This is a genomic window from Hufsiella arboris (genome assembly GCF_009834875.1).
GTDB classification, from domain to species: domain Bacteria; phylum Bacteroidota; class Bacteroidia; order Sphingobacteriales; family Sphingobacteriaceae; genus Hufsiella_A; species Hufsiella_A arboris.
Genome location: NZ_WVHT01000004.1, coordinates 173,014 through 288,356, shown reverse-complemented (window position 1 = coordinate 288,356; position 115,343 = coordinate 173,014). Strand labels below are relative to the sequence as shown.

General features: G+C 42.0%; 102 protein-coding genes (1 of these 102 running past the window's edge). 57 read left to right on the top strand and 45 right to left on the bottom strand.

The window, feature by feature from the left end:
• From porG to GS399_RS10510, 15 genes are all read left to right on the top strand, one after another.
• A protein-coding gene (porG, locus tag GS399_RS10580; protein WP_160844587.1) for a type IX secretion system protein PorG crosses the window boundary here: on the top strand, positions 1–466 show its 3' portion. The gene continues 341 nt to the left of window position 1, outside the view; 466 of the gene's 807 nt are visible here — the last part of the coding sequence; its start codon lies off the left edge, out of view; its stop codon occupies positions 464–466.
• 18 nt (positions 467–484) lie between these two features.
• On the top strand, positions 485–1,225 hold the full coding sequence (uppS, locus tag GS399_RS10575; protein ID WP_160844586.1) for an undecaprenyl pyrophosphate synthase: 741 nt from the start codon (positions 485–487) through the stop codon (positions 1,223–1,225).
• A 66-nt stretch (positions 1,226–1,291) separates the two neighbouring features.
• Positions 1,292–3,856, top strand: coding sequence for an outer membrane protein assembly factor BamA (bamA, locus tag GS399_RS10570; RefSeq protein WP_160844585.1), 2,565 nt, complete (start codon positions 1,292–1,294; stop codon positions 3,854–3,856).
• A 10-nt stretch (positions 3,857–3,866) separates the two neighbouring features.
• Complete coding sequence (locus GS399_RS10565) at positions 3,867–4,397, top strand: OmpH/Skp family outer membrane protein (RefSeq protein WP_160844584.1); 531 nt, start codon at positions 3,867–3,869, stop codon at positions 4,395–4,397.
• A 35-nt stretch (positions 4,398–4,432) separates the two neighbouring features.
• Entirely contained in the window at positions 4,433–4,993 is a 561-nt protein-coding gene (locus tag GS399_RS10560; protein WP_160844583.1) for an OmpH/Skp family outer membrane protein, read from the top strand.
• A gap of 134 nt (positions 4,994–5,127) precedes the next feature.
• A complete protein-coding gene (locus GS399_RS10555) occupies positions 5,128–5,316 on the top strand; it encodes a hypothetical protein (RefSeq protein WP_160844582.1) in 189 nt (62 codons plus the stop codon).
• 396 nt (positions 5,317–5,712) lie between these two features.
• On the top strand, positions 5,713–6,249 hold the full coding sequence (locus GS399_RS10550) for a cysteine hydrolase family protein (protein WP_160844581.1): 537 nt from the start codon (positions 5,713–5,715) through the stop codon (positions 6,247–6,249).
• 185 nt (positions 6,250–6,434) lie between these two features.
• Positions 6,435–7,505, top strand: a complete 1,071-nt coding sequence (gene nuoH / locus GS399_RS10545; RefSeq protein ID WP_160844580.1) for an NADH-quinone oxidoreductase subunit NuoH — start codon at positions 6,435–6,437, stop codon at positions 7,503–7,505.
• A gap of 68 nt (positions 7,506–7,573) precedes the next feature.
• Positions 7,574–8,176 carry a 4Fe-4S binding protein gene (locus GS399_RS10540; RefSeq protein WP_202409427.1) on the top strand — a complete coding sequence of 201 codons (603 nt, stop codon included), beginning with the start codon at positions 7,574–7,576 and terminating at the stop codon, positions 8,174–8,176.
• Positions 8,173–8,709, top strand: a complete 537-nt coding sequence (locus tag GS399_RS10535) for an NADH-quinone oxidoreductase subunit J family protein (protein ID WP_160844579.1) — start codon at positions 8,173–8,175, stop codon at positions 8,707–8,709. Before GS399_RS10540 ends, GS399_RS10535 begins: the two co-directional genes overlap by 4 nt.
• On the top strand, positions 8,706–9,011 hold the full coding sequence (gene nuoK / locus GS399_RS10530; protein ID WP_160844578.1) for an NADH-quinone oxidoreductase subunit NuoK: 306 nt from the start codon (positions 8,706–8,708) through the stop codon (positions 9,009–9,011). Before GS399_RS10535 ends, nuoK begins: the two co-directional genes overlap by 4 nt.
• Positions 9,012–11,057 carry an NADH-quinone oxidoreductase subunit L gene (nuoL, locus tag GS399_RS10525; protein ID WP_255491636.1) on the top strand — a complete coding sequence of 682 codons (2,046 nt, stop codon included), beginning with the start codon at positions 9,012–9,014 and terminating at the stop codon, positions 11,055–11,057.
• Complete coding sequence (locus GS399_RS10520) at positions 11,054–12,652, top strand: complex I subunit 4 family protein (RefSeq protein WP_160844577.1); 1,599 nt, start codon at positions 11,054–11,056, stop codon at positions 12,650–12,652. The genes nuoL and GS399_RS10520 overlap by 4 nt, the downstream gene beginning before the upstream one ends.
• Positions 12,652–14,142: an NADH-quinone oxidoreductase subunit N gene (locus GS399_RS10515; RefSeq protein WP_160844576.1), complete on the top strand. Its 1,491-nt coding sequence runs from the start codon at positions 12,652–12,654 to the stop codon at positions 14,140–14,142. Before GS399_RS10520 ends, GS399_RS10515 begins: the two co-directional genes overlap by 1 nt.
• 174 nt (positions 14,143–14,316) lie before the next feature.
• Positions 14,317–16,221 (top strand): amidophosphoribosyltransferase, encoded by a 1,905-nt coding sequence (locus GS399_RS10510; RefSeq protein ID WP_160844575.1) that lies wholly within the window; start codon positions 14,317–14,319, stop codon positions 16,219–16,221.
• 323 nt (positions 16,222–16,544) lie between these two features.
• Here GS399_RS10510 and GS399_RS10505 read toward each other — a convergent pair whose 3' ends face one another.
• Positions 16,545–17,165: a LysE family translocator gene (locus tag GS399_RS10505; protein WP_160844574.1), complete on the bottom strand. Its 621-nt coding sequence runs from the start codon at positions 17,163–17,165 to the stop codon at positions 16,545–16,547.
• A 114-nt stretch (positions 17,166–17,279) separates the two neighbouring features.
• Here GS399_RS10505 and GS399_RS10500 point away from each other — a divergent pair, with 114 nt between their 5' ends.
• The 8 genes from GS399_RS10500 (at position 17,280) to GS399_RS10465 (ending at position 26,185) form a co-directional block, all read left to right on the top strand.
• Positions 17,280–18,755 (top strand): MFS transporter, encoded by a 1,476-nt coding sequence (locus GS399_RS10500; protein WP_160844573.1) that lies wholly within the window; start codon positions 17,280–17,282, stop codon positions 18,753–18,755.
• Positions 18,756–18,785: 30 nt separating this feature from the next.
• A complete protein-coding gene (locus tag GS399_RS10495) occupies positions 18,786–19,223 on the top strand; it encodes a deoxycytidylate deaminase (protein ID WP_202409426.1) in 438 nt (145 codons plus the stop codon).
• 115 nt (positions 19,224–19,338) lie between these two features.
• Positions 19,339–20,664 carry a Gfo/Idh/MocA family protein gene (locus tag GS399_RS10490; protein WP_160844571.1) on the top strand — a complete coding sequence of 442 codons (1,326 nt, stop codon included), beginning with the start codon at positions 19,339–19,341 and terminating at the stop codon, positions 20,662–20,664.
• Between the two features lie 58 nt (positions 20,665–20,722).
• Positions 20,723–21,781 carry a class I fructose-bisphosphate aldolase gene (locus GS399_RS10485; RefSeq protein ID WP_160844570.1) on the top strand — a complete coding sequence of 353 codons (1,059 nt, stop codon included), beginning with the start codon at positions 20,723–20,725 and terminating at the stop codon, positions 21,779–21,781.
• A gap of 50 nt (positions 21,782–21,831) precedes the next feature.
• Positions 21,832–23,667 carry a UbiD family decarboxylase gene (locus GS399_RS10480; protein ID WP_160844569.1) on the top strand — a complete coding sequence of 612 codons (1,836 nt, stop codon included), beginning with the start codon at positions 21,832–21,834 and terminating at the stop codon, positions 23,665–23,667.
• Positions 23,668–23,673: 6 nt separating this feature from the next.
• A complete protein-coding gene (locus GS399_RS10475) occupies positions 23,674–24,609 on the top strand; it encodes a 1-phosphofructokinase family hexose kinase (RefSeq protein ID WP_160844568.1) in 936 nt (311 codons plus the stop codon).
• Positions 24,610–24,655: 46 nt separating this feature from the next.
• Entirely contained in the window at positions 24,656–25,648 is a 993-nt protein-coding gene (mgrA, locus tag GS399_RS10470) for an L-glyceraldehyde 3-phosphate reductase (protein WP_160844567.1), read from the top strand.
• Between the two features lie 78 nt (positions 25,649–25,726).
• The gene (locus GS399_RS10465) at positions 25,727–26,185 is read left to right on the top strand and encodes a copper resistance protein NlpE (protein WP_160844566.1); all 459 of its coding nucleotides are present in this window, start codon (positions 25,727–25,729) and stop codon (positions 26,183–26,185) included.
• On the opposite strand, the gene GS399_RS10460 is transcribed toward GS399_RS10465, so the two are convergent.
• A complete protein-coding gene (locus GS399_RS10460; protein WP_160844565.1) occupies positions 26,186–26,716 on the bottom strand; it encodes a C40 family peptidase in 531 nt (176 codons plus the stop codon). It lies immediately after the preceding gene.
• A 198-nt stretch (positions 26,717–26,914) separates the two neighbouring features.
• Between GS399_RS10460 and GS399_RS10455 the strand changes: the two genes are divergently transcribed.
• Entirely contained in the window at positions 26,915–27,412 is a 498-nt protein-coding gene (locus tag GS399_RS10455) for a hypothetical protein (RefSeq protein WP_160844564.1), read from the top strand.
• Between the two features lie 216 nt (positions 27,413–27,628).
• Positions 27,629–29,101 carry an MFS transporter gene (locus GS399_RS10450; protein WP_160844563.1) on the top strand — a complete coding sequence of 491 codons (1,473 nt, stop codon included), beginning with the start codon at positions 27,629–27,631 and terminating at the stop codon, positions 29,099–29,101.
• 163 nt (positions 29,102–29,264) lie between these two features.
• On the opposite strand, the gene GS399_RS10445 is transcribed toward GS399_RS10450, so the two are convergent.
• Positions 29,265–29,711: a VOC family protein gene (locus GS399_RS10445; RefSeq protein ID WP_160844562.1), complete on the bottom strand. Its 447-nt coding sequence runs from the start codon at positions 29,709–29,711 to the stop codon at positions 29,265–29,267.
• A 328-nt stretch (positions 29,712–30,039) separates the two neighbouring features.
• Here GS399_RS10445 and GS399_RS10440 point away from each other — a divergent pair, with 328 nt between their 5' ends.
• Positions 30,040–30,921: a sugar phosphate isomerase/epimerase family protein gene (locus tag GS399_RS10440; RefSeq protein ID WP_160844561.1), complete on the top strand. Its 882-nt coding sequence runs from the start codon at positions 30,040–30,042 to the stop codon at positions 30,919–30,921.
• A 125-nt stretch (positions 30,922–31,046) separates the two neighbouring features.
• On the opposite strand, the gene GS399_RS10435 is transcribed toward GS399_RS10440, so the two are convergent.
• The gene (locus GS399_RS10435; protein ID WP_160844560.1) at positions 31,047–31,529 is read right to left on the bottom strand and encodes a hypothetical protein; all 483 of its coding nucleotides are present in this window, start codon (positions 31,527–31,529) and stop codon (positions 31,047–31,049) included.
• A 592-nt stretch (positions 31,530–32,121) separates the two neighbouring features.
• On the opposite strand from GS399_RS10435, the gene guaA reads away from it, so the two are divergent.
• Both guaA and GS399_RS10425 read left to right on the top strand, forming a co-directional pair.
• Positions 32,122–33,651, top strand: coding sequence for a glutamine-hydrolyzing GMP synthase (guaA, locus tag GS399_RS10430; RefSeq protein WP_160844559.1), 1,530 nt, complete (start codon positions 32,122–32,124; stop codon positions 33,649–33,651).
• A gap of 18 nt (positions 33,652–33,669) precedes the next feature.
• Entirely contained in the window at positions 33,670–34,839 is a 1,170-nt protein-coding gene (locus tag GS399_RS10425) for an RsmB/NOP family class I SAM-dependent RNA methyltransferase (RefSeq protein WP_369410119.1), read from the top strand.
• A 311-nt stretch (positions 34,840–35,150) separates the two neighbouring features.
• Here GS399_RS10425 and GS399_RS10420 read toward each other — a convergent pair whose 3' ends face one another.
• From GS399_RS10420 to GS399_RS10410, 3 genes are all read right to left on the bottom strand, one after another.
• Complete coding sequence (locus GS399_RS10420) at positions 35,151–35,726, bottom strand: MarC family protein (RefSeq protein WP_202409425.1); 576 nt, start codon at positions 35,724–35,726, stop codon at positions 35,151–35,153.
• 66 nt (positions 35,727–35,792) lie between these two features.
• A complete protein-coding gene (locus GS399_RS10415) occupies positions 35,793–37,325 on the bottom strand; it encodes an amino acid permease (protein WP_160844558.1) in 1,533 nt (510 codons plus the stop codon).
• Positions 37,326–37,440: 115 nt separating this feature from the next.
• Complete coding sequence (locus GS399_RS10410; protein WP_160844557.1) at positions 37,441–39,675, bottom strand: sodium-translocating pyrophosphatase; 2,235 nt, start codon at positions 39,673–39,675, stop codon at positions 37,441–37,443.
• 705 nt (positions 39,676–40,380) lie between these two features.
• Here GS399_RS10410 and GS399_RS10405 point away from each other — a divergent pair.
• The 7 genes from GS399_RS10405 (at position 40,381) to GS399_RS10375 (ending at position 48,106) form a co-directional block, all read left to right on the top strand.
• Positions 40,381–41,811: an APC family permease gene (locus GS399_RS10405; RefSeq protein ID WP_237487925.1), complete on the top strand. Its 1,431-nt coding sequence runs from the start codon at positions 40,381–40,383 to the stop codon at positions 41,809–41,811.
• A gap of 23 nt (positions 41,812–41,834) precedes the next feature.
• Complete coding sequence (locus GS399_RS10400) at positions 41,835–43,010, top strand: MFS transporter (protein WP_160844556.1); 1,176 nt, start codon at positions 41,835–41,837, stop codon at positions 43,008–43,010.
• A gap of 63 nt (positions 43,011–43,073) precedes the next feature.
• Positions 43,074–43,886 (top strand): serine O-acetyltransferase EpsC, encoded by an 813-nt coding sequence (gene epsC / locus GS399_RS10395; RefSeq protein WP_160844555.1) that lies wholly within the window; start codon positions 43,074–43,076, stop codon positions 43,884–43,886.
• Entirely contained in the window at positions 43,886–44,758 is an 873-nt protein-coding gene (gene cysM, locus GS399_RS10390) for a cysteine synthase CysM (RefSeq protein WP_160844554.1), read from the top strand. Before epsC ends, cysM begins: the two co-directional genes overlap by 1 nt.
• A 645-nt stretch (positions 44,759–45,403) precedes the next feature.
• Complete coding sequence (locus GS399_RS10385) at positions 45,404–45,814, top strand: hypothetical protein (protein WP_160844553.1); 411 nt, start codon at positions 45,404–45,406, stop codon at positions 45,812–45,814.
• Positions 45,815–46,594: 780 nt separating this feature from the next.
• A complete protein-coding gene (locus tag GS399_RS10380) occupies positions 46,595–47,278 on the top strand; it encodes a Type 1 glutamine amidotransferase-like domain-containing protein (protein WP_160844552.1) in 684 nt (227 codons plus the stop codon).
• Between the two features lie 429 nt (positions 47,279–47,707).
• Positions 47,708–48,106 carry a VOC family protein gene (locus GS399_RS10375; protein WP_160844551.1) on the top strand — a complete coding sequence of 133 codons (399 nt, stop codon included), beginning with the start codon at positions 47,708–47,710 and terminating at the stop codon, positions 48,104–48,106.
• Positions 48,107–48,237: 131 nt separating this feature from the next.
• Here the strand turns inward: GS399_RS10375 and GS399_RS10370 are convergent, their stop codons facing one another.
• From GS399_RS10370 to GS399_RS10360, 3 genes are all read right to left on the bottom strand, one after another.
• Positions 48,238–48,963 carry a methyltransferase family protein gene (locus GS399_RS10370; RefSeq protein ID WP_160844550.1) on the bottom strand — a complete coding sequence of 242 codons (726 nt, stop codon included), beginning with the start codon at positions 48,961–48,963 and terminating at the stop codon, positions 48,238–48,240.
• Position 48,964: 1 nt separating this feature from the next.
• On the bottom strand, positions 48,965–49,699 hold the full coding sequence (gene cmoA / locus GS399_RS10365; RefSeq protein WP_369410121.1) for a carboxy-S-adenosyl-L-methionine synthase CmoA: 735 nt from the start codon (positions 49,697–49,699) through the stop codon (positions 48,965–48,967).
• 84 nt (positions 49,700–49,783) lie between these two features.
• Positions 49,784–51,346, bottom strand: a complete 1,563-nt coding sequence (locus GS399_RS10360; protein WP_160844549.1) for an ArnT family glycosyltransferase — start codon at positions 51,344–51,346, stop codon at positions 49,784–49,786.
• 122 nt (positions 51,347–51,468) lie between these two features.
• Between GS399_RS10360 and GS399_RS10355 the strand changes: the two genes are divergently transcribed.
• The 3 genes from GS399_RS10355 to GS399_RS10345 all read left to right on the top strand — a co-directional run bounded on the left by GS399_RS10355 (position 51,469) and on the right by GS399_RS10345 (position 53,875).
• The gene (locus tag GS399_RS10355) at positions 51,469–52,341 is read left to right on the top strand and encodes a carbon-nitrogen hydrolase (RefSeq protein WP_160844548.1); all 873 of its coding nucleotides are present in this window, start codon (positions 51,469–51,471) and stop codon (positions 52,339–52,341) included.
• A 95-nt stretch (positions 52,342–52,436) separates the two neighbouring features.
• A complete protein-coding gene (locus GS399_RS10350) occupies positions 52,437–52,790 on the top strand; it encodes a four helix bundle protein (protein WP_160844547.1) in 354 nt (117 codons plus the stop codon).
• A 2-nt stretch (positions 52,791–52,792) separates the two neighbouring features.
• A complete protein-coding gene (locus GS399_RS10345; RefSeq protein ID WP_160844546.1) occupies positions 52,793–53,875 on the top strand; it encodes an agmatine deiminase family protein in 1,083 nt (360 codons plus the stop codon).
• 134 nt (positions 53,876–54,009) lie between these two features.
• Here the strand turns inward: GS399_RS10345 and GS399_RS10340 are convergent, their stop codons facing one another.
• The 10 genes from GS399_RS10340 to rpsA all read right to left on the bottom strand — a co-directional run bounded on the left by GS399_RS10340 (position 54,010) and on the right by rpsA (position 66,883).
• Entirely contained in the window at positions 54,010–55,293 is a 1,284-nt protein-coding gene (locus tag GS399_RS10340) for a bifunctional folylpolyglutamate synthase/dihydrofolate synthase (RefSeq protein WP_160844545.1), read from the bottom strand.
• 18 nt (positions 55,294–55,311) lie between these two features.
• Positions 55,312–56,145: an energy transducer TonB gene (locus GS399_RS10335; protein WP_369410118.1), complete on the bottom strand. Its 834-nt coding sequence runs from the start codon at positions 56,143–56,145 to the stop codon at positions 55,312–55,314.
• Positions 56,142–56,540 (bottom strand): ExbD/TolR family protein, encoded by a 399-nt coding sequence (locus tag GS399_RS10330; protein ID WP_160844544.1) that lies wholly within the window; start codon positions 56,538–56,540, stop codon positions 56,142–56,144. The genes GS399_RS10335 and GS399_RS10330 overlap by 4 nt, the downstream gene beginning before the upstream one ends.
• A complete protein-coding gene (locus GS399_RS10325; protein ID WP_160844543.1) occupies positions 56,537–57,238 on the bottom strand; it encodes a MotA/TolQ/ExbB proton channel family protein in 702 nt (233 codons plus the stop codon). The genes GS399_RS10330 and GS399_RS10325 overlap by 4 nt, the downstream gene beginning before the upstream one ends.
• Before the next feature lies 1 nt (position 57,239).
• Entirely contained in the window at positions 57,240–58,337 is a 1,098-nt protein-coding gene (locus GS399_RS10320; RefSeq protein WP_160844542.1) for an SPOR domain-containing protein, read from the bottom strand.
• Positions 58,338–58,380: 43 nt separating this feature from the next.
• Entirely contained in the window at positions 58,381–60,126 is a 1,746-nt protein-coding gene (locus GS399_RS10315; RefSeq protein ID WP_160844541.1) for a porin family protein, read from the bottom strand.
• 3 nt (positions 60,127–60,129) lie between these two features.
• Entirely contained in the window at positions 60,130–63,147 is a 3,018-nt protein-coding gene (locus GS399_RS10310) for a tetratricopeptide repeat protein (protein ID WP_160844540.1), read from the bottom strand.
• 129 nt (positions 63,148–63,276) lie between these two features.
• A complete protein-coding gene (locus GS399_RS10305; protein WP_160844539.1) occupies positions 63,277–64,215 on the bottom strand; it encodes an aspartate carbamoyltransferase catalytic subunit in 939 nt (312 codons plus the stop codon).
• Positions 64,216–64,236: 21 nt separating this feature from the next.
• Complete coding sequence (gene pyrR, locus GS399_RS10300) at positions 64,237–64,779, bottom strand: bifunctional pyr operon transcriptional regulator/uracil phosphoribosyltransferase PyrR (RefSeq protein ID WP_160844538.1); 543 nt, start codon at positions 64,777–64,779, stop codon at positions 64,237–64,239.
• A gap of 145 nt (positions 64,780–64,924) precedes the next feature.
• Positions 64,925–66,883: a 30S ribosomal protein S1 gene (gene rpsA, locus GS399_RS10295; protein WP_160844537.1), complete on the bottom strand. Its 1,959-nt coding sequence runs from the start codon at positions 66,881–66,883 to the stop codon at positions 64,925–64,927.
• A 516-nt stretch (positions 66,884–67,399) separates the two neighbouring features.
• Between rpsA and GS399_RS10290 the strand changes: the two genes are divergently transcribed.
• On the top strand, positions 67,400–67,630 hold the full coding sequence (locus tag GS399_RS10290; RefSeq protein ID WP_160844536.1) for a hypothetical protein: 231 nt from the start codon (positions 67,400–67,402) through the stop codon (positions 67,628–67,630).
• Here GS399_RS10290 and GS399_RS10285 read toward each other — a convergent pair.
• Positions 67,627–68,190, bottom strand: a complete 564-nt coding sequence (locus tag GS399_RS10285; RefSeq protein ID WP_160844535.1) for a hypothetical protein — start codon at positions 68,188–68,190, stop codon at positions 67,627–67,629. The two genes, GS399_RS10290 and GS399_RS10285, sit on opposite strands and share 4 nt — an antisense overlap.
• Before the next feature lie 3 nt (positions 68,191–68,193).
• Positions 68,194–68,868, bottom strand: coding sequence for a (d)CMP kinase (gene cmk, locus GS399_RS10280; protein WP_160844534.1), 675 nt, complete (start codon positions 68,866–68,868; stop codon positions 68,194–68,196).
• An 88-nt stretch (positions 68,869–68,956) separates the two neighbouring features.
• On the opposite strand from cmk, the gene arfB reads away from it, so the two are divergent.
• Complete coding sequence (arfB, locus tag GS399_RS10275) at positions 68,957–69,361, top strand: alternative ribosome rescue aminoacyl-tRNA hydrolase ArfB (protein WP_160844533.1); 405 nt, start codon at positions 68,957–68,959, stop codon at positions 69,359–69,361.
• Here arfB and GS399_RS10270 read toward each other — a convergent pair.
• Entirely contained in the window at positions 69,358–70,281 is a 924-nt protein-coding gene (locus GS399_RS10270; RefSeq protein ID WP_160844532.1) for a lipid A deacylase LpxR family protein, read from the bottom strand. The genes arfB and GS399_RS10270 overlap by 4 nt on opposite strands.
• A 100-nt stretch (positions 70,282–70,381) precedes the next feature.
• Positions 70,382–72,856, bottom strand: coding sequence for an endopeptidase La (lon, locus tag GS399_RS10265; protein WP_160844531.1), 2,475 nt, complete (start codon positions 72,854–72,856; stop codon positions 70,382–70,384).
• A 312-nt stretch (positions 72,857–73,168) separates the two neighbouring features.
• On the opposite strand from lon, the gene GS399_RS10260 reads away from it, so the two are divergent.
• A complete protein-coding gene (locus GS399_RS10260) occupies positions 73,169–73,810 on the top strand; it encodes a tetratricopeptide repeat protein (protein ID WP_160844530.1) in 642 nt (213 codons plus the stop codon).
• Positions 73,811–73,866: 56 nt separating this feature from the next.
• Here the strand turns inward: GS399_RS10260 and GS399_RS10255 are convergent, their stop codons facing one another.
• The 3 genes from GS399_RS10255 to gpmI are packed head-to-tail and all read right to left on the bottom strand — an operon-like array spanning position 73,867 to position 76,486.
• Positions 73,867–74,394, bottom strand: coding sequence for a CAP domain-containing protein (locus tag GS399_RS10255; protein ID WP_160844529.1), 528 nt, complete (start codon positions 74,392–74,394; stop codon positions 73,867–73,869).
• A gap of 40 nt (positions 74,395–74,434) precedes the next feature.
• Positions 74,435–74,965 carry a hypothetical protein gene (locus GS399_RS10250; protein WP_237487924.1) on the bottom strand — a complete coding sequence of 177 codons (531 nt, stop codon included), beginning with the start codon at positions 74,963–74,965 and terminating at the stop codon, positions 74,435–74,437.
• Complete coding sequence (gpmI, locus tag GS399_RS10245; RefSeq protein ID WP_369410117.1) at positions 74,966–76,486, bottom strand: 2,3-bisphosphoglycerate-independent phosphoglycerate mutase; 1,521 nt, start codon at positions 76,484–76,486, stop codon at positions 74,966–74,968.
• Positions 76,487–76,579: 93 nt separating this feature from the next.
• Here gpmI and GS399_RS10240 point away from each other — a divergent pair, with 93 nt between their 5' ends.
• The 5 genes from GS399_RS10240 (at position 76,580) to GS399_RS10220 (ending at position 80,431) form a co-directional block, all read left to right on the top strand.
• Positions 76,580–76,981 carry a DUF4783 domain-containing protein gene (locus GS399_RS10240; RefSeq protein WP_160844527.1) on the top strand — a complete coding sequence of 134 codons (402 nt, stop codon included), beginning with the start codon at positions 76,580–76,582 and terminating at the stop codon, positions 76,979–76,981.
• Between the two features lie 32 nt (positions 76,982–77,013).
• Positions 77,014–77,868: a carboxylating nicotinate-nucleotide diphosphorylase gene (nadC, locus tag GS399_RS10235; protein WP_160844526.1), complete on the top strand. Its 855-nt coding sequence runs from the start codon at positions 77,014–77,016 to the stop codon at positions 77,866–77,868.
• Positions 77,869–77,911: 43 nt separating this feature from the next.
• Positions 77,912–78,559: a glycerol-3-phosphate 1-O-acyltransferase PlsY gene (gene plsY / locus GS399_RS10230; RefSeq protein ID WP_160844525.1), complete on the top strand. Its 648-nt coding sequence runs from the start codon at positions 77,912–77,914 to the stop codon at positions 78,557–78,559.
• Between the two features lie 35 nt (positions 78,560–78,594).
• Positions 78,595–79,371, top strand: coding sequence for a M48 family metallopeptidase (locus GS399_RS10225; protein WP_160844524.1), 777 nt, complete (start codon positions 78,595–78,597; stop codon positions 79,369–79,371).
• A gap of 526 nt (positions 79,372–79,897) precedes the next feature.
• The gene (locus GS399_RS10220; RefSeq protein WP_160844523.1) at positions 79,898–80,431 is read left to right on the top strand and encodes a GNAT family N-acetyltransferase; all 534 of its coding nucleotides are present in this window, start codon (positions 79,898–79,900) and stop codon (positions 80,429–80,431) included.
• A 481-nt stretch (positions 80,432–80,912) separates the two neighbouring features.
• On the opposite strand, the gene pabB is transcribed toward GS399_RS10220, so the two are convergent.
• The 4 genes from pabB to GS399_RS10200 form a co-directional block, all read right to left on the bottom strand.
• Positions 80,913–82,181 carry an aminodeoxychorismate synthase component I gene (pabB, locus tag GS399_RS10215; protein WP_160844522.1) on the bottom strand — a complete coding sequence of 423 codons (1,269 nt, stop codon included), beginning with the start codon at positions 82,179–82,181 and terminating at the stop codon, positions 80,913–80,915.
• 21 nt (positions 82,182–82,202) lie between these two features.
• Complete coding sequence (locus tag GS399_RS10210) at positions 82,203–83,477, bottom strand: adenylosuccinate synthase (protein WP_160844521.1); 1,275 nt, start codon at positions 83,475–83,477, stop codon at positions 82,203–82,205.
• Positions 83,478–83,498: 21 nt separating this feature from the next.
• Positions 83,499–83,972: a Fur family transcriptional regulator gene (locus GS399_RS10205; protein ID WP_160844520.1), complete on the bottom strand. Its 474-nt coding sequence runs from the start codon at positions 83,970–83,972 to the stop codon at positions 83,499–83,501.
• A gap of 393 nt (positions 83,973–84,365) precedes the next feature.
• Complete coding sequence (locus GS399_RS10200) at positions 84,366–86,597, bottom strand: RelA/SpoT family protein (RefSeq protein ID WP_160844519.1); 2,232 nt, start codon at positions 86,595–86,597, stop codon at positions 84,366–84,368.
• Between the two features lie 116 nt (positions 86,598–86,713).
• Here GS399_RS10200 and GS399_RS10195 point away from each other — a divergent pair, with 116 nt between their 5' ends.
• Genes GS399_RS10195 through bshB1 form a run of 3 tightly spaced genes read left to right on the top strand, consistent with a single transcriptional unit; the run spans position 86,714 to position 88,605 of the window.
• Complete coding sequence (locus GS399_RS10195) at positions 86,714–87,331, top strand: DUF4294 domain-containing protein (RefSeq protein WP_160844518.1); 618 nt, start codon at positions 86,714–86,716, stop codon at positions 87,329–87,331.
• 3 nt (positions 87,332–87,334) lie between these two features.
• Entirely contained in the window at positions 87,335–87,844 is a 510-nt protein-coding gene (locus GS399_RS10190) for a glutathione peroxidase (RefSeq protein ID WP_160844517.1), read from the top strand.
• 38 nt (positions 87,845–87,882) lie between these two features.
• Positions 87,883–88,605 (top strand): bacillithiol biosynthesis deacetylase BshB1, encoded by a 723-nt coding sequence (gene bshB1 / locus GS399_RS10185; RefSeq protein ID WP_160844516.1) that lies wholly within the window; start codon positions 87,883–87,885, stop codon positions 88,603–88,605.
• A gap of 46 nt (positions 88,606–88,651) precedes the next feature.
• Here the strand turns inward: bshB1 and lat are convergent, their stop codons facing one another.
• The 3 genes from lat to GS399_RS10170 form a co-directional block, all read right to left on the bottom strand.
• Positions 88,652–89,983, bottom strand: a complete 1,332-nt coding sequence (gene lat, locus GS399_RS10180; protein ID WP_160844515.1) for an L-lysine 6-transaminase — start codon at positions 89,981–89,983, stop codon at positions 88,652–88,654.
• Positions 89,984–90,046: 63 nt separating this feature from the next.
• A complete protein-coding gene (locus GS399_RS10175) occupies positions 90,047–91,267 on the bottom strand; it encodes a sterol desaturase family protein (RefSeq protein WP_160844514.1) in 1,221 nt (406 codons plus the stop codon).
• 46 nt (positions 91,268–91,313) lie between these two features.
• The gene (locus GS399_RS10170) at positions 91,314–92,201 is read right to left on the bottom strand and encodes a 1-aminocyclopropane-1-carboxylate deaminase/D-cysteine desulfhydrase (protein ID WP_160844513.1); all 888 of its coding nucleotides are present in this window, start codon (positions 92,199–92,201) and stop codon (positions 91,314–91,316) included.
• A gap of 190 nt (positions 92,202–92,391) precedes the next feature.
• Between GS399_RS10170 and GS399_RS10165 the strand changes: the two genes are divergently transcribed.
• The gene (locus tag GS399_RS10165; RefSeq protein WP_160844512.1) at positions 92,392–94,092 is read left to right on the top strand and encodes a tetratricopeptide repeat protein; all 1,701 of its coding nucleotides are present in this window, start codon (positions 92,392–92,394) and stop codon (positions 94,090–94,092) included.
• Positions 94,093–94,159: 67 nt separating this feature from the next.
• Here GS399_RS10165 and GS399_RS10160 read toward each other — a convergent pair whose 3' ends face one another.
• The 4 genes from GS399_RS10160 to GS399_RS10145 form a co-directional block, all read right to left on the bottom strand.
• Positions 94,160–94,975 carry a hypothetical protein gene (locus GS399_RS10160; RefSeq protein ID WP_160844511.1) on the bottom strand — a complete coding sequence of 272 codons (816 nt, stop codon included), beginning with the start codon at positions 94,973–94,975 and terminating at the stop codon, positions 94,160–94,162.
• A gap of 229 nt (positions 94,976–95,204) precedes the next feature.
• A complete protein-coding gene (locus GS399_RS10155; protein ID WP_160844510.1) occupies positions 95,205–95,669 on the bottom strand; it encodes a YdeI/OmpD-associated family protein in 465 nt (154 codons plus the stop codon).
• 583 nt (positions 95,670–96,252) lie between these two features.
• Positions 96,253–96,798 carry a GNAT family N-acetyltransferase gene (locus GS399_RS10150; RefSeq protein WP_160844509.1) on the bottom strand — a complete coding sequence of 182 codons (546 nt, stop codon included), beginning with the start codon at positions 96,796–96,798 and terminating at the stop codon, positions 96,253–96,255.
• A gap of 163 nt (positions 96,799–96,961) precedes the next feature.
• On the bottom strand, positions 96,962–97,453 hold the full coding sequence (locus GS399_RS10145; RefSeq protein WP_160844508.1) for a hypothetical protein: 492 nt from the start codon (positions 97,451–97,453) through the stop codon (positions 96,962–96,964).
• Between the two features lie 447 nt (positions 97,454–97,900).
• Here GS399_RS10145 and GS399_RS10140 point away from each other — a divergent pair, with 447 nt between their 5' ends.
• Together GS399_RS10140 and GS399_RS10135 are read left to right on the top strand one after the other, a co-directional pair.
• Positions 97,901–98,512 carry a Crp/Fnr family transcriptional regulator gene (locus GS399_RS10140; RefSeq protein WP_160844507.1) on the top strand — a complete coding sequence of 204 codons (612 nt, stop codon included), beginning with the start codon at positions 97,901–97,903 and terminating at the stop codon, positions 98,510–98,512.
• A 67-nt stretch (positions 98,513–98,579) separates the two neighbouring features.
• Positions 98,580–99,023 carry an rRNA adenine methyltransferase gene (locus GS399_RS10135; protein ID WP_160844506.1) on the top strand — a complete coding sequence of 148 codons (444 nt, stop codon included), beginning with the start codon at positions 98,580–98,582 and terminating at the stop codon, positions 99,021–99,023.
• Positions 99,024–99,147: 124 nt separating this feature from the next.
• Here GS399_RS10135 and GS399_RS10130 read toward each other — a convergent pair whose 3' ends face one another.
• Entirely contained in the window at positions 99,148–101,478 is a 2,331-nt protein-coding gene (locus GS399_RS10130; protein ID WP_160844505.1) for a glycoside hydrolase family 3 protein, read from the bottom strand.
• 379 nt (positions 101,479–101,857) lie between these two features.
• Between GS399_RS10130 and GS399_RS10125 the strand changes: the two genes are divergently transcribed.
• The gene (locus tag GS399_RS10125; RefSeq protein WP_160844740.1) at positions 101,858–102,916 is read left to right on the top strand and encodes an RluA family pseudouridine synthase; all 1,059 of its coding nucleotides are present in this window, start codon (positions 101,858–101,860) and stop codon (positions 102,914–102,916) included.
• Positions 102,916–103,755, top strand: coding sequence for an aminotransferase class IV (locus tag GS399_RS10120; RefSeq protein WP_160844504.1), 840 nt, complete (start codon positions 102,916–102,918; stop codon positions 103,753–103,755). The genes GS399_RS10125 and GS399_RS10120 overlap by 1 nt, the downstream gene beginning before the upstream one ends.
• A 369-nt stretch (positions 103,756–104,124) precedes the next feature.
• Here GS399_RS10120 and GS399_RS10115 read toward each other — a convergent pair whose 3' ends face one another.
• The 3 genes from GS399_RS10115 to GS399_RS10105 form a co-directional block, all read right to left on the bottom strand.
• Positions 104,125–104,322, bottom strand: a complete 198-nt coding sequence (locus GS399_RS10115) for a heavy-metal-associated domain-containing protein (RefSeq protein WP_160844503.1) — start codon at positions 104,320–104,322, stop codon at positions 104,125–104,127.
• A gap of 6 nt (positions 104,323–104,328) precedes the next feature.
• Complete coding sequence (locus GS399_RS10110; RefSeq protein WP_160844502.1) at positions 104,329–106,539, bottom strand: heavy metal translocating P-type ATPase; 2,211 nt, start codon at positions 106,537–106,539, stop codon at positions 104,329–104,331.
• Positions 106,540–107,131: 592 nt separating this feature from the next.
• Entirely contained in the window at positions 107,132–107,809 is a 678-nt protein-coding gene (locus GS399_RS10105; RefSeq protein WP_369410116.1) for a helix-turn-helix domain-containing protein, read from the bottom strand.
• A 2-nt stretch (positions 107,810–107,811) separates the two neighbouring features.
• Between GS399_RS10105 and GS399_RS10100 the strand changes: the two genes are divergently transcribed.
• The gene (locus GS399_RS10100; RefSeq protein WP_160844501.1) at positions 107,812–110,424 is read left to right on the top strand and encodes a sensor histidine kinase; all 2,613 of its coding nucleotides are present in this window, start codon (positions 107,812–107,814) and stop codon (positions 110,422–110,424) included.
• A 73-nt stretch (positions 110,425–110,497) separates the two neighbouring features.
• Positions 110,498–110,812, top strand: a complete 315-nt coding sequence (locus tag GS399_RS10095; protein WP_160844500.1) for a YgaP family membrane protein — start codon at positions 110,498–110,500, stop codon at positions 110,810–110,812.
• A gap of 27 nt (positions 110,813–110,839) precedes the next feature.
• Here GS399_RS10095 and GS399_RS10090 read toward each other — a convergent pair whose 3' ends face one another.
• Entirely contained in the window at positions 110,840–111,478 is a 639-nt protein-coding gene (locus GS399_RS10090; RefSeq protein ID WP_160844499.1) for a DUF47 domain-containing protein, read from the bottom strand.
• A 55-nt stretch (positions 111,479–111,533) separates the two neighbouring features.
• A complete protein-coding gene (locus tag GS399_RS10085) occupies positions 111,534–113,054 on the bottom strand; it encodes a gluconokinase (protein ID WP_160844498.1) in 1,521 nt (506 codons plus the stop codon).
• 365 nt (positions 113,055–113,419) lie between these two features.
• On the opposite strand from GS399_RS10085, the gene GS399_RS10080 reads away from it, so the two are divergent.
• Entirely contained in the window at positions 113,420–113,638 is a 219-nt protein-coding gene (locus GS399_RS10080; RefSeq protein ID WP_160844497.1) for a hypothetical protein, read from the top strand.
• A 17-nt stretch (positions 113,639–113,655) separates the two neighbouring features.
• On the opposite strand, the gene GS399_RS10075 is transcribed toward GS399_RS10080, so the two are convergent.
• Positions 113,656–115,038, bottom strand: a complete 1,383-nt coding sequence (locus GS399_RS10075; protein ID WP_160844496.1) for an exopolysaccharide biosynthesis polyprenyl glycosylphosphotransferase — start codon at positions 115,036–115,038, stop codon at positions 113,656–113,658.
• Positions 115,039–115,343 lie beyond the last annotated feature (305 nt).

Sequence of the window (115,343 nt, the reverse complement as noted above, 5' to 3'; positions counted from 1 at the left end):
ATTTAACTCCAAGCGTTTCAGTCCATTCCTTTTTGTGGGATTTGGAGGTGTGTTATTCGACCCTCGGGCTGAGTACAACGGAATTAAATATATGCTGCATGACTATGGAACAGAAGGACAGGATCTAAATAATACTTATCGCCAATACACCTATTCAATTCCTTACGGAGCCGGTGTTAAATATAACTTTTCAGGAAACTGGAGTCTTATTGGTGAGCTTGGATACCGAACTACAGGAACTGATTTTCTGGATGACGTGAGTGGTTATTACCCAACTCCTCAGCAGCTAAATGTTCCAAATGATGCTGCATTTACCGCTCAAAGGCAGTTTCTGTCCGATCCATCAGTCAATAAAATAGGTGTGCCCGGAACGCAACGGGGAGATTTACGAAAAAGAGACACCTACATGTTTGCAGGTATTAGCTTAACTTATACCTTTGTGAGCCAAAAATGTGCGACATTTTAGGGCTATAAATTTGTATTGATGAGTTTACGTGAGCAATTGGATATGAGCCGTTTACCACAGCATGTTGCTATAATCATGGATGGTAACGGCCGGTGGGCGAAGGAAAAAGGCAAATTACGGGTATTTGGGCACCACAGCGGTGTTATATCAGTTCGTGATACTGTTGAAGGTATCGTTGAGCTGGGTATACCTTATATAACCCTTTATGCTTTTTCTACCGAAAACTGGAACCGTCCGAAGCTGGAAGTTTTGGCACTCATGGAGTTATTGGTGCATACTATCAGCAATGAGACAAAATCATTGCATCAGAACGGTGTACGCCTCAACGCAATCGGGAACCTTGATTCATTACCTCCTAAATGCCTTCATGAACTGAATGAAGCCATGGCAAAAACAGCGAATAATACGCGCGCTGTATTAACTTTGGCCTTAAGTTATAGCTCCAGGTGGGAGATAACCAATGCCCTGAAAGAAATTGCAACAAAAGTTCAGAAAAAGGAGATTTCACCGGATGATATAAATGAAACGCTGATTTCAAATAGTCTTACCACCGCAGGAATGCCTGATCCTGAATTATTGATTCGCACCAGCGGCGAGTACCGTATCAGTAACTTCCTGTTATGGCAATTGGCTTATGCCGAATTGTATTTTACTAATAAATTCTGGCCCGATTTCCGGAAGGAAGACCTCTTCCATGCTATACTAGATTACCAGAATCGAGAACGCCGTTTTGGCTTAACCAGTGAGCAGATTAACTAATTTTTATACTTTTTAACAAATTTTAACAACTGTATCCGCTATTTTAGCAGCCATTATAAAACGTCAATGAACAAAATTTTCCTCCCGATAGTTTTCATATTTTTCTCTACCACAGCTCTTGTTGCGCAGATACGTCCGGGAACTCCTTCAGGTTTAAAGCAGTCAAGCGATGAACTGAGCTACCTAAATCCAAAAGAATACATTATCGGAGGAACTACTGTAAAAGGAACTCAATTTCTTGATAAGGATATTTTAATACAGATCTCAAAACTTAGTAAAGGCGATCAGATAACCGTTCCGGGCGAAGCGACAACAAACGCCATTAAGAATTTGTGGGAGCAGGGTTTATTCGATGATGTGCAATTAAACATTGACCACATTAAGGAAGACTCAATATTTTTTGAGCTCGTTGTAGTTGAGCGGCCGCGGTTAACCAAATTAAACATCAAAGGCCTTAAAAAGGGCGAGACTGAAGAGATCCGTACCAAGTTAAATGATAAAACAGGTAAGATCGTTAACGAGAACCTGATGAATACGGCGCGCAGTATCATTGAGAAGCATTTCAATGATAAAGGGTACCTGTACACAGAAGTAAAGTTTGATCAGGAAAAGGATCCAAACGAAGCGAATAATGTTATTTTAAATATCACTGTTGATAAAAACTCCAAAGTAAAGGCGCATAGCATAACCTTTGAAGGTAATAAAGAGTTTTCGTCAGCCAAGTTGCGCAAATATCTAAAGAAAACGCACCAGCAGGCATGGTACAAGGTTTTTGGCTCTGGCAAATTTCAGCGAAGCAAATATGAAGAAGATAAGGAGAAGATGATCGCTAAAATGCAGGACAAAGGCTACAGGGATGCTGAGATTCTGAGCGACACCGTTACACGTCACAGTGATAAAAGTGTAGACATTCATATGAAATTGTATGAAGGTCCGAAGTACTACTTCGGCGACATCGTATGGGCTGGAAATGCAAAATATTCGTCAGATGTACTTTCAAAAATCTTAGGTATCGACAAAGGAGAGGTGTTCAGCGAAGAACGGCTGGAAAAGAAATTACGCAATAGCCCGAACAGCGATGACGTGTCATCATTGTATTTAAATGATGGATACCTGACATTCAATGTTGATCCGGTACAAACGAAAGTTCAGGGCGACACAATTAGCCTGGAAATGCGAATGTATGAGGGTCCGCAGTATACAGTTAATAAAGTAAGCGTTAAAGGTAATGATATCACTAACGACCGCGTTGTAATGCGCGAAGTCCGTACCAAGCCTGGACAGAAGTTCTCGAAAGAGGCGGTAGTTCGTACAACCCGTGAAATTGCACAATTGGGCAACTTTGATGAAGCAAAAACCGACGTAAAACCAATACCTAATCCTGCTGATGGCACTGTCGACATTCAGTATTCAGTAACAGAAAAACCTTCCGATCAGGTTGAACTTTCCGGTGGTTTTGGCGGTGGACGTATCATCGGTACTCTGGGGTTAACCTTCAATAACTTTTCGGCACGTAACCTGTTCAATTTAAAAGAATGGAAACCGCTGCCAAAAGGCGATGGACAGAAATTAAGTCTTCGTGGACAAACTAACGGCAAGCAATACCAATCATATAGCTTTTCGTTTTCAGAGCCATGGCTGGGTGGAAAGAAACCGCTGTATTTTGGTGTAAGTGCATTTACGTCACTGTCGACTTATTCAAGTACTTATGATGCAAGCTACCAGGCGGTATTTACAGAAAATGATCCGCGGATTCGTTTGAACGGTGTTACATTCAGTTTAGGACAGCGCTTAAAATGGCCGGATGATTATTTTCAGCTGAATCACTCAATTAATCTGCAACAATACAAACTGCACAATTATTACGGCGGCTTCCTGTTTTCAAATGGGACGGCTTATAATCTAAACTTAACTGAGCAATTAAGCCGTAACTCGGTGGATGCTCCGATTTATCCGACATCCGGATCGAATATTCGTTTGACTGTGCAGTTAACCCCACCATATTCGTTATGGAATAATACCAACTACACAACTGCGCCAGATGAGATAAAATATAAATGGACCGAATATAATAAGTGGAAATTCGAAGCTCAGTGGTTTATTCGTATTTATGGAAAACTGGTATTAAAATCTCAGGCACAATTCGGTTTCCTTGGAATGTATAATTCAGCCGTTGGGCAGTCGGCGTTTGAGCGGTTTAAACTCGGCGGTGATGGTATGCAGGGATTTGATTATCTGCAGGGATCGGAAGTTATCGGGATGCGTGGATATGCCAATAACGCAATTGTTCCTGAGGGAACTTCTGAGCAAAACATGTCGATCGCCCGAAATTCAGGAAGCCCGATATTTAACAAGTACCAGCTTGAACTTCGTTATCCTGTAATGACGGGCCAGCAGGCAACGGTATTCTTACTTGGATTTGCCGAAGGCGGAAATACCTGGAACAGTTTCAAAGATTTTAATCCGTTTAATGTTCGCCGTTCGGCAGGTGTTGGAGCACGTGTATTTTTACCTATATTCGGCTTGCTGGGTATCGATTACGGTTATGCGTTTGACCGTATTCCTGGTGTGCCTGACGGCGGCCGTCAAGGTTTTACATTTAGCATAGCCCAGCAAATGGGAGGTTTTTAACATTATGACAATGAAGAAATTATTATTAACAGCAATTTTTATATCTTTCGCCGGCGTTGCAGCTTTTGCTCAGCGCTTTGCATATGTTGATACGGAATATATCTTGAAGCACATTCCTGAGTATAATTCAGCTCAGAAACAATTAGACGCTTTATCACAGCAATGGCAAAAAGAGGTTGACGGCCGTTTTGCAGAACTTGATAAAATGTATAAGGCTTATCAGGCCGACCAGGTATTGTTAACCGATGATATGCGCAAGAGACGGGAAAACGAAATAATTGAGAAGGAAAAGGCAGCAAAAGATTATCAAAAGCAACGTTTTGGATTTGAAGGCGACCTTTTCAAAGAACGGACAAAACTAATTAAACCAATACAAGATCGTGTAGCAAAAGCAGTTCAGGCTGTAGCAGAGAACCAGGGGCTCGATATGGTTTTTGACAAGAATAGCCAAGTTACACTATTATATGCCAGTACTCGTTTAGATAAAAGCAACGATGTAGTAACACGTCTCGGCTATAAACCGGGAACATTTGCACAATAAAAATTAAACTCAACAAAACAGAATAAAAGTAAAGAATGAAAAATTTAGTTAAAGTAGCAGTAGTAGCGGCGGGGATGTTTTTAGCGGGGGCGAAAGCCGAAGCACAACAAAAACTGGGGCACATCAATTCAGCGGATCTTTTGCAGTCAATGCCTGAGATGAAAGCTGCCGATGCAACGTTCCAGACTTTCCAGAAACAAAAACAATCTGTATTGGAGCAGATGGATGCAGAGCGTCAGAAAAAGATTACAACTTATCAGGAAAAATACAAAACTATCAGCGAAGCAAATAAAGAAACTGTAGGTAAAGAGCTTACAACTTTGCAAACTGAGATCCAGGACCTGGAAAAAAGATTAGGTGATGCTCAGCAAAAAGCTCAGGAAGAATTAAAAACTAAGCAAGCTGAATTGTACCAGCCGGTATTTAAAAAAGCTGAAGATGCTGTAAAAGCAGTTTCAAAAGAAAAAGGTTATGCTTATGTTTTCGATGTTTCACAGCCAGGAGTAGTTTACTTTGACGGAGGTGATGATATCATCAATTCAGTAAAAGCCAAGCTAGGTATTTCAACTACCGCTTCAACAGCGCCTAAGAAGTAAGAAAACTTAAAATGAGTTTACAAAAGCGATGAGTGATCATCGCTTTTTTTGTTTTAAAAAATCAGGAGCTATTTTAAGCAAGAATCAGGTTGTGTAATTTTTACAGTGCTGTTAATTTTATCATAGATAATGTCATGAAAGATCAAAGCATTAATTACTACCGGATAGAAAAAGCTATTACTTTTATTGAGCAAAATTTCAAAAGACAGCCTGATCTGGATCAGATTGCCAAGAGTGGAGACGTAGGACAATTCCAAAAAGGAAGGATAAGAAAGAAAACCCTGATCGCCTGGGAGATGGCCCGCATTAATCAAGCCGGCTAGATTTTCTAACTGAACTAGGTTACATATCTCTGTTTATACCTTAAATATTTACAGTCCGATAATTCGACAGATCATTATACAAAAAGTAAATGTTAAAAAAAACATTTAGCGGTCATTCTTATCATCGTTTTTATTATAAGAATAATATAAACGATTATCCCAAATGGCATGAATACCTCAGGAAATACCAGCCGCCTGTTTTAATAAGCTGAGGAAAAGAGGATACTTTTTTTACTGTACCTGGCGCTTTAGCCTATTTGAAAGATGCGTCAAAAGCGGAAATTCATTTTGCTAAACGGAGGACATTGGGCCGCGACAGAAATTAATAACAATGAGATGCAGCACTAATCGAAGTTTTTTTAAAAGAAATAACCATATCAGCTATTAAATAAGATCATGCAAGCGTTAATTATAATCGATGCCCAGAATGAATTTTCCGGTAATGGTAAAAGGCCGGTCCCGGATATTGAAAGAGCTTTAAAGCAAATACGGCGACGACTTGAACAATCACGTCGCAACGGTTCGCCGATCGCCTGGGTAAGGCATTTTAACAAACCCGACGAATCACCTGCTTTTGTACCCGATACCTGGGGTTCTGAATTTTTACCAGGGCTTGGTCCATTACCCGGATCTGCTAATGAAACAGAATTCCATAAGGACGTTTATGGTGCGTTTACCGGATCAGAAATCGGTAAATGGCTCAAGGACGTCAAAGCTGATGAAATATTACTTACAGGTTTTTACACTCACGGCTGTGTATCTACCACTGCGCGTGAAGGGATTATGGCAGGGCTAACTGTATTTATCGACCCTGAAGCGACAGCTACCTGCGACATAAACGATGACGTTCTGGGCTGGCAATCCGCGGACGAGGTAAAAAGATCGGCGCTACTGCAACTCATAAATATGGGGGTAAGTTTAAGTAAATTTTAATAAACCGATTTAAGCGTATACATCGTCGTTATAATTTTGAAAATTCGGTTGATAACCTGAGCCCGTGGTTATTGATGGTTCAAAGTCACCCGATGATCATTAAACGGTTATAAACTATCATTTTTGTAGAGTTTTTTTTCAGGGGCTTTACGTATGTTTGCAGCGCAATCCGGAATGATTATAAATTGAATTTCTATCTCACATATATTATTGTCGCAACCCTTTTATTCGCTTTTACGGCCGTTTTTGCGTTAGTTGCCTTATATGCTGAGCGAAAAATCTCCGCATTTATACAGGACAGGCTAGGGCCGATGGAGGTTGGTAAGTATGGGCTGTTACAGCCTTTCGCAGATATCTTAAAATTACTGCAGAAGGAATTTATTATTCCAACAGTTGCAGACAGGATTTTATTTACAGCTGCACCGGTAATCATTTACCTTTCGGTTTATATGGGATTTGCGGCCTTGCCCTGGGCTCCTGGTGTAACGCCGGCATCGATGAATATCGGCGTATTTTACATTTTCGCTGTACTGTCAGTTGAGACATTAGGCATTTTGATGGCAGGCTGGGGTTCAAACAATAAATACGCCTTGTTGGGTTCAATGCGCTCGGTAGCACAAATTATTTCGTACGAGATTCCCGCGGGTTTTGCAATTATTGCAGCACTCATGATTTCACAATCGCTCGATCTGCAGGAAGTTTCTGCTTCCCAGGGTGTTCTGTCTAAAAATGATATCTGGTTTTTGGGCTCGGTTAACGTAAAAAGTGTGGGAGGAATATTGGCCTGGAACATCTTACAAGCGCCGCATCTTTTGGTAGCATATGTCATCTATTTTATCGCGTCGCTTGCAGAATGCAATCGGGCACCGTTTGACATTCCCGAAGCTGAATCTGAACTGGTAGCTGGTTTCCATACGGAATATTCGGGTATGCGCTTTGCGTTTATGTTCCTGGCCGAGTACTCGATGATGTTTATGGTTGGGATGATCGGCGTTGTTTTATTTTTGGGTGGCTGGAATACCCTTCTACCGAATATTGGTACGTTTAAACTGGCCAACTGGACAACAGGCGTAGCATGGGGAGCTTTTTGGATTATTAGTAAAACATTACTGGTTGTAGCGGCACAAATATGGATACGCTGGACTTTACCACGTTTTAGAGTCGATCAGCTAATGAATTTTAGCTGGAAGGTTTTGACGCCGATTGCTTTTGCCTGTGTTGTAATTTCGGGTATTTGGAAGGTTTTGCTAGGCTAAGTCAGTTTTATATTGACTTGAAATTACTTTAAAAAAATAATTGAGATAAAAGGTAAAGAAAATAAAATTTGATACTTTCTAAAACTATATCGGCATTTACGACAGCATGGCAAGGCCTTAGCCTTACTCTCAGGCATTTATTTGCCGCACGTAAACAAAGGAAAGTAGAAAATATAAAAAGTGCTAACTATTTCCAGCAACAGGAAGGAATCGTAACCATTCAATATCCTCATCAAAAATTGCCGGTTCCCGAGGTTGGCAGATACCAGCTGGACGTCGAGATAGATGATTGCATAGTGTGTGATCTGTGTGCCAAAATATGTCCGGTTAACTGTATTGATATTGAAAGTATTAAAGCTACAGAAGCGATCGGGCAAACGTCTGACGGAACGGTGAAGCGCTTATACGCGGCAAAGTTCGATATTGACATGTCAAAATGCATGTATTGCGGTTTATGTACGGTTGTATGTCCCACAGAATGCATTACAATGAACAGCGACTACGACAGAAGTGTAACCGACCCGAGCGAGTGGCTTTACAAATATGCTGACATGGCGCCGGAAGAAGCTGAAGAGAAACGAAAGGCTTTTGAAAAACAGCAGGCGGAAAAACAAGCTGCAAAAGAAGCCGCCATGCAAAAAATGAAGGAAAATAACAGCGGAGCTATATGACGCCGGAACAAATCATATTTTATGTGTTTGCTGCCCTGGTAATAATATCGGCGCTGCTTGCGGTAGTCGTGAAAAGTCTGGTCCGGTCGATATTTTTGTTTTTTGTGACCTTATTCGCCGTGGCCGGTTTATTCGTTTTATCGCTTGGTGATTTTGTCGCGGTAACCCAGATTATAGTTTATGTGGGAGGAGTGCTCGTTCTCATGTTATTCGCTTTTATGCTTTCGAGTAAAGAACTGTTGAACACATTGGAGCTGGTTAAAACAAGATACTCAGCTGTTCAAAATATTCCCGCTATTGTACTGTCATTAGCTTTATTTTTTATACTGGTATTTGCTTTGGTAAAAAGCAATGTTAATCAGCTTGACTGGATAAATGGCGGTAACCACTTATCTGTTAGTGACAATACTGTTCAAATTATCGGAATCAACTTGATGACAAATTATTTGTTTCCATTCGAAGTGGCTTCCGTGTTTTTAATGATGGCGCTTATAGGAGCTGCTCACCTGGCCAGAAAGGATAAAGCGGAATGATTCCATTATCAAACTTTATGATGCTGAGCGCTGCGCTTTTCGTGATCGGATTGTATGCGGTGCTGGTTAAAAGAAACGTAATTCAGTTGCTGATCGGAATAGAATTTATGATCAATGCTGCGTTGATAAATTTTGTTGCAGCGGGTAAATCAGACAAGAACTATATGGGAGGCCAAATGACTGCGCTATTCACTATCGTCATTGCTGCCGCAAGCGTCGCCGTCGCCCTTGCGATTATTTTAAACGTTTATAAGTACTATAAATCTATTGATCCTGATAAACTAAATAAGCTAAGAGACTAATTGGAACAACACGATATCATACCTGTGGTGAGTTTACTGGCGGTTTTAATGCCGCTGCTGTCTTTTGTATTATGCATGTTTTTCGTTCCAAAGAGCATAAGCGGAAAAGTAGCCGTTAGTTCTATCGCTGTCAGTTTTATAGCGTCGTGCTTTGTGTTTTTCAAGATATGGAACGCCGGGAATATCCATATTCAGCATCATTGGTTCACGCTTGGACAAACGTCCTGGGACGTTGGCCTTCTTCTAAATAACTTATCAGCTTTGATGATATTGCTAGTTAGCGGAATTGCGTTTCTGGTTCATATCTACTCCCTGGCTTACATGAAGGGTGACGAAAATATTGACCGATATTGGGGCTATTTAAGTTTATTCTGTTCGTCCATGCTGGGCTTGGTAATCGCTGATAATTTATTGCTGATCTATATTTTTTGGGAGCTTGTTGGTTTTTCTTCATACCTGCTAATAGGTTTTTGGCGTACGCGTGACGCCGCTGTCCAAGCTAACAAAAAAGCATTTATTATGAACCGTTTAGGTGACTTGGGTTTTTTGCTTGCGCTAATGATCCTGTACTCTCAATTTGGAACGCTCGATATAGAAAAGCTTTTCGGCGACGGTGGTCTATTCCATTTATCCCAATTTACAAGTGGAGAATGGATAGCCCCATTAGGGCATATTTCATACGTTTGGTTACTGGTTTGCGGATTCGGATTTGTATTTGGAGCGCTGGCTAAGTCTGCCCAGTTTCCTTTACACACCTGGCTTCCTGATGCAATGGAGGGCCCGACTGCAGTATCATCTTTAATTCATGCGGCCACCATGGTTGCTGCGGGCGTGTTCCTGTTGGTTCGTGTTTCGCCAATATTTGATTCAACGGTTTTAATTACGATCGCGGTGATCGGGATTTTTACGGCATTTATGGCCTCTACTATTGCGTTGGTGCAGAACGATATTAAGCGCATTCTCGCTTATTCTACCATCTCACAGCTTGGCTTTATGATGCTGGCAATCGGAATAGGGAATAACGGAGCAGCCATTTTTCATCTTGCCACACATGCTTTCTTTAAATGCCTTTTGTTTTTATGCGCAGGCTCGGTTATCCATGAAATGCATTATGCAAAAAATAAGCTGGATGCTGATTGCGATCATCAGGATATCCGCAATATGGGCGGATTGAGGAAAATGATGCCGTTAACGTTTGTTACGATGGTTATTGCGGCGCTGGCCTTGTGTGGTATTCCTTTAACATCGGGTTATCTTTCAAAAGATGCTATCCTGATTTCTTCATTTGAATGGGCCACAACACGCTCTTTTGCCGCTAAACTGATTCCATACCTTGCAATGCTCACCAGCTGGCTTACTACTTTTTATATAGCGCGGCTGATTTTTAAAGTGTTTTACGGTGAGCTTCGTATTCAGGGCGACAAAACTGAAAGGCTAATACACGAAGCTCCCAGGTTTATGCTGATGCCGCAGCTGTTTCTCGCAGTGTGTTCAGCGTTTTTTTTATTTTCTGTTAACCCCTTATCTTATGAAAATACCTGGCTTTTGAAAGTATTTCCGGGGTCTGTCGCTCTAGAACGAATTCATTCTTATCATACCGTGATTCCAGCATTGTTAAATTTATTCGCGGTGCTGATCATTTATTTCGCTTACATCCAGTATGCCAGAAAAGAAAAAGCTATGTTTCGTGAAAATACATGGCTATATAATTTCGCACTGAACGGATGGTATTTCGATGAATTTTATCACCAGGCTATTGTTCGCCCTGTCACTTATGTTTCGAAATTCAGCTTCTCAATCGACAGAAAAGTTATTGACGGGTTGGTAGATATTGTTGGCAAATCCGGGGTTCTTTTATCTTCAATAGCGGGCTGGTTGGACAGAAAATTAATTGATGGTTTCGTCAATCTGGCAGGAAGAGCGGCGGCTGGCCTTGGTAATTTTTTCAGGTCATTTCAATCAGGCCGGATCCAATATTATCTGGCTGTAATGATTTTTGTGGTGCTAACTTTTTTTGTTTTACGGTATTTTAGTCCGGCTATATGAATTTGCTAAGTATATTAACTTTTCTTCCGCTTATTGCCGGCATTATTATTTTAGTGGCTCCATCGGGCTGGCAAAAGCAGTTTAAATATATTACGCTTGCAGTAACGCTTGTTCAAATCGCGATAAGCGGATACATCTATTTTCATTTTGATAACTCCCTTAGGGGTGTTGACCTGATCAATTCCTATCAATTCAAAGAGCAGATTTCGTGGATCAGGCTCGACCTCGGTTCAATGGGAAAATTACAGATTGACTATTTCCTCGGAATCGATGGATTGTCCGTTCCTTTCTTGCTGCTAACGTCCATTATCATGATGGTGGCAACGATATCTTCCTGGGAGATTAAAACGAATCTGAAGGGTTATTTTGCATTATTCCTGCTGCTTGATACAGCAATTATCGGTGTTTTTTGTGCCCTTGATTTCTTCCTGTTCTATATTTTTTATGAACTGATGCTGCTTCCATTGTATTTCCTTATCGGGATGTGGGGCGGTGTGCGGCGTGAATATGCGGCCATCAAGTTTTTCCTCTACACATTGGCTGGGTCGGTATTTATGCTGCTGATAATGGTTGGTTTATATTTTTCGGTTACCGATCCTGAAACAGGCAATCATACTTTTAATATGGTTCACATGATGAATCCGGCCAATTATTCGGGTGATTCTATTTTTGGAAGTCTTGCGCAGCAAACACTCCTGGGCATCCCGGCGAGATTGCTCGGATTTATCATTTTATTCATCGCATTCGCGATTAAGGTTCCGATTGTTCCATTGCACACCTGGTTGCCCGACGCCCACGTGGAAGCACCAACACCGGTGTCAATTATACTTGCCGGAATACTCTTAAAAGTTGGAGGATATGGAATTTTGCGAATATGTTATGGAATATTTCCGGATGCAGCGATACATACATCGTGGTGGCTTGGGCTCATTGGCGTCGTTTCTATCGTTTACGGTGCTTTAAATGCACTCGCTCAAAAAGATTTAAAACGTTTGATCGCATATTCGTCGGTATCACATATGGGCTTCGTATTACTGGGCACCGCGTCTCTCACCGCTGAGGGGGCCGCCGGTTCGGTGATGCAGATGATCAGTCACGGTTTTTTATCAGCCATGTTGTTCTTCCTGGTTGGCATAGTTTATAACCGGGTGCATGACCGTGAAATAGCCAATTTCCGGGGCCTGGCTAACATTATGCCGCAGTATACTGCCTTCGTTATGATCGCTTTTTTTGCTTCGCTTGGCTTGCCTGGTTTTTCGGCATTTATCGCGGAAGCATTCAGCTTAATTGGCGCTTTCAATTCCGAGACTGTGAACGGAGCAATTCCACGATGGATGGCCATCGCTGGTTCAGTTGGTATCCTGTTAAGCGCAGCTTATTTCTTATGGACCTTGCAGCGGATGTTTTTTGGGCAAACACGTCTGATGGGTGGAGAAGAATGGAGGACTAAGTTGAACGACTTAACGATGCGTGAAAAACTTGCATTGGCACCGCTTGCCTTACTCGCGCTTATCCTCGGCGTTTTTCCGTCGTTGGCTTTCGATAAGATAAACGGATCGGTTCTGGAGCTAATTCATCATGTAACCGGCAAGTAATGGACGATTATAGCTTATACATCTCCGATTCATTAAACGGAACGATTGCCGGCATCAGAGGAATTTACCCGGAAATAGGGCTGGTAGTTTCTTTTCTACTGGTAATATTTTCGGAGTTGTTTTTTGTTAAGCGGATTAAACAGCTGCCTTTCTGGATAACACTTATTTCGTTAGCTGTAGTTTTCACCCTTACTATTAAGCAGTTTGCTATTGGCGATTCACTCACGCTTTACAGCGGCATGATCGTTCTGCAACCGGCGTCAGTTTATTTTAAGCTTTTGTTCTTGCTTTCAGCTATCCTTTTTATTGTATTTGTCAGGAACAACCAGCAAATGCAGCAACATAAAAAAGGGACAGGCGACTTATATGCTGTTCTGATAGCGGTTTTGCTCGGGATGAATTGCATGGCGATGTCGGCTAACCTGCTTATGGTTTATCTGTCCATAGAAACGGTTTCGATTGGTTCATACATCATGGTTGGATATATTTCCGGCGATGGTAAACAAGCAGAAGCGTCAATTAAATATGCTTTATTCGGTGCTGCATGTTCGGCCATTATGCTTTACGGTATTTCGCTGATTTATAGTTTTACCGGAACACTTAATTTAAATGCCGATTTGCTTGAAGGGCTGAACGCCATTCCTGTGTGGAGTGCCGGACTTGCAATTACCTTGTTCCTTGTTGGGCTTGGTTTTAAAATGTCTTTCGTTCCGTTGCACTTTTGGAGTCCCGACGTTTACGAAGGAGCACCGACTCCTGTCACCGCATTTTTAACCACAGGGTCAAAGATCGCAGGATTTGCACTGTTATGGAGGGTCTTAGAAGCTTTCAACTCATCCGGAAATGCGATTTCAGTCTACGATTTCCAGGGATTAATAGGAATCGTAGCTATTGTAACGATGCTTTTTGGAAATCTTGCGGCAATCTGGCAGGATAATATCAAACGCATGCTGGCTTATTCATCAATTGGTCATACAGGATTTTTAATGATGGCTCTTGTAGCGAATACTGCCGGATTTAAAAGCCTCATCTTTTACCTTTTTATTTATCTGCTGACCAACGTCGCGGCTTTTATGTTGGTTGACAAGGTTGAACAGGAGTCAGGTTCTGTCAATATTTCGACTTATCTGGGTTTGGGCAAATCAATGCCGTTGACGTTCATTTCGTTGCTTATTGTTTTAATTTCATTAACCGGTTTGCCGCCAACATCCGGGTTCGTTGCTAAATTTCTTGTCTTTGGATCTGCGCTGGAATCGTATAAATCATCAGGTTCATCACTTATTCTCTGGATGATGATAACCGGTGCGGTTACGACTGTTGTCTCTCTTTTTTATTATTTCAAAGTGCCATTGTATGCATACCTTCGCAAGACCGAGAGTATTTTGCCCCGCGAAAAATTCGACGTAAAGTTGGTTATTAGTTTAGTCTTAACATTTCTTGTTTTGATTTTTGGAATCTTTCCCCAAGTTATAACCGACTTGATTAATTGAATTAAGCTAACCAGTTTTCCAATATAGTCGTCAGTCTTGCAATAGGATCTATAAATCTCTGCCATTTTACAGGCAATTGGCTGGTTATCATTCTATTGTTAAAAAATCATGTTGAAACATTTAAACTATTGTTAGCAGATAAAAATTCATAAATTTGCGTGCTCAACACCAGCTATGAGTGATTCGATTAAACATGAGTGCGGTATTGCCCTCATTCGTCTTCTGAAACCCCTATCGTTTTATCAGCAAAAATACGGGACGGCCCTTTACGGTCTGAACAAGCTGTACCTTTTGATGGAAAAACAGCATAACCGCGGTCAGGATGGCGCCGGTATTGCAACTATCAAACTGGATACGAAACCAGGGAACCGTTACATCAGCCGTTACCGGGCGATGGGATCGGGTGCAGTTGCTGAAATATTTGAACATGTTCAGAAAAAGTTCGCGACAGTTCAGGCTACCGACCCGCATCTCTTGACTGATACTGAATGGTTAAAGGAAAACGTAAGTTTTACCGGGGAAGTGCTCATGGGCCATCTGCGTTACGGAACACATGGAAAAAATAGCATTGAAAGCTGTCATCCTTTTTTACGCCAGAATAACTGGATGAGCCGTAACCTGGTTATCGCCGGGAATTTTAATATGACCAACGTAGATGAATTGCTTGAGCAGTTATACGAACTTGGCCAACACCCAAAAGAAAAGGCAGATACGGTAACAGTACTTGAAAAGATCGGACATTTCCTCGATACAGAGAACCAGGAGTTGTTCGATAAATTCAAATCGGAAGGGCTTTCAAATGTTGAGATCAGTCATAAAATAGCTGAAAATCTGGATGTTAAGAAAATTCTTCGTCGTTCAGCTAAAACATGGGACGGTGGGTACACCATCAGCGGAATATTTGGACATGGCGACGCTTTCGTTATGCGTGATCCGGCTGGTATTCGTCCGGCGTATTATTATTATGACGACGAAATATTGGTTGTAACTTCAGAAAGACCAGCTATCCAGACAGCGTTTAACATTCCTTTCGAACTGGTAAGTGAAATCAAACCAGGTCACGCGTTGATCGCAAAAAAGGATGGTAAAATTTCTGAAGAACGATTCCATGAGCCGGTTGAGCAAAAGTCATGTTCATTTGAGCGGATTTATTTCTCAAGAGGAAGTGACGCGGCGATTTACAAGGAACGTAAACAGCTGGGCCGTTTGTTATGCCCGCAAATCCTTGAAGCCGTTAATTACGATTTAAAGAATACAGTATTTTCATATATTCCTAATACAGCTGAGGTTGCATTTTACGGAATGGTAGAAGGGCTGCACAAATATGTTAAAAAGCTGCAGCGCGATACCTTACTGAACCGGGCGGATAAGATTTCTGACCAGGAGATGGAGGAAATGCTGAATCTCGCCCCAAGAGTTGAAAAAATTGCTATCAAGGATGTAAAGCTCCGTACGTTTATCACGCAGGACGCCGATCGCCAGGATATGGTGTCGCATGTTTATGATACTACTTATGGCCTTATCCGTCGCGGACTTGATACATTGGTAGTCCTTGATGACTCCATTGTACGTGGTACAACACTGAAGCAAAGTATTCTTAAAATTCTCGATCGCCTTGGGCCTAAAAAGATTATTATCGTTTCATCGGCGCCGCAGATCCGTTATCCCGATTGTTACGGTATTGATATGTCGCGCATGGGCGAATTCGTAGCATTTGAAGCAGCTATCTCACTTTTGAAAGAAAGAGGGATGGAGAACGTGATTTTTGATGCTTACGATAACTGCAAAAAAGGCGAGAATATCCCTAAAGAAAACCTCACCAATTATGTGAAGGCGATTTACAAGCCATTCACGCCAGTTGAGATTTCCGATAGGATTACACAGATTATTACACCGAAGGATATTAAAGCGGAAGTTCAGGTGATTTATCAAACTTTAGAAAACCTGCATCTTGCCTGTCCTCAAAATCTTGGCGACTGGTATTTTTCAGGCGATTATCCAACTCCGGGTGGTAATAGGGTTGTTAACAAAGCCTTCATGAACTGGATGGAAGGAAAGAACCAGCGGGCATATGTTTAAAATATTTTAATTGGAATCCGGCCTCGAGCCGGATTTTTTTATTCTTATACAGACGTCGCCGAATAAATTGGCTTTCCTTTAAAAAGGTGCAAAGTGATTAGCGCAACGATAAAATAAGTATTGTTACTGCCGTTTAACCTGATTGAGCCGGCTGCCGGCCTTGTGGCTATGCCTTTCGCAGTATGAGGTAAAAGCTGGAAGAATTTAAAATAGTGGCATTGAACCTGGTTTCTATAGATATTATTGGCTAATTAGAGTGAGAATATTAAAAAGTACTGTCCAGACGTTGAAAGTTTAAGCTGCTTTTTCTTCTCTTATACATTCTAATGCTTAAATACAATCCCCAGAAACAGCCTTAAAGCAAAAATAATCATCAACGTACCGGCTATTCTGTTAAACCAGGTTAATGTGTTTTCTTTGATTTTATAACGAAGCTTATTTGCATAATAAGCCTTTAACATATCCATAGTGAATTGAGTGCCGAGTATCGAGCCAAAAAATGGAACGATCTTGTCCGACTCAAGATTACCGGTAACCGATATGATACTTCCAGTAACAGTGATCCAGTATAAAAGCAGCCCCGGATTGAAAATGCACATCAAAAAACCCTTAAAAAAATAACCGTAAAGGTGTTTTGTGGAGGACGTTTGCTCGTAATTGATGCTTACTTTTTTCAGTAAATAATAAAGCCCGATCACTAATAAAATACATCCGCCAACTATTCCTATCGGTGTGCGCCACTTGTCTTCTAAGGTGATCAAAGAAGAACCGTAAACGCTTAACATTACATAAATAATATCACTAAGTAATACGCCGCCAGCGAGCGAGGCGCCAGCATCAAAGCCTTTTTCGATGCTGGTTTTAATGAGTGCGAAGAAAACGGGGCCGGTAACAAATGACAAAACAATACCCAACCCAACCCCCGATACGATTAATTCAATCATCCGTTTGTTTTTGCAAATGCGATGTTAAGAAAAATTATCTGTTTCATACAAACTAAAGTGTTGCCGGGTTTTTTCGAAAATTTGACTATGTTTAGCAGCATAATTCTAAATTAAATGTCCATTAACAAAAACGAAAACAGTTCGTCGCTTTATACATTAATAAGCGTTTTTTTCTTTTGGGGTTTTGTTGCCGCCAGTAATGATATTTTAATTCCCGTTTTTAAGGAAAACCTGCATCTTGAACAATGGCAGGCGCAGCTTATTTCTGTGGCGTTTTATGTTGCTTACACCGTTGGGTCGATTATCTATTTCTTTGTTTCAAAAGCCAGTGGAGGCGACATTCTGAACAAGATCGGTTACAAGAATGGTATTTCATTGGGCCTCATTATTTCTGCTCTGGGTACTTTACTATTTTATCCGGCGGCCGAAACAGCTTCTTTTGCGCTGATGATATCCGGCTTATTTATCGTAGGGCTAGGTTTTTCTCTTCAGCAAACAGCTGCAAACCCATTGGCTATCGTTATGGGTGATCCAAAAACAGGATCACAGCGTTTAAGCCTGGCTGGTGGTGTAAACAATTTCGGAACCACGATCGGTCCCGTCTTAGTAAGCCTTGCAATATTCGGGTCTATCACAGCGGGCACGACTAACGTCGCAAGTATTTCGGCAGTTAAAACGCCTTATTTAATACTTGGCGCACTGTTTATTGTAGTGGCAATCATTTTTAAATTTTCAAAGCTTCCTAATAAAATTGAATTAGAACCAGAAGTTGCAGCTAGCTCACCAACCGACGTTTCTGACGTTGAGCATGTAAGCGGTAATTCGAAAAAGTCGGCTTTATCGTACCCGCAGTTGTATTTAGGAATGCTTGCAATATTCGTTTATGTAGGTGTTGAAGTTTCTACGGCGAGTAACCTGCCGGAATTTATGAAAGAAAAACTGCAAACTCCGACAGAACTTATTGCTCCATTTGTATCATTGTATTGGGCAAGCTTAATGGTCGGCCGCTGGACAAGTTCAGTGGGTGCCTTTAATGTAAGCGATATCAATAAGCGTATTTTAAGTTTTATAGTACCATATATCGCTTTTGCGGTATTTTTGATTGTTAATAAACTTGCCGGTCATGAAGTGTCGAATTTTTACGTTTATGGCGTGATGATATTCGTTTTGATAGTTGCCGACTTGATGAGTAAAGGAAATCCGGCCCGGCAATTACTGATTTATTCGGGCTTGGCAATTACTGCTTTGCTAATAGGCATTTTTGCGGGCGGCATGACAAGTGTGTTTGCATTTATCAGTGTAGGATTGTTCTGCTCAACTCTTTGGCCATGTATTTACACCCTGGCTATCGCCGGGCTCGGCAAACACATCAACGAAGGTTCAAGTTTCCTTATCATGATGATTATGGGCGGCGGTTTAATTAGCTGGCTGCAGGGATATTTAGCCTCTCCTGAAATATTAGGAATTCAATTAAGTTATTTCGTAGGAGTTGGATGTTTTGTGTATCTCGCATTCTATGCCATCAGGGCGACTGCTATATTAAAGAGCCAGGGAATTGATTATGACAAACCTGCTGTGGGGGGACATTAATTGCAAAAACCAGCTTTTGATACAATATTTATGAATTTAGCCTCTAACCTGGCTTTACGCTCACACTGCGTAAAAGCCCAGGTTGGAGCTGTTTTAACCAAGGATACCCGTATCATTTCAATAGGGTATAACGGTCCGCCATCCGGCACCCATAACTGCGATGAAGAATGGCCTGAAAGTGGATGCCCGCGTGACTCGAAAGGTAGTTGTTCACTTGCCCTTCATGCCGAGGAAAATGCAATCTTATATGCGGTCAAAAACGGCGCGGAGCTTGAGGGATCGACATTGTATGTGACTTTATCGCCGTGTCTTCCTTGCGCTAGGTTAATTTTTTCCTCGGGAATTAAGAAAGTAGTTTTTCTTAATTCGTACGCCGCTTATAAAGGGCTAAAAAGCGATGAGGGTGTTGATTTTCTCAATAAATTTGGTGTAGATGCTCATCAGTATGCAGCAGAGCAGCAAGTTTAATCGCATAACAAAATCGCCAAATAAAATTCTCATAAAACGTCAGCCCGTTTAAATAAAATTTAATACAACCTGGTCACCGATTTTTTGTTGTTCTAGCACATCTATTCAGCTATCTATGAGAACAATAAATTATTTGACGAATGATCTGGGCGAGTTTTCTTTAGATTATAACAGGCGGCAATTTATCCACCACGCCGGAAAAGGAATTTTTGCCGCTACAGTTTTATCAGAATTTCCTTCCCTGGCAAATACCCCGCAAACAGGAAACTCAAAAACAACTCCTGACGATTTAAAACCGATTCAGCTTAAACCGCTGGAAGATCCCTCTGAAAAGAAAGACGGGTCGCTGCCAAATCCCTTGCAGCCAGAAAAGCGTATAGGATATGCAATTGTTGGCTTGGGCCATTTATCTCTCGCACAAATTTTACCGGCTTTCGGTTCGTGCAAATATTCAAAACCTGTGGCCCTGGTAAGCGGCGATGCTGCTAAAGCACAAACTGTAGCCGCTCAGTATGGAATTCCAGTAAAGAATATTTATAACTACCAGAATTTTGATGAGATAAAGAACAATCCGGAAGTCGATGTTGTATACATTGTGCTTCCAAATTCAATGCACGCAGAATTCACCATTCGGGCAGCTAAAGCAGGAAAACATGTGTTGTGTGAGAAACCGATGGCAACCAGTGTAAAGGATTGTGAGCGCATGATAGAAGCATGCAAAACTGCAGGAAAGCAATTGATGATCGCCTATCGTATTCAATATGAGCCGCATCATAAGCTTGTTAAGGATTGGGTTCGGAATAAGGAATATGGTAAAGTTCGGTTAATAGAGGCATTTAACGCGCAAAACATCGGCGATCCCACACAGTGGCGATTAAAAAAATCCCTTTCAGGCGGAGGCTCCCTTCCTGACATTGGTTTGTATTGCTTAAACACCGCCCGCTATCTTATAGGGGAAGAACCGGTATCAGTTCTGGCAACAATTTATAGTACTCCAAACGATCCACGGTTTAAGGAAGTTGAGGAAACAGTGATGTTTCAAATGCATTTTCCGAATGGTACTCAGGTAAATTCTACAACTTCGTATGGCGTGCATGAATCCAGAAGGTATCGCTGTTATGCGGATAAAGGTGGCTGGTTTGGCCTCGACCCCGCATTTCCTTATAAAGGTTTGAAAATGGAAGTTTCGCAGGCCAGGGATGCGATTGAATGGAAGTCAAATCCCTCGCTGGAAGAAAAAGACCAGTTCGCTCTCGAAATGGATCACATGTCGCAATGCGTGCGCAACAATAAAAAGCCATTCACTCCCGGCGAAGAAGGATTGCAGGATCAGCGAATCATGGACGCCATTTATGAATCGGCGCACACCGGGAAAATTGTTAAATTAGAAACTATTAAGGGTTTGGATATTTTTAGAGGTACGCCTCCTGAGAATAAATAACGACAGGTTTTATTGGAACAAAAAAGTGCGCCATTTCGCATAACTAATTCAGGAAATCATGAGCTATCAGAACACAATCGAATTGTTAAAGGACAAAGCAGAAGATCTGCTTAAGCATGAGTGTAAAACCATTTCAAAAGATCTGCTGCACACGCCGTCTCCAGATTTTGTCGACAAAATATTTGTTCAGTCAAATAGAAATACGCAAGTTTTAAGAAGTTTAGCCGCGATGTACAATCACGGAAGATTGGCGGGAACCGGTTATTTGTCGATACTGCCTGTTGACCAGGGAATTGAACATACCGCCGGAGCTTCCTTTTCCCCAAACCCCATTTACTTTGACCCGGAAAATATCATCAAACTTGCGATAGAAGGTGGAAGCAACGCAGTTGCGACAACATTCGGCAACCTGGCAATTATGTCAAGAAAATATGCTCATAAAATTCCGTTCCTGGTTAAATTGAATCATAACGAACTTTTAACATACCCAACCAAGTATGAGCAAATCATGTTCGGCTCGGTTGAAGACGCCTGGAATTTAGGCGCCGTGGCGGTTGGTGCAACGATTTATTTTGGATCAGAAGGATCCGACCGGCAAATCATTGAGGTGTCACAGGCATTTGAACGCGCTCACGAATTGGGCATGGCTTGCGTGTTATGGTGCTATACCAGGAACAACGATTTTAAAAAGGATGGAATTAATTACGAAACAGCCGCAGATATCACCGGTCAGGCCAACCATCTTGGAGTAACAATTCAAGCCGATATCATCAAACAAAAACTTCCGGATGTTAACGGAGGCTTTACCGCGATCAATTTTTCTAAAAGCGACAAAAGGATGTATACTGATCTGGCTTCGGATCACCCGATCGATTTATGCCGTTACCAGCTCGCTAACTGTTATATGGGCAGAGCCGGTTTGATTAATTCAGGAGGTGAATCAAAAGGCGAAACTGACCTTGCCGAATCGGTAAGAAGTGCTGTTATTAATAAGCGAGCAGGCGGAACAGGCCTTATTTTGGGAAGAAAGGCTTTTCAGCGGCCGTTTGATGAAGGAGTGAAATTACTTAACGCGGTTCAGGACGTTTACCTGGCAAGTGAAATTGGCCTTGCGTAATTCTACGCTTTTTCACTTGAACGATTACTTTTGTGACCTAGTTTCACCTGATGGGATATAAAAATTTGCAGCAGTGTATTTCTGATCTTGAAAAGCATGGTCACCTCGTTCGCATTAAGAAAGAAGTTGATCCATACCTCGAGATGGCATCTATTCATCTCAGGGTTTTTGAGAATCACGGGCCGGCAATTTTGTTCGAGAACGTCAAGGGCAGTACATTTCCGGCTGTTTCTAATTTGTTTGGTACGATTGAGCGGTCAAGGTTTATTTTCCGGGATTCGCTGGATAAGATCAAAACCCTTGTAAGTCTTCGCTCGGACCCATTGAAAGCTTTAAAAAATCCGCTTAAATATGCTGGTTCATCAATAAACGCTTTATCTGCATTGCCGTTAAAGGTTAGCGCAAATACCATTTCTCAATTTGAAAAGTGCCGGATCAGCGATCTTCCGCAAATCGTCAACTGGCCAATGGATGGAGGTCCGTTTGTCACGCTTCCGCAGGTTTACACCGAAGACGTTGAAAAAGCTGGTGTCATGAATTCAAATGTCGGAATGTATCGTATACAGCTATCCGGCAATGACTATATTAAGGATAAAGAGATTGGACTTCATTATCAGTTGCATCGAGGAATTGGTATTCACCAGGCGAAATCAAATGCTAAAGGTCAGTCATTAAAAGTCAGCATTTTTATCGGTGGGCCGCCTTCACATTCGCTTGCAGCAGTTATGCCATTGCCCGAAGGGCTTTCTGAGCTAACGTTTGCCGGCGCTTTGAATAACCGGCGCTTCAGGTATTTTTATGACCCGGAAGGTTTCTGCATATCAGCAGATGCTGATTTTGTTATCACAGGAGAAGTGTTTCCTCAGGATAACAAACCGGAGGGGCCGTTTGGAGATCACCTGGGCTATTACAGCCTGAAACATCCGTTTCCGGTGATGAAAGTTCATAATGTTTATCATAAAAAGGATGCCATTTGGGCGTTTACGGTAGTCGGGCGGCCGCCGCAGGAGGACACCAGCTTTGGTGCGCTCATCCATGAAATAACGGGTTCTGCGATTCCGCAGGAGATACCGGGTTTAAAGGCCATCCATGCAGTTGACGCCGCGGGCGTTCATCCCTTGCTTTTTGCAATTGGAAGTGAACGTTATACACCGTTTTTACAGGAGCAACGGCCACAGGAAATTCTCACCATCGCTAATCATATTCTCGGGAAAAATCAGCTGTCGCTGGCCAAGTATCTTTTTATTGCCGCGAAGGAAGATGACAGCAATCTTGATATTCATGATATAAAAACATTCTTTAAGCACATACTTGAACGGGTTGATCTGTCGCGCGATCTGCATTTTATAACCCGTACGACAATCGATACACTTGATTACTCGGGAACCGATATTAACTCAGGTTCCAAAGTTATTATTGCGGCAGCAGGCAATAAGAAGCGCGAGTTATGCAATGCGTTGCCAGTTAATTTTAACCTTCCGGCGCCGTTTGAAAACTGCAAATTTGTTATGCCCGGAGTGATTGCTGTAAGAGCTCCAAAATATGATAGTGGCAACATTAAAGCTGAGCTCGCGGTAATCAATGAGACTTTGAAGTCCCGGGATCTCCAGTCATTAGTTCTATTGGTTTTATGTGACGACGAGAAATTTACGGCGGCAAGCATGAATAATTTCGTTTGGGTGACTTTTACAAGAAGCAATCCGTCTCACGATATTCATGGTGTCAATCCGTTTATAGAACATAAACATTGGGGATGTAACGGGCCGCTTATCGTTGATGCCCGGATTAAGCCGCACCACGCGCCGCCACTAATTTTGGACGCCGAGGTAGAAAAGCGGGTAGACGAGATGGGCGCTAAAGGAGAATCGTTGCATAGCATAATTTAATCGAAAATGAAAAGCAATATTGTAACCCTAACGTTAAGTCCGGCGATAGATAAAAGCACAACGGTTGACTTTATCCTGCCAGAGCATAAGATGCGTTGCGCAGTACCCAAATATGAAGCGGGTGGTGGCGGTATCAACGTCTCGCGCGGCTTAAAAAGGCTTGGCCTCCATGCGAAAACTGTGTTTCCTGCAGGTGGCATGCCAGGGCAGTTACTTCAGGAGCTTTTGGAGAAGGAGGGAATTGAACAATATTCGGTGCCGACAAAAAACTGGACACGCGAGAATTTTATAGTAGTTAGTACAACCAATAATCAACAATACCGGTTTGGCATGCCGGGAAACGAAATTTACGAAGATGAAGAAAAGTTGATTTACCAAAAAATTGAAGAGTTGGCTTCTGGTGCTGAATATATTGTGGCCAGCGGAAGCCTTCCTCCCGGGATTCATAAAGATTTCCTCGCCAGGATTGCCCGCCTTACCAAACGCCTGGGAAGCCGCCTGGTTGTCGATACCTCCGGCGAGGCATTAAAGCACGCTGCCGATGAAGGTATATTTTTACTGAAACCTAATCTTGCCGAACTGAGTATGCTTTCGGGCATTAGTGAACTCGATGATGAATCTGTTATCGATGCGGCTAAGAAACTTATTTCCGACAAGCCTTGCGAAGTTATCGTTGTGTCGATGGGGCCAAACGGAGCTTGCCTGGTTACAAAAGATTTCTCGGAGCTGGTGCCTGCTCCAACCGTTAAAAAGAAAAGTACCGTTGGCGCTGGCGATAGTATGGTTGCAGGAATGGTTTACGCCCTGTCTACCGGAAAGAATCTGCGGGAAACCGTGCGAATGGGCATTGCTTGTGGCACCGCGGCAACGATGAATCATGGCACTGAGCTATTTAATAAAGACGACGCTCTAAAACTTTATGACGGGCTTCTGAAGCGATAGCCGATATTCATTTTAATTAACGGTCTTATTGATATAATTTCGAAACATGACTTACCAACCAAACGATTCAAGATATTCGAATATGCAATATCGCCGCTGCGGAAAAAGCGGCATTAAACTTCCTGCGCTTTCACTTGGCCTTTGGCATAATTTCGGTGGCGTGGATGTTTTAGAGCAGTTTAAAAAAACACTGTTTACGGCTTTTGACAACGGCGTAACTCACTTCGACCTGGCCAATAATTATGGCCCGCCTCCGGGCTCAGCTGAAGAAAATTTCGGTAAAATTATCAGTACAGATTTTGCCGCCTACCGTGATGAAATGATTATTTCATCAAAAGCGGGGTATACCATGTGGGATGGTCCTTACGGCGACTGGGGTTCAAAGAAATACCTGGTATCAAGCCTCGACCAAAGTCTGAAACGGATGAAGCTTGACTATGTGGATATTTTCTATCATCACCGCCCGGACCCCGAAACGCCATTGGAGGAAACAATGACAGCTCTTGACCTGATAGTTCGCCAGGGAAAAGCGCTTTATGTCGGTATATCAAATTACCAGGCGGAAGAAGCCGAAAAAGCCATTCAAATGCTTAAGCAACTGGGAACACCCTGTTTAATTCATCAGCCTAAGTATTCGATGTTTGAACGTTGGGTGGAAGGCGGCTTACTCGATGTCCTTGAAAGGGAAGGCGTTGGTTGCATTCCATTCTCTCCATTGGCGCAAGGCTTATTAACAGATAAATACTTAAAAGGAATTCCTGAAAATTCGCGTGCCGCTAAATCACACGGATTTTTACAAACCAGCCAGGTAACTCCTGAACGTTTGAAACAGGTGGCTGCGTTAAATGAGTTTGCTAAAAAAAGAGGGCAAACTCTTGCTCAAATGGCGCTTTCCTGGCTATTGAAAGATGAGCGTGTTACATCAGTGCTGGTTGGTGCAAGTAGTAGCGAACAACTTCTCGACTCGCTGAGGTGCTTAAACAATATCAATTTTTCTTCTGAGGAATTAACTTCTATTGAATCTATTTTGGTAGAATAAGGCTGTTAGGCAGCAAAATCACGAAGCCACAAACATTTTGTCCGTTTGTGGCTTTATATATCAAAACTGCCGATTATAATGAAAATTTCTCATGTTTTATTTCTGTTTGCTGCACTTGTTATTGCATCATGCGGAAAGAAAAAAGTTCAGTTGAAAGCCAATCCAGAAAAATATGCATTAACACATCCGGATAGTGTCAATAAGAAAGTTATTGAAAGTTATTCCGGAACAATTCCCTGTGCCGATTGCGAAGGTATAAAAACAACGCTTAACTTTTATGCTGACAATACTTTCCTGATGGAAGATATTTATTTGGGTAAAAATTCAACACCATTCCGTTCTACGGGCCATTACAATATCGAACGTGGCTATGGCAAGGATAATAACGCGTCCCTTTTTGTTTTAAATGATTCTATTCCGGAGAAGAAAAAGTTCTATGTGCGCTATAGTGCCAAACCAAACCGCTTGTTTATGCTCGACCGGGACGCCAAACCAATCCAATCTAAAATGGAATTCGTGTTAAAAAGGCTGGAATAACTATTTGAATAACCTGATCACATATAAATATCTTCCCTGATAGTAAGCATTTAACGGCGTTGTTGTTACGCTGTAAGCTTTTCCGGATGTGCTGTGGATAAAATTAATTCCATTTGCTCCAGTTTCTGTAATGATTCCCATATGGCCTTCACTCCGTTTGGTGCTGTCAGTACCTGTAAAAATAATTAGGTCTCCGGGTTTCGACCGCGAGACATTAATTCGATTGGCAACCCGCGAAAACTCTTGTGTTGATCTTGGAACGGTGATATGGAAGTGATTGAAAACATAGGTAATAAACCCTGAGCAATCAAAACCAACGTTCGGATCGACGGACCCATATTTATAGGGTATTCCTTTCAACGTTTGCGCATAGCTTATCAGGTCATTAGAACGAACATTCATCGTATTGATATGAATACTGTCTTTTACAGCTATCGCGTGGCTTGATTTTAAACTAACGGTGTTCGATTTATTTTCCGGTCGGCTGCAAAAAGCCATGCTTAGCAGGCAAATAAGACTATAATACTTCATTAACGAAATTAAGGTCGTAAGATAATAGAATTCGGCTGTTAGTTATGTGAAAAAAAAGCAAACGTCAAGCTTAGCGTGGAAAAAACCCGATATAAACCGGGAAATATTTACTCATGTTTTTTCACTAAACATTATACAATTGGCTGATAGTGAAATTGTTGAGTAAAGTGGTTTGTAATTTGCCTAAAAGTTTTTCACATGAGAATTTTTACTCTTTCGATAATTTGTTTTTTTGTTGTTCTGAAAGTGAGCGGGCAAAGCTCCCTGAATTGGATGCTCTCTACGCAGGCTGGTCTTTCATCGCATACTACCACAAATTACCAGGGTAGCCTTATGATTGGATTCGCCACCCAGAATAATCAACAGATTTCGGTAGGGCCGGTAATTAAAAGCTTCTTCGTGGCTAACCATCAACAGGCGAATATCGGCGGCCGCATTTACTCACAATCGCCGATCGTAGGACCATTGAGTTTGTACCTCCAATGTGATATCTTCCAAATGAATATGTCGCCGGCCCAATACACACCTGAAAAAAAGCTAAAGCTCGATGCCGGTCTTGGCGCCGCTTTCACTTTTAATAATAATATCGGGCTCGCTGCCGGTTATAACTTCGGTGAATTTAATCCTATGACGAGCACAAGCAAGGGCGTCGGAAACCTTCGTATATTCTATAATCTCCCACTGACACAAAAATGATAAACTGTGGAGTGTAGCGGCAGTTCTACACTCCCCGGAAATAGCCTCGTCGGTGATAGACAATGTATCATAATATTGTCAGCAGCTCCCATCCGCTTCCTGCCTTAGTGAATCAGAAATCCCATATTGAGTAAATCAGTCGCGAATTTAAATAGTGGAAGCTGTTTTGTTAGTACCGAGCGGGAAATCAGGCACCACACCCTGATTCAGAGAGAAATGGGATTTAGAACTTCAGAAAAATTATCAGACACACAAATTAACAGGGGATTAAAGTACGTTGTCACTGATGGAGTCGCTTCCGAAGCGATGGTTGCATTTACCGGCGGTACATTCCTGGTGGCGCTTGCGGTTCAGTTGGGAGCGTCAAATTTCCAGCTGGGTATTTTAGCGTCCTTGCCTACGTTTAGTAATATTTTCCAGCTTTTATCCATTTGGCTTGTGCAGCGATATAAAAATCGGAGAGCAATATCGTTTATAAGCACGGTCGTTGCACGCTTCCCGTTATTTTTAATTGGCGCGTTGCCTTTTATGTTTACAGCGGGAACCAGCATCCAGGTGCTGATTTTTCTATTATCTATTCATTATTTCGGCGGATCGATTTCCGGCGCAAGCTGGAACTCGTGGATGAAAGACCTTATTCCAGACGAAAAGCTTGGATCGTTTTTCTCACACCGCAGCAGATTGGCGCAAATCGCGAGCGTTACTTTGAGCCTGGGAATAGCCACAGCGCTTGATTACATAAAGTCCAGCCATCCCGGTTATGTCGGATATGCCTACCTTATTATGTTTATTATAGGTGGTTTGTTCGGAATGTTAAGCGCCTGGATGCTTGCGCGTACGCCCGAACCAACGATGTCTGTAACCAATGAAAATACGTTGACGCTTTTCAAAAAGCCATTGAAGGATAAGAATTTTAGAAGATTGCTGATTTTCAATTCTTTTTGGGCATTTGCATTAAACTTAGCCACGCCGTTTTTCTCAGTGTTCATGCTCAAAACAATCGGTCTGCCGATTTCGTATGTGATCGCTTTAGGCATCATCGGCCAAATCAGCGGGATTTTTTCGATCAAATTATGGGGCAGATATACCGATAAGCACAGCAATAAAAGTATTATCAGTTTGTGTGCACCGGCTTACATCGCCTGTATCCTCGCGATGAGTTTTACGTCGATGCCGTCACATTATATATTAAGTCTCGCCTTATTGGTTTTGATCAATATTGTGAGCGGGATTTCTACTTCTGGAATAAACCTGGCTTTAAATAACATCGGTATTAAGCTGGCACCTAAAAACGAGGCGATGGCTTATTTGTCTGCAAAGAATATGGCTGTGGCTGTTTTCTCAGCACTTGCTCCGCTATTAGGCGGTCTGATGGCCGACTTTTTTGCCACGCATCAGATGGCTGGTTCTATTTCTTTTACCGACGAGCAAACCTCAACCGTAGTAAATGTCATTCACTTACAGGGTTGGAACTACTTCTTCATTTTTGGCGGTTTGCTGGCCATGCTTTCGCTGCGCTGGTTAAAAGCAGTTCGTGAAACAGGATCAACCGACCCTTCGCGGGTGATGCTTTACATGCGGGCGAACATGAGAAGTAAGATCAGAAATACTGCGACCGCCGGAATGGTTAGAAATGGAATGAAAACTTTCCGGAACAGGGAGGGAAAGCCAGCGGCTGGCAATAAGTAATCGATTTAATCGTAAACGGATAAATCGAATTTGTGTTTACGTTCAACGAGCGCGTGAATAAATAGAAGAGGCACGTAAGCGCCTCTTCTATTTTGGATGGCAATGGAAGCGATATGTGGTCGATTGTTTCTGCAACTGAATAAATATTCTATTAATTACCGTGTTACTCACCCTTTTGGTCATCTTCACTTGGTTCCCAAAGTTCTATCTTGTTGCCTTCCGGGTCCATGATATGTATAAATTTTCCATAGTCGTAAGTCGCGACACTGTCAAGCACAGTCACGCCATTTTCCTTTAATTTTTCCACAAGTCCTTCGATGTTTTGAACCCGATAGTTAATCATAAATTCCTTTTTAGATGGCGCAAAATATTCGCTGCCTTGCTTGAAAGGGCTCCATTGGAGGGAATTAATTTCCTCAGGCTTGTTTACATTTCTGGATTCAAAAGTCGAACCATAGTCGTTGGTTTCAAGTCCTAAGTTTTTACTGTACCATTCTCTCGCCTCTTTAGGATTGTCAGAAAAAAAGAAAATGCCTCCAATGCCGGTTACCTTAGGGGACGTGTCGTTAGTTGAAGGTGTGTTTGTTGTTTCATTTTTTTGGTCTTCCATTTTTTTGCTTTTTTTGTCGGATTGCAATTTGTGCGAACTGTTACAATCGAAATTGCAATTATTAGTCTGTTCATTTTGCTTTTTTCTTACTGCAGTATCATATCTAAACTACTTAAGGCGCATTTGGATAAAAAGCCACTTTCATCTGCAATTTAATTATTTCTCATTGCGATAAAATCCCTTACTAAATTTATTGTCAATAAGTGCTAAACCGAACCGTTTCCTTCACGAATGTTATGAACAGCTGGCCGTTTTGTTCAGCAAATTGTTTATTATTATTTTAGTCACATAACCTTCACCGATAGCCACTTTCGGTCAACCTTAAAATATGAAAAGACGAAAATTTTTAAAGTATTCTGTTACGATGGTTGCTGCCGCGGCCTGTAGTACATCGTTTGCAGACAATCGGCAACCTTATGCTTTGGGTTTACAACTTTATACCATCAGAGACGCTTTGTCTAAAGATGTGAAAGGAACGCTGAAAAAAATTTCAGAATACGGTTACCGGGAAGTCGAAATCTATGGCTATGACGGAAAATTTTATGGTTATGATCCCTCGGACTTCAAGACCTTGCTAAATGATCTTAACTTAAAATCTCCCAGCGGTCACTTCGACCTGAATAAGTTCTTTACTCCCGGTTCCGGTAACGAAGAGCTGGTACGTTATACTGATCTTTGTATCTCCGGGGCCGAAAAGCTTGGCCAAACATACATTGTGTGGCCATGGTTGGACCCATCCATGAGAGATGCAGAATCATTTAAAAAATTAATTGATCAGTTAAACTTAATCGGTGAACGGATTACAGCTGCAGGTTTAAAATTTGCTTATCACAATCATAATTTTGAGTTCGTTGACCATGACGGGCTTATGCTTTACGACTTATTGCTGCAACGAACGGATCCAGCAATAGTAAGGCTCGAGCTCGATTTGTACTGGGCATCTTACATGAAACAGGATTTAACTGAATTGTTTAGAAAAAATCCCGGTCGTTTTGAACTTTGGCATCTTAAAGACAGAGACCGAAAAGATCCTGATCTGCATACTTTTATGGGTAATGGCGATATCGATTTTCAGGCTATCCTGCCTTTGGCACATGCAGCCGGCGTAAGGCATATGTATGTGGAACAGGGTAACAACTACATTCCAAATGATATGGCGTGTGTGCAAAAGAGCGCAAAATATGTAAAAGAATACCTGTTGAAAGGCTAGCCAATCAGCAAAAAGGTATTTGATTATTGCTTAATGCGAGAAACGTGTTGAATAATTCCGATAGAAATAGGTTTTAAAAAGCAGGATTCAGTTTGAATTTGTTCAATCAGTTTCGCTCTCATCTTTCATTTTCTTCTTAAGTATGATTCTATCGGCTCCCATTTATGTTTTTTGAAATCTGTTATCTTGATGCGCTGATAAATCAAGTCTTTTTCTGTAAATGTTAAAATGACTAAGGCGGCGACTTTAACCAGTTTCCCTTTTTCATCAGGATCCAGGGTCCACTGAGTTTTTGAATTAATAATTTTATCAAACTGTAAATTTTGATAGTGAACGTTTAAATAGCTCTCCAGGCTTAGCAAACACGGAGTTCCCACCGAGTCAACTAGTATCTGGAACGCTATTTTGCCGTTGAGCTTTTTTAATGTATCAGGGGGTATATTATCTTCAATTGTTTTTAAAAACAGATATTGATTGGTGTGAGCAATGACTTTATCTTCCAGCCCAAAAAGATCAGTGACGCAATTAGAAAATTTCTCTTTAAAAAGATATTGAGCTCTTACCGAAGAAAATGGGATCATTAAAATGAGAAACAAAAAAAGTTTCATGATGATGGTTTGGTTGATTTCTAAAGTAAGTAATTTTTTGTTATTGACAATTAAGTTAACAAACTGCCTCACTGTCTTTATAAAAGCAGGATCCAGTTTGTTTCGGTTAGTCTCGCCCTGCTCTTCATTATAGTTTGGCCTTGAAACTTATGCTAATCGAAAGTTTACTCCTCGGCAAAAGCTGCCGTTACGATCAGATTTAAAATTGTTCGACTTCACTTTCATGGCAATAAGTTGCGTTGGCGGTTTGTGCATTGCCATTCATTTTAAACCCGGTTGAAGTGATAGCTTTTTGCCAGCACTAATGTTCATAAATAACTAACTGTTCGGGGGCAAGAACTATAACGGAAAACGGGACTGCAATACGATAGCAGCACACTCGTTCATTTTCAAACCATTATTATCTAATATTTACTCAATTAAATTCACTCCTCTAATCGAAACGTTTTATTTTCTAACGGTCACCCTGGACAAGAAGACAGCATGAATTCTTCAACCCGTTATTTTATAAAATGAAATATTTGATTATTGCAGCTACCGAACAATTTCAATTTCCCCGACCCGAAAAATGCCAATTTTACTATCTTTGCCCATGCAAGAAAAAATCATCATTCTTGACTTCGGATCACAATATACCCAACTGATTGCCCGGAGAGTAAGAGAGCTTAACGTTTACTGCGAAATCCACCCGTTTAATCACCTGCCTCAGTTTGACGATACCGTTAAAGGAGTTATTCTTTCCGGAAGCCCGTATTCTGTACGACAGGACGACGCGCCTCAAATCGATTTCAAATCACTGGAGCAGAAGTTTCCGGTTTTGGGGGTTTGCTATGGCGCTCAATATATCGCGCAGCATTCGGGTGGCGAGGTGAAACCTTCAAGCATTCGCGAATACGGTCGGGCTAACCTGCAGTTTATAGCAAACGACAATGTGTTGATGAAGAATATCTCGCCGGCTTCGCAGGTTTGGATGTCACATGGAGACACGATTTATTCAACACCTGATAATTTTGAAATTATTGCCAGCACCGATACGGTAAAAGTTGCCGCTTATCATGTTGCCGGAACGAATACGTATGGCATTCAGTTTCACCCGGAAGTGACTCACAGCACCGAAGGAAAGCAGTTGCTGGAAAATTTCCTGGTGGATATCTGTGGCTGTAAGCAAGACTGGAACCCCGACGCTTTCGTAGAAACCACAATTGCCGAACTGAAAGCTAAGCTTGGTGATGACAAAGTTGTGTTAGGATTATCCGGCGGAGTTGACTCATCAGTTGCCGCAGTTTTATTGCATCATGCGATTGGCAAGAATTTGCATTGTATTTTCGTTGATAACGGATTGCTTCGGAAGAATGAATTTGAAGCGGTGCTCGATTCGTATAAACATATGGGCCTTAATGTTCGCGGCATCGATGCGAAGGATCGCTTCCTTAGCCAGCTTGCAGGGGTGAAAGATCCTGAACAAAAGCGTAAAATAATTGGCCGCGTATTTATCGAAGTTTTTGATGACGCCGCGCACGAAGTGCAGGACGTTAAATGGCTCGGGCAGGGAACTATTTATCCAGATGTTATCGAGTCTGTTTCGGTTAAAGGCCCATCAGCGACTATCAAATCGCACCATAACGTGGGAGGTTTGCCGGATTATATGAAACTCAAAATCGTAGAGCCACTGAATACGTTGTTTAAGGATGAGGTTCGTAAAGTCGGTAAGGCCCTGGGCATCGATCCACTGATTCTTGGCCGCCATCCATTCCCTGGTCCGGGCCTGGCGATCCGTATACTCGGAGATATTACTCCGGAAAAAGTAGCAATTTTGCAGGAAGCTGACGCCATTTATACCAATAACCTAAAAGAAAGCGGCTGGTATGATAAAGTGTGGCAGGCAGGTGCGATATTCCTTCCGGTTCAATCGGTAGGAGTGATGGGTGATGAGCGGACGTATGAACACGTAATATGTTTACGCGCGGTTGGTTCATTGGATGGTATGACGGCCGACTGGAGTCATTTGCCGTATGAATTACTTGCCAAAATCTCGAATGAGATCATCAACAATGTAAAGGGCATTAACCGGGTTGTTTATGACATAAGTTCAAAACCGCCCGCAACGATTGAATGGGAGTAATCTGCCGAACCAAACAGAGTGGCCAAATTCGACAATCAATTAAGAAATTTTAACAGAGCACTGGAGGCTTATCATCAGGATATGCCTCTCGCTAAATTCTTGCCGGTTTATTTCAGGGCGAATAAACAGATGGGCTCGTCGGACAGGCGAACAACCTCGAGGCTGTTATACAATTATTTCCGGATAGGAAACGCATGTGTAGATTTACCAGTGGAAGAACGTTTGTTCATCTCGGAGTTCCTTTGCAATCAAAGCAGTGAATTTCTTGAATATTTCAAGCCGGAACTTCATCAGCTGATTGCTTTTCCGATAAATCAAAAGATTGATTACCTGGAGAAGACTTGCGGATTTAAGCTAGACGAAGTTTTTCCGTTGAACGGAAGTTTATCGAAATCAATAGACCGGGGCGCTTTTCTCGAATCGATTTTCGTTCAGCCGGATCTTTTCATTCGTATAAATCCTGGTAAAGAAAAGTTCGTTATTGCAAAGTTGGAGCAGGCCGAAACGATATTTGCAAAAGAAAGCGAACAAACGCTGCGATTACCCAATGGTACTAAACTAGATTCTATTTTTGAAGACTCCCAGGATGGACTATTTGAAATACAGGACCTATCCTCGCAGAGAACTGGCGAACATTTTCAGCCAAATAAATGGGAAGCGTGGTGGGATGCCTGTGCTGCATCGGGCGGAAAATCGCTGTTGCTTTATAGCCAGGAACCGACCGTCAAATTGCTCGTGTCCGATATACGCGAAAGTGTTCTAAATAATCTTGATAAACGCTTTGCTGACGCTGGTTTGCTTAAATTTCAGAAAAAACAACTGGATTTGCTTAAGAACGTCGATCCTGAATTGCACCATTATGAATTTGATGGTGTTATTCTCGATGCACCGTGTACAGGTTCGGGTACCTGGGGCCGCACGCCGGAGATGATCAGCCAGTTTGAGGATCACCGGATTAGTTTTTTTCAAAGCCTTCAAAAAGGCATTTCAGCGAATGTTGTGAAGTACCTTAAGCCCGGCAAGCCGCTGATCTATATTACCTGTTCTGTATTTAAGGAAGAAAATGAAGAGGTAGTTTCGTACCTGGAAACGCTCGGGTTAACTCTTGAAAAAAGCGAGATTCTGAAAGGTTACGCTGAGAAAGCAGACACGATGTTTGTGGCAAGGCTAGTGAAGAATAAAGATTAGAAATCTTAGTTAAGAATTCGGATTGTTCCAAAGGATTGTCTACGCTCGTCGGGATTTGTAATCCCGATGTTATAACGGCAAATTTATAATCCATTAAAGCATGAAAAATTAAGTTTCATAAATCAAATCAGTGTTTCGATTACCTAATAGATTTAAGATCAGATATTTTTAACCGTTGGATCAGGATTGCTTCAAGGGAATATCTTTCGGCACATGTCCTTATTAGCTTAGGTGCTTTCTGGTTAAGTGTATCAAAATCATTCATCCCGCTATTATCGACGCACAAGTCGTTCTTTCAAAATGACAAAAAGTTACAATCCCGTATTACTCCGGAACAGCTTAATCGCAATCGCCAACAAAATTACGCCAAAAGCCTTTCTTAATACAATTAATCCCGTTTTTCCAAATAGTTTTTCCAGGCGGTAAGTGTTCTTTAATACAATGTAAACGATGATTGTATTCAGAACGATACCAACAACTATATTGGGTGTTGCATATTGAGACTTAAGTGAGAGCAATGTGGTCATAGTGCCGGCGCCCGCGATCAACGGAAATGCAAGGGGCACGATAGACACCGACTGCGGTATGTCATCTTCCTTAAAGAACGTGATTCCCAGTATCATTTCCATGGCGATGAAAAAGATCACAAGCGAACCTGCGATAGCAAACGAAGCGATATCAAGACCGATGATAGCCAGAAGTTCATCTCCAACGAAAAGGAAGATAATCATCAACACCAGTACAGTAAGCGAAGCTTTTTCTGATTCGATGTGCCCAGCCTTCTTTCGCATATCGATGATAATGGGAATAGTTCCCAAAATATCAATAATAGCAAACAAGATCATGGTTACGGAAACGATCTGCTTTATATCGAACATTTTGCTCATAGCTTAAAAGTATAGAGTTAAAGTCAAAAGGGCAAAAAAAATCCCGGCATAACCGGGATTGTATTTTTATTCTTCGATCATCGGCGGGTTCGGATCATCGGGAATACTTACTGTTCCTTTTTGAACCAGTGAATGTTTACGGCTATAACCGAAGTAAACGATGAAGCCGATTATTAACCAAACAATTAAACGAGCCCAGTTTTCCCAACCTTCGCTGGCGATCATACAAAGACAGATGATTGCTCCTAAAGGACAAACGATCATATACAATGGCGTTTTAAACGGACGCTCTAAATTCGGATCTGTTTTACGCAAAATCATGATACCGATGCAAACTAATACGAACGCAAATAAGGTACCGATACTTACCATATCTCCTACCACGCTATCGGGAACAAAACCTGAAAACAACGAAACAAACACAAAGAATAACCATTGTGATTTGTAAGGAGTGCTGAACTTAGGGTGCAGTTTAGAGAAGACCTTCGGCACCAATCCATCGCGGCTCATTGTGTAGAATACGCGGGTTTGACCCATCAGCATCACCAGCATTACCGATGAAAAGCCAGCAAGAATCGCAACTGTTACAAATGATGACAACCAGGTGTAACCAGGCATATACGTTTTAATTGCATAGCTAACAGAGGCCTCGCTTCCATGAGTTAAGAATTCTTTATAAGGTGCAATTCCTGTTAATACGTGCGAAAACAAAATGTAAAGAACTGTACAAATCACAAGGGATACTAAAATACCAATCGGCATATCCTTTTTAGGGTTTTTAGCTTCCTGGGCAGCTGTTGATACTGCATCAAACCCGATAAACGCGAAGAAAACGATGCTTGCCCCACGCAATACCCCGATCCAGCCGTGATTTGTTAAATCCGAATACTCATGAATAACGCCTGTGTTTAATTTAACACTTCCGGCATCTGCCGGAATCATGTAAGGCGTGTGATTCGCCGGGTTGATAAAGTGCCATCCAAAGCCAATGATTAATAATACGATTGCAACTTTAACAATAACGATGATGTTGTTAACAACAGCCGACTCAGATGTACCTCTGATCAACAACATCGATAACAAGAAGATAATAGCGATGGCCGGCAAATTGACAATACCATGTACACCGGCATCAGAAACCTGGAAAGGAGAGTGGCTCCATTGATAGGGGACGGACGTATGAAAGAACGTCATGAGGAGTTCGTTAAAATACTGCGACCAGGCTATTGACACGGTTGCGGCGCCGAGGGCATATTCCAAAACCAGATCCCACCCAATTATCCAGGCAATAAATTCGCCCATGGTAGCGTATGAATAGGTATAAGCAGAGCCCGCAATTGGAATCATACTTGCAAATTCAGCATAACATAAACCAGCTAATGCGCAGCCGGCTGCTGCAATGATGAACGATATGGTTACTGCCGATCCTGCGTGACCGCCGGCAGCAGCAGCGGTACGTACGAATAAACCTGCCCCGATAATTGCTCCGATACCAAGTGCTATCAAAGAAATTGGTCCAAGTGTTCTTTTTAGGGTTTTCTCTGAAGAATCAGCCGAAGCCAGCAGCTGGCTTATAGGTTTCTTAATAAATAATTTCATTTGTGAACTTGTGTCTAGTAAGTTTTATACATGGTTCCAAACGTAAAGAAATAAATCCAAAAAAGAAAAAGGGATTTTGCTGCCAAAATCCCTTTCCTTGTACTAAATACGCACTTTAGCGCAATATTGTGTCTGTCCTGTTTACAATCGTGTCAACTTTATCGGAAAGTGAATCTTTTTTCAGGATTCGGATCTCCTTTTTGATTTCAACCTTTCCCGGATTTTTTGCTTCTGCATTCTGAGCGATATGCGGCGCGATGATTAAAGAAACAATCGACATGAGCTTGATAAGGATGTTCATCGACGGGCCGGAAGTGTCTTTAAAAGGATCGCCTACGGTATCGCCGGTTACTGATGCTTTATGCGGTTCGGATTTCTTATAAAATATTTCGCCATTAATATTTACGCCCTTCTCAAACGATTTTTTTGCATTGTCCCAGGCACCGCCGGCGTTCGACTGGAACATACCCATTAACACACCTGAAACAGTAACACCTGCAAGTAAACCGCCAAGTACCTCTGGGCCAAATATAAATCCAACAACAATCGGTACAATCAGCGCGATAGCGCCAGGCAACATCATCTCTCTTAAAGAAGCCTTGGTAGAGATTGCCACGCACTTTTCATATTCAGGTTTGGCCTGATACTCCATAATTCCAGGAATTTCACGGAACTGGCGGCGAACTTCCTGAACCATATCCATTGCTGCACGTCCCACCGCCGAAATACACAACGCAGAAAATATAAATGGAATCATACCTCCCACGAATAAGCCGGCAAGCACGTTCGCTTTATAAATATCTATGTGATCAATTCCTGCAATACCGACGAATGCTGCGAATAGTGCCAGAGAAGTTAACGCAGCGGAAGCAATAGCGAAGCCTTTTCCGGTAGCGGCCGTGGTATTTCCTACTGCGTCCAGATTGTCGGTGCGATGACGGACTTCTTCTGGTAACTGGCTCATTTCTGCTATACCGCCGGCATTGTCGGCAATCGGGCCGAAGGCATCAATCGCCAGCTGCATGGCCGTAGTTGCCATCATGCCAGCGGCGGCAATAGAAACGCCATACAGTCCGGCGAAGTAATATGATCCATAAATTCCGGATGCCAATACCAATATCGGCAATACCGTTGATTCCATTCCGACTGCAAGCCCGGCTATGATATTTGTCGCGTGGCCTGTTGAAGATTGCTGAATGATACTTCGCACAGGCCGTTTACCCATAGCCGTATAATATTCTGTGATTAGGCTCATCAATGTTCCGACAATCAAGCCTACAATAATCGCCATGAAAACATCGGTTTTTGTAAAGGCGAAGCCACGGATTTCCATTGTTTCCGGCAAAAGCCATTTTACAGCGAAGAAGGCAGCAATGGCTGTCATAATGATCGACGACCAGTTACCGATGTTTAGAGCTTTCTGTACGCTGTCGCTTTCGTTCTTAATCTTCACGAAATAGGTTGCAATAATTGAAAAGATTAATCCCAAACCTGCAATCAGCATCGGAAGCAAAATAGGGGCGATACCTCCAAAGTTATCTTCAGACTTAATTTCACGACCCAATACCATCGTCGCGAGGATTGTTGCTACATAAGAACCGAATAAGTCTGCACCCATTCCAGCAACGTCGCCTACGTTATCGCCTACGTTATCTGCAATAGTCGCGGGATTACGAACATCATCTTCGGGAATACCGGCTTCGACTTTGCCAACAAGATCGGCGCCAACATCAGCCGCTTTAGTATAAATACCACCGCCAACACGTGCGAACAAGGCTATAGATTCGGCTCCGAGTGAAAATCCTGCAAGAACTTCCAGCGCTTTTTCCATCTCTTTACCATTAACGCTGCCACCGGTTTTAAGCACGTAGATATGATAAAAAAGGATAAATAATGAACCTAAGCCTAGAACTGCCAATCCCGCGACGCCAATACCCATTACCGAGCCGCCGGTAAACGAAACTTTTAAAGCCTGTGCTAAACTGGTACGCGCGGCATGTGTGGTCCGAACGTTTGCCTTTGTTGCGATGTTCATTCCTATAAATCCCGCAAAAGCAGAAGTAAAAGCGCCGATAATAAAAGAAACGGCAATCACCCAGCTGGAGGTTTCCACCAAAGTTCCGGAATAAGCTAAAAGCACAGCCGCGATAATTACGAAGTAAGAAAGTATTTTCCACTCAGCCCTCAGAAACGCCATCGCCCCATCTGCAATGTATCCTGCAAGAGTCCGCATGTTTTCGTCGCCGGCCTCCTGTTTAACAACCCAGGCCGACTTGCTAAGCATTACCAGAATGCCAACAATACCCAGCAAGGGTATAGCATAAATTAAATTTTGTTGTAGGAATTCCATAAAATGAACTGATTTATAATTGGTTATTTTCCAAAAATAGCAGGGTTTTTGAATTAAACAAACCAGGTCGGATTTTTTGAGTAAAATGTGGGGATAGAAGTACGAACTTATAATCGATAAATAATGCTAGTGAGTATATCATTTTCCTAAAATTAGAGGATTAGGTGTTGAAATGGCATTGACCAGTACCGTATTAACAAGATAATTGATTTGAAAAGCAATTGCAGTGTTTCATTTTGTGGCAGCCGGGCTTTTCGCTCATACGCCTGCAGGCCTTGCCCACTTTGGCCGGTATCCGCTTCAATCCCGTTTATTGAACGCTGGCTTGTTATAACATTGTTGAAGGCATTTCGGCAAAAATGCTGTTAAAGTCGCTTTAGGATACGATAATTAATGTACTCAATTGCACTTTAAACCCGGCTGAAATGGATACCGGCCTGCGCCTAATGCCTGCAGGCGTATGAATGCAAGACGGGATTGCAGTAATCAAAATGCGCAGGACATTGCTTTACAAATGTTTTATATTCTAAATCCCGTGCTCCACTTTCAAAACGTTGCATCTATCCTCGCTGTAAATAGATGATTCGGTTTTAATAACTACGTGTCTATAGTAAAATATCACCCAACGATTCCCATAAAATCTTCCAACACACTATCCCAATTGATACTAATTTTTATATTAGGCATTTCAAACCTTAAACTTTTATGTCAACAGAAACGAACGAAGCAACTTCAATGAAACGGGAGATCGGCCTGCTCGATGCGACTTTGCTTGTTGCCGGAAGTATGATCGGCTCCGGAATTTTCATTGTCAGCGCTGACATCACTCGTAATGTCGGATCGGCCGGCTGGCTGATCGTCGTTTGGCTTATAACCGGCTTTATGACCCTGACGGCGGCTTTGAGTTACGGCGAACTCAGCGGCATGTATCCAAAAGCCGGTGGGCAATATGTATATCTGAAAGAAGCTTACAACCCACTCGTTGGCTTTTTATACGGCTGGAGTTTCTTTGCCGTCATACAAACCGGAACGATAGCAGCGGTAGGCGTGGCGTTTTCCAAGTTTCTGGCCTACCTGGTTCCGCAGGTAAGTGAAGACCTGGTAGTATTTAGCCTGGGATCTTTTAAAATATCACCTGCACAACTGGTCTCGATCGCTATCATTGTTTTGCTTACTTATATCAACACAAAAGGTGTTAAGAGTGGCAAGATGATCCAAACGACCTTTACACTGACAAAACTTGCCAGTTTATTTGGACTGATCATTTTCGGGTTCATTATGATGAAGCCGGAAGTGTGGCACGCAAACTGGAGTGACGCCTGGAACATCCATAAATTAAATACCGATGGTTCCTTTACAGCATATACAAGTGTAGCTGCGCTGGGCGCTATTGCCGGTTCCATGGTTGGTTCGATTTTTAGCAGCGATGCCTGGAATAACGTAACGTTTGTCGCCGGGGAAATGGAGAATCCGAAGCGGAATATCGGGTTAAGCCTGTTTTTAGGAACTTTGATTGTTACCATCATTTATGTATCCGCCAATTTAATGTATACGGCGGTTTTGCCTCTTCATGATATCGCAACAGCGGATAAAGACAGGGTAGCGGTTGCTGCTTCACATGTCATTTTCGGAAATGTCGGCACGATCATTATAGCACTGATGATCATGGTTTCAACGTTCGGCTGTAACAATGGATTGATCCTGGCTGGCGCGAGGGTTTACTATTCAATGGCGAAAGACGGATTATTCTTTAAAAAAACAGGCGATTTGAACAAGTTTGCCGTTCCTGAATTCGGTTTATGGATACAATGTATCGTAGCCAGTTTGCTTTGCCTGAGCGGAAAATACGGCGACCTTCTGGATATGATCTCTTTTGTCGTCGTTATCTTTTACGTGTTAACGATCTTCAGCATATTCATCCTGAGAAAGAAACGACCGGACATTGAACGTCCATATAAGGCGTTTGGTTACCCGGTTTTACCGATTTTGTATATCCTCATGGGACTGGCTTTTTGCGGTTTATTGATCGTTTATAAACCTCAGTACACCTGGCCGGGACTGATTATCGTTTTAATCGGTTTGCCTATTTATTATCTAATGAAAGTAAACGTTAAAGAAAAGCAATTAACCGAATAAATCATTAACGTACTTTTGCATTAATGAATGCAGAAAGTACGTTAGCGGTTAGTTTACCGAAAATATCAAACAGAGCACATCGGATTGGCGTCGGTGTGCTTTTCTTTTTTATGGGCCTAACGTTTTCGAGCTGGGCTTCACGTATTCCAACCATTCAGCAAACGTTACAGCTTAACGAGGCGGAACTTGGCGCTTTGTTGCTGATGCTTCCGGCGGGACTTTTAGTTTCTGCGCCGATCGCCGGACTGCTGATTGCCAAGTTCGGAAGCCGGCGGGTTGTTGTGGCTTCGCTTACCATTTATACCTTTTTGCTTTTTACAATCGGCCTGATTCATAACGTAACCTTATTAAGCTTTGTGCTTTTTTGTTTTGGTTTTACCTCCAACCTAACTAACATCTCGGTGAATAAGCAGGCGGTCGATGTTGAAAATATGTACGGACGGCCGATCCTGGCTTCATTTCATGGTTTATGGAGTTTAGCGGGATTTGTGGGCGCTGCTATCGGGGCGGTAATGATCAGCAATGATATTTCTATTCCCATTCATTACTCGGTCATTCTGACGCTGGTTGTTATTGGTGTGATATCGTCAGTCCGCTTCCTGATAAATGATGACAATGAGCATAAAAAGAGTGATGATCCGTTGTTTACGATGCCGGATAAATCGCTGCTCATCTTATCGCTTATAGCTTTATGTTCACTGATTTGCGAAGGTGCCATGTTCGACTGGAGCAGTGTTTATTTCAAAAAAGTCGTCATGCCTGATCCATCGATGCTTGGTGCCGGTTACGTAGCGTTTATGGCTACGATGGCTACAGGACGATTTTTAGCTGATGGATTTTCGCATCGTTTTGGTTTAAAAACGACCTTAATGCTGAGCGGAACGCTTACCGTAATTGGTTTGCTTACGGCAGTAATATTTCCGCACTTAATAACTGCGATTATTGGATTTATGCTTGTTGGATTTGGGGTTTCGTCGGTAGTTCCATTAAGCTACAGTTTAGCCGCTAAATCGAAGACAATGAAACCCGGCGTAGCGATTGCAGCTATCACAACCATCGGTTTCATGGGCTTTTTAATCGGGCCGCCCCTGATAGGTTTTGTTGCCCAGGCGGCAAGCTTAAGGGCATCATTCACAATTATTGCTTTTATGGGATTATGCGTATTGATTTTTTCCTCCAGGCTTAAAACCACTAAGTAATTTGACAATTCAATCAGATTCTTTTTTCTAAAATTGTATTGTCCACATCATTTGAAACAGATAATGAATAAGGCATTTTACCAGCACATCTTCGATAAACAGCAACAAGCGGGGTCGGTGCCATCAAACGACGTAATCTCGCGTTGGGCGATTCGCGTCATCAAACTTATATTTCCGGAACAATCATCAGAAAAACTTGACTCAGTTAATAAAATAGAGCGGGAATCGTTAAACCTTCAGCTTCAGCTTGTAGCGATATTAAACGGCACCCGGGCCTGCAGCGACTGTAACAATGAATTCATGGCGGCGGAATTCTTTAATTCATTGCCAGAAATATACCGTGTTTTAAATACAGATATCGACTCAATTTCGGAAGGCGATCCTGCCGCGAAAAACAGGTTCGAGATTATACGAGCCTATCCCGGTTTTTATGCCATTTGTTTTTATCGTATAGCGCATGCATTGCTCAAACTTGATGTGCCTCTCATTCCGAGAATACTCACTGAATACGCACATTCTCAAACAGGAATCGACATACATCCCGGCGCAGTGATCGGCGAATACCTCTACATAGATCACGGAACGGGAATCGTTATTGGCGAAACAACCGAAGTTGGTAATCACGTAAAACTATACCAGGGCGTAACCTTAGGCGCGTTAAGCGTCGATAAAAATATGGCGAGCATAAAGCGGCATCCAACGGTCGAAGATCATGTCGTCATATATTCCGGAGCCACCATTCTGGGTGGTGATACGGTAATCGGAAGTCATAGTATTATCGGCGGCAATGTATGGCTTACAAAAAGTATTCCGGCGGGATCCACGGTTTATCACGAGGCGTCTTTGCGGGTTGTTGAACGTAAATTATTTCAATAATGGGAGGCATTATCGATATCGTAGGAAACACGCCGCTGGTTCAGCTCAATAAATTAAATCCCAACCCAAACGTAAAAATTTTCGCCAAGCTGGAAGGTAATAACCCGGGAGGAAGCGTTAAGGATCGCGCCGCGCTGAACATGATTAAAAGCGCGTTGAAACGGGGCGATATTAAAGCCGGAACCAAATTAATCGAAGCAACCAGCGGAAATACCGGCATCGCACTTGCCATGATTGCCCGGTTATTTGATCTTGAGATTGAGCTGGTAATGCCCTCAAATTCTACTAAAGAACGCACGCTTACCATGGAAGCTTTCGGGGCTAAGGTAACGTTACTCGAAAGCATCGAAACATGCCGTGATTACGCTGATGAAAAAGGCAGGTCGGATGAATATTTTCAGTTAGACCAATTTGCAAATCCTGATAATTACCTGGCGCATTATAAAACTACCGGGCCCGAAATTTGGCGCGATACTTACGGCGAAATCACCCATTTTGTGAGTGCGATGGGTACAACGGGAAGCATCATGGGAAACTCGATGTTCCTCAAAGAAAAAAATCCAGACATACAAATCATAGGCTGTCAGCCAACGGAAGAATCTTCCATTCCTGGAATACGGCGCTGGCCTGAAAAATATCTGCCTAAAATTTTCGATGCAAGTCGTGTTGACCGTGTAATTGATGTTTCACAAGCTGACGCTACGGAAATGACGAGAAAGCTGGCACGTGTTGAGGCTATTTTTGCCGGGATGAGTTCGGGCGGAGCAGCACATGCGGCGTTGAAGGTAGCAAGCGAACTGGAATCCGGTGTGATTGTGTTTATTGCTTGTGATCGTGGGGATAGGTATCTGAGTAGTGATTTGTTTGGTTGATCGTTTGATTGTCTCCTGTACGTTGTGTTCACGATTGTTCTGTACCGCGCTACGCCGCGGAGGCACCCAACTTTTGTCTTGAAACAAAAGTTGCCAAAAAATCAAGAGCTTTCCGACGGCGCTTTTGTTGCACAACTCTACCGCACAATTTCCTTGCAACACGGGCTGCATTTTCAAATGCTGATGCCCTTCCCTTTGCTCAATCCCTACCTTGCAAGGAAATTTACCCGGCGCTGTCGGAAAGCTCGCGTACTATTAATGGCAGCAATATATGATCGGCAGTTGGGCTAGTGCCAATAACATTGGCAGTTCCGGTGAAGCCGGCTGTGTTTTGGTCCTTTTCCACTGTAGGAAAAGGACTAGGCCTGCGTGGCTATGAAGGCAATTCGAAAAATCAAAGAGACCTTAAAGCTGCCTCCGTCGGTAGTCTGTTGGGTTAAAACACAACAGCGACTAAGGATTTGCTGAATCGGTAAAAGTATTCTACTCTATTTCGCATTTTTGTATTTTTTTACGAAACTTATAGTTAAAAAAGACAAGGGTCCACAACGAATATTTATTGATGTATTGGCTACCCGTTAAATGGAATATATTTAGTGGTGTAGTGTAATACCTAACAAAGGCAGAGACGATCCTATTAATATTATGAAAAACCTTCTAGTCCTAAATCTGACTTTTACTACACTGGGAATTGCTTATAATAAATCTTCCTTCGATTTAACTGTTCCTGAAATTGAATCCTTACACTCAATATTGCTTTTTATCAGTTCATTGACGTTAGGAGTTCTCATTGCACAGAATTATAGGTTCGAAAAAACTCTGAGTAAATTAGGACTTGTAGTCGGCCTTGTATTGATTTTCTTGGCGACTTCAATAACGACGTTTTTAAAAGACAAAAATTACGAGGATATTAAGATTTTAAAGGTTTTGAAAGAAAGCAAACACAAAATAATAAGACAATATTTAGATGAGGGTGCATTTGGCGGACATTACAGAACTGTAGAAGTAACTGATATTCTACCTGGGCTAAGATATATTAACAAGGTAGTTGAATAATGAATTAATGATGGGACGTAGTTAAGTTGTAGCGAAACACTACGACCATCGAATAAAAAATCAAGGACAATGTATGATGGCCGAACTGATAATTCCGGAAATGTCCGGCTACTGTATTTGATGCTGCTGGTGTCGACTAATGTTATCGCAGTGATATTTTTAGGCATCCCATTTCTCAATTTTTATTCAAAAGGCGGGCTGTTCCTGGCGATAATAAGATTGGGGTTGTGGGGAACAGTTGTCTCTCTTTTCTTTTCACTTATTTCACTGGGATTATATTACCTTTTCATAAATCGTGTTTTAGAAAGGTCGGTCAAGTTGTTACGTTTTTTTGGGATTCAATTTGCTGTATTTCTTGGATTATACTTTTTGATTGTTTTATTTGTTTTTCTTCAGATAACAAGCAATTTTACATAGCTGGTTCATTGGCAGTTTCTCCTGGCTCCAACCAGCGTCCCGCTTGTAATAATACAATAAACCCAGCGACATCGCCCCTGACCTATAGAAAACTGACCCGGCGAGTTAAACCCGGGCGAAGCGGATACCGGCCGAAGGCCTAAGGCCCTGAGCAGTATAAGCGCAGCACGGGACTAAGTATTCATGAAATACCGCTTTTGCTTTTCAAACGATAATCGATTTCGAACCAATTATTCAATCCTCAATATCACTACCACCCGTCGCATTCCACCTCTCACATTGTCGCATCCGAACTACCTGAAATCGAATTTCGTTGACAAAATTTGTATCTGATCAATCAACTACAAATTCATCAAAAAAAACATGAAACTTCTCCTCACCGCGGCCGGCATCAGCAACGCTAGCATCCACAAGGCATTGGTCGACCTGTTAGGCAAACCGATCGCCGAATCCAGCGCTCTTTTTATTCCCACTGCTATATACGGCATTAAGGGCTGCGCTGAGATCATAAGAGGCGTGATTTGCGGAACGCTGGGCGATCCATTCTGTGAGTTGGGCTGGAAATCTATTGGGATATTGGAACTTACCGCTTTGCCGAGTATGAAAGAAGACCTTTGGGTGCCCATGCTCCAGGAAACCGACGCCCTGCTGGTTGGCGGCGGCGATTGCCAGTATTTGTGTTATTGGATGCAGCGGTCCGGATTAACAAAACTTTTGCCTTCGCTGTTAGACAAAATGGTATATATAGGCCTGAGTGCCGGAAGCATGATCATGACGCGCTTCGGAACGACCTACGGCAACCATACTTTGCCGGCGGGCAGCGATAAATGTTTGGGATTTGTTGATTGTGCCCTGCATCCTCATATGAATCACGAACAGTTTCCGCAAAATTCCCTTGCAAACCAGGAGAAGCTGGCTGCTACGCTTGCGGTGCCGTCTTATATGATTGATGATCAGACCGCTGTAAAAGTGGTTGATGGTAAGATTGAAGTCGTTTCGGAAGGGGAGTGGAAATTATATGTTCCGGAGGAGAGACGGCAGAGATAGCGAATCCGGTGTTTCTTTCATCAATTGTCGTCCGGATCGGCGATTTATGCACAGACATTGAATTTAGCCCCGATTGCAGCGGATACCGGCCTGTGGCTAATGCCTTGTGGGTATGAGCGAAAAGCGGGAGTACATGTTAATAGTAGCAATAGCCTTGCGCTTCATATAAATAAAGAATCGTATATATTTGAAAATGTGCTGCAGTGTTAATCGGGTGAAGCAGTCCCGTTTTCCGCTATAGTTTTTGCCTTAGCGAATCTGCGGAATGAACGTCTGTGCAGGCAAAAAGCTGCCGCTTCAACCGGGTTTAAAATGAACGGACATACCTTCGAAACCGGCATCGCTTCAAAGACAGAATAGTTTACTCCAAATCAATAAAACGCAAACAGTTAATTGCTGTTAACCTATAGACGACCAACATTAAAACTTATGAAAATCAGAAACATCTGGGGAAACCTTGTGGTCAAAGACCTTGATAAAACACAAAAATTTTACACCGACCTGGGCTTCCGGCAGAACGGACAGCCGGACGAAGGCAGGCTGATCAGCTTCTCGTTTGCCGAAAGCAATTTCATTATCAATTTTTTCACCGAAAAAGGATTCGCCAAAGGCCTTACAGCCGATTTTGCCGATGCTACCAAAGAAACGGAAATTATGTTTTCACTTTCGGCTGATAGCCGGGAGGAAGTCGACCAGTGGCACGAAAAGGTTCAGTCGATAGGCGGCACCATCGTCGGCGCGCCGCAGAACGTGGGCGAGGGTTATACTTTCAGCTTTGCCGATCCTGATGGCCATAAATATAATTTTTTGTACTGGCCGGGAATGTAGATCCTGGTGTTAGAAATCGGGGCTAACTAACGGGAGTAGGATTTTTCGCAGCGATGAAAGGAGGAACAATTTGTTTATCACCTGGGATAGAGGAGATCGCCGCCTTAGCAGCGATCTGCCTGGCTAGCTGATCAATCAACCAGCCTTTTACTTTTCTTCATATATCTTACAAACAGGTAGATCGCGGTGAGCGAAAGCAGCACAATGATCAGCAATGTGTTGCGAAACGTTTCGTCATCGCCTAAAAGCTCTGTTCTGTATTTTGTAAGCAGAATAAGCGCGATCCCGGCGAGCCAGACATATTGCGTGTTATATTCTTTCAATATCCAGCGTTTGTAGTTAAAGCGCATGCCGCTAAACGTTTGTCCGATGTTTTTCAAGCTAATCCACCAGCGATTTACCCGGTTGCAATACTCGTCAAACTGATCTCCGAATTTTGAACGCAGAAAATTTTCTTCGGCTAACACAATTGCCTGGTAAATAAATAAGAACAGCGGAATAAAAATACAAACGTAAATAAGCGAATTGGATAAAATTCCTACACCAACGAGCATCAGTATATTCCCGACATACAACGGATTACGGCCGTGATTAAAGATACCTTCCGTCACAAGTGCTTCGGCGTAAACTTTCTTGTCTTTTCCGCCGCGAACAATATATGCAAGTCCGATTGTCGCACCGCGTATCAACTGACCTGTAATAGTTACTATTAGTCCGATAATGATAGGGAACAGATAATATTTATCGCCAAAAGTCTCCGGTCTGAAAATGTTTGGAGACGGGATAAACAAGGCGAGATAAAGAAATATAAACAGGATATTCCTGTATTTGAAAAAGAAATTACCGATTGAAATCATGTTATTGTTTAACTGCAATTAAGCCGCAGAAGTTATACCATTTAAAGAAAGTTTCGCAGTGGCCAAAGCCGGCCTCACGCAGCATATGGTAATTTTCGCTTAGTTTGTAAGGAATGAGAACGTTTTCCAGGGCCTCTCTTTTCTGTGAGATTTCCAGTTCGCTGTAGTTGTTGCGTCGTTTGTAGTTGTAGTAGTACTTGATAAATTCACGGTTGAAGGTGCTCTCTTCGGCAAGAATTTTTTCCACCACGATAAGCACTCCACCTGGTACTAATCCGTCGACAATTGTTTTTAATAGTTTATCACGACTTATCGGGCGGACAAACTGTAATGTCAGGCATAGCACCACGACAGAAGCATTGTTTATTGTTATCTTGTCGTTTAAATCTTCAGCGCGCAATTCGAATGGCCTGGTGAAACCTGATTCTTTAAGTTTTAAAGCGCATTTTTCGAGCATTTGCGGTGATTCGTCGACTCCTATAAATCGAATGTCCGGCGAAATCAGGGTGTTCATCCCGATCATAGTAGTACCGGTTGAGCAGCCGAGATCATATACATCGGTTCCTGGTTGCGCAAAATCTGCCGCTAATTCGGCTGTCATGCGCTGCATCTCGTTGTAATAAGGCACGGAACGGCTAACCATGTCATCAAATACATTAGCTACCGTAGTGCCGAATTTAAAATCTGCAATTTTCTTTATTTCATCATCAAAGACCTTGTCTTTAGGTTGATCAATTTTAGAAGTATTAATAATTTTCCGGTTAATAATGAGCTACTAAAATATAACTATAAAAGTGAAATTAAAGTATACCGGAAAATTCTATTCGATTTCTTCATAGATTACCGAATACTGCCTGCTAAACACATCCCTGCTTTTGCTGATAAGTTTCAAATTTTTCATGGAATCCAATTCCGCTGACACGAAAGCCTTACTTACGATGAGTAGTCTGGGATGTGCTTTTAAAGCAGAGTCTAATTGCTGTAGGTTTTGAATTTCAGGAATAGTTTTCTTCGCAGTGAAAACGAAGGCATCATTGAAGTTTTTATATGCGACTACTACCTTGCCGGAAGTAAGGATCTCCTCATTTTTGCGCATCGAAGTTTGTGAATCCATCGCCGGAAAAATAATGGTGAACAGCAAGAAAGAAACGGCCATGTAGCTGCCGGCTATGGTTAATAATAAATCAGCATTGTCCTTTTGCCTGCGAAAATAGGCTGAAAGCGTGATCAGGGGAATTAGAATCAATGGATAAGCTAACCAGTTCACTGAAGTTAGCGGCTCTGTTTTGGACGCCCAAAAGAAGATTCCGACAGGTAACGAAAAACTAACCAGGGTGATGAACCAAAATTCCCATTTCAAAAACTTGAAGTCTTTCGTTTCTGCAATTTCGGAAATCCAGTATCCTAGTAAAATAGCAAAAAACGGGTACGACGGTGTCGTATAATTGAAAAGCTTTGTGCTTGAGAAGCAATAAAACAACACGACTATCAATGCAGAGACGGTTGTATATAAGACAGCCTCATTGCTTTTTAACTGTTTGCCGATAAACTGTGAAGCCCTGATAAAAAACACCGAGAAAGGAAATAATCCAGCTATAACAAATGCGAAAGTTAATAGAAATATTCCGCTATGATTGTCAACTGCTTTTTCGAAACGACTGATATTGTGCTCGAAAAAGAAACCCTGCGTCCACGCCCCATTTGTTTTTTCGTGTACGAGGTAATACCAGGGAACACTTACAATTGCGATAATTAAAACTCCAAACCAGGGGTGTAATAAATAGATATTTTTCCAGGTGAATTGTTTTTTTATCAGCAGGAAGACAAAAATCCCCAATGCCGGCAAAAGAAATCCTATGGGGCCTTTGGCTAATAATCCGAGCCCGAACATAACATACATCCAGGCATACCATTTAAACTTTTTGCTCGTCCAGCCTTCATAAAAGAAAAAGACTGAGAAGGCATGTGTAAAAATTAAATAGGGGTCGGGAGTAGCAAGCCTGAATTGTATAATAGCATGGACTGAAGCCAGCAGAATAGCCGCCGACCATGTCGCCGTGCGTTCGTTGAAGTGTTTTTTAGCAAACAGGTAGGTGCCGAATATAACCAGTAAGCCGCAAATTGAGGAAAATAAACGGGCACTTCCTTCGCTGACGCCGAAAAGCCGGAAAGATGTTATCATTGCGAAATACTCAAGTGCCGGTTTGTCAGTTCGCAGATTACCATTGAATGTTGGCACGATCCAGTCATTACGGCTATGCATCTCGTAGGCGCATTCAACGTTCCTGGCTTCTGCCACCTGGAAAACGCTCATCGCGCCCAGGCGAATAAAAAGCAGAATAACAGCGCAGATAAAGAGATACCAGGTTGTTCTGTTGTTCATAATCCGAGTCTTACAAAAACAAAGGAAAGAAGATTAGCTTGCAAAAGTAAATTTATGCTTCAATTACAGTTCTGTCGTGCTGATTACTTATTTTTGCAGCCTTAAAAATCATCAGGTTTACCATGGCAAAAAACGTTAAAGTAGGGCTTGTTCAGATGAGCTGCACTGCAGATAAGGAGCAAAACTTATCCAAGGCGATTGAAAAGGTTAAAGAAGCAGCGGCAAAAGGAGCACAGATCGTCTGCCTTCAGGAGCTGTTTACTTCCCTGTATTTTTGTGACGAGGAAAACTACGATAACTTCTCTTTAGCAGAAGCAATTCCAGGTCCTTCAACAGATGCGTTAAGCAAAATTGCCGGAGAATTGAACGTTGTGATTATCGCTTCCTTATTTGAAAAACGTACACAGGGAATTTATCATAATACTACTGCGGTTCTGGATGCTGATGGGTCTTACCTTGGCAAGTACCGGAAAATGCACATTCCTGACGATCCGGGATTTTACGAGAAGTTTTATTTTACGCCCGGCGATCTGGGATATAAAGTTTTCAAAACGAAGTTCGCTACAATAGGCGTATTGATTTGCTGGGATCAATGGTATCCGGAAGCCGCGCGCATTACATCCTTAATGGGCGCTGAGATCTTATTTTATCCAACTGCAATTGGTTGGGCTCATACGCAGGATCTCCCTACGAACACTGAACAATACAACGCATGGCAAACTATTCAGCGGAGCCACGCGGTTGCAAACGGAGTTCATGTGGTGAGCGTAAACCGGGTTGGCTCAGAAGCAGGAATTCGTTTTTGGGGCGGATCATTTGTTGCGAATCCATTCGGTTCCGTGCTTTACCAGGCATCTCATGAGGACGAAGAAGTTAAAGTTATGGAGATTGATCTGGGCAAAACCGACAGCTATCGTACTCACTGGCCCTTTATGCGCGATCGTAGGATTGACTCTTATCAGCAGATTACGAAGAGGTATATTGATGAGGAGTAAGTGAAGTCGGGAAGTTTTTAAGACGGAAAGACCGAAAGTGATGGCGTTTTAGTTGTAAGTGCTTAAATTTAGATTTCTTAATCTAAACCTTATTCATGGCATTCAAATTCGAAAACTTAAAAGTATGGCAGAAGGCCGTTGATCTTTCTGACCATATCGATCGGCTAACCAAAGGCTTTCCAAAAAATGAAATATTCATTCTGACATCACAAATTAAACGGGCTGCGGATTCGGTTTCTTTAAATATAGCTGAAGGTTCCACCGGCCAGTCCAACGCTGAATTTAAAAGGTTTTTAGGCTATGCGCTACGGTCGAACATTGAAGTTGTTGGCTGTTTGCATCTCGCCAAAAGACGAAATTATATAGAACATGATCATTTCCTAACTCTTTACAACAACTGTGAAGAGATTTTAGTGATGATTAACGCTTTGAAAAAATCTTTAAGTTAACTATGAAATCCGACTTTTCGACTTCCGGTCTTCCGGACTTTGCTGACTCTTTCCCCGCCTCCCTCGGCTACACCTTCCCGCCCGAATGGGCCGAACATGAAGCAACCTGGTTGAGCTGGCCGCATAAGGAAGCGAGCTGGCCGGGCAAAATTGAATCGATATATCCTGTTTACAGCGAGTTCGTAAAAATACTCACGGAAGGAGAGAAGGTACGGATTAATGTCGCCGATGAGTTGTTGCGGCAGCAGGCAATTTCACATCTCGTCAAAGCTGGCGCTGATATGTCGCAGGTTGAATTTTATTTGAACCCGACAAACGATGCCTGGTGCAGGGATCATGGGCCGGCATTTTTAATAAATCCTAAGGCTGCTCGAAAAAAGGTCATCGTCGACTGGGGTTTCAATGCATGGGGCGGTAAATATCCCCCGTTTGATCTCGACGACGTTATTCCTACAAGAATCGGTAATCAATTTAACATTCCGGTATATCACCCGGGCATTATTATGGAGGGCGGATCAGTTGAGTTTAACGGTGCGGGTACCGTGTTAACATCCACCTGTTGCCTGTTAAATGAAAACCGCAATCCGCATCTCAATCAAAAACAGATTGAAGAGTACCTGGAAAATTATTACGGAATCAAACAAGTTCTTTGGGTCGATGAAGGCATCATTGGCGATGACACTGATGGCCATATTGACGACACCATTCGTTTCGTGAATGAAGACACGGTACTAACAGTTGTCGAGGAAAACAAAAGCGACGAGAATTATGAACTTCTTCAGCAAAATCTGAAAGCCTTAAAGGAAATGCGTCTTTTAAATGGTAAGCAGTTAAATATTATCGAGCTGCCAATGCCGGATGCTGTAATTTATGAGGATACGCGTTTGCCTGCATCTTACGCTAATTTCTACATCAGCAACAAACATGTTATTGTTCCGACCTACAGAAGCAAGCACGATGACAAGGCTTTAGATATTATTCAATCCTGCTTTTCTTCGCGCAAGGTTGTTGGCCTCGATTCGACAGACATCATATGGGGTTTGGGAAGTTTCCATTGCTTAAGCCAGCAGGAACCGAAGGTGTAAATAGATTTTTAGAAATTTTTTTGGTGTTTTAACGCGCTTTGCGCTGTCTCTTTTTGGCAGAAAAGCCTAAAAGGACGCCGCTTTAGTTGCTGACTCAGGCAGTGGTCGTAACCATTCCAGTAGAAATTGAATGTCTACACTATTTCTGCCACTACAAAAGTGCTTCCGCCAATAAAAATCAAATCCTCTGCCAAGGCTTCTTGTTTCGCGGCATTTAATGCTTCAGAAACGGTTGGAAAAGCATCACCAGTTAAACCGAAATTTCGCGCTTCATCAGCTAGCTCAATTGCTGGTTTCGCCCGTTCAAGCTGCGGTTGGCAGAAATAATAAATGGCATCTTTCGGAAGTAATGTCAATACTTTAGATATATCCTTGTCCTTCACCATACCAATTACCATGTGGAGTTTGTGGTATGGAACCGCCTGAATGTTTTTTACTACTTCCCGAATCCCGTCTTCATTGTGTCCGGTGTCACAGATAATGAGCGGATGCTTTTGCAGCGTCTGCCATCTTCCGGCCAGGCCTGTTAGTTCCTTAACGTTTGAAAGTGCTTTTTTCAGGTGATCAGTTGTAATATCAAATCCAAATTTTCTCAGCTGATCTACCGAACTCAAAACAGTTGACAAGTTATTGAGCTGATAGCTGCCACTCAGATCCATCGTAAACGACTGACCGTCGCTTGTCGAAGTTTCTAAAACAATGTCGCCGTACTCATTTGCCGTCCATTTGCCGTCCATTTGCCGTTCATTTGCCGTTATAACGATATCTGAGGAGGTTTCTTTTGCCTTCGCCTGAAATAAGCTAATAAGGTCCTTACGGTTTTCTCCGATAACTACAGGAACACCCGGTTTTATAATTCCGGCCTTTTCCGAAGCGATCTCCGCTAAGGTGTTTCCTAGCAAATTCATGTGATCGTAACCGATATTGGTAATCACAGAAAGGAGAGGAGTGATTACATTAGTTGAATCCAATCGGCCGCCCAGGCCAACCTCTATAATTGCGATGTCAACCTGGTGCTTTGCAAAATGATCAAATGCCAAGGCGACGGTTACTTCAAAAAATGAAGGCTCGATAGATTCGATAGTTGAGAGGCTCTTTTCAACGAAATCCACCACTTCATTTTGCTGGATCATTTCACCATTTATTCGTATTCGTTCGCGGAAATCTTTCAGGTGAGGAGAGGTATACAAGCCTGTTTTATAACCGGCCGTTTGTAATATCGCGGCGAGCATATGCGAAGTGGAACCCTTGCCGTTAGTGCCTCCAACATGAACAGATCTGAACTTATTTTGCGGGTCGTCGAGTGATTTGCAAAACGCCAGAGTATTATCTAGCCCCTTTTTTATCGCAGCAGCTCCAACGCGGGTAAACATAGGTAAACGGGCATACAGGAAATCGATCGTTTCTTGGTAATTCATTGAAACTGAAAGGCAGATTTATTTTACTTTGAATCTGAATTTAACAACGCCAACTTGTACTTCAGGAGCTGATTCAAGTTGATTAAGTCTTGCGCCGGTTACCGCTTGTTCGCATTTACGCCATAAACTCAGATCGGAAATAGTTGTGCCCCTTGCGCCAGCACGCGCATAAATTATTGTTCCCGATTTGTCCACACGAATATCGACTGCAATGATTCCTGAAGCCTGGCCGTTGTCATCGATATGCGGAATATCTACAAATCTCCGGCTTTTTAAATCCAACGCCACCCCGCCGTTTCCTGAGCCGCCTTCGCCATAATCCGGTGATAAAGGATCCCCATTCTCGCTTCCCTGGTTACCCGGTTTACTTCCTGTTCCATCGCCCTGGCCCGAAGCATTATTTTTGCTTCCTTTATATAAAGCATTGGGGTTTATCGTTGGCGCTTTATCCTTTTCAGGAAGTTTTACCGCCGACACATTGTTAGCTGGTTTTGACTCTTTCGTGTTGATCTCAGGTGCGTCTTCGGTGTTTTGGGTTACAATGTCTTTATCGTTATTCTCAGTTGTCGGGGTTGGCTGAGGATCAGTATTCGGAACAACTTTATCCGGTGCTTTTCCATTCGCGTTTGGATCCATTGAAGGCTGTTCTACACTCATGTAGTCGGTTCCCATACCTTCGTCGGCCGTTCCGTAATTCACGATAATGCCACCGGTTCCAACCTCTTCCAATGGAGCGGCGCGATTCACTATCAAAAAATAGCTCAACAATAAAAATACAACCATAATGCCGGTTGAAATTGCAACGGCTTTTGGATAATTGTTCTCACCATATTTCTGATGCGCGGTCATCATTTCTTATTCTCTGTAGCTAAAACAAGTTTAACTTTCAACTTGTTGGCGATATCTGTCAGGTTAACAACATTTTCGATGGCGATGCTGCGATCTGCAAAAAGGATGATTGTCAGATCCGGAGATGTTTGCTGATATACCTGGATTTTTTGTTCAAGCTGATCGAAAGGTACTTTCTCCTTTTCTACATAATACTCCAAGTCCTTGGTGATCGATACATTAATGGTTTTCTTTGGCACAGATTGTCCTGAGCTTGATCGCGGCAGAAATAACTTCACCACATTAGGGTTTACTACAGCAGACGCCAAAAGAAAAAACAGCAGCAAAAAGAACATGATATCGTTCAATGCCGACGTATGAACCTCTACATTCGCCTTTTTCCTTTTCCTTAAATTCATTTCCCTGGTTCTTCTAACAAATCTATAAATTCGATAGCGTCGGTTTCCATTTTCAGGATGATTTTTTCAACCATCATGTTAAGGATATGATACAAAACATAAGCCGTGATACCGATAATCAAACCAGTTGCAGAAGTGATCATTTTGGTATATAAACCTCCGGATACAGTTCCGATTTCAATAATTCCCTTCATGGAAACATCGTGGAAGATGGTGATTACACCAATAATTGTTCCCACGAAGCCGAGCATGGGAGCAATACCGGCAATGATTCCAAGGATATTAATATTTTTTTCAAGCTTGGAGACTTCCAGTTTGCCAACATTTTCAATAGCCGCTTCAATGTCTTTGATAGGACGCCCGATCCGTAATAAACCTTTCTGCAGCATGCGGCCCAATGGAGTATTACTATTCCGGCACAGCGCGATTGCCGAATCTAATTTGCCGGATAAAATACTTTGGCGTACCTGGAAAATTAGGTTCGTCTCGTCTTTTGAAGCTTTCCGGATGGTAATATAACGTTCTATGAAAATAACCAATCCAAGAAAAGCGATAAGTGCTAAAGGAAGCATTACCCAGCCACCTTTAAATAGTAGGTCGATAAAACGTAAATCCTGAACCTGCTGAACAGCTTCGGTTGCAGCTTTGGCAGTGTCCACAGGTATCGCTGAGGGTGTATCAATTTGTAATAAAAGCATATTATTGTGTTATTTTCAATTCTTTGAGGTAAGCACCGGGTTGTATTTTCTTAAATCGTGGAAGTTCCTTCTCTGCCGAGCTCCTATCTTTAAAAGATCCCAAACTAACTAATATCCATTTTTTAGTTCTTTTAACCACGCGTGCATCAAAACCCGCCGAACGTAAATTCTTAACATAACTATCGGCATCCTTCTGATTTGCTAATGCTGCTCCGATGATTTCCACTGTTGTTCTGGACGCAGGATTCGGCAATGTTTTTGTTTTAACAGAAATTTCGGCTGTGTCTCTTGCTTTTTCTACCTGTAAATCGGCTTTTTTTGCATTCGCCATCACGCTGTCGGCAAACGAAAGAGAATCAGATTCCGTCGCCTGTTTAGGTGCAGGCGATATTTTCGGAGCCGGCTTCGGCTTGTCCAAGTGGTTAAAATAACTATTAATTTGCGGATAGTAATACTGAATAACAGCCGCTGCTGCCGCTATTACCACCAATGTGGTTAGAATGATAATCCACTTATTGCTGCGCCTTGAAAGTACTTCGTCTGGCTCATTCGTTTCGTCTTCAGATATCGCTTCCGCCAGGTCCGGAACAGCTGGCTCATGGGCAACCAGAGGCTGCTTAATAGCAGGAGCGGGACTGTTAAGATTTACGGCGGCTCCGCTATATGGTTTTGTTTCGGCCGCTGCAGAAACTAACTTAACAAGATCTTCAACTGGCTGCAGACCGAAATTTGCCTCATCGGAATCAAAATAAGCCGGCTTGAATTGAAAGCGCTCATCGTTTCTTGTAAACCGGCCAAGGCTGCCGGCATCGGCAACTCCCGTTTCGTTCAGTTTGCGGTTAATTTCGCCACCGAAATTTGTTGCGAAATAACGTGCAGAATTTTCGGATATATTTCTGCTGCTGACTATATGATCGACAAGTACAGCATCATTTTCTACCTCATCTCGGAAGCCTATATGCTGGTGGCCAGGAAAAAACGTGTTTGTTTCCGGATCAAAATAAGACGGTGAATTTGTTTTGAAAAAACTTCCAAAACCGGGCACGCCGACCACATCATGGTCGTTCAGAAGTTCTGTTATGTATTGCCCAATATCCATCCGGGTAAAGTTAGTTATATTTTTAAGCCGGCAAAATTAACGATCAGAACGAATAGTTTAAACCTCCAAGGAAATTGATTCCTACTTTTGGATAATACAGGTATCGTTCGTATTGTGAATTAAGGATATTGTTTACCCTCAGATAAATACCAATGTTATTTTTAAGACGGTATTCTGCGCCGCCGCTCAGATCGACATAGCTGTCAAGCGTCAATATCTGATCAGGATTTGCCGGAACAAAGGCCTTTGATCCTCCGTTTATCACTACTTCTCCATCAACAGAAAATGCTTTGTTGATGTTAGCCCGAACATTTGAGACTAACTGAAGCGTTGGTTTAAACCATGCTTCCCGTTGTTGCGAAACATCATAATTCGATGTTATAAAGCGACCCGTCCAAAGTATTGCTTCCGACGCCTTTAAGCTGATTTCACCTTCCAGGCTGAATACCTTTGCTTTTGAATCGTAAGTCAGGTCGAATTTATTAGGTGACTGGCTATCATTGATAAAGAGGGGCATGTTTTCAATGGTGCGATAGGAAACCATTGCTTTATACCCAAATCCGGCACCGGCGTTACCCTTTATCCCGCCAAAAATATTGCTTTTTTCCAGCGCGTTTACAATAGCGATATTTTGATTGATGTAAGGGTTTTCAGTCGCAGTATTTCGTAACGAGGTTTTAATGACATCTCCGGTGTATCCCGCGAATATGGTTGCGTATTCAGGTGCGAGGGCGAATTCCGCGGTTACGTCAGGTAGAAAGTTGGTACTGGTTGAATCACCAAATTCACTCGCGAAATTCAAGCCGATCTTCAGCATATAGTTAGTTCCCTGAAACTTTACGTAAGGTTTCAGCCTGAAAATATTGTTGCTGGTATTAAATAACGGCTGATTGATATTGGTGAAGTCGCCCACCAGATTAGCGCCAACGTTAAACTGGTTGATCGCCTTGTTTACATACCCGTCCAGTTTGAAAGAAGTTTCTTTCTGATCCGTTTTGTTATTCAGATAATAGGCGTTTGCCTTCACTTTATATTCTACGGCTTGATCATCCTGATTGAAGTTATTGCCGATATCGCCGTTTAATTCGATCAAGTTGTAGGTTTGCTTTTCGATATCTGTCGTCGGTGCCGGTTGTTCCGGTATGAACCCATAAAAGTTTGTCGCAAACCGATGATAAGTCAGATCTCCGTTGACCGCAAATTTATCCTGGATGCTTCTTCCAAAAATTCCGAATTGCTGCCGCGAAACTTTTTGCCCGTCAATATCACCTTTTTGGTTAAAATGCTTGAAAAATACGCCGCCCTGTAAAGCTTCATCCTTCCCGGTGTTTACATAAACTTCTCCAAAGCCGGTTGCAAGGTTACCAAGCCCGATTTTAACATAGTTATTTGTTAATTCTGGTTGAATAATCTCTGCCAGTGGCTGAGATTGTAATTGCCTGATATCGCTGTTTTGTTCCAGCCTTTTATCGCTGATAGAGTAATTTAGCTGCGGTTTGAACGTTTTGTTCAGATCCATTTCGGGCGAACGCCTGATTTTAGAAACATCCGCAAGCACCGGTTTGTACGGCCTTACAACCTCAATTTCTTCGGCTACGGCATTGCTGGCAGCATCCTGTTTTTTGTCGGTTGTTGCCGGCGTTGTTTTTTCAGCGGGCTTTGTTGTTTTATCGGCTGGTTTGGCAGTTTTGTCTGCCGGCTTTTTGTCCGCAGGTTTTTTCTGAGCAAATGCTCCGGAACCTGCCGCAACAGTTAATGCTATACTTAAAATAAAATAGTTGAATCTCATGTTCTATTTTTTATCACTAATTGTTCCCAACCTTGCTTTTGCCGTCGGTAACACATCGTCATCACCCTTATAATTTTCTATGACACTTTGAAGAGTACTCTTTGCCTGGAAATCATCTTTCAGGGCGATATAATTATCCGCAAGTAAAATGAAGCTTTTAGCTACCCAGTAATCGAACGACGGCATTTTGTTGATCAGCTCAAAGGCGGTTTTTTGAGATGCTTTATATTCGCCGCGGGAGTATTGAATATTCGCGATGTTATATTTCGCTTCTGCTGCGGAAATATTCTGGGTTTTCGCAACAACGCTTTCGAATTGCTTGTAGGCGCTTGTGGTATCCTCTTTCATCAGGTATGCCTTGCCGGCATAAAGCGTTGCGCGATTTTTATCATCTTCCGATGATTTTTCGAAAGCTTTGATCAGGGTGGCGTATTTCAGAACATCATCTGCCATACCCATATTGCTGTATGAATCGATCAGGTTGTTAATCGCATAACCATAATGGGATTTGTATTCCGATGTGGTTTCCAGCTTTTTAAGATAGACCACCGCTTCGTTATATTTCTTCTGTTTTAGATACAGGTTCGAAATGCTGATCAGAGCACGTTCAGTATAGTCGCTTGTCCAGTCATTTAAAATATAGGCATAGTCTGGTATCGCTTCATCCGGGCGACCAATTTTAACCAGGGATTCCGCCCTGATAAATTTGGCCTGCTTATCATTTACCGCTTTAGGGAACTTGTCAAAGTAAGCATTTACAGCCTGGAATGCGCCGTTATAATCTCCTTTCAAAAATAGGTTATTCGCCGCCTGGAACATGATATTGTCCTGTTCGTAAGTGCTCAGATTTCCAATTCCGGTAGTATTGGCATAGCCTAAAAATCCACTTGCATCACCTTTATCCAGGTAAATATTTTTAACGGATTCAAGAGCTTGCTTAGCTTCGTCTGTGGTAGAGTAATCTTTAACAACACGTTCAAAAGTCGCCTTGGCTGCTTCATCATCTTTCTGATTGTACTGAACTAAGCCAATTGTAACTAAGGCGCGTGGGACATAACTGCTTCGCGGATATTTAGCGATTAGGTTTGTCAGGTCGTTTTTAGAGCGGTCATAATCGCCTTTGACAAAATACGTATAGGCCATTTCAAAGCCGGCGTCATCAGCATAGTTCGAATTGGGATACCGATCTATTAAAGCCTGGTGGGTGGCAATTTTTGCATCGTATTGCTCCTGTAATCCCTGTATCATTCCTTTCTGAAACATCGCATAATCCGTTCCCTGTGCGCCGCTTGTGATGATCCTGTTATATTCCTGCATTGCTTTGTCATAACTCTTCAAAACGAAATATGAATCGCCCAAACGCAATACTGCATCATTTATGGTATTCTGATCTTTTTCATCGCCAGTTAAAAAGCGAGCGAAGTAGTTAGCGGCTTTTGAGTAGCTTTCATTTTGAAACGCGGAATAGCCCAACGCATAATTGGCATAATTGTAAACGTCTGTTTTCTTGGCTGCAGGAATGCTAAGGAACTTTTCAAATTGCGCGACAGATTCTCCATATTTCCTTACTTCAAACATAGCCTCTGCCAGCCAGTAAGTAGCAAGGGCATAAGTTTCTTCGTCGCTTTTGTTCTGTTGTGAACGCATAAACAGCGAAATACTGTTTTCAAACGCTCGCTCATTGTAAAATTCCAGGCCACGGTAATAAGTTACCTTTTGGTAGATTGCATCGCCTTCTTCATCACGGTTGGTTATCGATTCGAGTATATCAACTGCGTCTTTGTAGTTTTTTGTACTTAGCAAAACCTCGCCAAGAAGCGTTTTTGCTTCGTTAATCCGTTTGGATTTCGGATAGGCCTTGATAAACTGTCTCGTAGCATCAAGTGCGACTGAATGAAATTCCAGCTCGTAAGAGAGTTTTGCATAATTGAACAAACCTTCTTCAGTAAGAGCTTTGTCGAAAGTGAGTTTTGAAGCCCTGAAGAAAGCGTTTCGCGCACCTTGCTTATTATTCGTTTTCAAAAATGCATTCCCCAGAACGATCATTCCGTTTTGATAATAAATATCGGGCGAGTTCATTTTCTCCAGTTCTTTGATTGCGTTTTCGTTATTCCCTAATTTGAAATAAGTGTAACCGATCTGGTAATCGTCCTGGTTATTTTGCGTTTTTCCGTTATCCTTTTGCTGAAATTTCAGGTAATAATCTAACGCAGTTTTATAGTCGTTTTTAGCAAAATAAGTAGCGGCAACGATGCGATACATTTCACCCTTATACTGCTCATCGATGGTTTGAATCGCAGGAATCGTGTATGATAAGACGTCGTCATATCGCTTGTCAAGAAAATAAAGAGCAGAAAGATAGTACGGATAACTGCTTTGGTATTGCTTAGAGTTTTTTAGCCGTTCAAATTCACGTAATGCCGTTTTATAATCTGCATCGGCATAATTGATGTAGGCGTAGTAATAAATTGAGGATTCCTGGTATTGTCCTTTTTCTTCTTTAAGCTTAGAAAAAATTGGCTCGGCATTGTTATAGTCTTTTAGTTCAAAATAGTCATAACCGAGTTTGAAACGATATTCCTGGCTTTCGGCCCCGGTCAAACTGTTCATGTCTAACTTTTTGAACCATTCAAGCGACTTGGTATAATCTTTCTGATTGAAATAAGACTTGCCGACCTGGAAATAAGCGGATTTGGTATTAGCGCTTTCCGGATGGTTTCTGATATACTTTAAAAAAAGGCTTTCTGCATCTTCATTCGAGAGTTCAAGCGCACAAACAGCCTGGTAATATTCCGCATTCTCTTTAATTAATGAAGCATTTTTATCTCTTTCCAAATCGACGATCTGATAATCGTTAACTTTACTAAACTGATAGCTCGCTGCAGCATATTTCCCTTTTTCATAAAGTTCCATTCCACTTTTGCAGTACTGATTTATATCATACCAGGCGGTAGATTGAGCAGCAGCAGCACAACTTATCAAGCTGAAGACGAATGTTATCCGGATGTATTTTTTGTACATAGTTTGGTCTGAGAAAGCTAATTTAATATTAACAACTGCCCGAAATTAACATTAGAAATTAACAGGTGTTGAAAACAGTGAATTTAACGTAATGATTTAATAATTGGTATGCAGTGTTGAAAAATCGGCTTAACTTGCCTGTCCTGCCAGCAGATATAAAACGGCCATTCGGATTGCAACACCATTTTCTACCTGGTCTAATATAATAGACTGCTTACTGTCGGCAACATCGCTTGTTATTTCAACTCCGCGATTGATCGGGCCGGGATGCATAACGGTGATTTCCTTGTCGAGCGAATCAAGGATTCTTTTATTTAACCCATATAGCATTGAGTATTCACGAAGAGAAGGGAAATATTTAATATCCTGTCTTTCCAGCTGAATCCGCAGCATATTAGCTACGTCGCACCAGTTAAGAGCAGTAAGAAGATCATGCTCAACCTTCACGCCGAGCGATCCTATGTGTTTCGGGATCAGTGTAGTTGGCCCGCACACCATTACTTCCGCTCCAAGTTTCTGTAGGCACAAAATGTTGGATAATGCTACGCGTGAGTGAAGTATATCGCCGATTATCGCCACTTTTTTGCCGGCCACATCGCCATATTTTTCCCTGATCGAGAAAGCATCCAGTAAGGCTTGTGTTGGATGCTCATGTGCGCCGTCACCTGCATTTACAATTTGCGCATTCACATGCCTGCTCAAAAACACTCCGGCACCGGGATAAGGATGACGCATAACGATCATGTCAACCTTCATGGCGAGAATATTATTCACCGTATCGATCAATGTTTCTCCTTTGCTTACCGATGAGGACGAAGCTGCGAAATTCACAATATCTGCCGACAAGCGTTTTTGGGCAAGCTCAAAAGACAATCTCGTACGTGTCGAGTTTTCAAAAAATATATTGGCAATAGTTATATCCCGCAGGGAAGGAACTTTTTTGATTGGCCGGTTTAAAACGTCTTTAAAAGTGTCTGCTGTTTCAAAAATAAGTTCTATGTCGCGGGTTGTCAGGTCTTTTATGCCTAATAAATGCCTGGTGCTTAGTTTTTGAACGGTTTCTGACATTATTAAAATTTTTCGCGGATGTTAATCTTCTGATAATAAAATAACCTGGTCTTTCTGGTCTGCTTCTGCCCAGGTTACAACAACCCGCTGTGAACTGATCGTATCTACCTCTATCCCGATATAGTCGGCTTCAACAGGTATCTGACGGGAAAACCGACGGTCAACCAATACAAGCATTTCGACTTTTTCGGGCCGCCCGAATGCAAGCATGGCATCTAAAGCTGACCGTATCGTTCGGCCTGTCCACAATACATCGTCGATCAGAATCACTTTTTTGCCTTCGATAATAAAATCGATCTCCGTGCTGCTTGGAACGAGCGGTCCTTCCTTGCGTCTGAAGTCATCACGGTAAAACGTGATATCAAGTATTCCGCTCAAAATATTCGCGTCCGGCAAGATCTTTTTCAGCTCTTCAGAAATCCGTTGCGAAAGGTAAATTCCGCGCGGTTGAATACCTAAAATTACCGAATTGGAAAAATTATCGTGATTTTCAATAAGTTGCCTGCAAAGGCGTTGGATGGTGATTTGAAACTTCTGACCGTCGAGCAGGGTTAGTGATTGCATCAGTGGTTTTGATTTGGGCAAAGGTAGAAAAAAATGCTTTTATATCAAGTCGGCATAAGCCAGCGTCGCTGTTTGAATGGCAACTAAAACAAAAAACCCATCCGCTTTACAACGGATGGGTTAAACTTATTATTCGGAATCTAAACTATTTAGCTTCTTCTGATCCTGAAGTTTTTTTGGCTTTACTTTCAGCACCTTCCATTTGCTCTTTTAGCTGAGCAAGAACGCTTAAGTCGCCAAGTGTAGATTTCTCAACTGAATCTTTCACTTTCTTCACAGCGCTGGCAGCAGCTTTCTGATCGTTTTTACGTTGTGCATTTTCAGCGTTACGTGCTTCGTTCTTAGCTTCTTCCCAGATACGTGAGTGAGATACTACGATTCGTTTTGAATCTTTATTGAACTCGATGATTTTGAAATCAGCAACTTCATCAGCTTTTAAAGCTTTGCCATCTTCTTTGATGGTGTGTTTGCTTGGAGCAAAACCTTCAACACCATAAGGAAGCGCAATTACATCACCTTTGTCAGTTACTTTCAATACGGTTCCTTCGTGGATTGAATCCAATGTGAAGATTGTTTCGAAAGTTTCCCAAGGGTTTTCTTCTAATTGCTTGTGACCTAAACTTAATTTGCGGTTTTCTTCGTCAAGCTCTAAAACAACCACATCTAATTCTTCACCAACTTTAGTGAATTCATTTGGATGGTTGATTTTCTTAGACCATGAAAGGTCAGAGATGTGAATCAATCCGTCAACGCCTTCTTCGATTTCAACAAATACACCGAAGTTAGTCATGTTTTTAACAACAGCTTTGTGCTGGCTTCCAACAGGGTAACGTTCTGCGATGTTTTTCCATGGATCTGGAGTCAATTGTTTGATACCAAGGCTCATCTTGCGCTCATCGCGATCAAGTGTTAACACCTGAGCTTCGATTTCGTCGCCAACTTTCAGGAATTCCTGAGGGCTACGTAGGTTTTGTGACCATGACATTTCTGATACGTGGATCAATCCTTCAACACCAGGGGTGATTTCAAGGAATGCGCCGTAATCAGCAACGGTAACGATCTTACCTTTGACAGTTGAGCCAACGGCGATGTTAGTATCCAATGACTCCCAAGGATGTGGAGTTAATTGTTTCAAGCCAAGGGCGATACGTTTTTTCTCATCATCAAAGTCAAGAACAACCACGTTGATTTTCTGATCAAGTGATAATACTTCTTTCGGATGATCGATACGACCCCATGAAATATCAGTAATGTGAAGTAATCCGTCAACACCACCCAAGTCGATGAACACACCGAAGTCAGTGATATTTTTAACAGTTCCTTCAAGAACCTGTCCTTTTTCAAGTTTAGCAACGATTTCGATTTTTTGATTTTCCAAATCGTCCTCGATAAGAACTTTATGTGATACTACTACGTTTTTAAATTCGTGGTTGATCTTTACAACTTTAAATTCCATGGTTTTACCAACGTACACATCGTAATCACGAATTGGCTTAATGTCAATCTGTGATCCTGGTAAGAAGGCTTCAACACCCATGATATCAACGATCAAACCACCTTTAGTACGGCTTTTTACAAAACCATTGATGATTGTATCGTTATCCAAAGCTGCATTAATGGTTTCCCATGATTTTTGAGTTTTAGCACGCTTGCGGGAAAGTACTAACTGCCCGTTAGCATCTTCCTGAGATTCAACGAACACATCAACTGCGTCGCCAACTTTCAAGTCAGGCGTGTCGCGGAATTCAGATAATGATACCAGTCCATCAGATTTGAAACCGATGTTCAATACCACATCTTTGTTGTTAATCGATACAACGATACCAGAGATAATTTCTCCTTTGTTGATCGAGTGGAAAGTGCCGGCATACTGCTCTTCAAGCTTTGCACGCTCTTCTGCGCTGTAATTGCCGAAGCCTTTTTCATCAGCATCCCAATCAAAGTCGCCCGTTGGGGTAACCAATGTTTTGGATTTGATGTCTTCGATAGACAATGAATCAGCTTCTGATTCAATGTTTTCTTTTTCTTTCACCGAAGTGCTTACTGTTCCGAGTTCCGCTTCTTTAGCTTTTAACTCTTTTTCTGCTTCTTGTTTTTTAGCCATTAATTAATTTGTCTCCTTTTCCCGACCTCAATCGGGACTGCAAAGGTACGGAGAATATTCAATTTACTAAATCTTTTTTTCTTTTATTTTGCTGATAGTTAGACGGTTTAAAATATGGGTTGCACAGCCTTAATGATTCGGCCGTCCCGTTTCGTCACCACAGTTATTAAGTCAATACGAACAACGGCTTGTGTTCGCAAAAGCCTAAGGATAATCTCTTTAAAACGAGCCGTTACAGCTTTTGGCGGATGCAGTGCTGCTCTGCGTTTCAAGTTTTTGTGAACGCTTTTAGTGGGATTGACGGTACTGCATCAAAAAGCTTTCCTCTTCGATCTGGTTTATTGAACTAAGGACGGAAGCATCAAACTTGCTTCCAATAATAATAATTGAGTGTCTCAACTTAATGATATTGTCTGGCCTGCCATTACTTGCCGAAATTCCGGAAGCTATAATATAAGCGTGATAATGTTTCTAAAACCATAGGCAGTCAAAAGCGTTTTCTTAAAAAGCTTAATTATGGAAAACCAGGAAAAGAACCACGAACGTATAACAAAAGGTGAGGACGAACTAAGTGCCCGGGCCGGTGACGAAAACTCAAGACATGGTGCTACCCATGATGAGTCATTTAAAACTACACCCCGAAAAAACCGGTTGGGCTGGGAAAATCCCCAGGATGAGCAAATGTTCGAATCATTCAACGATATCAGAGAACAAAGAGGGGAAAAACCTGAAGACGAGGAGGCCTAAAGTTTCCTGATAGTAATCGGTTGGTTATCAATTATTACACTGATAAACTTTTCATTTCCCGGTTTAACAGGTGAAGTAAATTTTCCTTTGACCAGGCTGGCTTGAAATAGGATGGTTTCCCGTGCCTGATATAGCCAGTTAAGTGAATATTCTTTGATGATCAGCGTATGCTCTGTCCGGAAGTCGCAGGTAATTTCCAAGTGATTATTATCAAAGTTTAAAACCAGTTCTTTTCTGTAAGCATCGTCAATAAATGTCTGCTTAACTTGTTCAAGAAGCATATTGGTAATTGGCGCCAGGCCATTAACAATCTTTACGCCGGCGTTTTGCTTTTTAAAGGCATCCGACAGTAAATCTTTTTGCTGCTTTTTAATTCCTCTGCCAATAACGATCAAGTCGAAATCTTTGCCGTTGAAGTCGGTTAAAACTGTTTTTAAATTTGCGGAATGCGAGGTTACAAATCCTTCTTTTTGTAGTTTTCCAACGAATTGTACCAGTACACTGGCCTTTGTCCCAATGGCGAGAATTCTTTTACCGATGTATGTTGTCGGTTCGCTCACGGATCACTGATTTAGCTTCGTTATTTTATCCAGCGCAAATGCCAGCTGTTGTTCTTCAGTTAAATTGGTATTGTCTAAAATTACCGCATCTTCGGCGCGGATGAGCGGACTTTCTAACCGGGTTGTATCCTGGTAATCCCGATGGGCAATATTTTCAAAAACTTCTTCGAGTGTAATATTTTCACCTTTCGCTTCTAACTCTTTAAAACGGCGTTCCGCGCGAATTTTAGGATCTGCTGTCATGAAAATTTTTAGTTGTGCATTCGGAAAAACTGTGGTTCCGATATCGCGGCCATCCATGACAATGTTTTTTGAACGTCCCATTCGCTGCTGTTGTTTTACCATTTCAGTGCGCACAGCTTTAATGGCGCTGACTTCGCTTACCAGCTCAGAGACGGGCATATGGCGGATTTCGTCTGAAACTTCTTCTTCGTTTAGTGTGATGTGGGTTTGATAATCCCGGGAATGAAACTCTAGATGAACTGCGTCAAGTGCCTCTTTAACCGCCTGTGCGTCCTGCAAATTAATACGGTTTCTCAGGAAATAGAGGGTGACAGCCCGGTACATTGCACCACTATCGATATAAATATAATGAAGTTTCTTTGCAAGGGCCTTCGCTAGTGTACTCTTTCCGCAAGATGAATAGCCATCAATGGCGATTACGATGTTTTTGCTCACGGGGCAAAAATAATTTTAAATTGTGAATTACCGGTTACGATTTGCCAACACTTGTCTGCCTTTTCACCATAGTTGTTATTTTCGCCAGATGTTAACACTCAACGAGCTTCTCCCAAACATCACATACAAAACATCCCGTAGCGGTGGTAAGGGAGGTCAAAATGTAAATAAGGTCTCGACAAAAGTTGAACTGAATTATGATTTTAGGCAGTCTGTGTTTTTAAATGAGGATCAAAAATCAAGCATTGCAAATAAGCTGGTAAATAGGTTGAATGCAAAAGGTGCTATCCAGGTTGTTTCTCAGGAATCAAGGGGCCAGCTTGGAAATAAGGAGCTTTGTAATCAAAAGCTACTGCAGTTAATTAATAGTGCGTTATACATTCCAAAAACAAGGAAGCCAACGAAACCCGGTAAGGCTGCTGTTCTGAAACGGCTTGATAATAAAAGAAACCAGGCACTGAAAAAAATCGACCGAAGAAAGGATGTTCTTTAATTAAACAGATAAGAAACGCTTGCTGATCCCCATTGATGAGCCCTGGCAGAACTTTCAATTTCCTTTGTATGGAAAATAGCAGATAGGCCGACAACCCAATGGTTTTTAGCATAAACGCCTCCAAGTTCAGTTGAGAAAACGAATGGTTTGGAGTCAAAAGTTATAGGACCTTTATCTTTAACATATAATCCCCCGCTGACGGTGCCGTCATACACTACAAGGTTCAACGCTGGTTTTAGATAGAAGAAAAATTCGCGTTTTACGTTCTCACTTTTCCTGGTAATGCGGGCGTGCATGCTCGCCGACTGGCTAAGCGAATTTATCGCACCGGCTCGCATAAGTAAACTAATGCCAGCACCGGTAAAAGTTGTTCCTAAATTGGCTCTTCCGTTAAAACTAATATCCGTCGATCCTCCGTTGCTTCTTGCAATCAGGCCGGTATAAGTTACCGACGAATTTACCTCAAATTCATTGTTTAGCTGGTATTGCCAGCTGTTTGGTTCGTAAAAACCAGCTATGGAATGGATAAGCTTTTGTGCTTGTTCACCTAATGCGGATGGACCGATTACGCCGGTTTGTAGCGAAGCCTTTAATACATGGTCGTTTTGTAGAAACCAGGTGAATCCGAAACCTGCATATAAATAAGCTGTTATGGATCTGTCAACGTACACTGGATCGGGAATATAGCCAGATTGCGCGTTGAACATTTTCTGGCCAACCTCGATTTCCCAGATTTTCTTTACATTATTGCCTGAGTAAGCTGAGGAATCGGCAGCGTGCCTGAAATAGAAGAATAGCCCGTTGGTGTAATAACGGTCGCTCCCCTGCGCCAGATATGAGTCATTGTCACTCTTAAATCCAATCTCATTTTTGAAAGTACGATCCTGCGAAAAACATGTCAGTGAAAAAAAAGTGACCATAACGGTCATTGAGATTCTGAGATAAGCCTTCATTAGTGGCGCAAAAATAGAAACCCTGCTTGCATAAACAAACAGGGTTTCTTTTTATTTGACTATACTCTTAATATGCCGATACAGCGGCAGGTATTTCTTTTACTGTCAGATCAAGGGCGTTTTTAACTTTGTCTTTTGTTAAAGCCAGAGCAACCACTTCTTTCATGTCAGAAACATAGTGGAAGCGGAGGTCTTTGATATAATCCTCTTTTATCTCCAAAATGTCTTTTTGGTTTGATTTCGATAGAATTACATCTTTTATATTAGCCCGTTTTGCTGCCAGGATCTTTTCTTTGATTCCACCCACAGGCAACACCTTACCACGCAAGGTAATTTCGCCGGTCATTGCCAGGTGAGATTTAACTTTTCGTTGTGTAAAAGCAGACGTCAACGCTGTCAACATTGTAATACCTGCAGAAGGACCGTCTTTTGGAGTTGCACCGGCAGGGACATGGACGTGAATATCCCATTGGTCGAACAACCTGTAGTCGATACCAAGTTCTGAAGCGTGAGCTTTGATATAAGCCATGGCTATAGCCGCCGATTCCTTCATTACATCTCCCAGGTTCCCGGTTAATGACAGTTTCCCTTTTCCGGGACTTAAACTTGCTTCGATAAATAAAATATCCCCGCCAACCTGTGTCCATGCAAGGCCGGTTACAACGCCCGCCACTTCATTGTTTTCATACAAATCCTTGTCGAATATTGCCGGTCCGAGAATTTTTTCAACGTCATCCTTGCTTATTGCCGGAACATGTTCTTCTTCCATGGCGATCTTTGTAGCGATGCCACGTACCAATGAGCCAATTCTTTTTTCCAGGCTGCGGACGCCCGATTCGCGCGTGTAATCTTCAATTACTTTTTCGATCACCGATGGTTTAATCGTAACTTCTTTCGATTTTAATCCATGTTGCTCGCGTTGTTTTGGAATCAAATGTTGCTTGGCAATTTCTGTTTTTTCTTCAATCGTATAACCATTTACCTCAATGATTTCCATACGGTCAAGCAGGGCAGGCTGTACGTTGCTCAACGAATTCGCCGTTGCAATGAACATAACGTTCGACAGATCGTAATCCATCTCCACATAATGATCATAAAATGCATTATTTTGCTCCGGATCTAAAACCTCCAGCAATGCTGAAGACGGATCGCCGCGGAAATCATTCCCGACTTTATCAATTTCATCCAGAACGAAAACAGGGTTGGATGTTGCCGCCTTTTTCAGCGATTGAATAATTCGTCCCGGCATTGCTCCAATATAGGTTTTACGGTGCCCGCGGATTTCAGCTTCGTCGCGAATTCCGCCCAGCGCCATACGTACATATTTTCTACCTAAAGCCTTGGCAATTGATTTACCTAACGACGTTTTACCAACGCCCGGAGGGCCGACAAGGCAGAGGATCGGCGCTTTCATGTCGTTTTTCAACTTAAGAACCGCCAGGTATTCAATAATACGGCGTTTTACTTTATCCAGGCCGTAATGGTCTTTATCAAGGATGCGTTGTGCACGCTTTAAATCAAAGTTGTCTTTTGTGAATTCGTTCCAGGGAAGTTCAAGCAATAGTTCCAGGTAACCAATTTGAACGGAATAATCCGCTGCCGCGGGATTCATTCGTGCCAGCTTATCGGTTTCTTTGAAAAAATGTTCAGCTACCTCTTTACTCCATTTTTTTGTTTTCGCACGGCTGCGCAAGCTTTCCAGTTCAAGGTCGGGAGTATTGCCTCCAAGTTCTTCCTGTATGGTCTTCAGCTGCTGACTAAGGAAGTAATCACGCTGCTGTTTGTCAAGATCAACGCGTACTTTGTTTTGTATCTGATTCTTAAGCTCAACCATTTGAAGCTCGGTTGTTAAATGCTCAAGCACCATATTGGCCCGTTCTCTTAAATTCACTACTTCCAGAAGTGTTTGCTTAACGGCAACTTCCGCATTCATGTTGGAAGAGATGAAGTTGATCAGAAACGATGTGCTTTCAATATTCTTAATCGCAATTCCCGCTTCACTTGGAATGTTCGGCGATAGCTGAATAATCTGCATCGCCATCTCCTTGATAGACGATACCATTGCTTTATATTCCTTATCAACTTTTGGCCTGATTTCCTCGAACTGATTTATCGTTGCTTTGATGTACGGTTCGCTTTGCACTTCCTCGCTTAAACGGAATCTCTTTTTTCCCTGAATGATCACTGTGGTACTTCCATCAGGCATTTGGAGCATTTTGATTATCAGCGCCATGGTACCTACGGTGTTCAACTGATCAAAAGTTGGATCTTCGATAGCCACGTCGCTTTGAGAAACGACGCCGATCATACGATCGCCTTTATAGGCATCCTTAATCAGCTTGATAGATTTATCCCGGCCAACGGTAATTGGTATAACAATACCAGGAAATAATACGGTATTTCTAAGGGGCAGTATGGATAAGATTTCAGGAGTTTGCTCATTGTTCATCTCCTCCTCGTCTTCCTGAGACATTAGAGGGAAAAATTCAGTATCTTCTGTAATCGGCAACGACTGTGTAAATTCAAACAAATCTTTATTCATTATTTTCTAAACGTCAAAGTGGCAGATAATGCCCTGTGATGAGATATCTCAATATAATAATCTTGTAATTGCAATGGACGTGCCACTAATTAATTTCGGCGAACTTTATTAAATGTCGGAATTATTCGGCACTAAGAGTTAAGTCTGCTGTTAAAAAGTCAGTAAAATTTTTAGCAGAATTAACAAGATTTGTTTTAGTATTGCATTTAGCAAATAGGATGAGTGTTTGCTACTGCATTTAAGTTTGGCAGCGTATTTATAGAATAAATATTCCTTTGCCACGTTTATGAATTCAAAACTTACTTTATGTTAATGAAACCGATCTCTTCAGTTTTTTTATTTTTTATCGCGATCGCCGGAGTAGCAAGTGCACAGCAAACCAAAGATACTACGAACCCTTACGTAAAACTTGGTCAGAAGGCGCTTCTTGACGGTGACTTTAAATTGGCGGTTTCCAATCTCGAAAAATCTCTTCCAACCGATAGCAATAATGCCAGCGTACTTTATATGCTTGGTTATTCATATTATCACTCTGCGAACTATCCTAAAGCCGTAACATCTTTCAGTAAAGTGGTTTCATTAAGGCCGCAGGAAGTTTCAGCTTATTATTACCGCGGCAAGGCCCGTAACATTTTAGCAACTCAAATGAACACTCAGCTAACTCCCGTTGAAAAAGAGAAGCTGCTTCAGGCGAGTATCAGAGATTTTACAAAGGCCATTGAGTTGAATGCCGAGGATATGAAGTTTTATCAGAACCGGGCAATAGCCAACCGTGATTACGGTATCCTGAAAAGTCAGAAAGTTCCGAAGTTTTACGACAAATCCACGGCGGCTAACGCATACAAGTCATGTATTGCAGATTTACAGCATATACTGGATTTAAATCCGGCACGTACGGATATCCAGGCTGAAATGAAAAAGGCTAAAGTTTACCTGGCTAACCTGGACAATTAGCTAAAAGGGATTAATTGAAAATTTTTGAAAGCCATTTGAATAATCGAATGGCTTTTTTATTTCGAAGCGGTTGAACTAAACGGGTAACGGCCGCCAAAATCCTGAACCCAATAGGTGTTAACAAGCGCAACGCCCATTTCCTTGTAGTTTGGGCTCATTAAATTCTTGCAATGCTCGGGGCTTTTCAGCCAGTCGTTTATAACCTGGCGAATACTGGTTTGCCCCTGGGCGATGTTTTCACCAATCCATATTTTCTGATAACCGTAAATCGAATACCCGGCATTGTAAATTCTGTCTTTCACACTTTTTCCGTCAATACTTTCATGCGAGAAATAACGCTGAGTTGCCATATCGCGGGCATGCACTGATGCTGAGAATTGTAACTGCGCGTTCCAGGCAATGGGGTTCACCGGCGGCATATACATGTTTCCACAGTTACACCCCCGCTGGCGTAATTTGTTAACTCTGATTAGAAGTTCGTTTTTGAATTGTTCCATTGTGACCACTCCGGAACGTTGTTGAGAATACCCTAAATTCTGACCCAAAATAACAGCCAGCACTACAATCGTTAACTTTTTCACCATACCTATAAGTAAGTTAACGAAGGAAATTATGTTTTATTGATCAGAATTTTAATTTGCCTTGTACTAGGTAGTCGTTATTTCCGATCAGTACGACATGCTGGCGCTTGTCAATCGAGTAGGCAGAATCCGGAAAATAATTTAAAGTCTCGTCTGATGTGTAAAGTGCATTGTCGCTTTTATTGACAATTAAAATATGCTTAACTTTTTTTGCGTCGTCGAAGTCAATTTTTATTTCGCGGGTTCTCAGTTTAGGATCGTTTGACAGGTATGAAACAGAGGAACCAGACTGCTTTACCGAGTAACTATCCCTCCAGGCCGGTTTATTGATGTCCGAAAGCTCGAATAGTTCAAGTTCATTTTTCCAGTTTGTTACCCGCAACTTTTTTTGCTCCTGTTCACCATTCCGCGAAACAGTTTTTAGAATATCAGGATTCAGCCGGGATAGTCGTTCTGCTTCCCGGCTGAAATATCCTGCTAAGTCAAAATAAGTGTCGGTTTTTATAGGTTTGCCTGGCTGTGAACAGGAAAACAGCAAACAACACACAAATAAATACAGGCTTGTTTTCCTCATCTACACCAAAACATTGCCGCTCATTTTTTCAGGGATGGCAACATTCATAATTTTCAAAATTGTCGGAGCAATATCACCCAGTTTGCCATCTTTTACCGATTTGTAATCAGCGTCGATTAAAATACACGGAACCAGGTTTGTGGTATGTGCCGTGTTGGGAGAGCCGTCATCGTTAATCATATAATCAGCATTTCCATGATCGGCGATAATAATAAACGAATAACCGTAATGTAAACCGCAATTAACCACCTGGTTGGCGCATGAATCAACAGTTTCCACTGCTTTTACAACCGCCTCAAAAACGCCAGTGTGTCCAACCATATCCGGGTTAGCGAAGTTCAGGCAGATAAAGTCGGGTTGATTTGCCTGGATATCCTTACAAATTGTGTCAGCAATGCCCGGAGCGCTCATTTCCGGCTGCAGATCGTATGTTGCTACTTTTGGCGATGGTACCAGTAAGCGGCGCTCATTATTAAATTCTTTTTCGCGGCCACCGGAAAAGAAAAAAGTCACGTGTGGATACTTCTCGGTTTCGGCGATACGAACCTGCGTTTTTCCGGCTTTTTCCAGAACTTCTCCCAGGGTCTCCGTCAAGTCATCTTTCGTAAAAATCACCTTAACGCCTGTAAAGGTTTCGTCATAGCTGGTCATGGTGATATAATTCAGCGATAAAGGCTCCATCTGGTATTCCGGGAACGCCTTTTGTGTTAACGCTGTTGTTATTTCGCGGCCGCGATCTGTACGGAAGTTAAAGCAAATAACTACATCACCCGGTTTTATAACGGCAACCGGACTGCCATCGGCATTAACCTTCACGATAGGCTTTACGAACTCATCTGTCACGCCTTCGTTGTATGATTGTTGTATCGATGAAAGAATATCTGAAGTTGCGGCGCCTGAACCATGAGTTAACAAGTCGTAAGCGAGTTTTACGCGTTCCCAGCGATTATCCCTGTCCATGGCATAATATCTGCCGATGGCTGATGCAAGAGTTCCCCCCGAAATTTTAAGATGATCTTCCAGATCGGTTATGAAACCCAATCCTGAATTTGGATCGGTATCCCTTCCGTCAAGAAATGCGTGAATAAAAACGCTATTAACGTTTTTTTCTTTAGCAACATCACATAAACCTTTTACGTGTTTTATATGTGAGTGCACGCCACCATCCGATACAAGACCAATAAGATGGACTGCCTTATTTTCTTTTTTCGCGTATTCAAAAGCTTCGTTTAAAACAGGATTAGCGGCAAGTTCACCATCCTGAACTGCTTTATGAATGCGGCCAAGTTCCTGGTAAACTACACGTCCGGCACCCAGGTTCATATGTCCAACTTCCGAATTTCCCATCTGTCCGGCAGGTAATCCAACGGCTTCGCCAGAAGCTTCCAAACGGGAGTTCGGATAGTTTTTAAGCAAGCTGTCAAAAAAAGGAGTGTTCGCGGCCCTAATGGCATTCGAGGTATCTGATTTGCCATAACCCCATCCATCCAGGATCATTAGCATGAGTTTCTTATTATTCACGGAGCAAATATACTGATGTAAAAAATTTACCGCACCATTGCATAGAAAAATCAATACTATATATTTGAAAAAATAACGACTAAACTTTCTTTTATGATTAAATCACACTGTTTGCCCGCAGTGCTAGTTTTTTTGTTCGTTTTAATAAGTACCGGTTTTACCTACGATACGGATGTAACGGATGAGATCAATACGTATATCCGAACGGGAAATGCCAGAGAACTCGCTAATCGTTTTACCCAGACAGTACAGCTCACTATTCTCGATGAGGAAGATATTTACAGTAAGGCGCAGGCTGAAATTATCATGAAAGACTTTTTTGCCAAGCATTCTCCAAAAAGTATTAAAGTTATTCACTCTCTTACCTCTAACCCGCTGTACCGGTTCAACGTTTTGATACTCAGTACAGCAAACGGCAATTTTCGGGTCTCTTATTCTATGAAAAGTGCGAATGGTAAATTCAACGTGACAGAAATACGTGTAGAATCGAATTAAAAGCTCTGAGATTTACCTTATTTTTGGAGCTTATGAATGATTTTGATTCTCTGTTAACGCAATTTGTAGCGCAGGCACTGGATGAGGATATCGGCTCGGGCGATCACACATCACTTTCAACAATTCCATCAGATAAAACTGGAAAAGCTAAACTTCTTATTAAAGAGGCTGGAATAATTGCCGGTATTGACATTGCGTTAGCAGTTTTCAAAGCCGTTGATTCAAATCTTGAGGTCGAGGTATTAATTGCAGATGGGAGCGAGGTAGAACCCGGCGATATTGCATTATTCGTTATCGGAAGTTCACAATCCATATTAAAAGCGGAGCGCCTTGTTTTAAATACCATGCAGCGCATGAGCGGTATCGCGACGAAAACTAACCGCATTGTAAAATTGCTCGAGGGCACGGGCACGAAAGTTCTCGATACACGCAAAACGACACCAAATCTGCGGTTTCTCGAAAAGGAAGCCGTGAAAATCGGCGGCGGTGTTAACCATCGCTTTGGTTTGTATGACATGATCCTCATAAAAGATAATCATGTGGATTACGCAGGCGGAATTACGCAGGCTATCCAATCGGCCAACCAGTATATAAAAGATAATAATCTCGATATCCAGATTGAAATCGAGGTGAGAAATCTTGAGGAATTAAACGAAGTAATTCACAATGGCAAAGTTGACAGGATACTGCTTGACAACTTTGATTTTATAAATCTTAAAAAGGGCGTAGAACTTGTTTCAGGGAAATTTGTTACAGAAGCATCGGGAGGAATAACCGAGGCCAATGTACGAGACTATGCCGAGTGCGGGGTCGATTACGTTTCCATGGGCGAACTAACTCATTCAGTTAAAAGTTTGGATATGAGCCTTAAAGCGGTGACCGAATAAATAATGTTTAAAAAGAAGGTGTTTTTAGTATTATTGTAGCTGAATGATTTCTATTTATTCAATTCTAGGGCTCCTCGGGGCTTATTTATTCGGATCAATTCCAACCGCCGTATGGATTGGAGAAGCCTTTTACGGCATTGACGTACGCGAATACGGCAGCGGTAATGCCGGAGCGACAAATACTTTTAGGGTTTTGGGCAAAAAAGCAGGAATCGCCGTTATGCTCATTGATATTTTTAAAGGCTGGACAGCGACTAACCTGGCTTATCTCATCGGCCTTTCGGTAACCGGCCCGCAAACTTCCGCGCAGTTTATTAATTATCAGCTTGCATTAGGTATCACAGCAGTAATGGGTCATCTCTTTCCTGTATTTGCGGGTTTCAGAGGGGGTAAAGGTATAGCAACCTTATTCGGGATGATCCTGGCAGTACATTTCCAGGCGGCTATGATCTGTGTCCTGATATTCCTGGTCGTTCTGATACTTTTTAAATACGTTTCGCTGGGATCCATTGCCGCGGGATTCGCGTTTCCATTGAGTATCGTATTCGTTTTCCACTCACCATATCGTTCGGTTTTGCTTTACGGGATGTGCATTTGCGTGCTCATCCTGGTGACCCATCAGAAGAATATTGAGCGCCTGCTCAAGGGGAAAGAAAGCAAAGTGAATATATTTAAAAAAACAGCCTCGTAAAAAAACTGTTAAGTATCAGATAAAAAAAAGATACTATGAAAATCAAGAGTACAATATTGGTTGCCGGACTGTTTTTGGCGTCCTGTTCAACCGTTCCCCTGACGGGAAGAAAACAACTTGCACTGGCTGACGAAAGCCAGCTGCAGCAGCAAGCAGCAACCGCCTATAAGCAATTGTTAACCGATCCTAAAACCAAGGTAATAACAGGAACTGCCGACGCGCAGCGTGTAAAGCGGGTAGGTACTAATATAGCGAACGCAATCAGCCGCTATATGCAGCAAAACGGTTACGGCGATAAATACAACTACGCCTGGGAGTTTAACCTGATAGAAAGCAAGGATATAAATGCGTGGTGTATGCCTGGCGGAAAGGTTGCTGTTTACACCGGCATCCTTCCGGTAACGAAGGACGATAATGGTCTTGCGACTGTTCTCGGTCACGAAATTGCTCACGCAATTGCCGGGCACTCGGCAGAGAGAGCTTCTCAAACAGCTTTGGCACAGGCGGGAGTTGGTATTGTTGGAGCGTCGACCGGTTCTCAGTCTGCCGCTGATCTTTCCGGTTATGCGGCTCAATTCGGATTATTGAAATATTCGCGGAACCAGGAATCCGAAGCGGACCGTTTAGGTTTAATCTTTATGGCGATGGCCGGTTATAATCCATCAACTTCCGTTCAGTTCTGGCAAAGAATGTCGGCAGCCAACCAGGGAGGCGCTCCGCCTGAGTTCTTAAGCAGTCACCCGAGCGATGCGACACGTATCGCGGATATCCAAAAACGATTGCCTGAGGCGATGAAATATTATCAGAAATAGCTTACACGAGAGCCACCAACCAGGTGGCTTTCTTGTTTTAAGTTTTATTTGCTAGTCCGATTTCTTCCTAAATACCATTTTTATTGTGAATGATTGATTCAAAGATACAAGTAACCGCACAGGGCCGAAGCTGCATACTTGCGCCAAAGAGGAGCTCCGAGCCAGGATGACGAGGCTTTTATGGAAGATGACGAGGCTCGAAGCCAGGATGACGGAGCTTTTATGGATCTTTAGTAATAGTTTGAAACTTGTGCTCCGAAACCCGCCCGAACGCTAAGCCCGGGAACGTTATGACAACAATAAATAGTAGAGCAGCAGAAAATAAGATAGACATTATAGAAAAATTCTCGCTCGTGTAAGATGTCAGCGCAGCGCTCTAAATAATTAAAGTCAACAGGACACCTCCCGCTTTTTGAAGGAAAAGAGTAAATTGGGTTCCTTTGAAAACAGACGAGTTCAATCCCAGTTGTCAAGCCGTTAGCGGCCAAGCTACAAGATCGACGGCCTGACAAATCAATTACTACGGATGTTAAATAAAACTTTCAAACCTTTCCCGATATTGAAAACGGAAAGGCTTACTCTCAGGCAACTGGCAATTAATGACGAACAAGGGATTTTTACTTTGCGTTTTGACATTGAAATAAATAAATACCTTGACAGACCAATAAGCACCACTGTTGACGATGCAAGGAATTTCATAAACAAGGTTATTGAAAATAATGCTCTGTATTGGGCAATAACTTTGCATGGCAGAGACATATTGATTGGAACAATTTGTCTTTTCGATTTTTCAGATGAAAACGACAAATGTGAAATAGGGTATGAGCTTTTGACAAATTTTCAAGGACAAGGAATAATGAAGGAAGCTGCAGAGAAAATTATTGATTACGCATTTAATACCATTAAAGTCCAAAAAATTGATGCATACCTGCATAGAGATAACCAGAGCTCGATATATCTGTTGGAGAAGCTGTCGTTTACAAAATCAAGGGAATTTGATGAGACAAATCAGGAATTGATCTGTTACTATTTGACAAATCCAATTGACAGTTTTAAATAAAGCTATCCCCGGGCTGGTGAGAGTTTGTAGTTCGTTCAGCGAAGCGCCCCTTGCTAACGCACGCGTGTCGCGTCCGTGAAATCTTACTCCCACTAATTTAGCGCGAACAAAGAAAATGTCAGTACACTAATTATTACGTATGCTAATGAAATAATCCTGCTCTGCTTCCTTTTTTTTTGGTCAACATGTTCCATAAGCTCGATTATTTTTTTTCTGTTTTTAAACAGAATAGTAAAGTTTATTCCTAAAATAATTATGTAGACAACAAGTGACACAAAAACAATTAGTTGTTTATCTAATTGGAAATTGGTGATCAAATAAATTGCCCGTATAATAACACCAATATTCAGAAACTGGAGAACTGTAATAAGCAAACATGCGTTAAAACCGGGTTGGTCGTTAGACTTGATTTTTTGAAGAACCTTGTATGTCCAGTAATATAATTGTTTATACATATTTCAAATCTGACGTAAGCATCTGCCTATAGTTGATGCTTTAATACTTTCATCATCGCTTCCGCTTTCAACAAACACTCCTCAAATTCCCTCTCCGGTACCGATTCCGCGGTTATAGCGCCGCCTACCTGGAATGAAAGATAATTGTTCGAAGAATTATACAAGATGCTGCGGATAATCACATTGAAGTCAAAATCACCGTTGGGTGCGATGTAACCAATAGATCCGGAGTAAACACCGCGGTTGGATTTTTCATATTTCTCGATAAGTTTCATTGCGCTGATCTTTGGAGCGCCAGTCATCGAACCCATAGGAAATGTCGCTTCCAGAATTTCTTTAAAAGAAGTGTCTTCGGCGATCTCGCAGCTTACAGTCGAAATCATTTGATGAACCTGCCGGAAGCTGTAAACTCCGAACAGTTCTTCCACCTTAACCGATCCCGGGACAGCACATTTCGTAAGGTCGTTGCGCACCAGGTCGACGATCATAACATTTTCTGCGCGTTCTTTCTCATCGTTGAAAAGTCGCATTTTCAAACGAGTGTCTTCCTGTTCGGTTTTGCCTCTTTTTGCTGTACCCTTGATAGGTTGGGAGATCAGCGTGTTTTGCCTTTTTCTTAGAAAACGCTCCGGCGAAGAGGAAAGAATGTATTTGTTATGAAGTTTAAAGAAGGTTGAAAAAGGTGTTGGCGATATTTGGATTAGCTCTAGAAATATATTTAATGGATCTATTTCGGCGTTGTCACTGTAGAATTCCTGGCAAAAATTCGCCTCGTAAATATCGCCGCGGTGAATATGTTCCTGAAGTTTGCTTACTGAGCTTATATATTCTTCCTTTGGGATCCGGCTTTTAATTTCCGCTAAAGATGATTTTTGCCGGTGCGCGATAATATCTTGTTCAAGAATTGCCTGGAGTATATCTTCTTCAGAGATAACGGTGAGCTCGTTTCCATTGATTACAAGGATATGCTGCGGCTCAAAAAAATAATATTTAGGAAAACCCAGGTGATCACTGTTTGCCGAACTTAAGTCTTCGATGTCATTCTTAAGATCGTACGACAGATAGCCAATTTTATAGCCTGGAGTGGCGGAAATGTATTCCTGAAGAGTTTGAAGCGGGGAATCTGCGTTGTATGTGAGCCCGGATTTTGTTCCGGCAGCTACCATCAGGTCGAAAGCCGAATAAGGATCAGTAGAATATTGATTTGAATCAAAATAACAAGCCACATCAAATGATGTGGCCCATTTTAAGACCTGCTTTTTAAACTTGTCCAGGTCGCTAATTTTATAAGTCATCAGCGTTTGCCGAAATGAATTTTAACTCATGATCAACGTTTGCACGCGATCTGGCCCGACAGAAAGGTACTTTACCGGAACACCCAGCTCGCTTTCAAGGAAATCGACATATGCTTTTAATTTACCGGGAATTTCATCCGGAGATTTAATTCCTGTCAGATCTTCATGCCAGCCGTCAATTTCTTTGTAAACAGGTTCCGGTTTTATCGTAATGATATCATAAGGCATGTAGTCGATCGTTTCGCCGTTCTGGACATAGTGTGTGCAGGCATAAATTTTTTCAAATCCGCTAAGAACATCTGCTTTCGTCATTACTAGCTCAGTAACGCCGTTAAGCATGATCGCGTATTTTAATGCCGGAAGATCGATCCAGCCGCAACGGCGTGGCCGTCCAGTTGTAGCGCCGAATTCATGGCCATCTCTTCTTAGTTGCTCGCCGGTTTCATCCTCCAGTTCGGTAGGGAAGGGGCCTCCGCCAACGCGTGTACAATACGCTTTAAAGATGCCAATAACGGAACCGATATCTTTAGGAGCGACTCCGAGGCCTGTGCAGGCTCCGGCCGTAGTCGTATTAGAAGACGTTACAAAAGGATAGGAACCGAAGTCGACATCAAGCATTGCGCCTTGCGCACCCTCAGCCAGGATCGTTTTGCCTTCTTTCAGGTAATTATTTACAAAATGTTCACTGTCAACCTGCGGAATAGTTTTCAGGTATTCGATAGCTTCGAAAAACGCTGCTTCTTTTTCTGAGAAGTCAGGGATCTCTCCGTAATGTTCGAGGATCGATTTGTGCTTGTTGACTAATTTTTGGTAACGTTCTTTGAAATCAGGAAGTTGAGTGTCTCCCACACGCAGGCCGTTACGCCCGGTTTTATCCATATAGGTTGGACCGATTCCTTTTAATGTGGATCCGATCTTTCCTTCGCCCATTTTACTTTCAGAAGCGGCGTCTAGTAATTGGTGCGTAGGCAAAATAAGATGTGCCTTACGTGCAATAACGAGTTTATTAGCAGCCACGGGGTCAAACCCGCTTTTCTTCAGATTGTCAAGCTCTCTCTTTAAAATGATTGGATCGATAACAACTCCGTTTCCGATCAGGTTCATTGAATTGTCATTGAAAATTCCGGAAGGAATTGTGTTCAGAACATATTTCTGATTATCAAATTCCAACGTATGTCCGGCATTAGGTCCGCCTTGAAAGCGTGCAATCAGATCGTACTTCGTGCTAAGTACATCCACTATTTTTCCTTTACCCTCGTCGCCCCACTGGAGGCCTAATAATACGTCAACAGCCATTTAAAAGAACAAGATTATAAATTAATTTTTTGAAAAAGATTCGCAGAACCCGGTTTTAAGTTTGGCACAATTGCCATAAAGGTTCAGGGAGTGATGTTTAATTTCGAATTTCAGCAGGTCGCCCATCATACTTTGAATTTGTCCAACGCGCGGGTCGCAAAATTCCACAACCTTTCCGCAGTCAAGGCAAATGATATGATCATGTTGTTTATACCCGTACGATTTCTCGAACTGGGCCATATTCTTCCCAAACTGATGCTTGGTAACAAGGTCGCAGGAAACAAGAAGCTCCAGTGTATTATAAACCGTAGCACGGCTGACGCGGTATTTTTTATTTTTCATGTGGATATACAGTGATTCCACATCAAAGTGATCGTTTCGGGAATAAATCTCTTCGAGTATTGCAAACCGTTCCGGAGTTTTCCGGAGACTTTTATTTTCGAGATATGCCTCGAAAATTTTTTTAACCATTTCAACGGTTTCTAGTACAGACATATACAGTTTTACTAACGGCCAAAGTTATTTAAAAAAATAATATTATGGGTCAAAGAGGTTGATTTTGTAGAATACCCTGACAAAGGTAATAGAATAAGGCGGTCATGGTTGTTATTTAAGTTTGTCAATCCTAATTGCGATCTGATTTAATTACAATGATTTATTTATGAAACTTAAGGCGATTATTTTGAAAACGAGCGTTAACCGCCTTTCGCATTTGCAGTCCCGCCATCCAGTCCAAGTCCTCGCCCCCCGGCACACAAACAACGCTTCGCTGCGGGCTTTACCTTCCTGTCGGGTTTATTACCGAACGGATTGTTTTTCATCAGCAAAAACCGGCCCAAGTGCTGTTTTTTAAATAAGCGTCCCCGTTTTGTCTTGGAATTGAGCAGATCAGGAAGCTTTTTCAGTTTTCCTGGGTTCTGAGTCGAACCGCGTGACGCCGGTTACACCTTTTACTTGTTTTAAACGTTTGATGAGATTTTCGAGGTGTTGCGTGTCATTAACGTAAATCATTAACGATCCTTCAAAAATGCCATTGTCGCTATCAACTGTTATCGATCGCATGTTTACGCCGAAGTCATTCGAAATAACGGTGGTAAGTTTATTAATCAGTCCGACATCATCGATTCCTGTAATCCGAAGGCCAGTTAAAAAAGCAAGTTCTTTTTGCGAGGTCCATTTGGCTTTGACAATCCGGTAGCCGTAGTTGGCCATCAGTTTGGCGGCGTTCGGACAATTGGTACGATGGATCTTTATGCCATCGTTAATCGTGATAAAACCAAAAACATCATCCCCCGGGATTGGGTTACAGCAGTTTGCCAGCTTGTAGTCGATCTTTTGCATATCCTCGCCAATAAGCAAAGTATCGCTGTCTTTAGCTTTTACCCGGTTGATTAAACCTTCAATCTGGTTGGCTTCAATATTTTGCGGACCGCGATTTTCAGGCGTTTTTTCCGCCGTTTGGAACTCTTTTAGATTCTGTACGTCAATTTTGCCTCTTGCGACGTCATAGAATAAATCGAGCGTTGAATGAAGTTTGAAGTAATTCGCGAGCCGGTGCAGGTTGTCTGTATTATAAGTTATTTTAAGCGATTTTAATTTGCGCTCTAAAATGTCTTTTCCTTCCTCAGCTATCCGCCGTTTTTCCTCTTTTAACGACGATTTGATACGCGCTTTTGCTTTCGCTGTTACAACAAAATTTAGCCAGTCTTCTTTAGGAGTCTGTTTGCTTGAGGTGATGATTTCAACCTGGTCGCCATTTTGTAATTTATGCGCCAGCGGAACCAATTTGTGATTTACCTTTGCCCCGATACACCTGGCACCAAGGTCGGAGTGGATCTCGAAAGCAAAATCCAGGGCTGTCGCATTCATTGGCAGCTGGATAAGCGCCCCTTTCGGAGTAAAAATGAAAATCTCGTCCGAAAACAGGTTCATCTTGAAATCATCCAGGAAGTCGAGTGCATTCGATTCCGGATTGCTTAGCATTTCGCGCACCTTATGAATCCATTGATCCAGCCCGCTATCCGAAGATGATTCTTTGTATTTCCAATGAGCAGCAAATCCTTTTTCGGCTATTTCATTCATTCGGCTGGTACGAATCTGCACTTCAACCCACTGGCCTTTTGGTCCCATAACGGTTGTATGCAGTGATTCATAGCCGTTGGCTTTTGGCGAAGAAACCCAGTCCCGCAGACGGTCAGGATTTGGACGATAAAGGTCTGTAACGATTGAATAAGCCTTCCAGCAATCTGATTTTTCCTGGTCGATCGGTGAATCTATAATGATACGAATGGCGAAAAGGTCATAAACTTCTTCAAAAGGAATTCCCTTTTTTCGCATTTTATTCCAGATGGAATGTATGGACTTTGGTCTGCCATAGACCATCGAATGCAAGCCCTGTTCATGTAAAATCTCTTTTATTGGTCCGACAAAGTTCTTAACGTATAACTCCCTTTCCGCCTTTTTTTCATTAAGCTTATGAGCAATGAACTTGTATGTTTCTGATTCCATGTATTTCATGGACAGATCTTCCAGTTCAGATTTCATTGCGTAAAGGCCAAGGCGATGTGCCAGCGGCGCGTATAAATAAACTGTCTCCGACGATATTTTTAACTGCTTATCACGAGGCATGAAATCCATCGTCCGCATATTGTGCAGCCGGTCGGCGAGTTTGATAAGTATCACTCTCACATCATCAGCCAGCGTCAATAGCATTTTCCTGAAGTTCTCGGCCTGGAGAGAGCTGTTTGTGTCGAAAACGCCAGATATTTTTGTTAAGCCATCAATGATTTTGGCAACCTTTTTTCCAAATTCAAGTTCGATTTCTTCGAGTGTAATGGCTGTATCTTCCACAACATCGTGCAGCAGAGCGCAAACAATGGAAGTTGTTCCAAGCCCAATCTCTTCCGCTGCAATTTGGGCGACAGCGATAGGGTGGTAGATATAAGGTTCGCCGGATTTACGACGCATATCCCTATGGCTATCCAGTGCCATATCAAAAGCACGGCGAATCATGCGTTTGTCGCCTTTTTGCAGCGTAGGTTTGCAGGCACGCAGCAGAGCCCGGTATCTTTTTAGTATTTCCTTCTTTTCAGCTTCCAGATCGATCACAAGTTCCTTCATGTCAAAAAATAAAAACGCGGATTATAGTTAATCAGTTGTATTAAACTGTTGGGTTACAATTTAATATTTCTGATATTAATAGTAAAAAATTGGCTTATTTTGCAGTATATAAAAATATGAAAATTTTTAGGCTCATTGCTTTTTTCTTTTTGATCCTTTGTGCGGATAAGCTGTCAGCGCAGGATTTAATGGGCCCAAATGGATACGGCAAAAATGATACCATTCGTGTCGCTATGACAAATGCAAACGGAGTAATGATCCCTTGGCTGCCATTGTCAGAAGTGCCTGTTTATGGAAAACGATTTCTGACACCCGAACAGCGAATCGCGTACAACCGTTTACGATATAATGTATTAAAAGTTCTTCCTTATGCTGTTTTCGCCAGAGACCGGTATTCTCAACTTCAACGCGACCTTGCAGTAACCGGCGATAAACGGGAACAGAAAAAGCTGGTAAAAGCTTGTGAGCAACAGATCAAAGGAATGTTTAACAAAGAAATTAAAAATCTTACGATCACGCAGGGAGAAATCCTGATTAAACTGATCGACAGAGAAACCGGAAACAGTACTTTTGAATTGGTAAGGCAACTACGCGGTGGATTTACCGCTTTTTCTTACCAGCTTGTTGCAAGTGTTTTTGGCCATGATCTAAAAGAAAAATACGATCCGCAGGAACAGCGGGATATTGAAGCAATCCTGGCTACAACGAACTACTATACCAGGAACAATTACTAAAAGATGAGTGAGAATACAATTTACCAGTTCACTGTTAATAAAGTAAACGGCGAGCAGGTTGATTTGAGTGAGTTTAAAGATAAGGTTCTATTGATCGTAAATACAGCTTCTGGCTGTGGCTTTACCCCTCAATATAAAGACCTTGAAGATCTCGAAGAAGAATTTAGCGGCCAGGGATTTGAAGTACTTGCATTTCCGTCTAATGATTTTGGCGGACAGGAGCCACTGCAAGGCAGCGCAATAACAAAATTTTGTAAAATCAATTTCGGAACTACGTTCAGAATATTTGACAAGATCCATGTTAAAGGCCCGGACGCACATCCGTTATTTCGGTTTCTGGCTTCCAATCGGAGTGGCGGTCGCCGGAGTACCAGGCCGAGATGGAACTTTCATAAATACCTGGTAGGGCGGAATGGCGAAGTTGAAGATTACTTTTATCCTTTTACAAAGCCAACCTCCGGAAGGGTGAGGAAGCGTATTTCAAAACTTCTGAAAACAGAATCTGACAAATAGGTGTTTAAACAAACATTTATAATTTCCATTTTTGCCTTATGTTAAAATTAGATATTCTGGTTCTTGCGGTGCACCCTGACGACGCCGAATTGGGTTGTTCCGGTACGCTTTTAAAACACGCAAGCGAAGGAAAAAAAGTAGGAATTGTTGATTTAACAAGAGGTGAGCTCGGCACTCGTGGTACTGCGGAAACGCGGGACGAGGAGGCAGCAGATGCTGCAAAAATTCTTGGCCTGGATGTGCGGGAAAATTTAAAAATGCCCGATGGATTTTTTCAGAATGATGAAGAGAACCGCTTGAAGATAATTAAAACCATAAGGCAATATCAGCCTGAAATTATCATAACAAACGCCATCACCGACCGGCATCCTGATCATGGAAGGGCGGGGCAGCTTGTTAACGACGCTACCTTTCTATCTGGATTAATTAAGATCAAAACAGAACATGCAGGAGTAGAACAGGAGGCATGGCGCCCAAAATTAGTGCTTCAATTTATCCAGGATTATTATATTAAGCCGGATATTATTATTGATGTCACTGATTACTGGGATAAAAAAATGGCTTCAATCCAGGCTTATAAGACCCAATTTTATCATCCTGAATACAATGAAGACGCGGAGACCTATATTTCGTCTCCTGAGTTTATCCATATAATTGAAGGCCGTGCACGGGAGTTCGGAAAGAACATCGGCGTAAAGTATGGCGAAGGCTTTACTTGTAAAAGGCAGCTAGGCGTAAATAATCTTTTTAATTTGCTCTAGCATAAACTATTTGAAGGCTGTCATAAGACGGCCTTTTCGTTTAGCGCTATAGTGACGGCAGAATCTTTTCCATCACTTCTATTCCCTGGTCAATGTGTTCGTATTGCATGGTTAATGCCGGCCTGAAACGTATGGTTTTATCGCTGCAGCCGAGAAACATTATGCCGTGTTCCACTCCCTGGTTAATAAAGGAATTGCGCATCTCTTTCGTGGCAAAATCAAACGCGGTCAGTAATCCTCGTCCGCGTACATTGCTTATTTTGTCATATTTCTCTGAAAGCTTCAATAATTCTTTCTGAAGATATTCTCCAACTAACGCTGCATTATTTACGAGGTTATCCTCTTCAATAATTTCCATGATTTTGGAAGATCTGACCATGTCGACAAGATTGCCGCCCCATGTTGAATTAATGCGGGATGATACATGAAAAACATTGTTTTCAACTTCATCAACCCGATTGCCGACCAGAATGCCACAAACCTGCATTTTTTTTCCAAAAGCGATAATGTCTGGTCTGGCATTTTCGCCGAAGTGTTCATGACACCAGAATTTACCAGTCAGTCCTACTCCAGTTTGTACCTCATCGTAGATCAGGAAACATTCGTTCTCATCCGCAAGCTGACGGAGTTTTTCCAGGAATTCTTTTCTTACGTGATTGTCGCCGCCTTCCGATTGAACAGGCTCGATGATAATGGCGCAAACATCATCTTTATTGTCAGCGAATGCTTGTTTGATCTGTTTTATCGAACGCTCTTCCCGTTGTTTAAGCTCTTCATAATTATCGTCGGTATACGGGAACTTTATATTCGGAACGGAAATTCTAGGCCAATCGAACTTTGCGTACCACTTCGTTTTTTCCGGTGAAGTATTAGTCATACTCATCGTATAGCCTGTCCGGCCATGAAATGCGTGCTCGAAATGAATTACTTTAAAACCTTTTTCTTTTGTGTAGCCCTTCTCAAAGTTCTTTTGAACTTTCCAGTCCATTGCTACTTTTAGCGCATTTTCTATTGCCAGACCGCCGCCGGCAATGAAAAAAGCATGCGGCAGATAGTCGGGAATTCCAACACGCGAAAATGTTTCGACAAACTGAGCGTATTGTGTTGTATAAATATCAGAGTTGGACGGATTTGTGAGAGCCGCCAGCATAAGATTTTTCTTAAACTCATCATCCTGAATCATTTTAGGGTGGTTATAACCCAATGGTACTGATGCAAAGCAGGTGAAAAAATCAAGAAGCGTACGGTTATGCTTTGAATCATAAATATGTACACCACTGCTTTTTTCCATATCAAAAGTCAGATCGTAACCATCAGCTAAAATGTGTTTGCCAAGCGTTTTCTGTACTTCATCTGGAGAAACTGATAATTTATACATAGTCATCTGTTTTCTCAAATGTACAAAAAAAGGCCTGAATCCATTAATTCGGAGGCATATAGCTTATTGAGCCGTTTGGAAAAGCTGTGAATGGTACCACTTTTTAAGTGGAAATATTGCTACTATAATTAATGTGAAAAGCAAACAAGTTACAAATGATGCAGGCGCAGAATAAATATAACACAGATAGCCTATCGGGATAAAAAAGCGGGTGATCTCTAAATAAAAAATCCACCGGCGCTGCTCAAGTAAAGCACCGCAATTAACCAAAGTTACCAGGATCAGTAAGGTTGTCGCGATAATTGACGGAATATCGAGCGAATTATAAAATAATGACATCACTAACAACGCGGCCATTGTAAGAGTAATCTGGTAAACGAGATATGCTTTAAACCGGTTTTTAGGTTTTACCTTGGGTTGTTTGTAAAGCAGTTTTCGCTCCAGCAATGGCCGGATATTAGGATTCATATATTCCGGCCCCCCAAAAACAGCTCTGAACTTTTCTTTCCATGTTTTGCTTTTATGCACAGCGGCCCAAATTTCGGCGTAATAATGAAAGTGCTGCCATATGAAACTATTGCTTTTTAAAGGATGGGTAATACCGTAGGTTGGTTCTTTTTCTTCCCTTTTAAATGTGCCAAACAATACATCCCAGAAAATAAAAATATCGCCGTAATTTTTGTCCAAATACTCCTCGTCGGCAGCATGATGTACACGGTGATGGGAGGGAGTGATGAGTATGTTTTCGATGAAACCCAGCTTTCCTACAAGGCGTGTGTGAGTGAAAAATGAATATCCGCCATGTACCAGTAAAATGGGAATAACCATTCCCGGAGGGAAACCAAGCAATGGTAAAATGCTCCAAAATCCGCAACGAACTACGGCCTGAAATATAGTGATACGTGCTGCAACGGTATAATTAAATTCTTCGCTTTGATGATGCACGATATGTGCGGCCCATAAAATGTTAATTTCGTGTCCCAGGCGGTGATACCAGTACCAAACCAGGTCGGTTGCCAGTAATAAGATGATCCACCAGTACCAGGAATTGCTTATATCGAAAACATGGTAATATTTATAAACGGCATAATAAATTGAATAAAAACTAGCTGAAAAAAACAGGTCCATCAGGCGCTCTGCAACACCGATACTCAGATTTGAAATGGAGCTTTCAAATTTGAAGTAGCTCGACTTCTTTTTATGGCGTGCATAAGCGTATTCAATACCCATGAAAAGCAAAAGTGCCGGAACCATAAGTGCTGTATAATTTATTCCTTCAGCCATAATTGTTAGCAAATGTTACGCAAAGTCGTCAAAAATTAGTTAGTAGTCAAGTAACGCTATAGATTGAGTCTGCTTTGCCCAGTAATCCCATCAGTCCACCTGTGTGGATTGCCAAAATTTTATCTCCTGGTTTGAAATTATCCCTTTCTATAATCTCATGCAGTGCAAACATCATTTTTCCGGTATAAACCGGATCAAGTAAAATACCGGTAGACGCTGCAAAACGCTTAATAAAAGTAATTAAATTTTCGTTTGTTTTAGCATAACCACCAAAATGATAGTCTGTTAGGAGATTGAACGGGTATTTTTCCGTTAGCATAGAGTTTATATCATCCTCTAAAAATCCACCACCCTTTAACGCGCTTACCGCGTAAAATTGCGAGCTCAGCTTGTTTTCTATCAAGCCGTTGATAATACCCGCAGATGTTGTACCTGTTCCGGCCGCACAAAAAATATGTTCATATTGTTGCTCCAATTCAGAAATAATTTCGGCACAACCTTTTGCAGCGTAAGGCCCGGCGCCACCTTCATCTATAAAAGAAGCAGAGGGTTCTGTTCCATAAAATTTATCGAATAGTCGCTGCTTGTCGCGATATTCTTCTCTGCTGACAAATCTGAGATGCATTCCGAACAGCTTGCAAAAGGCGATAATCGGATTGTTTACATCTTCCCCGCGGACAAAACCGACGGATTGAAATCCGAACTTTGCAGCCGCACATGCCGTTGCCAGTAAATGGTTTGACCACGCGCCGCCAAATGTCACCAGCAGTTTCTTGTTTTCAGTTTCCGCTTGCCGGAGGATATATTTCAACTTGCGCCATTTATTACCAGAGATAAAAGGATGAATCATATCGTCGCGTTTCATAAAGACGCGGACACCTTTTTCCGTGTAGAGCGGGTTAAAAATTTCTTCTTCGGGGGTATTGAGCTGCATTTTTTTTAAAACAGGTAAGGTGTAGTCAAATGTTATTAAGACTTAAGCGAGGCAAATTCACAATACTTAACCAATTTTCAAAACGTGCCACTTTTAATTACGGGTTTACTTAAATTTATTTGTACGTTATTCCAGCAGGCGAATGCTTTAAGATTTTTCCGAAACCTAACCTAATAACTTAGCACTCATCATGAAAAGGTTTTACACATTGCTGCTTGTCAGTTTTGTAGCAATCAATCCATTTACTAAATTTAGAAATACCGGTTATATTCCCCTGTTCCCATCAGGGCCCGTAGCGTTTTGCGGAAATCTCCGGTTTGCATTACCTGATTCGTTGCAGCCCCCGGCCAAGCTATTATCGGGCATGGGAAACCTGAATCATCCGATAAGCACTAAATCGGAGCTTAGTCAGAAATTTTTTAACCAGGGGCTGAGCCTGATCTATGGGTTCAATCATAACGAAGCGATCCGGTCGTTTAAACAGGCCATCTCGAACGATTCAACCTGCGCCATGGCCTATTGGGGTATAGCTTACGCCTGGGGGCCAAATATCAATATGCCGATGACCGAGGCCAATGAAAAAACTGCGTACCAGGCGATACAAAAGGCGAAATCACTCGTGCCAACTGTTTCAAAGAAGGACGCTGAATTTATTAACGCTCTTTCCCTGCGTTACTCAGATGGCAAAAAAGGCAGCCGCAAAGATTTAGACAGCCTATACATCCGTGCGATGAAGAATCTGGCAAGTAACTATCCGGATGATGCTGACGCACAAACGTTATATGCAGACGCGCTGATGAATACGTTTCCGTGGCAGTACTGGGAGGCCTCGGGTAAGCTGAAACCGAAAGCTGAAGAAGTCTACCAGGTGTTGACCCTGGCTTTGAAAGATAATCCCGATCACGTCGGTGCCAATCACCTGATGATCCATTTAGTTGAAGGATCGAATGACCTTACAGCGGGCCTTCAGAGCGCCAGAGTTTTAGCTTCCCTGATGCCGGGTGCGGGACACATTGTCCATATGCCGTCACATATTTATATCCGGACCGGGATGTTCGTTGAGGCGGAAAAAAGCAATGTGGACGCCGTAAAAATCGACGAAGCAATGTACGGGAACATGCCTGATGGAATGTATAGCATGTACTATAGTCATAACATCCACTTTTTAACTTTCACAGCAAATATGCTTGGGCAAAGTAATGCCTCGCTCAATAACGCAACGAAAATTGCTGGCAAAATAGATAAACGACAGCTTGGCGAAAATGTCTTTATGCAGGAAATGTCGCTCGTTCCGATGTATTCAATGGTACGTTTCGGAAAATGGAACCAGGTTTTAGAGCAGCCCGATCCCGGAAACGAATACCCGTATATGCAGGCTATCTGGCATTTTGCCAGGGGAATGGCAAATACCCGCCAGGGTAAATTTTCCGCCGCGGCCACGGATCTTAAAAAACTGGATTCCCTACGTAAACTGGATACCTTAAAAAGTATGTATGCGTCGCTGGACCCTGTATCAAACACAGTTACCGTAGCCACACTGGTATTGAAAGGGCAGCTTTCCTATGCAAAAGGTGATGTGAACGAAGGAATCAAAACGCTTATGGAAGGAGTTAAATCAGAAGATCAACTAATCTACAATGAGCCTCCAACCTGGCCTTTGCCGGTTCGGGAATACTTAGGCGTCGCACTGCTGAAAACTAAAAATTATGCGGCTGCTGAAAAGGTATTCCGCGAAGATCTGAAGCGGCACCCCGATAATGGCTGGTCGCTGCTGGGTTTACAACAGTCGCTGACCGGGCAGCAGAAAACTTCCGAATCTCAACAGTTAAAAAAGCAGTTCGAAAATGCCTGGCGGAACGCTGATGTTAAAATACAGGCTGCGGTTTTTTAGGGAGTTTGTATTATAAAAATTCAGCTCCGTTGGCACGTGACCTTATTCAGATCACGGCTCTCCATTTTCAATATTCAAAATCGAATTTTTCATCGGTTAGCATGCCTTTTTGATTTTCACAGATACTGTATAGAGTTCTGACAAGGTTATCGGCAAGTAAGGGCGGAAACATCGTTTTGAAGTATCTACGCTGCCCATTGAAGTGAACAATAATAGTAAGCTCGGGAGCATCGCAACACAATACTTCGTTCATTTTCAACGTCCGTAAATTCGATGTTTTCAGTGCGAATATAAGTTTGTCGTATAATGAATCACTGACTGATCCGGTAAAGCGATCCTGCGATACGATAGATCTACGAAGGGGAATCGAATTAGAAGGAAGAGGCGCACGTAATTTGAATGCTTTTGTGCTGTCAATCTGCAAGTGATAAATCCTGCAATTGCCCATGCAGGTTGTAGTATGAAAGGTAATCTTTTCAAATTTCCAGGTACTATCGACAGTAAATTCCTGCCTCCTGAATACAAGTTCCGATTTGCCAGGAAAGAATTGTTTTGAAAATTTTGAAACCGGCCGGATGATGAGATTACTATCAGTCAGCTTACTGATTTTAAAATCGTACCTGTCGATATGAAGCTGTTTAAAATTCGTTCGCGAAGAGGTATAGCGTTGTTGAAAACTCAAGGTGTCGCCGAGAATTTCTAACTCAAAATATTGGTCTCGCAGCTGCGCATTAGAGAGTCCGTTTATGTTTTTAGTTAGCGTTGTGTCTTTAATTAAAAGAAATTCCTGATCGTGACTAACCCATGAGCCTTTGAGCTTTTTAAGCTGCGCGAAAGAATTAAGTGATAAAAGAAACGAAAGAAATAAAGTCAGCAGCCTCATATATTATAGATCAATACCTTCAAAATAGGCATTTAATTATCAGAAAATCGATGATTGTGTTCTATGGCATCTTTAGTCCCGTGCTCCGCTCATACTTCACAGGCCTTAGCCACGTTGGCCGGTATCCGCTTTGCCCGGGTTTATGACACGCGGGTTCGCTTTTTATATTAGCGGAGTGTCACCGCAGATCAAATATTGTTTGCCATAATTTACATTATGTTATTAGCGTTTAAATCTTCTTCTGTTTTTCGAGGTCGGCAATTGCCTTTTCGATCCTTTTCGCCCGCGTTTCGGGTGCTTTCGCCTGTTCGACCGGAATTGTAAACCGCTTTTTGCCGCTGTTTGAAAGCGTATCGAAAAAGCTTTTCGCCACCGCATTTTCATCCAGCGCTTGTTGCAGGTCGGCGGGTACTTCCACTTCCCGCGGTTCAGTATCCAGCTGTAGTTCAACATCCACCACGTCGCCGGCTTTTACGCCAGCTTTTTCCCGGACGCTGGCGCTGACTGGCAGCATGAATTTACCATCCATCACGCCGATAGTGCTGGAATAGGTGTAAGCGTTAATGGTTGCTTTTACCGGCGGGCGTTTTCCGTTTCCCAACTGTTCGATAATTTCTTCAGGAACCTGGATACCGGTTGCTGTTTTACGTTCAAGCAGCAGCTCTGCTTTGAATTTAATTTTCTGTGCAGTCATATTGGTAAGCTTTATACAAAGTTGCTGAGCAGGCGGTTGGATTGCAAGCGGCGCAGCGACAATTTAGCGGGACGGATGCGACAGGATTGGTTTGGCGGTTATGAGTTTAAGTTTGGCGGTTGCGAGTTTAGGTTTAGTGGGAGGAAGTTACTTTTGCGGAAGTAGCTAATTTGGATGGAAAAGGAATACTGGAGTCGGAGACTCCTTTTTATTGAATATTCGAAGTGACCGCTGCGCTGAACACTTCGAACAGCGAGATACCTTTCTCTTACAAATACATCGATCCAATAAACCGTTGAAAAGCTGGCAAAGTATAAACCATCTTTATTATAAAATTTATATTTCCTGCTCATTTGTTATGATGTTGCACGAGCTACAAGCTCGCGCTAGCGGGGGTGCTAAATCATTCATCGTCTGCGTTTTAAAAAGCGGATGTGCGATTATATCGCTCTACAGTTAATCCTCAAAAGATGTCATAATATGACAAAGTCGTGCTTCTTAGACATCCTCGTTACAAACGAGGATGAGTGTTGGTAAACGGTAGGTTACAAACGAGGACGACTGTGGGTTTAGTCCAACGAAGCTATTTACTGCTATAAAAGTCTTCGTCTAAAATTGCATAGAAATAGTTGTCTTTCCATTCTCCTCTAATTGGTAATTTCTTTCTTTTAATACCTTCTCTTATCATACCAACTTTTTCAAGCACTTTACTTGACGCAATATTTTCAACTGCACAACCTGCCTCAATTCTATGAAGTTTGATTTCATTAAAACTAAAGTCCAAAAGTTTTGTCAAAGCCTCTGAAGCATAACCTTGTCCCCAATGGTCTAAATGAATTTTATACCAAACTTCCGCTGTCTTATAATTTGGCTTTCCTATGTTCAAAGCTATGAGTCCAATGAATTGGTTTGTGTCAACCAGGTCTAAACAAAAAATATATGAAGTCTGTGGTTTTGCATTTTGTCCAACCAACCATTCGTTAATAATTCCTTCTGTATCTTGAATTGTTTTTGGAATTCCTAACGTGTTAAATTTGTCTGTTTCTGACAAAGAATGTAATTCGTGAATATTGCTTATATCATCAATTGATACTTGTCTAAAATTCAGTCTGTCTGTTTGAAGTTTCATTGTAGTCGTGTAGCATTACAGCCAACGTTCGGTAGGTTTGAGAAATTGCGAAATTACTTACAGAACCTCGCACACCACAAAACTAAATAAAGAAGTAAAGGAAGTTAGAGCACTTCGCCCGCAATTTTCTAAACCTGTGGTTATAAGGCGTATTTCTTTTTCTTTAAGGGTTGTCATTTACATAAAGTTCAAAAAGTTCATTCGTGTCAAGATTGAATTTTATTTGCCAAAAATAGCTTCCACCGTCGAACACAACTATTTTTTCGTTAAGCCAACGTTCATTAAATTCTTTGATTTTAGACCAAAAGCAATTTATTAGTAATATTCGATTTCCATTTTGGTCGGTATAACCAAAATATTGTCGTTTATATTTTCGAAGTTTTTCGTGAATAACAGTTGCTGGAGATTGATTAGGTTTGTTCTTATTTAGGTCTTTTAAATCGGAATTTAAATTAGTTTCGGCTCTGTTTATTTCCTCTTTGTTCGGGGTGAAACGCTTTCCAGGATCCATGTCTAGCGAACTAGCTGGAAAAATAGCAGTGTCAAATTTCTTAGTCTTATAATGTTCAGCAATTATTGGGTTTGAATTTGTCTGACCAAAACTTTTGAAAACGGAAAGAACGATTAAAATAAAAATTGTCAGGCTTCTTTTCATAGTAGGTTTTGTCGGGTTAAAATGCCTTATAACTTGTTTATAGAAGCCATTCTATCACTTCAATCCCTCTACGGCAAGCAGAATTGGAGCCACGTATCTACTTCTATCCGCTAAGATAATTTAAATTATTATTCATTAAACTGGCTTAGTTAGCTTATTAAAAATATAAAGAGATGGATTTTATAGCGCAAGATTTCGACAGCTAAAGTTTAAGCTTTTACGCCGCAAAAAAACCGGGTAAGAAGTCAATCTCACCCGGCCGTCAATCATTTACAATCCCTAAACCGCCTTAAAATACAACGCCGATACCTGCTTGTATTCCGGTGCATTATACCCGAAAATGTATATTAAAAAGGCTTTCACTAAAACAACGGTTTCCAGGATTCCTTTATCGCCGTACATATTTCATCGCGGCGGGCTTGAGATGGAGATTTTAAATTATTAAAATTGAGAACTGCTACTCTGAGGATATCGCAGTCAACTACCAGCATCATGACAGGACGCTTTAAAAACTATCTCCGGGCAACTACAAATATCGACGAGCGGGGAATTAATGAGATAGTTAACAGCTTTAAGCTACGGAAAGTCAACCGCGGGACCGTTTTAGTTGATGCCGGCGAGGTGTGTAAAGAGTTTTATTTCGTCGGATGCGGTTCTGTCAGGACATATTTTCTAAACAGCGCAGGTCAGCAACGTTCAAGAGTCATCGCTTTAGAAGGGGCGGTAGTAACAGCATTGTCAAGTTTTGTCGGGCAGGCACCTTCAACAGAATTTGTAGAAGCGATAGAAGATTCGGAACTGTACGTCATAACTTATAGCAATTTCCGTCGTTTGCTTGTCGAAATACCGGGCTGGCTGGAATTTTATAATCACTTTCTGGAGATAGCCTATATGCATCAACATAAAAAATTACAGCAATTGGCCACATTAACCGCCGCACAACGCTATCAAGAATTGCTTGCCGATCATCCTGAGTATGTTCAAAGATTGTCTAACAAGATATTAGCCTCATATCTTGATATCCGGGAGGAAACTTTAAGCAGATTGAAGTCGACATAACGCTTTTTGATGCAGATCAATGCCTGGGTCATTTCACGGTCGTACCTTAGAAAAAACAAATAGCATTATGCAATTCGAGGCCGACAACAAAATTGTTAAACTTTGTGCGAAAGGAATGAGTCTGGAAGGTGAGGGGAAAAATGAAGAAGCTTCCAAGGTATTTCACCAGGCCTGGGAAGAGGCGACCAACGACAAAGAGAAATTTACCGCCGCTCATTATGTAGCCCGGCACCAAAAGCATGCTGTTGATAAACTATCCTGGGATGAATTAGCATTGTCTTTGGCGCTAAAGATAAATGATGACAGTGTTAAAGGGGCATACCCTTCACTTTACTTGAATATCGCGAAAGGTTATGAGGATTTGGAGCAGTTTGAAAAGGCGATAGAAAATTATAAATCAGCCCTTGATTATTCCAATTTTTTGAACGATGACGGTTATGGTAAAATGATTAAAAATGGTGTAAATAATGGCCTCGAACGCATAAAATCCCGATTAAGCGATGAAAAATAATCGGCGTCGGCTCGCTTTTATCGAAACCATGCTTTCGCCAGTAAAGGCGTTTAAGGAATGAATGCCAGGTAAAAAAAGGGATACTGTCAGCATCCCTTTTTACTACTTATTACATGAAAATTAATTACTTTTTTTGAACGTATTTTGCAGTTCGCCCGTCGCTGATTACACCTTTCCAGTTCAATCCATAACCGAAATCATAAACATGTCCTTCAGAATCTTTGTAACAGGTCATGTCTTGTGGAACGTCTTCGTTCTGTTTTTCAACGGTGTTCATATCGGCCGGCATTTGGAACGGAAGTAAGGCTGATGGCTCGGTTTTGCCGGTAAGAATGTCGAGCACTGCCTGGTCCTGCACAGCAAACTGACCTACGATGGCATCAGCGTTTTGTTCGAATTCACTAAATATCATCGGATTGTTCAATACTACGGAAACAATAACCGGTTTACCTTTCATTTTCGCGTAAGTATCGGTAACCATTTTGAGGTCGGAGGTGTTAATCGCGGTTGAGGTTTTATTCTTATAACTGCGATTGGTGAAATTTTCCAGCGGGTCGCCGCCGGCAATACTGGTTTCGCGGGCTTCTGCAGCTTTGTAAGGTGAATACTGTAAACTAATAGGTAAATAACCATTGCCGCCGCTTTTTACGTCAGCCGCATCATAACCTCCCTGCGATGAAGGGCTCGTAATAAACACCAGGGCATAATCGGCTGAATCCGGATTGTTTGTGACGTTAAAATATTTCTTTACCACATTTAAGTTTACCGGATAATCCAGTTTTTCCGGTGTCGGCATACCTAAAAAGTTTTTACCTGCCGGGGTAAATTGCTTTGGAACGTAAACGGTTTTATTTTTTTGAAGAGGAAGAACATGGTTCTTATTTTTCAGCATCACCACCGATTTCAGCTGCGCTTCATAACCAGCCGCCATAAATTCAGGTTTGCCGACAGTTTTTTGGGTTTCCAGCGGATTGAGATAAGGATTTTCAAATAAGCCAATCTGGAAAATATTTCTAAGCAGGCGCACGGCCGATTGTTCAAAGCGCTGGCGCATAAATTTTTCGCCATGGTCTTTTACTCCCATCTGGTATGCAGAAATAACGGGTGCCATGTCGCTGTTTCCGCCGAACTGGTCAACTCCCGCCATCAACGCTTTATAATGACGCTCTGCAACGGTCAGTTTTTCTACGCCCCAGGCTTTTCCAGACAAGAATTGATCGATCGACGTTTCATCGGCTGTAACGAGCCAGTCGGTACAAACCACTCCATCGTACTGATATTTCCCGCGGAGTAGATCGCCGATAATGTATTTATTATAATTATTGCCCACATTCTCTCCATACTTTGTGTCCTGGTTGTAAGAGATTGTATAAAATGGCATTACCGAAGCAGCCGTTCCCGTTTTACCTTTCAATTTGAATGCACCCTTTACGAAAGGGTCGAAGTGTGTGCTGAAGTTGTTACCCGGGTAAACCGCGTATTTTCCAAAACCGTAATGTGAATCGCGACCGCCTTCGCCCGAGCCACCGCCCGGCCAGTGTTTAACCATCGCGTTGACGCTGTTGTAACCCCAGCCGTCGTGAATTTCTTTGGTACCGGTTGAAGTTTGGAAGCCATCAATGTACGCGCGTGCCATGTCGGTTGCGAGCAATGGGTTTTCACCGAAGGTTCCGTTAAAGCGCCACCAACGAGGTTCGGTAGCAATATCAACCTGCGGCGAAAGTGCTGTTCCGATCCCTAAAGCACGGTATTCTGTTGCGGCGATATGCCCGAAATGCTCAACCAGCTGCGGATCGAACGTTGCGGCTAAACCCAAAGAGCCGGGCCACATAGAAATTTGTCCGCCTGCGCCTGCATTGAATTCCGCGAAAGCAACTGTTCCATGCCGCGGGTCCGAACTGTTGTTTGCGGGAATACCCAGGCCGGTAACTTCGGCCAAGGCCTGCACATTATTGTTCCACTCGGCAGCAATTGCCGGAGTTTGAACGGAGGTGATCAAAATATGCCTGACATTGTCTTTTGTGATAAACTGAATTTGCTGATCACTGAGATCCGACGGTTTGGCACCACTTGCCGGATATGGTTTGCCTTTGTAAGTGCCGGCAAATGGGCCGCCGGGAGGATTAGGAATTGGCTGGTGCCGGCTGTACAGCATCAATCCTGCTATCTGCTCAACCGACATTTTCGAGGCAAGGTCTTGTGCCCGTTCTTCGGCAGGCAGGCGCCAGTCCTCGTATTTATCGAGTTTTCCGTTTTTGTTTAAGTCCTTGAAGGATAATCCCCCAACCTTTAGAATTTTTATGCCCGATGAAGGGTTATAAGCAAGTTTCTGGCCTTTACCTGAACTGATTTCGATATAAGATTTTTCGGTTTGACTTTGTACAGTTGTTTGGGCAAATGTAATCGAAGCCGAACCGGCTACAAGAAGCAGGCAAGCTGGTAAATTTTTTTTCATGAATAATTAATTGCAGTGGTTTATGGGATTGATTAGTGTCAACTAAAATAGGGATTATCAATTGATTTTTTACGTTGATGTTCAGCTATTAGCAATGCTGATCGTTGTTACAATTGCGACAGTATTTTCCTACTTATTGATCTGCGCTATGCATTTTGTGTATGAACGTTCAGTATAAACCTGGTTGAAGCGTTACCCCGCAGCGGGGCGATGCAAATATGCAAGGGGCGAGGAGTAAAAGCGGAAAACAGGGCCAGCTACCGATCGTAGCACATAGCGTTCATTTTCTAAATCATCGATACTTCAGAAATAAATTGCAATCAAAACTTCAGGACCGGTAATGCCACTCTCATATCCGTCAATTCTATACCTTTGCACCATGCAGGAAGAAATCGAATTGCCAGAGCAGGAAGAGCAGGATTTATACGAACATTTACGGGTTGTTGTTGATAAGGGCCAATCGCTTTTAAGGATCGACAAATTTTTGATGCATCGTATTGAAAATGCTTCGCGCAACCGTATTCAAAATGCGATTGAGGCGGAAAATGTGCTGGTGAACGATAAACCGGTTAAAGCCAGTTACAAAGTAAAGCCTGCGGATGTAATTTCGGTCGTGTTACCGCATCCTCCGCGCGACACAGAGGTTTATCCAGAAAATATTCCTTTGGATATTGTGTATGAAGACGATGATGTGATCGTTGTGAATAAGGATGCCGGCATGGTCGTTCATCCCGGATATAATAATTATACCGGAACCCTTGTTAACGCCCTGGTTTACCACTTTCAGCAATTGCCGGAGCTTCCGGGAAATGACGGGCGGCCGGGTTTGGTGCATCGCATCGATAAAGATACTTCCGGTCTGTTGCTGATCAGTAAAAACGAACGTTCGATGACTTATCTCGCAAGGCAGTTTTTTGATCACAGTATAACCCGTAAGTACCTGGCACTTGCCTGGGGCGATATCGCCGAAGACGGAACCGTGACAGGCTATATCGGGCGAAGTTTAAAGGACCGGAAAATCATGTCGGTTTACGACGATGAGGAGAAAGGAAAATGGTCCGTTACACACTATAAAGTCCTTGAACGGTTCGGCTACGTAACATTGATCGAATGCCAGCTGGAAACCGGTCGGACACACCAGATCAGGGCACATATGAAGCACATTGGCCATCCGTTATTTAACGATGCGACTTACGGCGGCGATAAGATTTTGAAGGGAACCGTTTTTACAAAATACAGGCAGTTTGTAGATAATTGTTTTGAACTTTTGCCAAGACAGGCGCTTCACGCGCAAACGCTGGGTTTTGTTCATCCAACGACAAAAAAATATATCTATTTTGAAAAACCTTTGCCTGATAACTTTGCTTTAGTGCTTGAAAAGTGGCGCAATTATGCAAATACCAATAATAACCCGGGTGCGGCCGCTTTAAACGTATAATGAGAGATTTTATCAATTTCAACGGGGAGATTTTCCCGTCAGACCAACCCCTGTTGACCATTCATAACCGCGGTTTTCGTTACGGCGACGGATTGTTTGAGTCGATGCGTGTGATAAAAGGAAGTTTGAAGTTTGCTGAGCATCACGCTGAGCGGCTGGAAACAGGGATGAAGGGTTTAAAACTGGAAGGTTACAACAAGTTCGACAGCTATTTCTTTAAAGAAAAATGCGATGAACTGCTGCGAAGGAACAAGTTAAGCAATGCCCGGCTCCGCCTAACCGTTTTCAGGGAAGGGGCAGGGTTATATAGTCCCGATGAAAACCAGTCGGCTTATTGCCTGGAAGCCACGAAAACTGAAGATAGTTCCTATAAGCGCAACCCCCGTGGCTTGATAATAGACGTTTTTGACGATGTCACCAAGCCGATTAACTCGCTTTCGAATTTTAAAACTTGCAATTCGCTGCCTTTTGTAATGGCGGGCATCTATAAAAATCAAAATAAGCTCGACGAGGTGTTAATTCTCAACCAACAGGGTTTGCTTTGTGAGGCGATGAGTTCGAATGTTTTCGTTGTTTACGACCGTAAAATTTACACGCCGGCGTTAAGCCAGGGTTGCATTGCAGGTGTTATGCGCTCCGTAGTGATGACGCTCGCGCAGGAAAATGGTTTTGAGCTGATCGAAGCGGAAATCAACCCGCAAATTTTAAACGAAGCGGAAGAGGTATTTTTAACCAATGCCAGTCGCGGTATACAATGGGTGATGGGTTATGGCCGGAAGCGTTATTTTTATGAAACCAGTAAGATTTTGATCGATAAGTTGAATGAGTTGGTGAGGTAAAGGGATAAATCGATTTTGTATTGTTTAACGGCAATAATTCTAAGGTTGTTGACCGTACGCCAGGATAGCAAGTATAGTTTGTTAATACCGATTAGATTGCCTTTTTGAAAAGCAAGGGCAATGCTTCTTTGGTTAAGATATTCCCGTGTTCTGCTTTAGTTTTGCCTTGAATATTTCTGCCAGTTCAGGGAGTACCATTGGCAAAACTATCGCTGCCACCCGGGTTTAAAATGTCTGGACATTCTTTCATCGGATGGACAGGGTGCTAACTAATTGCAGAGACGTTCATTTTCAAATCTTAAAAGTAAAATACGACACGATATTCGGAAACGTCCACGTTACTATCACACAAATCTTAAAATATTTTCCCTAAATTCTCTCAGCGCTATAACCTACTTCCTTCAAAGCATCGACGATCTTTTTCTCATCAGCCTGGTCGGCAACAGTAAGCGTTTTCTCAGGGCTGTTTAAATCTACCTGCCAGTTGTTTTCGCCTACGGTTTTATTCAGATTTGGAGTTACAGTGGCGATACAGCCGCCGCATTTAATGTTGGTTTTAAATTTCATGGATTTTTAGTTTGTATATTTTAATCGTAAACTATTCAATACAACGGATACCGAGCTGAATGCCATCGCCGCGCCGGCAATCATCGGGTTTAACAGGAATCCATTGAACGGATAAAGTAAACCGGCAGCGATTGGTATACCGATGAGGTTATAAATAAATGCCCAAAACAAGTTCTGACGAATGGTGCGCACGGTTCTGCGTGACAAGTCCAGCACTTTTGGGATCAAGGCAAGGTCGGAAGTAATCAGCGTAATTTTAGCTACGTCAAGCGCGATATCTGAGCCTTGGCCCATGGCGATGCTAACATCGGCGGCCGACAGGGCGGGGGAATCGTTGATGCCGTCGCCAACCATCGCCACAACCTTTCCTTTTTTCTGCAGTTCCTTAATGAACGCAGCCTTTTGTTCCGGACTTGTTTGCGCCTTAAATTGATCAATCCCGGCTTGTTGAGCAATGGCTTTGGCTGTCGACTCATTGTCGCCTGTAAGCATGAACACCTCGACGCCCTGTCTTTTGAGTTGTTGAATCGCCGCTTTGGACGAGGGTTTGATCTTGTCAGTCATGGCGATCAAGGCCAATATCCGCTTATCTTCCGCGAAAAAGGATACCGTTTCGGCGTTTAACTGGTGTTCGATGGCTTTAGTTTTGAGCGCATCATCCGGATTGATGCCATTTTCTTCTAAAAGCTTTGCGTTACCGACAAGGTAGTTTTTACCTTCACACACAGCCTTAATACCGCGACCGGTGATGTTTTCAAAATTGCCGACAATTAACTTTTGCGTATTTTTTGCTTTCAGGCTTTCGACGACAGCTGCAGCGAGCGGATGTTCAGACCGAAGCTGCATGCTGTATAGAATTTGCTCATGCAGTGTTCGATCTGCTTCATCAAGCCAGGCGATTTCGGAAACTGCAGGCTTTCCTTCAGTTATGGTGCCGGTTTTGTCGAGTACCAACGCGGTAACTTTATGCGCCGTTTCCAGGCTTTCGGCATCCTTGATCAGCATGTGGTCTTCGGCACCTTTGCCAATACCTACCATAATTGCTGTGGGCGTTGCAAGGCCAAGTGCGCAAGGGCAGGCGATCACCAGCACCGACACGGAAGTTAGCAGGCCATGAGTAACACCGTTGCCGGGATCAAAGAACATCCAAGCGGCAAATGTCAAAATCGCTATCAGGATAATAACCGGCACAAATATTCCGGCAATTTTGTCAACCAGTTTTTGAACCGGTGCTTTACTGCCCTGCGCTTCCTGCACAAGCTTTATGATGTGTGCAAGTACCGTTTTCCCGCCGACTTTTTCCGCTTTCATAGTGAAGCTGCCCCGCTGGTTGATCGTTCCGGAAAATATTGCATCGCCCGCTTGTTTGTCAACCGCAACCGGCTCGCCAGTGATCATGCTCTCGTCAACATATGACGAGCCATTAACGATTTTACCGTCGACGGCGATTTTTTCACCGGGTTTCACCTGGATCAAGTCACCGGGTTGAATAGCGGAAACAGGCACTTCCTGTTCCCCGCCACCGACTATCACCGTAACAGTTTTCGGCTGCAACCCGATCAGCTTTTTTATCGCAGAAGACGTGTTGGCTTTAGCCTTTTCCTCCAGGAGTTTTCCTAAAGAAATAAAAACGATGATCACCGCGGCGGCTTCATAATAAACATGGGCATGCAGTCCCTGTTTATGCCAGTACTCAGGATAAACCGTGTTAAATACGCTGAAAAGAAAGGCAATTCCGGTGCTCAAAGCCACCAATGTGTCCATGTTGGCTTTGCCATGTTTTGCTTGTTTCCAGCCGTTGATAAAAAAAGGTTTGCCAAAAATGAAAAGTACCGGCGCTGTAAAAATGAGTGAAATCCAACTGGTGTACGGCATTTCCATAAAGAACATGCCGAGAATAAATACCGGCAAAGTGAGTATTGCCGCCCAGACGGTTTGTCTTTTTAATTGTTTATAGGCGTTTTCCTGCAGCTCCAGTTGTTTGGCAGCGGGGTCTTCTTCGTCAACTATTAAATCATATCCAATCGACTGAACGGCCTGCTGCAGTTTTGACAACGATGTTTTATCCTCATCGTAACTTGCCCACGCGGTTTGATTTGCAAAGTTTACCCCCGCGTCAGTAACACCAATCGTGTTTTTCAACATCGATTCAACGCTTGTCGCGCAGCTGGCACAACTCATGCCGGTTACCGGGAAAGTTTGTTTAACTGAATGCATAATTAGTACGATTGTTCCGCAAATATCGGGAACGCAAACGCTATAGGCTTATATAATTCATGGTAGGTTTTATATAATTTGGGCAGCTGAAGTCCGGTCAGCGCTAACAAAAGGGATTCCATCGCTTACAAGTTGGTTGTTAGAGAAATAAGATTTTGGAAAGCAGGTTCCTGTTTTCTTCGCCACCGATAGTCCCGCTCATGCTTCAAGCTTCAGGGGAATGGATCAGGGGATTTGAACATTGGTGCATTCTGAAGGCTTTCCGCGAAGATCGGGTTTAAAACCGGCGGGTTTGTCTTTCTATGAACGCAGATAACGTAGCAGAAATTGCCTGCAAATGCCCAGGCTGAAGGTTCATAGTTGAACAATGCTTTGTTCAATAAACCTGATGTTAGTGAAAGCTTTTTTTGCTGGGCTCCTTCTCCTCTGGAGAAGGCGGGGGATGAGGCCAAAAAACTTGAAACGGTCAGCAGGGCTGCAGATGCGATAATACGCGTCCGTTCGTTTCCAAAAAATAGATTGCCGAATTGTTATATTTTAAATCTTATAGAATCTCATTAAAACACTTTTTATTTTTAATAGGAAAATATACTTAAATCGAATCAATCGGTTTCCTTTCTGACGCGCTGCTTCGCTGGTTTTTAAAATGAGACGGCGTATCACCCGTAATTTTCTTGAACTGTGCCGATAGATGCGCCACACTGCTGTAGCCGAGCTTCCAGTAAATTTCGCTTAGGGAGAGTTCGTTATACATCAGCAATTCTTTTACACGTTCGATCTTTTGCCGGATGATGTATTGTTCCAGGGTGATACCTTCCACGGAAGAGAATAATCCGCTGAGGCTGCCATAATCGTGATGAAGGGCCTGGCTGATAATGTCAGACCAGTTTGTTTTCAGGTCGAGATGCTGTGAATGGAATATCTTTTCTATAACCAGTGTTTTGATCCGCCCGATCAGTTTCTGATTTGAATCGTCGAGAAGTTCAAATCCTTGTTCCGCGAGTATCTTTTTAATTTCGTGCAATTTTTCGGGAGCAAGCTTATCATCTGCAAGCCGGACGGTTCCCAGTTCGACCGAGGTTGGTTCTAGTTTCAGCTCATGAAAAATATTGTTAACCGCGGTAATACAACGCGGGCAAACCATGTTCTTTATCGTCAATTCAAGCATCGTGTAAAAATAATTGAAAGTGAAGGCAGTATTGTCATTAATTGATAAGGTTTCCCCAAGAAAATTTGTAGTTAAAATCTTCCCGGTTGTATATTTAGGCAATTATGAGTAATTCAAAACCATCGTTTATTTACGGCGATGAGAAGCGATTTGAACTGCTGGCTAATTTAAGCCGGGACGTTCTTTTTGATTGGGATATCGATAATGATACGGTTTGGAAGAATACCGCATTTAATGAGCAATATAGTTACAGCGAAAATGAGATAGAAAGCGCTTCAGGTTGGTGGTTGGACCGTGTTCATCCGGATGATCGCAACCGGGTAGACGACATCGTACTTAATGCGACTAAAACCGCAAGCGATATTTCGTTTTCATGCAAATTTAGACGGGGAGATCAAACATATGTCCATATAAACGTAACCGGGCGCGTGATTGCCCGGGAAAACACGGCTGTACACATCATTGGATCGATCGTTGATATTTCAGAAGTTTCACTGCTTAAGCAACGAATTGAAGAAAGTAAGGAAAGTCTTGAATTTGCTTTAAAGGCCGCGGACATCGGAACATGGGACCTGGATATTAAAACCAGGGTCGTTACGTGGAACGAGCGTTGTAAACAGCTTTATGGTTACTCTAAAGATGATAATGTAGGGTATGAAAGTGTTTTAGCCCTCACTCATCCCGATGATGAAGAATCTGTAAGAACCGCCGTAAATAATGCTCTTGATTTTGCGTCAGGCGGTGTTTACGATATTCAATTTCGAACGGTTGGCGCCGAAGACAAGAAAATCAGATGGCTGCATTGTAAGGGGCAGGCTTACTTCAATGATGAAAATCAGGCTTACCGGTTTTCCGGTATCGCACAGGATATTTCAGAACAGGTTGAAGCTGCCAAAAAAATCAACGATAATGAACGCATGGCGAAGGTGGCGGTTGAAGGTGTTGGTATCGGAACGTTCAACATAAACCTTGTCGATGATTCAATAATTTATTCACCACAGCTTTGCAGAATAATAACAGGCAGGGAAACCGAAGATTTTAAAAGAGCCGATTTTTTTAAATTCATTCATCCGGACGACAAGACTATTCGGGAATTAGCTATGCATGATGTGATGACAAGTGGTAAAATGTCATTTATCGCCAGGTTTATCCATTATGATCAGTCAATTCACTGGATTAAAGTACAGGCGACTTGTGAGTTTAGTGCATCAAAGAAACCCTTGTCGATCATCGGTATTTGCCAGGACATCACATCAGATATATTGCTTCAGGAAGAGCAGAAAAAACTATTGTCACTGGTTGAAAACAGTGCAGATTATATGGGTATAGCTGATGGAGATGGTAATGTTTTCTATATAAATAGTGCGGGAAAAGAGCTTGTAGGCATAGACCCGGATGTGGATGTGCGGTCATTAAACGCAACGGACTTTTATAAATCCGAGCATTTCAAGCTTATCAGCGATGAAGTCGTTACTTCTCTGAGAGAAAAAAATAAATGGTCAGGCGAAATAACATTCAGCCATTTTAAAACAGGGGAGGCGATTCCCTGCTTCGCAAATTTTATAGGAATATCAGATCCCTTAAGCGGTGCTATTTCACTGCGCGGAGCAACAATACGTGATCTTAGACCCGAAATCGCGTCTAAGAAAGCGCTCCTGGAAAGCGAGAAAAGTTTCAGAAATCTGATTCTAGAGGCGCCGTTTCCAACAGCGCTTTATATCGGGAAGGAGATGAAGATTGAAATAGCTAATGATGAAATGATCAAACTGTGGGGAAAGGATTCGACTGTTATTGGCAAAACGCTGCATGAAGCACTTCCCGAACTTTCAAGTCAGCCATTTCACCAATTACTGCGAAATGTTTTTGAAAGTGGTATCGACTATCATACCGATCAGCAACCCGCGGATTTAGTTGTCGACGGAACATTGCAAAGGTTTTGGTTCAACTTCACTTACAGGCCCTTGCATGACGTTAACGGCAATGTCTACGGTATCATCAATATGGCTGTTGACCTTACCCGGCAGGTTCATTTGCAGAATTTGAAAGATGAGTTTTTAGGGATCGCGAGTCATGAACTAAAAACACCCGTTACAAGTTTAAAGGCTTATACGCAGGTTTTAGAACGAATTTTAAAAAGGGAAGGGGATGCTACTAAAATTGACATGGTTTCCCGCATGGACAAGCAATTAAACAGGTTAAACAGTTTGATCGGCGATTTATTAGATGTCACCAAAATACAAACCGGTAAATTGCAATTCAACAATTCCTATTTTGATTTTAATACACTGGTAAGCGAAATCGTTGTCGATTTACAGCACACAACAACTAAACATGCGATTCGAATAGTGCAGGAGGAAATGCCTGAAATTTACGCGGATAAAGATAAAATCGGCCAGGTAATTACCAACCTTGTTGAAAATGCTATAAAATATTCACCTCAGCCGGGAGATATCGTAGCTCAGAGTTTTGTCAAGCCCCGAGAAGTAGTTTTTCGCGTGATTGATTATGGAATTGGGATCAGCAAAAACAAGCAGGACAAAGTATTCGAACAATTTTACAGGGTTAACGAAAAGGCACATTTAGTATATCCAGGTTTAGGGTTGGGTTTATATATTTCTTCAGAAATTATCAAACGATGCGGCGGCAAAATATGGTTCGAAAGTGAGGAGGGCAGAGGTTCTACGTTTAGTTTTTCAATACCGCTGACTGCCGGTTAGCCTATTTATTTTGAATTTATAAAACCAGCAAGAGGCGGAGCTGTTATACATACAACCTATAAAAACAGACATTATGATAACTAATGAAATAAGCAGACTTGCTGAAAATATTAAAGATTCATGGGCTCACCCGAATGATAATGCAAACATCGAGCAGTCGGAACGTATTGTTTCGGTTGCTGCAGGCGCATTCATATTTATTAAAGGAATCACGAATCTCTTTTCGCATCCGATCTTAGCGCTGGGCGAAGTTGCCGTAGGCGGAGGGCTGGTTTATCGCGGAATAACAGGCTATTGCCCTGTTAAGGATATACAAGAAAGAAATACTTTTTTGAACGATCCGGATTCAGTTACAGTTACCGAGCATTATATCGTTGAAGGTGTTTAGATTGTCGATCAGGTAAGTCATAAAGATTTACCTGATTGTAATATTTTCTACAACAAGTACTGCCTCTTTACATCCATTGATTGCGGCTTCCTGAGTGGCCAAAAGATCTCCGAGTTTCATAGAATTAGCTGGTATTTCTTTTTCAAGAAGTTGCGATACAGCGAGGTTGTAAATATATTCAGCCTCTTTCTTTAGCCGGTTAATCCTGAAAAAGGAATCGGTTATTGTCTTTGTTTCGACGATCTGGTTTAAGCTGTAGAGTATTGTTTTCAGATGATTACAACAATCAAGCATAATCGATGATAGTCTTGTAACTTCTGCATCGTGTTGCAGTCCACTGTAAGCGCTGATTTTGGCCGACGATTGAAAAATATTACTGGTTATTTTGTGGATAGCCCGACCAAGTGCATAAATATCTGACCTGTCAAACGGCGTGATAAAGGAACGGCTCAGCTCTGAAACCAATGTACGGTTTAAAATATCGCTTCGCTTTTCAAAATTCGTCATTCGATCCATAAGAATGGAGGTTTCCTCTTTTGACTTTGCTTTAAGGAAGTCCTGCTGTAACGCTGCCATTTCAAATAAATGCGAGCCAAATTGCTGGAATTCAGTGTAGAACGTCTTTTTGTAAGATGGCGTAAGCTTTTTGATCAGTGTGTTTAACATGGTATTGTAATTGGCAATACTAAGTTAAGAGTTCAATGTTAAATTAATATTAATTTTACAACTGTGTTTTATTGGAGCGCTGATCAGTATTAGACAACTTCGCCAAGTTATGCATGGATAACTCGGTTGCCGGGTATAAATCTTTGTAAATATTGAAAAGGTTTGTGTATAGATCGGTTACGGAAGCGTCAGGATTTATAACTGTATTTTTTTCCGGTTTGAAAAAATCCCGGTAATCTTTTAGATCACCGGATAGTTTAAATCCAAGCATTGCTGCTCCCACGGCCGAGGCATCGTTACTGTCTACAAGCACCAAAGTTTTCCCCGTTACATCTGCCAGGATTTGCAGCCAAACTCGTGAATGAGTAAATCCTCCGCTTACATGCAGCTGATTTATTTTCTGAGTTTGTTCGAGAGTTTCTATAATGCTCCTTAATCCGAAACAGATTCCTTCCACTGCGGCTCTTAAAAAATGAGCTGTTTTATGCCGGTTTTTTATTCCGAAATACATTCCACAACTATTCGAATCCCATATTGGAGCACGCTCCGCGTAGATATATGGTAGAAAAAGAAGCCCGTCAGATCCTGACGCTACTTCGGCAATTTTTCCAAATAATTTAGCATAAGTATTTTGATTGATGTCTTCATCCAAAAAATTCCTGATCAGCCATTTTACTACATTCCCACCGTTGTTAACTGGTCCGCCACAAACGAAATTTTCGTTGTCTAACAAATAATTAAACGTCATTTGGCGAAAATTGAAAATTGGTTTCCGCGAGGTAATTCTAACCGCCGCGCTGGTACCGATAGTAAGGGCTGCTACATCCGGAGACAAGCATTGGCTGCCGAGATTTGCCAGGCATCCGTCGCTTGCTCCAATTATAAATTTTGTTTGTTGAGAGATTGACAGCAGATCAGCCATTGATTTACCCAGGCGGTCCCGGTTATGGAAAACATCAACCGGTGAAGAAAGTACCGACTTGTCGATCGATGCCAGTGCGAGCGCTGTAGCGTTCCATTCCTTATTTTCCAGATCAAACAGGCCGGTGGCCGATGCCAGCGAATAGTCAATTTCAAAAACACCGAATAGCCGGTACCATATAAATTCCTTAATTGAAATGAATTTTGCCGTAAGTTCAAATATCGCTGGCTTACTGCGCTTCAGCCATATTATTTTCGTAAGCGGCGACATAGCGTGAATCGGCGTTCCGGTGCGTCGATAAAGGTATTCAGCTGATTGACTATTACGTAGCTCTTCAGCTATTTTTGAACTGCGGTTGTCAGCCCAGGTTATCATATCGCTTAAAGCTGAACCTTTATCATCTACCGGAATTACGCTATGCATAGCACTGCTTAAACATATCGACACGGGAGCGCCATTCAATTTCAAAGCTATGTCACGGATACAATCGATAAATGCTTGCCAAACAAGTTCCTGGTCTTGTTCATTAGCATCAATTTCAGGTATTTTTGTTGGGTAAAGATATTGTGATGCTGCAATAGTTGTTCCGTCAGCGGTTATCGCTATAGCCTTTGTACTACCGGTCCCAATATCAATACCAATTGTGTAGGTCATTTGTGAAAGGTATTAGTTTAAAATAATATTTCAATCGCTTTTTCGATGAAAGTTAATTGTAAATCCTTTATTTAACGGCAATAAAAAAGCCTCCCATGAGGAGGCTCTTCGTATTTTAAATTTCTGTCAAAAATTCTCTTTACCCAATAATCATTTATTTATAATAATTTAATAGAAACTTTTCAAAAGCTTAATTGTCTGAAGTAATCTTCTTACATTTGTTGAGCTTTTTTCAAAAGCATTGAGTTTAGACACGATTCATAGAATTATTCATGATTAACAGGCAAAGACAAAGGGCGCTGAATATTATTAGGTGCTATAATAATGTCGCGGTTTTAAATTTAATTAAGGCCGAAAAAACCAAAATGGACATTATTCAAAATAAGCTAAACTCTGCTGAACCTGAATTTATCCGTTATAATGACGGAGAAGTTTTAGTAGCTGATGGAATTACTGAACACCAGGGAATTAACATCGAATTAGAATGGTTAGTAGCTGCTGTCGAAACTGCACGGATCAGCTACAAACACTTTCATTACAAATTAGATTTGATGCAAGAGAAGCTTAGAGACGTTGCAATTTAATCGCTCAATCAGTTTAACTAATAAGCATTTTCTTCGCCCTTAATCAGGTTTCTAACAGTCATATAAACGATCTTAAGGTCAAGCCACATCGACCAGTTTTCGAGATACCAGATATCATGCTCAATTCTTTTTTGCATATGGGGAGTATTTTCTTCGTCACCTCCGCCTCTGTACCCGTTAACTTGCGCCCATCCGGTAATACCCGACTTTAAAAAATGTCTTACCATAAATTTATTGATTATCGGGCTATATTGTTCAGTTACGAATATTGGGTGGGGACGAGGGCCTATTACACTCATATCGCCTAAAAATACATTGAAAAATTGTGGTAATTCATCTAAGCTTGTCTTGCGTAAAAACGCTCCGATTTTTGTAATCCGGCTATCTGTTTTATTTGTTAATCTGCTATTACTTTCATTGTTGATTTTCATGCTTCGGAATTTATAACAAACGAACTGCTTGTTATTCTTTCCACTTCTTAGTTGCTTGAATAAAATCGGGCCGGGGCTTTGCAATTTAATGAGTAAGCCGACCAATGGATAAAACCAGCTCATTATAAATATGATAACCAGTGAGCTGAATACTATGTCAAAAGCTCTTTTCTGGAATCTATTTTCTACTTCTTCTAAGGGCTCGTTTCTGTTGCTTAAAACAGTAAAATTATTCATGTAGCTGACCTTCAGCTGGTCGCTTAATAACTGGGATAAATCTGGAACCAATTTCAAACGTAAGCAGCATTTATCAGCTTCTCTTTGGAGAGAGGCGAACTCGTGAATTTTATCTGGTGATAATGAAACATATACATCATTTACACCATTTGAAGCGGCAGACTTAATTTGCTCTAATATCGATGGCAGGACCTGACCGGAATGGTCTAAATACGATGTATTCTCTTTATTTAAAAATCCTTCAAATGCGAAATGATTGTCTTGATCCTGGAAAAAACCCGCTAGTCGAATCCCCATTGAATTCATACCGATTACGGCGACAGGTCTAGCAATCTTAAAGTGCTTTTTCAGCATTTTTTCTGCTTTGGAAATTGCGTATCTAATACTTAATAGACCTGATATTGTGAAAAAGTAGAAGACAATCAGGTTTTCAGCAAACGCATGATTTTCTTTTGTTAAAAGTATATATGAGAAAAAGATAAATGCGAAAAGTATGAAGCTTTTTAACGTCAATATACAGTTATGAATAATGCCTTTAATAAACTTCGCATTATATAATTTTAATGCTAACGCGGCAAGTAACCAAAGATAGTTGGCAACGATAAGAAGATTTAGATTAGTGTTTATATTTAATTTGAGATAATCACAAGTGATATAAAAAGCAATATTAACAACTGCTATATCAAGAATGGATATTACAAAATAAATCAAATATAGATAACGCGTTTTCATGGTGGGGAGATTTAAATTTCAACTGATTTATCTTAATTGTAAGAGCTATTAATTTTATATTCATCTAAATGATGAAATAGGATTTAAACGATTTTTTTTTATTTCAGAGTAAAAAATCGCTTTAGCTTAAATTCACAAAATTCAATTTTTAATAAGCAAAAACTCAATTAAATTGAATTATTGATACCAATATCATAATAAATTTTGGTGATAATTGTCAGTTTGTAAATTCGAGTAGGTTTTGTGAAATACTGGGAAATTTTGGTGTTGTAATTATGATTAAAATGTGTACACCGTGCTTTTCG

Bases quoted from the DNA above. Each gene is read 5' to 3' on its own strand.
- bamA (WP_160844585.1), top strand. From the start codon at position 1,292: ATGAACAAAATTTTCCTCCCGATAGTTTTCATATTTTTCTCTACCACA.
- GS399_RS10160 (WP_160844511.1), bottom strand. From the start codon at position 94,975: ATGAGGCTGCTGACTTTATTTCTTTCGTTTCTTTTATCACTTAATTCT.
- GS399_RS10500 (WP_160844573.1), top strand. From the start codon at position 17,280: ATGTCCATTAACAAAAACGAAAACAGTTCGTCGCTTTATACATTAATA.
- GS399_RS10255 (WP_160844529.1), bottom strand. From the start codon at position 74,394: ATGGTGAAAAAGTTAACGATTGTAGTGCTGGCTGTTATTTTGGGTCAG.
- GS399_RS10410 (WP_160844557.1), bottom strand. From the start codon at position 39,675: ATGGAATTCCTACAACAAAATTTAATTTATGCTATACCCTTGCTGGGT.
- GS399_RS10115 (WP_160844503.1), bottom strand. From the start codon at position 104,322: ATGAAATTTAAAACCAACATTAAATGCGGCGGCTGTATCGCCACTGTA.
- GS399_RS10270 (WP_160844532.1), bottom strand. From the start codon at position 70,281: ATGGTCACTTTTTTTTCACTGACATGTTTTTCGCAGGATCGTACTTTC.
- GS399_RS10520 (WP_160844577.1), top strand. From the start codon at position 11,054: ATGAATTTGCTAAGTATATTAACTTTTCTTCCGCTTATTGCCGGCATT.
- GS399_RS10460 (WP_160844565.1), bottom strand. From the start codon at position 26,716: ATGAAGTATTATAGTCTTATTTGCCTGCTAAGCATGGCTTTTTGCAGC.
- GS399_RS10345 (WP_160844546.1), top strand. From the start codon at position 52,793: ATGAAATCCGACTTTTCGACTTCCGGTCTTCCGGACTTTGCTGACTCT.
- GS399_RS10495 (WP_202409426.1), top strand. From the start codon at position 18,786: ATGAATTTAGCCTCTAACCTGGCTTTACGCTCACACTGCGTAAAAGCC.
- GS399_RS10200 (WP_160844519.1), bottom strand. From the start codon at position 86,597: ATGAAGGAACTTGTGATCGATCTGGAAGCTGAAAAGAAGGAAATACTA.
- nadC (WP_160844526.1), top strand. From the start codon at position 77,014: ATGAATGATTTTGATTCTCTGTTAACGCAATTTGTAGCGCAGGCACTG.
- GS399_RS10290 (WP_160844536.1), top strand. From the start codon at position 67,400: ATGGAAAACCAGGAAAAGAACCACGAACGTATAACAAAAGGTGAGGAC.
- GS399_RS10310 (WP_160844540.1), bottom strand. From the start codon at position 63,147: ATGTACAAAAAATACATCCGGATAACATTCGTCTTCAGCTTGATAAGT.
- GS399_RS10420 (WP_202409425.1), bottom strand. From the start codon at position 35,726: ATGAGCAAAATGTTCGATATAAAGCAGATCGTTTCCGTAACCATGATC.
- GS399_RS10375 (WP_160844551.1), top strand. From the start codon at position 47,708: ATGAAAATCAGAAACATCTGGGGAAACCTTGTGGTCAAAGACCTTGAT.
- GS399_RS10130 (WP_160844505.1), bottom strand. From the start codon at position 101,478: ATGAAAAAAAATTTACCAGCTTGCCTGCTTCTTGTAGCCGGTTCGGCT.
- GS399_RS10360 (WP_160844549.1), bottom strand. From the start codon at position 51,346: ATGAACAACAGAACAACCTGGTATCTCTTTATCTGCGCTGTTATTCTG.
- GS399_RS10315 (WP_160844541.1), bottom strand. From the start codon at position 60,126: ATGAGATTCAACTATTTTATTTTAAGTATAGCATTAACTGTTGCGGCA.
- GS399_RS10075 (WP_160844496.1), bottom strand. From the start codon at position 115,038: ATGAAAACGCGTTATCTATATTTGATTTATTTTGTAATATCCATTCTT.
- GS399_RS10090 (WP_160844499.1), bottom strand. From the start codon at position 111,478: ATGTTAAACACACTGATCAAAAAGCTTACGCCATCTTACAAAAAGACG.
- GS399_RS10465 (WP_160844566.1), top strand. From the start codon at position 25,727: ATGAAAATTTCTCATGTTTTATTTCTGTTTGCTGCACTTGTTATTGCA.
- GS399_RS10205 (WP_160844520.1), bottom strand. From the start codon at position 83,972: ATGTCTGTACTAGAAACCGTTGAAATGGTTAAAAAAATTTTCGAGGCA.
- pyrR (WP_160844538.1), bottom strand. From the start codon at position 64,779: ATGCAATCACTAACCCTGCTCGACGGTCAGAAGTTTCAAATCACCATC.
- arfB (WP_160844533.1), top strand. From the start codon at position 68,957: ATGTTAACACTCAACGAGCTTCTCCCAAACATCACATACAAAACATCC.
- GS399_RS10385 (WP_160844553.1), top strand. From the start codon at position 45,404: ATGAAAAACCTTCTAGTCCTAAATCTGACTTTTACTACACTGGGAATT.
- GS399_RS10085 (WP_160844498.1), bottom strand. From the start codon at position 113,054: ATGACCTACACAATTGGTATTGATATTGGGACCGGTAGTACAAAGGCT.
- GS399_RS10165 (WP_160844512.1), top strand. From the start codon at position 92,392: ATGAAAAGGTTTTACACATTGCTGCTTGTCAGTTTTGTAGCAATCAAT.
- GS399_RS10220 (WP_160844523.1), top strand. From the start codon at position 79,898: ATGTTAAATAAAACTTTCAAACCTTTCCCGATATTGAAAACGGAAAGG.
- GS399_RS10150 (WP_160844509.1), bottom strand. From the start codon at position 96,798: ATGAAACTTCAAACAGACAGACTGAATTTTAGACAAGTATCAATTGAT.
- lon (WP_160844531.1), bottom strand. From the start codon at position 72,856: ATGAATAAAGATTTGTTTGAATTTACACAGTCGTTGCCGATTACAGAA.
- bshB1 (WP_160844516.1), top strand. From the start codon at position 87,883: ATGTTAAAATTAGATATTCTGGTTCTTGCGGTGCACCCTGACGACGCC.
- GS399_RS10560 (WP_160844583.1), top strand. From the start codon at position 4,433: ATGAAAAATTTAGTTAAAGTAGCAGTAGTAGCGGCGGGGATGTTTTTA.
- GS399_RS10515 (WP_160844576.1), top strand. From the start codon at position 12,652: ATGGACGATTATAGCTTATACATCTCCGATTCATTAAACGGAACGATT.
- GS399_RS10330 (WP_160844544.1), bottom strand. From the start codon at position 56,540: ATGAATTTAAGGAAAAGGAAAAAGGCGAATGTAGAGGTTCATACGTCG.
- GS399_RS10450 (WP_160844563.1), top strand. From the start codon at position 27,629: ATGGGATTTAGAACTTCAGAAAAATTATCAGACACACAAATTAACAGG.
- GS399_RS10260 (WP_160844530.1), top strand. From the start codon at position 73,169: ATGAAACCGATCTCTTCAGTTTTTTTATTTTTTATCGCGATCGCCGGA.
- GS399_RS10335 (WP_369410118.1), bottom strand. From the start codon at position 56,145: ATGATGACCGCGCATCAGAAATATGGTGAGAACAATTATCCAAAAGCC.
- GS399_RS10485 (WP_160844570.1), top strand. From the start codon at position 20,723: ATGAGCTATCAGAACACAATCGAATTGTTAAAGGACAAAGCAGAAGAT.
- GS399_RS10415 (WP_160844558.1), bottom strand. From the start codon at position 37,325: ATGAAATTATTTATTAAGAAACCTATAAGCCAGCTGCTGGCTTCGGCT.
- nuoK (WP_160844578.1), top strand. From the start codon at position 8,706: ATGATTCCATTATCAAACTTTATGATGCTGAGCGCTGCGCTTTTCGTG.
- mgrA (WP_160844567.1), top strand. From the start codon at position 24,656: ATGACTTACCAACCAAACGATTCAAGATATTCGAATATGCAATATCGC.
- guaA (WP_160844559.1), top strand. From the start codon at position 32,122: ATGCAAGAAAAAATCATCATTCTTGACTTCGGATCACAATATACCCAA.
- GS399_RS10210 (WP_160844521.1), bottom strand. From the start codon at position 83,477: ATGGCTGTTGACGTATTATTAGGCCTCCAGTGGGGCGACGAGGGTAAA.
- plsY (WP_160844525.1), top strand. From the start codon at position 77,912: ATGATTTCTATTTATTCAATTCTAGGGCTCCTCGGGGCTTATTTATTC.
- pabB (WP_160844522.1), bottom strand. From the start codon at position 82,181: ATGACTTATAAAATTAGCGACCTGGACAAGTTTAAAAAGCAGGTCTTA.
- GS399_RS10505 (WP_160844574.1), bottom strand. From the start codon at position 17,165: ATGATTGAATTAATCGTATCGGGGGTTGGGTTGGGTATTGTTTTGTCA.
- rpsA (WP_160844537.1), bottom strand. From the start codon at position 66,883: ATGGCTAAAAAACAAGAAGCAGAAAAAGAGTTAAAAGCTAAAGAAGCG.
- epsC (WP_160844555.1), top strand. From the start codon at position 43,074: ATGAATAAGGCATTTTACCAGCACATCTTCGATAAACAGCAACAAGCG.
- GS399_RS10340 (WP_160844545.1), bottom strand. From the start codon at position 55,293: ATGAATTACCAAGAAACGATCGATTTCCTGTATGCCCGTTTACCTATG.
- GS399_RS10435 (WP_160844560.1), bottom strand. From the start codon at position 31,529: ATGAAACTTTTTTTGTTTCTCATTTTAATGATCCCATTTTCTTCGGTA.
- GS399_RS10480 (WP_160844569.1), top strand. From the start codon at position 21,832: ATGGGATATAAAAATTTGCAGCAGTGTATTTCTGATCTTGAAAAGCAT.
- GS399_RS10440 (WP_160844561.1), top strand. From the start codon at position 30,040: ATGAAAAGACGAAAATTTTTAAAGTATTCTGTTACGATGGTTGCTGCC.
- cysM (WP_160844554.1), top strand. From the start codon at position 43,886: ATGGGAGGCATTATCGATATCGTAGGAAACACGCCGCTGGTTCAGCTC.
- GS399_RS10380 (WP_160844552.1), top strand. From the start codon at position 46,595: ATGAAACTTCTCCTCACCGCGGCCGGCATCAGCAACGCTAGCATCCAC.
- GS399_RS10135 (WP_160844506.1), top strand. From the start codon at position 98,580: ATGCAATTCGAGGCCGACAACAAAATTGTTAAACTTTGTGCGAAAGGA.
- GS399_RS10125 (WP_160844740.1), top strand. From the start codon at position 101,858: ATGCAGGAAGAAATCGAATTGCCAGAGCAGGAAGAGCAGGATTTATAC.
- GS399_RS10110 (WP_160844502.1), bottom strand. From the start codon at position 106,539: ATGCATTCAGTTAAACAAACTTTCCCGGTAACCGGCATGAGTTGTGCC.
- GS399_RS10555 (WP_160844582.1), top strand. From the start codon at position 5,128: ATGAAAGATCAAAGCATTAATTACTACCGGATAGAAAAAGCTATTACT.
- GS399_RS10550 (WP_160844581.1), top strand. From the start codon at position 5,713: ATGCAAGCGTTAATTATAATCGATGCCCAGAATGAATTTTCCGGTAAT.
- GS399_RS10175 (WP_160844514.1), bottom strand. From the start codon at position 91,267: ATGGCTGAAGGAATAAATTATACAGCACTTATGGTTCCGGCACTTTTG.
- GS399_RS10355 (WP_160844548.1), top strand. From the start codon at position 51,469: ATGGCAAAAAACGTTAAAGTAGGGCTTGTTCAGATGAGCTGCACTGCA.
- GS399_RS10195 (WP_160844518.1), top strand. From the start codon at position 86,714: ATGAAAATTTTTAGGCTCATTGCTTTTTTCTTTTTGATCCTTTGTGCG.
- GS399_RS10155 (WP_160844510.1), bottom strand. From the start codon at position 95,669: ATGACTGCACAGAAAATTAAATTCAAAGCAGAGCTGCTGCTTGAACGT.
- GS399_RS10350 (WP_160844547.1), top strand. From the start codon at position 52,437: ATGGCATTCAAATTCGAAAACTTAAAAGTATGGCAGAAGGCCGTTGAT.
- GS399_RS10510 (WP_160844575.1), top strand. From the start codon at position 14,317: ATGAGTGATTCGATTAAACATGAGTGCGGTATTGCCCTCATTCGTCTT.
- GS399_RS10475 (WP_160844568.1), top strand. From the start codon at position 23,674: ATGAAAAGCAATATTGTAACCCTAACGTTAAGTCCGGCGATAGATAAA.
- uppS (WP_160844586.1), top strand. From the start codon at position 485: ATGAGTTTACGTGAGCAATTGGATATGAGCCGTTTACCACAGCATGTT.
- GS399_RS10400 (WP_160844556.1), top strand. From the start codon at position 41,835: ATGAATGCAGAAAGTACGTTAGCGGTTAGTTTACCGAAAATATCAAAC.
- GS399_RS10405 (WP_237487925.1), top strand. From the start codon at position 40,381: ATGTCAACAGAAACGAACGAAGCAACTTCAATGAAACGGGAGATCGGC.
- GS399_RS10305 (WP_160844539.1), bottom strand. From the start codon at position 64,215: ATGTCAGAAACCGTTCAAAAACTAAGCACCAGGCATTTATTAGGCATA.
- GS399_RS10535 (WP_160844579.1), top strand. From the start codon at position 8,173: ATGACGCCGGAACAAATCATATTTTATGTGTTTGCTGCCCTGGTAATA.
- GS399_RS10120 (WP_160844504.1), top strand. From the start codon at position 102,916: ATGAGAGATTTTATCAATTTCAACGGGGAGATTTTCCCGTCAGACCAA.
- GS399_RS10565 (WP_160844584.1), top strand. From the start codon at position 3,867: ATGAAGAAATTATTATTAACAGCAATTTTTATATCTTTCGCCGGCGTT.
- GS399_RS10445 (WP_160844562.1), bottom strand. From the start codon at position 29,711: ATGGAAGACCAAAAAAATGAAACAACAAACACACCTTCAACTAACGAC.
- GS399_RS10095 (WP_160844500.1), top strand. From the start codon at position 110,498: ATGATAACTAATGAAATAAGCAGACTTGCTGAAAATATTAAAGATTCA.
- lat (WP_160844515.1), bottom strand. From the start codon at position 89,983: ATGTATAAATTATCAGTTTCTCCAGATGAAGTACAGAAAACGCTTGGC.
- GS399_RS10455 (WP_160844564.1), top strand. From the start codon at position 26,915: ATGAGAATTTTTACTCTTTCGATAATTTGTTTTTTTGTTGTTCTGAAA.
- GS399_RS10320 (WP_160844542.1), bottom strand. From the start codon at position 58,337: ATGGATATTGGGCAATACATAACAGAACTTCTGAACGACCATGATGTG.
- GS399_RS10325 (WP_160844543.1), bottom strand. From the start codon at position 57,238: ATGCTTTTATTACAAATTGATACACCCTCAGCGATACCTGTGGACACT.
- GS399_RS10490 (WP_160844571.1), top strand. From the start codon at position 19,339: ATGAGAACAATAAATTATTTGACGAATGATCTGGGCGAGTTTTCTTTA.
- GS399_RS10250 (WP_237487924.1), bottom strand. From the start codon at position 74,965: ATGAGGAAAACAAGCCTGTATTTATTTGTGTGTTGTTTGCTGTTTTCC.
- GS399_RS10225 (WP_160844524.1), top strand. From the start codon at position 78,595: ATGAAAATCAAGAGTACAATATTGGTTGCCGGACTGTTTTTGGCGTCC.
- GS399_RS10240 (WP_160844527.1), top strand. From the start codon at position 76,580: ATGATTAAATCACACTGTTTGCCCGCAGTGCTAGTTTTTTTGTTCGTT.
- GS399_RS10100 (WP_160844501.1), top strand. From the start codon at position 107,812: ATGAGTAATTCAAAACCATCGTTTATTTACGGCGATGAGAAGCGATTT.
- GS399_RS10370 (WP_160844550.1), bottom strand. From the start codon at position 48,963: ATGATTTCAATCGGTAATTTCTTTTTCAAATACAGGAATATCCTGTTT.
- GS399_RS10190 (WP_160844517.1), top strand. From the start codon at position 87,335: ATGAGTGAGAATACAATTTACCAGTTCACTGTTAATAAAGTAAACGGC.
- GS399_RS10145 (WP_160844508.1), bottom strand. From the start codon at position 97,453: ATGAAAAGAAGCCTGACAATTTTTATTTTAATCGTTCTTTCCGTTTTC.
- GS399_RS10170 (WP_160844513.1), bottom strand. From the start codon at position 92,201: ATGCAGCTCAATACCCCCGAAGAAGAAATTTTTAACCCGCTCTACACG.
- GS399_RS10080 (WP_160844497.1), top strand. From the start codon at position 113,420: ATGGACATTATTCAAAATAAGCTAAACTCTGCTGAACCTGAATTTATC.